This window comes from Microbacterium sp. NPDC090014, assembly GCF_044748285.1.
In the GTDB taxonomy this organism is placed as follows: Bacteria; Actinomycetota; Actinomycetes; order Actinomycetales; family Microbacteriaceae; genus Microbacterium.
This window is the reverse complement of record NZ_JBIVFS010000001.1, coordinates 57,551-169,301: the sequence shown is the minus strand read 5'-3', so window position 1 is coordinate 169,301 and position 111,751 is coordinate 57,551. Positions and strand designations below refer to the sequence as shown.

At 68.8% G+C, this 111,751-nt stretch carries 112 protein-coding genes, 1 pseudogene and 1 riboswitch (2 of these 114 cut by a window edge); of the genes and pseudogenes, 63 read left to right on the top strand and 50 right to left on the bottom strand.

All coding sequences use genetic code 11. The features are described 5' to 3' along the window. The 4 genes in view from ACIPV5_RS00800 to ACIPV5_RS00785 are tightly spaced (at most 34 nt apart) and all read left to right on the top strand, a layout consistent with a single transcriptional unit that may run on beyond the window. A protein-coding gene (locus ACIPV5_RS00800) for an MFS transporter (protein ID WP_400338974.1) crosses the window boundary here: on the top strand, positions 1-239 show its 3' portion. 940 nt of this gene lie to the left of the window's left edge; only the last 239 of its 1,179 coding nucleotides appear in the window; its start codon lies off the left edge, out of view; it ends in the stop codon at positions 237-239. 31 nt (positions 240-270) lie between these two features. Then, the gene (locus ACIPV5_RS00795) at positions 271-675 is read left to right on the top strand and encodes a VOC family protein (RefSeq protein ID WP_400338972.1); all 405 of its coding nucleotides are present in this window, start codon (positions 271-273) and stop codon (positions 673-675) included. Next, a complete protein-coding gene (locus ACIPV5_RS00790; protein WP_320489004.1) occupies positions 672-986 on the top strand; it encodes a helix-turn-helix domain-containing protein in 315 nt (104 codons plus the stop codon). The genes ACIPV5_RS00795 and ACIPV5_RS00790 overlap by 4 nt, the downstream gene beginning before the upstream one ends. Before the next feature lie 34 nt (positions 987-1,020). Next, the gene (locus ACIPV5_RS00785) at positions 1,021-1,647 is read left to right on the top strand and encodes a dihydrofolate reductase family protein (protein ID WP_400338969.1); all 627 of its coding nucleotides are present in this window, start codon (positions 1,021-1,023) and stop codon (positions 1,645-1,647) included. 158 nt (positions 1,648-1,805) lie between these two features. Here the strand turns inward: ACIPV5_RS00785 and ACIPV5_RS00780 are convergent, their stop codons facing one another. After that, a complete protein-coding gene (locus tag ACIPV5_RS00780; protein ID WP_400338967.1) occupies positions 1,806-2,621 on the bottom strand; it encodes a Cof-type HAD-IIB family hydrolase in 816 nt (271 codons plus the stop codon). Between the two features lie 4 nt (positions 2,622-2,625). After that, positions 2,626-3,471, bottom strand: coding sequence for an exodeoxyribonuclease III (locus ACIPV5_RS00775; RefSeq protein ID WP_230101040.1), 846 nt, complete (start codon positions 3,469-3,471; stop codon positions 2,626-2,628). A 37-nt stretch (positions 3,472-3,508) separates the two neighbouring features. Between ACIPV5_RS00775 and pyrE the strand changes: the two genes are divergently transcribed. Next, complete coding sequence (gene pyrE / locus ACIPV5_RS00770; RefSeq protein WP_072592022.1) at positions 3,509-4,069, top strand: orotate phosphoribosyltransferase; 561 nt, start codon at positions 3,509-3,511, stop codon at positions 4,067-4,069. After that, positions 4,066-4,968, top strand: a complete 903-nt coding sequence (locus ACIPV5_RS00765; RefSeq protein WP_400338963.1) for an ROK family protein — start codon at positions 4,066-4,068, stop codon at positions 4,966-4,968. The genes pyrE and ACIPV5_RS00765 overlap by 4 nt, the downstream gene beginning before the upstream one ends. A gap of 19 nt (positions 4,969-4,987) precedes the next feature. Here the strand turns inward: ACIPV5_RS00765 and ACIPV5_RS00760 are convergent, their stop codons facing one another. After that, positions 4,988-5,404: a hypothetical protein gene (locus ACIPV5_RS00760; RefSeq protein ID WP_400338961.1), complete on the bottom strand. Its 417-nt coding sequence runs from the start codon at positions 5,402-5,404 to the stop codon at positions 4,988-4,990. Between the two features lie 201 nt (positions 5,405-5,605). Between ACIPV5_RS00760 and ACIPV5_RS00755 the strand changes: the two genes are divergently transcribed. Further along, entirely contained in the window at positions 5,606-6,763 is a 1,158-nt protein-coding gene (locus ACIPV5_RS00755; RefSeq protein WP_400338959.1) for an anhydro-N-acetylmuramic acid kinase, read from the top strand. A gap of 17 nt (positions 6,764-6,780) precedes the next feature. Here ACIPV5_RS00755 and ACIPV5_RS00750 read toward each other — a convergent pair whose 3' ends face one another. Genes ACIPV5_RS00750 through ACIPV5_RS00730 form a run of 5 tightly spaced genes read right to left on the bottom strand, consistent with a single transcriptional unit; the run spans position 6,781 to position 9,330 of the window. Next, complete coding sequence (locus tag ACIPV5_RS00750) at positions 6,781-6,948, bottom strand: hypothetical protein (protein WP_171821950.1); 168 nt, start codon at positions 6,946-6,948, stop codon at positions 6,781-6,783. Then, positions 6,945-7,514 (bottom strand): YdeI family protein, encoded by a 570-nt coding sequence (locus ACIPV5_RS00745; RefSeq protein ID WP_295103882.1) that lies wholly within the window; start codon positions 7,512-7,514, stop codon positions 6,945-6,947. The genes ACIPV5_RS00750 and ACIPV5_RS00745 overlap by 4 nt, the downstream gene beginning before the upstream one ends. A gap of 1 nt (position 7,515) precedes the next feature. After that, the gene (locus ACIPV5_RS00740; RefSeq protein WP_053098019.1) at positions 7,516-8,325 is read right to left on the bottom strand and encodes an HAD-IIA family hydrolase; all 810 of its coding nucleotides are present in this window, start codon (positions 8,323-8,325) and stop codon (positions 7,516-7,518) included. A gap of 55 nt (positions 8,326-8,380) precedes the next feature. Further along, positions 8,381-9,013 (bottom strand): metal-dependent transcriptional regulator, encoded by a 633-nt coding sequence (locus tag ACIPV5_RS00735; RefSeq protein ID WP_056280404.1) that lies wholly within the window; start codon positions 9,011-9,013, stop codon positions 8,381-8,383. Positions 9,014-9,027: 14 nt separating this feature from the next. Beyond that, positions 9,028-9,330 (bottom strand): hypothetical protein, encoded by a 303-nt coding sequence (locus tag ACIPV5_RS00730; protein WP_400338955.1) that lies wholly within the window; start codon positions 9,328-9,330, stop codon positions 9,028-9,030. Positions 9,331-9,487: 157 nt separating this feature from the next. Here ACIPV5_RS00730 and ACIPV5_RS00725 point away from each other — a divergent pair, with 157 nt between their 5' ends. Continuing rightward, positions 9,488-12,049 (top strand): rhamnogalacturonan lyase, encoded by a 2,562-nt coding sequence (locus ACIPV5_RS00725; protein ID WP_400338952.1) that lies wholly within the window; start codon positions 9,488-9,490, stop codon positions 12,047-12,049. 99 nt (positions 12,050-12,148) lie between these two features. On the opposite strand, the gene ACIPV5_RS00720 is transcribed toward ACIPV5_RS00725, so the two are convergent. Continuing rightward, positions 12,149-13,438 (bottom strand): Nramp family divalent metal transporter, encoded by a 1,290-nt coding sequence (locus ACIPV5_RS00720; RefSeq protein ID WP_072592018.1) that lies wholly within the window; start codon positions 13,436-13,438, stop codon positions 12,149-12,151. A 69-nt stretch (positions 13,439-13,507) separates the two neighbouring features. Between ACIPV5_RS00720 and ACIPV5_RS00715 the strand changes: the two genes are divergently transcribed. Both ACIPV5_RS00715 and ACIPV5_RS00710 read left to right on the top strand, forming a co-directional pair. Further along, positions 13,508-14,167 (top strand): TrmH family RNA methyltransferase, encoded by a 660-nt coding sequence (locus ACIPV5_RS00715; RefSeq protein ID WP_187250626.1) that lies wholly within the window; start codon positions 13,508-13,510, stop codon positions 14,165-14,167. Between the two features lie 71 nt (positions 14,168-14,238). Beyond that, positions 14,239-14,706 (top strand): VOC family protein, encoded by a 468-nt coding sequence (locus ACIPV5_RS00710; protein ID WP_053098014.1) that lies wholly within the window; start codon positions 14,239-14,241, stop codon positions 14,704-14,706. A gap of 74 nt (positions 14,707-14,780) precedes the next feature. Here the strand turns inward: ACIPV5_RS00710 and ACIPV5_RS00705 are convergent, their stop codons facing one another. Continuing rightward, positions 14,781-16,100 (bottom strand): MATE family efflux transporter, encoded by a 1,320-nt coding sequence (locus ACIPV5_RS00705; protein ID WP_053098013.1) that lies wholly within the window; start codon positions 16,098-16,100, stop codon positions 14,781-14,783. A gap of 112 nt (positions 16,101-16,212) precedes the next feature. On the opposite strand from ACIPV5_RS00705, the gene ACIPV5_RS00700 reads away from it, so the two are divergent. The 4 genes from ACIPV5_RS00700 to ACIPV5_RS00685 all read left to right on the top strand — a co-directional run bounded on the left by ACIPV5_RS00700 (position 16,213) and on the right by ACIPV5_RS00685 (position 20,327). Then, positions 16,213-16,773, top strand: a complete 561-nt coding sequence (locus ACIPV5_RS00700; RefSeq protein WP_400338947.1) for a DUF1992 domain-containing protein — start codon at positions 16,213-16,215, stop codon at positions 16,771-16,773. Between the two features lie 42 nt (positions 16,774-16,815). Further along, on the top strand, positions 16,816-18,780 hold the full coding sequence (locus tag ACIPV5_RS00695) for a M13 family metallopeptidase (RefSeq protein ID WP_400338944.1): 1,965 nt from the start codon (positions 16,816-16,818) through the stop codon (positions 18,778-18,780). Positions 18,781-18,960: 180 nt separating this feature from the next. After that, positions 18,961-19,884, top strand: a complete 924-nt coding sequence (locus ACIPV5_RS00690; protein WP_072592014.1) for a serine hydrolase — start codon at positions 18,961-18,963, stop codon at positions 19,882-19,884. 47 nt (positions 19,885-19,931) lie between these two features. Beyond that, a complete protein-coding gene (locus ACIPV5_RS00685; RefSeq protein ID WP_400338943.1) occupies positions 19,932-20,327 on the top strand; it encodes a hypothetical protein in 396 nt (131 codons plus the stop codon). A gap of 51 nt (positions 20,328-20,378) precedes the next feature. On the opposite strand, the gene ACIPV5_RS00680 is transcribed toward ACIPV5_RS00685, so the two are convergent. Both ACIPV5_RS00680 and ACIPV5_RS00675 read right to left on the bottom strand, forming a co-directional pair. Then, positions 20,379-21,821 carry an MFS transporter gene (locus tag ACIPV5_RS00680; RefSeq protein ID WP_400338941.1) on the bottom strand — a complete coding sequence of 481 codons (1,443 nt, stop codon included), beginning with the start codon at positions 21,819-21,821 and terminating at the stop codon, positions 20,379-20,381. Between the two features lie 53 nt (positions 21,822-21,874). Next, complete coding sequence (locus ACIPV5_RS00675; RefSeq protein WP_187250630.1) at positions 21,875-23,338, bottom strand: peptide MFS transporter; 1,464 nt, start codon at positions 23,336-23,338, stop codon at positions 21,875-21,877. 91 nt (positions 23,339-23,429) lie between these two features. On the opposite strand from ACIPV5_RS00675, the gene ACIPV5_RS00670 reads away from it, so the two are divergent. Both ACIPV5_RS00670 and ACIPV5_RS00665 read left to right on the top strand, forming a co-directional pair. Next, positions 23,430-24,119: a GNAT family N-acetyltransferase gene (locus tag ACIPV5_RS00670; RefSeq protein WP_053098006.1), complete on the top strand. Its 690-nt coding sequence runs from the start codon at positions 23,430-23,432 to the stop codon at positions 24,117-24,119. Between the two features lie 105 nt (positions 24,120-24,224). Beyond that, positions 24,225-25,610, top strand: coding sequence for a glycine--tRNA ligase (locus tag ACIPV5_RS00665; protein WP_053098005.1), 1,386 nt, complete (start codon positions 24,225-24,227; stop codon positions 25,608-25,610). A 57-nt stretch (positions 25,611-25,667) separates the two neighbouring features. Here ACIPV5_RS00665 and ACIPV5_RS00660 read toward each other — a convergent pair whose 3' ends face one another. From ACIPV5_RS00660 to ACIPV5_RS00645, 4 genes are all read right to left on the bottom strand, one after another. Beyond that, complete coding sequence (locus ACIPV5_RS00660) at positions 25,668-26,093, bottom strand: DUF1801 domain-containing protein (protein WP_053098004.1); 426 nt, start codon at positions 26,091-26,093, stop codon at positions 25,668-25,670. Continuing rightward, positions 26,090-26,662, bottom strand: coding sequence for an HhH-GPD-type base excision DNA repair protein (locus tag ACIPV5_RS00655; RefSeq protein WP_400338938.1), 573 nt, complete (start codon positions 26,660-26,662; stop codon positions 26,090-26,092). Before ACIPV5_RS00655 ends, ACIPV5_RS00660 begins: the two co-directional genes overlap by 4 nt. Before the next feature lie 37 nt (positions 26,663-26,699). Beyond that, on the bottom strand, positions 26,700-27,143 hold the full coding sequence (locus ACIPV5_RS00650; protein WP_400338935.1) for a hypothetical protein: 444 nt from the start codon (positions 27,141-27,143) through the stop codon (positions 26,700-26,702). Between the two features lie 144 nt (positions 27,144-27,287). Continuing rightward, entirely contained in the window at positions 27,288-28,595 is a 1,308-nt protein-coding gene (locus ACIPV5_RS00645) for a glutamyl-tRNA reductase (protein WP_053098001.1), read from the bottom strand. 61 nt (positions 28,596-28,656) lie between these two features. Between ACIPV5_RS00645 and hemE the strand changes: the two genes are divergently transcribed. From hemE to ACIPV5_RS00580, 13 genes are all read left to right on the top strand, one after another. Beyond that, complete coding sequence (gene hemE / locus ACIPV5_RS00640; RefSeq protein ID WP_053098000.1) at positions 28,657-29,679, top strand: uroporphyrinogen decarboxylase; 1,023 nt, start codon at positions 28,657-28,659, stop codon at positions 29,677-29,679. 66 nt (positions 29,680-29,745) lie between these two features. Then, on the top strand, positions 29,746-30,084 hold the full coding sequence (locus tag ACIPV5_RS00635; protein ID WP_053097999.1) for a metalloregulator ArsR/SmtB family transcription factor: 339 nt from the start codon (positions 29,746-29,748) through the stop codon (positions 30,082-30,084). Between the two features lie 57 nt (positions 30,085-30,141). Beyond that, positions 30,142-31,704 carry a protoporphyrinogen/coproporphyrinogen oxidase gene (locus ACIPV5_RS00630; protein WP_400338931.1) on the top strand — a complete coding sequence of 521 codons (1,563 nt, stop codon included), beginning with the start codon at positions 30,142-30,144 and terminating at the stop codon, positions 31,702-31,704. Between the two features lie 153 nt (positions 31,705-31,857). After that, entirely contained in the window at positions 31,858-32,280 is a 423-nt protein-coding gene (locus tag ACIPV5_RS00625; protein WP_400338930.1) for a hypothetical protein, read from the top strand. 1 nt (position 32,281) lies between these two features. After that, positions 32,282-32,689, top strand: coding sequence for a phage holin family protein (locus ACIPV5_RS00620; protein ID WP_053097996.1), 408 nt, complete (start codon positions 32,282-32,284; stop codon positions 32,687-32,689). Further along, the gene (locus ACIPV5_RS00615; RefSeq protein WP_072592006.1) at positions 32,676-32,957 is read left to right on the top strand and encodes a hypothetical protein; all 282 of its coding nucleotides are present in this window, start codon (positions 32,676-32,678) and stop codon (positions 32,955-32,957) included. The genes ACIPV5_RS00620 and ACIPV5_RS00615 overlap by 14 nt, the downstream gene beginning before the upstream one ends. Positions 32,958-33,026: 69 nt before the next feature. After that, positions 33,027-33,704, top strand: coding sequence for a hydrogen peroxide-dependent heme synthase (gene hemQ / locus ACIPV5_RS00610; RefSeq protein ID WP_053097994.1), 678 nt, complete (start codon positions 33,027-33,029; stop codon positions 33,702-33,704). A gap of 7 nt (positions 33,705-33,711) precedes the next feature. Then, entirely contained in the window at positions 33,712-34,728 is a 1,017-nt protein-coding gene (gene hemC, locus ACIPV5_RS00605) for a hydroxymethylbilane synthase (protein ID WP_400338926.1), read from the top strand. Further along, positions 34,725-35,516, top strand: a complete 792-nt coding sequence (locus ACIPV5_RS00600; protein WP_053097992.1) for a uroporphyrinogen-III synthase — start codon at positions 34,725-34,727, stop codon at positions 35,514-35,516. Before hemC ends, ACIPV5_RS00600 begins: the two co-directional genes overlap by 4 nt. After that, positions 35,513-36,490 carry a porphobilinogen synthase gene (gene hemB / locus ACIPV5_RS00595; RefSeq protein ID WP_053097991.1) on the top strand — a complete coding sequence of 326 codons (978 nt, stop codon included), beginning with the start codon at positions 35,513-35,515 and terminating at the stop codon, positions 36,488-36,490. The genes ACIPV5_RS00600 and hemB overlap by 4 nt, the downstream gene beginning before the upstream one ends. 111 nt (positions 36,491-36,601) lie before the next feature. Further along, positions 36,602-37,930: a glutamate-1-semialdehyde 2,1-aminomutase gene (locus ACIPV5_RS00590; RefSeq protein WP_400338923.1), complete on the top strand. Its 1,329-nt coding sequence runs from the start codon at positions 36,602-36,604 to the stop codon at positions 37,928-37,930. 376 nt (positions 37,931-38,306) lie between these two features. Then, positions 38,307-38,756 carry a hypothetical protein gene (locus ACIPV5_RS00585; RefSeq protein WP_053097989.1) on the top strand — a complete coding sequence of 150 codons (450 nt, stop codon included), beginning with the start codon at positions 38,307-38,309 and terminating at the stop codon, positions 38,754-38,756. Beyond that, positions 38,753-39,136 carry a pentapeptide repeat-containing protein gene (locus ACIPV5_RS00580; protein ID WP_400341228.1) on the top strand — a complete coding sequence of 128 codons (384 nt, stop codon included), beginning with the start codon at positions 38,753-38,755 and terminating at the stop codon, positions 39,134-39,136. The genes ACIPV5_RS00585 and ACIPV5_RS00580 overlap by 4 nt, the downstream gene beginning before the upstream one ends. 964 nt (positions 39,137-40,100) lie before the next feature. Here the strand turns inward: ACIPV5_RS00580 and ACIPV5_RS00575 are convergent. Further along, positions 40,101-40,658: pseudogene (locus tag ACIPV5_RS00575) on the bottom strand (ATP-binding cassette domain-containing protein); the annotation flags it as partial. Between the two features lie 121 nt (positions 40,659-40,779). Between ACIPV5_RS00575 and ACIPV5_RS00570 the strand changes: the two are divergent. The 3 genes from ACIPV5_RS00570 to ACIPV5_RS00560 all read left to right on the top strand — a co-directional run bounded on the left by ACIPV5_RS00570 (position 40,780) and on the right by ACIPV5_RS00560 (position 46,012). Next, positions 40,780-41,841 carry an enoyl-CoA hydratase/isomerase family protein gene (locus tag ACIPV5_RS00570; protein ID WP_400338920.1) on the top strand — a complete coding sequence of 354 codons (1,062 nt, stop codon included), beginning with the start codon at positions 40,780-40,782 and terminating at the stop codon, positions 41,839-41,841. A 200-nt stretch (positions 41,842-42,041) separates the two neighbouring features. Further along, on the top strand, positions 42,042-43,769 hold the full coding sequence (locus ACIPV5_RS00565) for an ABC transporter ATP-binding protein (RefSeq protein ID WP_056280467.1): 1,728 nt from the start codon (positions 42,042-42,044) through the stop codon (positions 43,767-43,769). Next, positions 43,766-46,012 (top strand): ABC transporter ATP-binding protein, encoded by a 2,247-nt coding sequence (locus tag ACIPV5_RS00560; RefSeq protein WP_400338916.1) that lies wholly within the window; start codon positions 43,766-43,768, stop codon positions 46,010-46,012. The genes ACIPV5_RS00565 and ACIPV5_RS00560 overlap by 4 nt, the downstream gene beginning before the upstream one ends. A 115-nt stretch (positions 46,013-46,127) precedes the next feature. Here the strand turns inward: ACIPV5_RS00560 and ACIPV5_RS00555 are convergent, their stop codons facing one another. Next, positions 46,128-47,591 carry a D-alanyl-D-alanine carboxypeptidase gene (locus tag ACIPV5_RS00555; RefSeq protein ID WP_363522606.1) on the bottom strand — a complete coding sequence of 488 codons (1,464 nt, stop codon included), beginning with the start codon at positions 47,589-47,591 and terminating at the stop codon, positions 46,128-46,130. An 83-nt stretch (positions 47,592-47,674) separates the two neighbouring features. Beyond that, positions 47,675-47,784: riboswitch (TPP riboswitch) on the top strand. Between ACIPV5_RS00555 and ACIPV5_RS00550 the strand changes: the two genes are divergently transcribed. The 8 genes from ACIPV5_RS00550 to ACIPV5_RS00515 all read left to right on the top strand — a co-directional run bounded on the left by ACIPV5_RS00550 (position 47,778) and on the right by ACIPV5_RS00515 (position 56,457). Further along, positions 47,778-48,434 carry an ECF transporter S component gene (locus tag ACIPV5_RS00550; protein ID WP_053097984.1) on the top strand — a complete coding sequence of 219 codons (657 nt, stop codon included), beginning with the start codon at positions 47,778-47,780 and terminating at the stop codon, positions 48,432-48,434. It overlaps the preceding riboswitch by 7 nt. Continuing rightward, the gene (locus ACIPV5_RS00545; RefSeq protein WP_400338913.1) at positions 48,431-49,891 is read left to right on the top strand and encodes an ABC transporter ATP-binding protein; all 1,461 of its coding nucleotides are present in this window, start codon (positions 48,431-48,433) and stop codon (positions 49,889-49,891) included. The genes ACIPV5_RS00550 and ACIPV5_RS00545 overlap by 4 nt, the downstream gene beginning before the upstream one ends. Beyond that, entirely contained in the window at positions 49,888-50,685 is a 798-nt protein-coding gene (locus ACIPV5_RS00540; RefSeq protein ID WP_400338911.1) for an energy-coupling factor transporter transmembrane component T family protein, read from the top strand. Before ACIPV5_RS00545 ends, ACIPV5_RS00540 begins: the two co-directional genes overlap by 4 nt. Positions 50,686-50,920: 235 nt before the next feature. Further along, positions 50,921-51,961 carry a TerC family protein gene (locus tag ACIPV5_RS00535; RefSeq protein WP_400338908.1) on the top strand — a complete coding sequence of 347 codons (1,041 nt, stop codon included), beginning with the start codon at positions 50,921-50,923 and terminating at the stop codon, positions 51,959-51,961. A gap of 94 nt (positions 51,962-52,055) precedes the next feature. Further along, positions 52,056-53,339 (top strand): hemolysin family protein, encoded by a 1,284-nt coding sequence (locus ACIPV5_RS00530; protein WP_400338905.1) that lies wholly within the window; start codon positions 52,056-52,058, stop codon positions 53,337-53,339. A 655-nt stretch (positions 53,340-53,994) separates the two neighbouring features. After that, a complete protein-coding gene (locus tag ACIPV5_RS00525; RefSeq protein WP_320488957.1) occupies positions 53,995-54,651 on the top strand; it encodes a hypothetical protein in 657 nt (218 codons plus the stop codon). 167 nt (positions 54,652-54,818) lie between these two features. Continuing rightward, complete coding sequence (locus ACIPV5_RS00520; RefSeq protein ID WP_400338903.1) at positions 54,819-55,580, top strand: SDR family NAD(P)-dependent oxidoreductase; 762 nt, start codon at positions 54,819-54,821, stop codon at positions 55,578-55,580. A 46-nt stretch (positions 55,581-55,626) separates the two neighbouring features. Then, complete coding sequence (locus ACIPV5_RS00515) at positions 55,627-56,457, top strand: NAD(P)-dependent oxidoreductase (RefSeq protein ID WP_053097980.1); 831 nt, start codon at positions 55,627-55,629, stop codon at positions 56,455-56,457. A gap of 27 nt (positions 56,458-56,484) precedes the next feature. On the opposite strand, the gene ACIPV5_RS00510 is transcribed toward ACIPV5_RS00515, so the two are convergent. Genes ACIPV5_RS00510 through ACIPV5_RS00500 form a run of 3 tightly spaced genes read right to left on the bottom strand, consistent with a single transcriptional unit; the run spans position 56,485 to position 58,500 of the window. Continuing rightward, positions 56,485-57,234, bottom strand: a complete 750-nt coding sequence (locus tag ACIPV5_RS00510; RefSeq protein ID WP_053097979.1) for a sulfite exporter TauE/SafE family protein — start codon at positions 57,232-57,234, stop codon at positions 56,485-56,487. A gap of 16 nt (positions 57,235-57,250) precedes the next feature. Next, positions 57,251-57,889 carry a bifunctional 4-hydroxy-2-oxoglutarate aldolase/2-dehydro-3-deoxy-phosphogluconate aldolase gene (locus tag ACIPV5_RS00505; RefSeq protein WP_400338899.1) on the bottom strand — a complete coding sequence of 213 codons (639 nt, stop codon included), beginning with the start codon at positions 57,887-57,889 and terminating at the stop codon, positions 57,251-57,253. Positions 57,890-57,945: 56 nt separating this feature from the next. After that, positions 57,946-58,500: a ribosomal protein L7/L12 gene (locus tag ACIPV5_RS00500; protein ID WP_400338896.1), complete on the bottom strand. Its 555-nt coding sequence runs from the start codon at positions 58,498-58,500 to the stop codon at positions 57,946-57,948. A 70-nt stretch (positions 58,501-58,570) separates the two neighbouring features. Here ACIPV5_RS00500 and rlmN point away from each other — a divergent pair, with 70 nt between their 5' ends. Then, positions 58,571-59,860, top strand: coding sequence for a 23S rRNA (adenine(2503)-C(2))-methyltransferase RlmN (rlmN, locus tag ACIPV5_RS00495; RefSeq protein WP_171821948.1), 1,290 nt, complete (start codon positions 58,571-58,573; stop codon positions 59,858-59,860). Here the strand turns inward: rlmN and ACIPV5_RS00490 are convergent. Beyond that, positions 59,809-60,441 carry an NAD(P)H-dependent oxidoreductase gene (locus ACIPV5_RS00490; RefSeq protein WP_400338892.1) on the bottom strand — a complete coding sequence of 211 codons (633 nt, stop codon included), beginning with the start codon at positions 60,439-60,441 and terminating at the stop codon, positions 59,809-59,811. The two genes, rlmN and ACIPV5_RS00490, sit on opposite strands and share 52 nt — an antisense overlap. A 66-nt stretch (positions 60,442-60,507) precedes the next feature. Between ACIPV5_RS00490 and ACIPV5_RS00485 the strand changes: the two genes are divergently transcribed. From ACIPV5_RS00485 to ACIPV5_RS00470, 4 genes are all read left to right on the top strand, one after another. Beyond that, positions 60,508-61,074: a TetR/AcrR family transcriptional regulator gene (locus ACIPV5_RS00485; protein ID WP_400338889.1), complete on the top strand. Its 567-nt coding sequence runs from the start codon at positions 60,508-60,510 to the stop codon at positions 61,072-61,074. 77 nt (positions 61,075-61,151) lie between these two features. Then, positions 61,152-62,780 carry a DUF4407 domain-containing protein gene (locus tag ACIPV5_RS00480; protein WP_400338887.1) on the top strand — a complete coding sequence of 543 codons (1,629 nt, stop codon included), beginning with the start codon at positions 61,152-61,154 and terminating at the stop codon, positions 62,778-62,780. A gap of 131 nt (positions 62,781-62,911) precedes the next feature. Further along, a complete protein-coding gene (locus ACIPV5_RS00475; protein WP_295105388.1) occupies positions 62,912-63,424 on the top strand; it encodes a hypothetical protein in 513 nt (170 codons plus the stop codon). Positions 63,425-63,478: 54 nt separating this feature from the next. Then, complete coding sequence (locus ACIPV5_RS00470; RefSeq protein WP_053097972.1) at positions 63,479-64,492, top strand: aldo/keto reductase family protein; 1,014 nt, start codon at positions 63,479-63,481, stop codon at positions 64,490-64,492. A gap of 62 nt (positions 64,493-64,554) precedes the next feature. Here the strand turns inward: ACIPV5_RS00470 and ACIPV5_RS00465 are convergent, their stop codons facing one another. The 4 genes from ACIPV5_RS00465 to ACIPV5_RS00450 are packed head-to-tail and all read right to left on the bottom strand — an operon-like array spanning position 64,555 to position 69,020. Beyond that, entirely contained in the window at positions 64,555-65,460 is a 906-nt protein-coding gene (locus ACIPV5_RS00465; protein WP_201778457.1) for a carbohydrate ABC transporter permease, read from the bottom strand. After that, positions 65,457-66,407 (bottom strand): carbohydrate ABC transporter permease, encoded by a 951-nt coding sequence (locus ACIPV5_RS00460; RefSeq protein ID WP_053097971.1) that lies wholly within the window; start codon positions 66,405-66,407, stop codon positions 65,457-65,459. Before ACIPV5_RS00460 ends, ACIPV5_RS00465 begins: the two co-directional genes overlap by 4 nt. A gap of 3 nt (positions 66,408-66,410) precedes the next feature. Beyond that, complete coding sequence (locus ACIPV5_RS00455) at positions 66,411-67,724, bottom strand: sugar ABC transporter substrate-binding protein (protein ID WP_053097970.1); 1,314 nt, start codon at positions 67,722-67,724, stop codon at positions 66,411-66,413. Between the two features lie 60 nt (positions 67,725-67,784). Continuing rightward, positions 67,785-69,020, bottom strand: a complete 1,236-nt coding sequence (locus tag ACIPV5_RS00450) for an aminotransferase class V-fold PLP-dependent enzyme (RefSeq protein WP_053097969.1) — start codon at positions 69,018-69,020, stop codon at positions 67,785-67,787. 164 nt (positions 69,021-69,184) lie between these two features. Here ACIPV5_RS00450 and ACIPV5_RS00445 point away from each other — a divergent pair, with 164 nt between their 5' ends. Further along, on the top strand, positions 69,185-69,898 hold the full coding sequence (locus tag ACIPV5_RS00445; RefSeq protein ID WP_053099265.1) for a FadR/GntR family transcriptional regulator: 714 nt from the start codon (positions 69,185-69,187) through the stop codon (positions 69,896-69,898). 137 nt (positions 69,899-70,035) lie between these two features. On the opposite strand, the gene ACIPV5_RS00440 is transcribed toward ACIPV5_RS00445, so the two are convergent. From ACIPV5_RS00440 to ACIPV5_RS00415, 6 genes are all read right to left on the bottom strand, one after another. Next, positions 70,036-70,551 carry a glycine cleavage system protein R gene (locus tag ACIPV5_RS00440; RefSeq protein WP_400338877.1) on the bottom strand — a complete coding sequence of 172 codons (516 nt, stop codon included), beginning with the start codon at positions 70,549-70,551 and terminating at the stop codon, positions 70,036-70,038. Positions 70,552-70,685: 134 nt separating this feature from the next. Continuing rightward, entirely contained in the window at positions 70,686-71,744 is a 1,059-nt protein-coding gene (locus ACIPV5_RS00435) for a PLP-dependent cysteine synthase family protein (RefSeq protein WP_072591991.1), read from the bottom strand. 20 nt (positions 71,745-71,764) lie between these two features. Then, complete coding sequence (locus ACIPV5_RS00430; RefSeq protein WP_400338874.1) at positions 71,765-72,574, bottom strand: hypothetical protein; 810 nt, start codon at positions 72,572-72,574, stop codon at positions 71,765-71,767. A gap of 113 nt (positions 72,575-72,687) precedes the next feature. Further along, complete coding sequence (locus ACIPV5_RS00425; protein WP_053097965.1) at positions 72,688-73,491, bottom strand: GntR family transcriptional regulator; 804 nt, start codon at positions 73,489-73,491, stop codon at positions 72,688-72,690. A 1-nt stretch (position 73,492) separates the two neighbouring features. Then, complete coding sequence (gene rbsD / locus ACIPV5_RS00420; protein ID WP_053097964.1) at positions 73,493-73,897, bottom strand: D-ribose pyranase; 405 nt, start codon at positions 73,895-73,897, stop codon at positions 73,493-73,495. Between the two features lie 18 nt (positions 73,898-73,915). After that, positions 73,916-74,866, bottom strand: coding sequence for a ribokinase (locus tag ACIPV5_RS00415; RefSeq protein WP_295104082.1), 951 nt, complete (start codon positions 74,864-74,866; stop codon positions 73,916-73,918). 107 nt (positions 74,867-74,973) lie between these two features. On the opposite strand from ACIPV5_RS00415, the gene ACIPV5_RS00410 reads away from it, so the two are divergent. Next, a complete protein-coding gene (locus tag ACIPV5_RS00410) occupies positions 74,974-75,636 on the top strand; it encodes a transaldolase family protein (protein ID WP_400338869.1) in 663 nt (220 codons plus the stop codon). A gap of 171 nt (positions 75,637-75,807) precedes the next feature. Here ACIPV5_RS00410 and ACIPV5_RS00405 read toward each other — a convergent pair whose 3' ends face one another. Beyond that, a complete protein-coding gene (locus ACIPV5_RS00405) occupies positions 75,808-76,485 on the bottom strand; it encodes a FadR/GntR family transcriptional regulator (protein ID WP_053097960.1) in 678 nt (225 codons plus the stop codon). 46 nt (positions 76,486-76,531) lie between these two features. On the opposite strand from ACIPV5_RS00405, the gene ACIPV5_RS00400 reads away from it, so the two are divergent. Beyond that, positions 76,532-77,512 (top strand): amidohydrolase, encoded by a 981-nt coding sequence (locus ACIPV5_RS00400; protein WP_072591987.1) that lies wholly within the window; start codon positions 76,532-76,534, stop codon positions 77,510-77,512. A gap of 45 nt (positions 77,513-77,557) precedes the next feature. Here ACIPV5_RS00400 and ACIPV5_RS00395 read toward each other — a convergent pair whose 3' ends face one another. Both ACIPV5_RS00395 and ACIPV5_RS00390 read right to left on the bottom strand, forming a co-directional pair. Beyond that, on the bottom strand, positions 77,558-78,331 hold the full coding sequence (locus ACIPV5_RS00395) for an SDR family NAD(P)-dependent oxidoreductase (RefSeq protein ID WP_053097956.1): 774 nt from the start codon (positions 78,329-78,331) through the stop codon (positions 77,558-77,560). Beyond that, a complete protein-coding gene (locus tag ACIPV5_RS00390; protein WP_400338863.1) occupies positions 78,313-79,173 on the bottom strand; it encodes a fumarylacetoacetate hydrolase family protein in 861 nt (286 codons plus the stop codon). The genes ACIPV5_RS00395 and ACIPV5_RS00390 overlap by 19 nt, the downstream gene beginning before the upstream one ends. Before the next feature lie 135 nt (positions 79,174-79,308). Here ACIPV5_RS00390 and ACIPV5_RS00385 point away from each other — a divergent pair, with 135 nt between their 5' ends. After that, entirely contained in the window at positions 79,309-80,604 is a 1,296-nt protein-coding gene (locus ACIPV5_RS00385; protein ID WP_400338860.1) for an L-fuconate dehydratase, read from the top strand. Then, positions 80,591-81,556 carry an aldo/keto reductase gene (locus ACIPV5_RS00380; RefSeq protein WP_400338857.1) on the top strand — a complete coding sequence of 322 codons (966 nt, stop codon included), beginning with the start codon at positions 80,591-80,593 and terminating at the stop codon, positions 81,554-81,556. Before ACIPV5_RS00385 ends, ACIPV5_RS00380 begins: the two co-directional genes overlap by 14 nt. A gap of 226 nt (positions 81,557-81,782) precedes the next feature. On the opposite strand, the gene ACIPV5_RS00375 is transcribed toward ACIPV5_RS00380, so the two are convergent. Further along, a complete protein-coding gene (locus ACIPV5_RS00375; protein ID WP_285363406.1) occupies positions 81,783-82,784 on the bottom strand; it encodes a LacI family DNA-binding transcriptional regulator in 1,002 nt (333 codons plus the stop codon). A gap of 190 nt (positions 82,785-82,974) precedes the next feature. On the opposite strand from ACIPV5_RS00375, the gene ACIPV5_RS00370 reads away from it, so the two are divergent. The 4 genes from ACIPV5_RS00370 (at position 82,975) to ACIPV5_RS00355 (ending at position 87,617) form a co-directional block, all read left to right on the top strand. Next, positions 82,975-83,844 (top strand): sugar phosphate isomerase/epimerase, encoded by an 870-nt coding sequence (locus ACIPV5_RS00370; protein WP_053097946.1) that lies wholly within the window; start codon positions 82,975-82,977, stop codon positions 83,842-83,844. Between the two features lie 187 nt (positions 83,845-84,031). Further along, positions 84,032-85,534 (top strand): sugar ABC transporter ATP-binding protein, encoded by a 1,503-nt coding sequence (locus ACIPV5_RS00365; protein WP_400338853.1) that lies wholly within the window; start codon positions 84,032-84,034, stop codon positions 85,532-85,534. Further along, a complete protein-coding gene (locus ACIPV5_RS00360; RefSeq protein ID WP_171821947.1) occupies positions 85,534-86,568 on the top strand; it encodes an ABC transporter permease in 1,035 nt (344 codons plus the stop codon). The genes ACIPV5_RS00365 and ACIPV5_RS00360 overlap by 1 nt, the downstream gene beginning before the upstream one ends. A gap of 50 nt (positions 86,569-86,618) precedes the next feature. Continuing rightward, complete coding sequence (locus tag ACIPV5_RS00355; RefSeq protein WP_056280540.1) at positions 86,619-87,617, top strand: ABC transporter substrate-binding protein; 999 nt, start codon at positions 86,619-86,621, stop codon at positions 87,615-87,617. A gap of 81 nt (positions 87,618-87,698) precedes the next feature. Here ACIPV5_RS00355 and ACIPV5_RS00350 read toward each other — a convergent pair whose 3' ends face one another. The 8 genes from ACIPV5_RS00350 to ACIPV5_RS00315 form a co-directional block, all read right to left on the bottom strand. Next, a complete protein-coding gene (locus ACIPV5_RS00350; protein ID WP_056280542.1) occupies positions 87,699-87,995 on the bottom strand; it encodes a putative quinol monooxygenase in 297 nt (98 codons plus the stop codon). 73 nt (positions 87,996-88,068) lie between these two features. Further along, positions 88,069-89,037, bottom strand: a complete 969-nt coding sequence (locus tag ACIPV5_RS00345; RefSeq protein WP_400338850.1) for a phosphotriesterase — start codon at positions 89,035-89,037, stop codon at positions 88,069-88,071. After that, a complete protein-coding gene (locus tag ACIPV5_RS00340) occupies positions 89,037-89,990 on the bottom strand; it encodes a shikimate dehydrogenase family protein (RefSeq protein WP_394195414.1) in 954 nt (317 codons plus the stop codon). Before ACIPV5_RS00340 ends, ACIPV5_RS00345 begins: the two co-directional genes overlap by 1 nt. 11 nt (positions 89,991-90,001) lie before the next feature. After that, positions 90,002-90,958: a phosphoglycerate dehydrogenase gene (locus ACIPV5_RS00335; protein WP_394195413.1), complete on the bottom strand. Its 957-nt coding sequence runs from the start codon at positions 90,956-90,958 to the stop codon at positions 90,002-90,004. Then, positions 90,958-92,460 carry a xylulokinase gene (xylB, locus tag ACIPV5_RS00330; protein ID WP_400338846.1) on the bottom strand — a complete coding sequence of 501 codons (1,503 nt, stop codon included), beginning with the start codon at positions 92,458-92,460 and terminating at the stop codon, positions 90,958-90,960. Before xylB ends, ACIPV5_RS00335 begins: the two co-directional genes overlap by 1 nt. A 9-nt stretch (positions 92,461-92,469) precedes the next feature. Beyond that, a complete protein-coding gene (locus tag ACIPV5_RS00325; RefSeq protein WP_053097935.1) occupies positions 92,470-93,060 on the bottom strand; it encodes a glucose-6-phosphate isomerase family protein in 591 nt (196 codons plus the stop codon). A gap of 172 nt (positions 93,061-93,232) precedes the next feature. Continuing rightward, positions 93,233-94,219 (bottom strand): acetylxylan esterase, encoded by a 987-nt coding sequence (locus ACIPV5_RS00320; RefSeq protein ID WP_400338843.1) that lies wholly within the window; start codon positions 94,217-94,219, stop codon positions 93,233-93,235. Positions 94,220-94,259: 40 nt separating this feature from the next. Then, positions 94,260-94,796 (bottom strand): CGNR zinc finger domain-containing protein, encoded by a 537-nt coding sequence (locus ACIPV5_RS00315; protein ID WP_053097930.1) that lies wholly within the window; start codon positions 94,794-94,796, stop codon positions 94,260-94,262. A gap of 39 nt (positions 94,797-94,835) precedes the next feature. Here ACIPV5_RS00315 and ACIPV5_RS00310 point away from each other — a divergent pair, with 39 nt between their 5' ends. The 5 genes from ACIPV5_RS00310 (at position 94,836) to ACIPV5_RS00290 (ending at position 100,119) form a co-directional block, all read left to right on the top strand. Beyond that, positions 94,836-95,816 carry an EamA family transporter gene (locus ACIPV5_RS00310; RefSeq protein ID WP_400338840.1) on the top strand — a complete coding sequence of 327 codons (981 nt, stop codon included), beginning with the start codon at positions 94,836-94,838 and terminating at the stop codon, positions 95,814-95,816. A 73-nt stretch (positions 95,817-95,889) separates the two neighbouring features. Further along, complete coding sequence (locus ACIPV5_RS00305) at positions 95,890-96,558, top strand: GntR family transcriptional regulator (protein WP_056280558.1); 669 nt, start codon at positions 95,890-95,892, stop codon at positions 96,556-96,558. Then, positions 96,555-98,081 carry an MmgE/PrpD family protein gene (locus ACIPV5_RS00300; protein WP_400338837.1) on the top strand — a complete coding sequence of 509 codons (1,527 nt, stop codon included), beginning with the start codon at positions 96,555-96,557 and terminating at the stop codon, positions 98,079-98,081. Before ACIPV5_RS00305 ends, ACIPV5_RS00300 begins: the two co-directional genes overlap by 4 nt. Then, a complete protein-coding gene (gene prpB, locus ACIPV5_RS00295) occupies positions 98,081-98,989 on the top strand; it encodes a methylisocitrate lyase (protein ID WP_400338835.1) in 909 nt (302 codons plus the stop codon). Before ACIPV5_RS00300 ends, prpB begins: the two co-directional genes overlap by 1 nt. Beyond that, positions 98,986-100,119, top strand: a complete 1,134-nt coding sequence (locus ACIPV5_RS00290; protein ID WP_053097920.1) for a bifunctional 2-methylcitrate synthase/citrate synthase — start codon at positions 98,986-98,988, stop codon at positions 100,117-100,119. Before prpB ends, ACIPV5_RS00290 begins: the two co-directional genes overlap by 4 nt. Before the next feature lie 71 nt (positions 100,120-100,190). Here ACIPV5_RS00290 and ACIPV5_RS00285 read toward each other — a convergent pair whose 3' ends face one another. Then, a complete protein-coding gene (locus tag ACIPV5_RS00285; RefSeq protein WP_162253870.1) occupies positions 100,191-100,622 on the bottom strand; it encodes an META domain-containing protein in 432 nt (143 codons plus the stop codon). Between the two features lie 304 nt (positions 100,623-100,926). Between ACIPV5_RS00285 and ACIPV5_RS00280 the strand changes: the two genes are divergently transcribed. Further along, entirely contained in the window at positions 100,927-103,089 is a 2,163-nt protein-coding gene (locus ACIPV5_RS00280; protein ID WP_400338830.1) for an LPXTG cell wall anchor domain-containing protein, read from the top strand. Positions 103,090-103,278: 189 nt separating this feature from the next. Here the strand turns inward: ACIPV5_RS00280 and ACIPV5_RS00275 are convergent, their stop codons facing one another. The 5 genes from ACIPV5_RS00275 to ACIPV5_RS00255 form a co-directional block, all read right to left on the bottom strand. After that, on the bottom strand, positions 103,279-104,802 hold the full coding sequence (locus ACIPV5_RS00275) for an alpha-N-arabinofuranosidase (RefSeq protein WP_187250672.1): 1,524 nt from the start codon (positions 104,800-104,802) through the stop codon (positions 103,279-103,281). Between the two features lie 38 nt (positions 104,803-104,840). Beyond that, positions 104,841-105,746, bottom strand: coding sequence for a carbohydrate ABC transporter permease (locus tag ACIPV5_RS00270; protein ID WP_053097912.1), 906 nt, complete (start codon positions 105,744-105,746; stop codon positions 104,841-104,843). After that, positions 105,746-106,696, bottom strand: a complete 951-nt coding sequence (locus ACIPV5_RS00265) for a carbohydrate ABC transporter permease (protein WP_053097910.1) — start codon at positions 106,694-106,696, stop codon at positions 105,746-105,748. Before ACIPV5_RS00265 ends, ACIPV5_RS00270 begins: the two co-directional genes overlap by 1 nt. Continuing rightward, entirely contained in the window at positions 106,693-108,030 is a 1,338-nt protein-coding gene (locus tag ACIPV5_RS00260; protein WP_056280572.1) for an extracellular solute-binding protein, read from the bottom strand. Before ACIPV5_RS00260 ends, ACIPV5_RS00265 begins: the two co-directional genes overlap by 4 nt. Before the next feature lie 93 nt (positions 108,031-108,123). Then, on the bottom strand, positions 108,124-109,170 hold the full coding sequence (locus ACIPV5_RS00255; protein WP_056280575.1) for a LacI family DNA-binding transcriptional regulator: 1,047 nt from the start codon (positions 109,168-109,170) through the stop codon (positions 108,124-108,126). Between the two features lie 79 nt (positions 109,171-109,249). On the opposite strand from ACIPV5_RS00255, the gene ACIPV5_RS00250 reads away from it, so the two are divergent. The 3 genes from ACIPV5_RS00250 to ACIPV5_RS00240 all read left to right on the top strand — a co-directional run. After that, on the top strand, positions 109,250-110,509 hold the full coding sequence (locus tag ACIPV5_RS00250) for a D-arabinono-1,4-lactone oxidase (RefSeq protein WP_187250674.1): 1,260 nt from the start codon (positions 109,250-109,252) through the stop codon (positions 110,507-110,509). A gap of 83 nt (positions 110,510-110,592) precedes the next feature. After that, a complete protein-coding gene (locus tag ACIPV5_RS00245) occupies positions 110,593-111,612 on the top strand; it encodes a LacI family DNA-binding transcriptional regulator (RefSeq protein ID WP_053097905.1) in 1,020 nt (339 codons plus the stop codon). Next, positions 111,609-111,751: the 5' portion of a sugar ABC transporter ATP-binding protein gene (locus tag ACIPV5_RS00240; protein ID WP_372984112.1), read on the top strand. Its footprint extends 1,405 nt past the window's final position; only the first 143 of its 1,548 coding nucleotides appear in the window; the start codon lies at positions 111,609-111,611; its stop codon lies beyond the right edge, outside the window. Before ACIPV5_RS00245 ends, ACIPV5_RS00240 begins: the two co-directional genes overlap by 4 nt.

Here is a 111,751-nt window from a genome sequence, read left to right as displayed (position 1 = left end):
TCGCGACGCCGATCGCGTTCTCGCACCTGGCCGCATCGACCCCGCCGGAGCGGATGGGCCGCACGATGGGCAGCGCCGAACTCGGGCGCGAGCTGGGAGATGCGGGTGGTCCTCTCGTGGCGGGCGCCGTGGCGACGGCATCCGTCCCCGGCCTCGGTCTCGCGGCGGTGGCCGCGCTCACGGCTGGAGCCGGAGTGCTCGCGCTGGTGGGATTGCGGCGGGACCGCAGAAGCTCTTGACGCGTCACTTGTATTTTGCAAGTGTTGGCGCATGAGCCTCTTCATCACCTGCCCCGTCGAGAGCGTCGACCGGGCCACCGCGTTCTACACCGCTCTCGGCTGGACCCTCAACGCCGAGATGTCCGATCACAATGTGTCGTGCTTCATGATCGCGCCCGAGCAGTACGTGATGCTCGGCAGTCGCGAGATGTATGCGAGCGTCGGCGGCACGGAAGACATGATCGGCGGCCCTGACACCCCCTCGAAGGTCACTGTCTCGTTCGACCTCGACAGTCGTGAGGCGGTCGACGAGCTCGTCGACCGCGCGGCTGCCGCCGGCGGTCGGATCGGCGACACCGACGACTACCCCTTCATGTATCAGCGCCAGTTCGACGATCCGGACGGCTATCACTACTCGCCGTTCTGGATGAAGCCGGACGCCGATCCGGGCGCGTGAGCGACCTCGCCGCAGCCCTCGACGTCGTCGGTGCCCGCTGGGCCCTTCTCATCGTCGAGAAGCTGCTCGACGGGCCGCAGAGATACGGCGATCTGCAGCGTGAGCTCGGAGCTCCGACGAACATCCTCGCGACACGTCTGCGCGAGCTCGAAGCGGCCGGAGTGCTGCGGCGACTGCCCCTGCGGCACAACACGCGCGCCTATGCCCTCACCGAGCGAGGCGTCGCATTGCGGGAGGCGATCGAGGCTCTCGGCCGCTGGGGAGAGGAAGAGTCGACCCCGCCCACCGAGCAGAACGAGCGCATACTGTGAACATCGCCGCCCTCTCGTGCGAAGGAGCACTCTGATGACCGGACGCATTCTGATCGACCTCTTCATGACCCTCGACGGCGTCGCACAGGGGCCGGGCGGCATCGACGAGGATCCGTCCGGAGGCTTCGAGTTCAGCGGTTGGCAGGCAGGGTATCCGTCGTCGGGGATGGGGCCCCAGGTGCAGCGGGGGATGCAGGGACTCGATGCGCTGCTGCTCGGGCGCCGCACGTACGACATCTTCGCCGCGTATTGGCCGCATCACACCGACGGTCCGTCGGGGGAGATCGGCAGGCTCTTCGATCGGGTCCCGAAGTATGTGGCGACACGGGATGCCGACCTCGATCTGTCGTGGAAGGGCAGCGAGCGCGTCGGAGACGATCTCGCCGCGGAGATCGCCGCGATGCGCGAGCGGCACGACGAGGTGCACGTGATCGGCAGCATCGACCTCGCGCACTCGCTGCTGGCCGAGGGTCTGTTCGACGAGCTCAACCTGTGGGTCTATCCGATCCTCCTCGGCACGGGCAAGAAGGTCTTCGACGACGGCGCCGAGCCGGCGGTGCTGCGGCTGCTCGAGGCGCCGGTCGCCGACGACAGTGGAGTGCTGCTGCTGCGCTACGGACGGACGGATCGGGTGCCCGAGGTCGGCACCTTCGATGACTGAAACGGTATATCGCCCGCTTCTTCCCTCCTGCGTGGCGATCCGATAGCTTCAACTCAACGCGGCCACTCGTGCGTCGTCGGCGGGTGCGCAGCTGACGGCGTTGACGACGAGGACCCGGTGCCGCGGCGAAAGGCGCCGGGTTCTCACTGTCCGCTGGCTCAGCGGGCGCCGAGCACCCGCTCGATCACCCTCGCCACCCCGTCGTCGTCGTTCGAGGTGGTCGTCTCATCCGCGGCGTCCTGCACGACGTCCGTCGCGCCGGCCATCGCCACACCGTGGCCGGCCCAGCGCAGCATCTCGACGTCGTTGAGGGCGTCGCCGAAAGCGATCACATCGCGGCGGTCGATCTCGAGGTGCTCGCAGAGGCGCGCGAGCCCGGTGGCTTTGGTCACGCCCTCGGCCATGACCTCGACGAACGGGGCGCCTGAGAGCGTCGCCTCGAAACCGGTCAGCCCGAGGTCGCGCAGCGCCTCGAACAACGCCGTCGGGGCGATTTCTGGGTGCCGGATCACGAGCTTGAGGCTGGGTGCGGCCAGCACATGATCGAGCTCGACGCCGCCCATCGTGCGTGGATCGCGCTTGTGGTCGGCGAGATCGGCGATCTCGGCATAGCCGTGCTGCGCGACGAACGTCTCGCCGCCCTCACGCACGCTCGCGAACAGCAGTCCGGGGATGCTGGCGCGCAGCGCCTCGGCCAGGGTGCGGATCGTCTCTGCCGGAAGCTCTTCCGCGAACAGCATCCGTCCGTCGACGAGATGTGTCGCGTAGGCGCCGTTGCTGCACAGCGCCCAGCCGTCGAAGCCCGCGCCGTCCGCGAGCGCGCGTAGACCTATCGGCTGGCGAGCGGTCACCGGGACGACGTGGATGCCACGGGCGCGCGCCGCGTCGAGGGCCGCGCGGGTGCGCCGCGTGACCGATGCCGAGGAGTCGAGCAGTGTCCCGTCGAGATCGGTCGCGATCAGGCGGACGGTCACAGTCTCAGGAGAAGATCATCGGCAGGTCGTCGTCTTCCTCGGCCCCGCCGAGGTCGAACTCGACGACCACGGGGACGTGGTCACTGGGCTGCTCGCCCTTGCGCTCTTCGCGGTGGATCGACGCTCCGGTGACCGCCTCGGCGAGTGTCTTCGAGCCGAGGATGAAGTCGATGCGGATGCCCTCGTTGCGAGGGAACTTCAGACGCTGGTAGTCCCAGTAGGTGTAGCCCTCGGGGAGCAGTGGGCGGACGACATCGGTCAGGCCCGCGTCGGCGAGAGCGAAGAAGGCCTGACGCTCCTGAGGCGAGACGTGCGTCGAGACGCCCTCGACGATGTCGGGGTCGCCGTTGTCGGCGTCGAACGGGATGATGTTGAAGTCGCCGACCAGAGCGAGCGGCAGTTCGGGGTTCGCCGAGAGCTCTGCCGCCGTGGACTTCTTCAGCTCCTCGAGCCAGTGCAGCTTGTAGGCGTAGTGCGGGTCGTCGAGCGAGCGGCCGTTCGGCACGTACAGGCTCCACACGCGCACACCGTCGACGAGCACGCCGAGCGCACGTGCTTCGAGCGGTGCATCCGGTCCCTCGTGTCCCTTGGCGAAGCCCGGCATGCCGTCGAAAGACGTGCGGACGTCGGTGATCGGCAGGCGGCTGGCGATCGCGACGCCGTTCCATTGATTCAGGCCGTGGACCTCGACGTGGTAGCCGGCCTCTTCGAACGGCCCGTAGGGGAACTGCTCGGGTTTGCACTTGATCTCCTGCATCGCCAGCACGTCGATGTCCTCTCGGACGGCGAACTCGACGGTGCGGGTGACACGGGTGCGGATGGAGTTGACGTTCCAGGTGGCCAAGCGCATGCGTCAAGCCTAGGCCTTGCCTCCTACACTGGATGCCGTGACCGCACTCGACGCAGACCGCCAGACCCTTCTCGACCTGATCAAGGACGAGGCGGTGTTCCACGGAGACTTCACGCTCTCGAGCGGCAAGAAGGCGACGTACTACGTCGACATGCGCAAGCTCACCCTCGACCACCGCGCGGCACCGGCGATCGGTCGCATCATGCTCGACCTCATCGGCGACCTCGACGTCGTGGCGGTCGGCGGCCTGACCCTCGGCGCCGACCCCATCGCGAACGCGGTGCTGCACGCCTCGGTCGCCGCCGACAAGCCGCTCGACGCGTTCGTCGTGCGCAAGGAGCCGAAGGACCACGGCCGCGGTCGCCAGATCGAGGGTGCAGACGTCGCCGGCAAGCGCGTCGTCGTGCTCGAAGACACCTCGACCACCGGGCAGTCCGCGCTCAAGGCCGTCGAGGCGCTGCGCAAGGAAGGGGCCGAGATCGTCGCCGTCGCCGTGATCGTCGACCGCAAGACGGGCGCCCAGGCCGCGATCGAAGCCGAGGGCCTCGAATGGCGTGCCGCCTTCGACCTCGACGACCTCGGACTCGACCCCCAGTGACCCGCTACGCGCTGGCCGTCGACGTCGGCGGCACGAAGATGGAGGCCGCGCTCGTGGACGAGCACGGTGTGCTCGTCGGCGGCAGCCGCTCGCGACAGGCGACCGGGCGCCAGGCGACGCTCGAGTCGCTGAACGACGCGGTGATCTCGATCGTGACCCACGCTTTGGCCGCTGTGCCGGCGGATGCCGACCTCGTGGGAGCCGGTGCCGGAAGCGCCGGACCCATCGACCGTGCCGCCGGAGCGATCATGCCGGTGAACATGCCGCTCGCGCGGGGCTTCGGTCTCGCGGAGTCGGTGCGCTCGGCGGCATCCGCTGCACTCGGCCGGGAGGTTCCGACCATCCTCGGCCATGACGGTGGCGCGCTCGCCCTGGCGGAATCCTGGCTCGGTGCCACGCAGGATGCCGGTGCCTCGCTGTCGATCGTCGTCTCGACCGGCGTCGGCGGAGGGTTCGTCGTCAACGGCGCGTACATTCCCGGAGCCACCGGCAATGCCGGGCATCTCGGACAGGTGCGTCGCGAAGGCGGACTCACCCTCGAGGAGATCGCCTCGGGGCCCGCCAGCGCCGCCTGGGCTCAGCAACAGGGATGGACCGGAGCCACCGGCGAGGACCTGGCTCGGGATGCCGCCGCGGGCGACACCATCGCCCGTGCCGCGATCGAGCGGTCGGCGAAGGCGGTCGGAGAAGCGCTCGCGGATGCCGCGACCCTCGTCGACCTCGACATGGTCGCGATCGGCGGCGGGTTCTCTCGCGTGTCCGCCGACTACATCGACCTCGTGCAGCAGGCGCTCACGGCCAGTGCCGCGCACGAGTACTCGCGGCGTACCCGGGTCGTGCGCTCGGGACTCGGCGACGAGGGGCCGCTCATCGGCGCCGCGGCGCTCGTCCTACGCTGACCTGCCGGTCACCGGGGAATCAGCGCCCCGCGACGATCAGGTGACGCTGCGGCCCTTCGAGTCGGGCCACCGCGACCTTGAGTTCGGTGACGTCGGCGGCGACTCCGTCGATGCGTGCGGTGAGTTTCTCTTCGACTCCGTCGATGCGTGCCGTGAGCCTCTGTTCGACGCCGTCGATGCGTGCGGTGAGTTTCTCTTCGACTCCGTCGATGCGTGCCGTGAGTTTCTCTTCGACTCCGTCGATGCGTGCCGTGAGCCTCTGTTCCACTCCGTCGATACGCGTACCGAGCGACGTCTCGACGCCGACGAGATCGGTGCGGAGGGAGTCGGATCGGCGGATGCACCAGGCGAAGCCCGCGAACATGGTGCCGCCCAGAGCCAGCAGGAGGCCGACGGCGCTGATGACGATCGTGATGATCTCGGCGGACACGAACATGCTCCCATTCTGGGGGTGGAGGGTGGGGTCTCGCAGAATGCTACGCGGGCGACGACCGGGGCCGACGGCGGTGCGGGTCATCCTTCGGGCACGGGGGAGAACGCGGTCCAGAAGACGATCGTGCAGAAAAGATCGACGCTTTCCGTTCGCCTCCCTAACAAATCCGGCCTACGCTCGTAGCAGGCGACGGAAGGAACACGCATGCGCGTACTCGGACTGCTCTCGGGCACCTCACACGACGGCATCGACGTCACGGTCGTGGACTTCACAGAGAGCGACGGAGCGCTGCGCGGCACGGTGCTGCACGAAGACAGCGTGCCGTACGCCCCCGACCTGCGGGCCCGACTCGTCGCGGCGCTGCCTCCGGCGCCCACGACGTTCGCCGAGGTCTGCGAGCTCGACACCCTGATCGGCCAGGCCTTCGCCGAGGTCGCCGCCACGGCATCCGACGTCGTCGGGGGAGTGGATGCCGTGTGCACGCACGGCCAGACCGTCTTCCACTGGGTCGCCGACGGCCACGCGCTCGGCACCCTGCAGATCGGGCAGCCGGCGTGGATCGCCGAGCGGGTCGGCGCACCCGTGGTGTCGGACGTGCGCATCCGTGACATCACTGCGGGCGGCCACGGTGCACCTCTCGTGTCGTTCCTCGACGAGCTGCTGCTGCGCGGTCGGGCGGGAGTCTCGGCGGCGGTGAACCTCGGCGGCATCGCGAACGTGACCGTGGTCGGTCCCGACGGTCTGTCGGCCTACGACATCGGCCCGGCGAATGCACTGGTCGACGCGGTGGTCGTCGCCGAGGGGCTGAACGACCGAGGCTACGACGCGGATGCCGCGATCGCTCGCACCGGCACCGTCGACGATGTGCTGCTCGCCGAGCTGCTCGCCGACCCCTACTACTCCCTCCCAGCCCCGAAGAGCACGGGCAAGGAGCACTTCCACCTCGACTATGTGCGTGCGCACGTCGACCGCATGCGACCCGGCATCGCGCCGGCAGACCTGATCCGCACGCTCACCGAGCTCACGGTCCGCACCGTCGCACACGACATCCGCACCGCCGGCATCCGCTTCCTGGCCGTCTCGGGTGGCGGGTGCCACAACCCGCTCATCATGCAGGGTCTGCGTGAGGCGCTCCCCGACATCGAGGTGGTGCTCGCCGACGAGCTCGGCGCCCCGGTCGACAGCAAGGAGGCGATCCTGTTCGCGCTGATCGGATGGTGCACGTTGCATGGCGTCGCGGCCGTGACGCCCGGCGGCACCGGAGCGCGGGAAGCCCGAATCCTCGGCACCATCACACCCGGTGCGGGTCCGCTGCGGATGCCGGAGCCCGTGGATGGAGTGCGCAGCCTGACGCTGCGCTGATCGAGGGATCGGGGCGCTCAGCGCTTGCGGTCGTCGTCGTCCCAGGGGCCTTCCCACCAGCCGGCGCGCCCATCGCCCCCGCCGCCTCCACGACGTCGGGAGCGGAAGAACTGCACCACCCACACGGTCAGCGTGCTGAGGAGGATCAGGAAGATCACCAGGAACAGCAGGTCGGACTGGTTCATGGGCGTTTCCCCTCCGCGGCATCCGCCACGATCTTGGCGATCCGAGCGGACCGCGTCTCGGCACGCTTCGCCATCGCGATGTGCGTCAGGCCGAACTTCTTGACCGACTTCGGAAAGGCGTCCCAGTGGGCCCGCGCGGCGGGCAGGGCATCCAGCGCCTCCGTCAGTTCGGGCGGCTCGATCCCGGCTTCCGGGCCGTCGAGCAAGGTCCACGACCCGTCCGCCTTCGCGGACTCGAGTACGCGGATGCCGGCCGGTGCGAGCTGTCCGGCGGCCTCGAGGTCGATCAGTCTCGCCTTGTTCGTCGCTGCCCATCCGCTGCCGCGTCGTCGGGGTGAGAACCACTGGCCCACCGTCTGGTCGTCGAAGGTGCGCACCGGACCGTCGATCCATCCGAAGCACAGAGCCTGACGCACGGCATCGTCGTATCCGACACCTCCGGCCCGGTTGCCGCGAACGCTCAGCAGCCAGACTCCCGCGATGCGCTCATGATGCTCCTCGAGCCAGGCGCGCCAGGCGGCCGCATCCGCTGCGACGACCCGCTCTCCTTCGTCGAGCGCGCCCACGTCAGTCCTCGTCGAGCGTCGGAATCGACTCGGTGACGGTGGGCAGCAGGTCGGCGACCGAGTCGACGATCTCGTCGGGCCGGAACGGATACTTCTCGACCTCGGCCTCGTCGCTGATGCCGGTCATCACGAGCACGGTGTGCAGCCCCGCCTCGATGCCGGCGATGATGTCGGTGTCCATCCGGTCGCCGATCATGCCGGTCTTCTTCGAGTGCGCGCCGATCTTGTTGAGCGCCGAGCGGAACATCATCGGATTCGGCTTGCCGACGACATACGGCTCCTTGCCCGTCGCCTTGGTGATGAGCGCCGCGATCGCGCCGGTCGCCGGCATGACTCCGTCGGCCGAGGGGCCCGTCGCATCGGGGTTCGTCACGATGAAGCGCGCGCCCTTGATGATGAGTCGGATCGCCTTGGTGATCGCCTCGAACGAGTAGTTGCGAGTCTCGCCGACGACCACGAAGTCGGGATTCGTCTCGGTCATGATGAACCCGGCCTCGTGCAGGGCCGTGAGGATTCCCGCCTCGCCGATCACGAAAGCTGAACCGCCCGGCAGCTGCTGCGCGAGGAAGTCCGCGGTGGCCAGCGCCGAGGTCCAGATCCGTTCCTCGGGCACGACGAGTCCGCTGGCGCGGAGGCGGGCCGACAGGTCTCGTGCCGTGAAGATCGAGTTGTTCGTCAGCACGAGGTACGGGATGTCGTTCTGCTCCCACCCGGCGAGCAGCTCGGACGCGCCGGGAATGGCGTCGTTCTCATGCACGAGCACGCCGTCCATGTCGGTCAGCCAGCATTCGATGTTGTCGCGGTGTGCCATGTGCACAGCTTATGGGGCGGCGATTACGGGCAGGTGTCAGGTTGTGGCGAGGCTGTCAGGCGCTGAGCCAGACCACCTCTGCGGCGCCGTCAGGAAGCGTCGTCTCGACGCCGTCGAGCTCGATGCCCTGGTCCGTGGTCGTGATGCTCGCCGCGACGGCGACGCCAGCCGCCTCGAGGGCGCGCAGCAGCTCGGGGTCGCGGTCGTCGACGCGCAGCACGCGGCCGACGTGACCCACCGGCGCGTCGGCGAGAAGGATGAAGGGCTCGCGTTCGACGACGCCCGCGGCATCTGGGATCGCGTCGCCGTGCGGGTCGAATCGTGGCCGGCCGAGGCGTGCGTCGATGCCCTCGAGAAGGCGGTCGCTGATCGTGTGCTCGAGCACTTCGGCCTCGTCGTGCACCTCGTCCCAGCCGTAGCCGAACTCCTGCACCAGCCAGGTCTCGATCAGGCGGTGGCGTCGCACCATGGCCAGGGCGCGCTGCGTGCCGGCATCGGTCAGCCGAACCGCACCGTAGGGCACGTGCGAGACGAGGCCCGCGGCGGCGAGCTTCTTGACCATCTCGGTCACCGAAGACGGAGCGATGCCGAGCTTCGCCGCGAGCACCGACGGGGTGATCGGCGCGTCCTGCCACTCGGTGTGCGCGTAGACGGTCTTCAGGTAGTCGTCTGCTGCGGGGGATGCCACTCGTCCAGCCTAGATCAGGGGTTCGCGACGTCGACGAGGATGCCGAAGGCGACCTGGCCGGCGAAGAACACGATGAGGAAGCCGAGCAGAGCGGCGAAGAGCGAGAGGCGGCCGTCGAACCCCTCGATCTCGGCGATGCCGATCTTGCGGGCGCGGAAGGCCAGCACCAGCGTCGCGATGCCCAGCACCAGCTGCACCCACGGGCCGCCGAACGGAAGCACGGTCGGGAAGGCGACGAGGAGGCCCCCGATCACGCCGGTCGCGATGCCGGTCCACGTGAGGATGCGGACGGTGCGGCGCGCGGGTTCGGCAGACATCCTTCGAGCCTAATCGCCTGGCGAGGGCGCCGCGGACGCTGTGAATCGTGTCAATCGGGCCCGATTCCTTGACGCGAGAGGAGCGCGGCGGTAGCTTCGACCGGGCACGGGAAAACGCTATCCGAGCGGGCTGCAGGCCCAGAGATGGATTTCGATGATGAACATCCGACACCGATCATTCCGCGCCGTCGTGGCGGTGGCCGCCGCCGGCTGCCTCGTCGCGGGTGGTGCGCAGAGCGCGGCAGCGGCGTCACCCGCAGCCCCGGCCGCGGGTCGCCACGATCACGGCACCCAGGCACCGCAACTCGAGTCGCTCGACCGCGGACTCGTCGCCGTCTCGACCGCCGAGGGCGTCTTCCTCAGCTGGCGACTCCTTGCGACCGAGACGACGGGCGCGACCGAGACCGGCCTCGCCGGCCCCGACTTCGCCGTCTATCGCGACGGCGCGAAGGTCGCCACGGTCACCGACAGCACGAACTACGCGGATGCCAGCGGCTCCGCCACCTCGGAGTACTCCGTCGTCCCCATCGTGAGCGGCATCGAGCTGACGGCATCCGCGTCGGCATCCGTCACCGCCTGGGCCGACGGTCACCACGACCTGCCCCTGCAGAAGCCGGCCGACGGGGTGACGCCGAAGGGCGAGGCCTACACCTACTCGGCGAACGATGTCTCCGTCGGCGACGTCGACGGCGACGGGCAGTACGAGTACGTCGTGAAGTGGGACCCCTCGAACTCGAAGGACGTCTCGCAGCGCGGCTACACCGGGCCGGTCTATCTCGACACCTACGAGCTCGACGGAACGCTGCTGAATCGCCTGGACCTCGGCGTGAACATCCGCGCCGGAGCGCACTACACGCAGTTCCTCGTCTACGACTTCGACGGCGACGGCCGGTCCGAGACCATGCTGAAGACGGCGCCCGGCACGAAGTCGGTGCAGTATGCCGACGACGGCTCGGTCGCGAGCGAGTCATACATCACTCTCCCCAAGGACGATCGCAAGGCCGGGTACTCGAACGACGACGACTACCGCCTGAGTGCCGCGGACTACGAGCAGCGTCTGGTCGAGATGTTCCTCGGGTGGAGTGACCGCGAGGAGGTCGTGTCGGGCCAGTGGCCGGCCACTCTCGAAGAGGCGTGGGGCATGCCCGTGACGCACGACTACCCGCTCTCGCCGGAGGCCGCGCAGGAACTGGCGACCACCTTCATCGACGTGTACGCGCCGAGCCGCAGCGCGCGCAACCTGCTGCGGGAGTTCGAGGGCTTCATCGTCGACGGACCCGAGTACCTCACGGTCTTCGACAGCGCGACCGGCAAGGAGCTGCAGACCATCCCGTATCCGACCGAGCGAGGAGACGACGGACTGCTGTGGGGTGACTACGCGATGTCGCGCATCGAGCCGGCGAACCGCGTCGACCGCTTCCTCGCCGGCGTCGGATACCTCGACGGGCAGCATCCGTCGGCCGTCTTCGCTCGCGGGTACTACACGCGCACGACCGTCGCGGCCTTCGACTGGGACGGCAAGCGCCTCACGGAGCGGTGGGGCGTCGACAGCGGCCACGTGCCGATGACGAACCCGTTCAACGACTCCCCGCACGGCCGGGACGGCACCGACCCCGAGTTCGGCACGATCACGACGCAGGGCGATCACTCGCTGAGCTTCGCCGACGTGGATGCCGACGGTAAGCAGGAGCTCGTCTACGGATCGGCGACGATCGACGACGACGGCAGCCTGCTGTACAGCTCGTTCGACGTGCTCCCCGAGGGAAGCGCCGACCCCGGGGCGACCGTGCGCCTGGGCCATGGCGACGCCATGCACGTGACCGATATCGATCCCAGCCGCCCCGGCCTCGAGATCTGGACGGCCCACGAGGGTGCGACGAGCGCACCGTACGGGTCGGTGATGCGTGATGCCGCGACGGGAGAGTCCCTGTTCGGGGCGTACTCGGGTCGCGACACGGGTCGCGCCATGATCGGCGACGTGCGTCCCGACGTGCCGGGTATCGAGGTGTGGTCGAGCATGCCAGGCGGCACCGAGGGCAGCGGACTCCTGAGCGCGACCGGCGAGGTGCTGCAGCCGGAGACGCCAGGCACCAACATGTCGATCCGCTGGGCGGGCGACCTGACGACGCAGCTCGTGAACGGCAGCGGCGCCCAGACGCCGACCATCGACGACTGGACCCGCGGGACGCTGGTCACCGCGACCGGAACGCTCACGAACAACGGCACGAAAGGCAACCCGTCGCTCGTCGCCGATGTGCTGGGGGACTGGCGTGAGGAGCTGCTCGTGCGCACCGTCGACTCGAGCGCGCTGCGGTTCTTCACGACGACCGAGCCGACGGCGCACAAGCTCACGACGCTGATGCACGACGTGCAGTACCGGGCCGAGACCGCGCGTCAGCAGACCACCTACAACCAGCCCGCGTACACCTCGTACTACCTGGCGAGCGACATCGACTGGTCGCAGGTGCCGGTGTTGACCGCGCCGACGACTCCGAAGGCTCCGACCTTCACCGACAAGCCGGGCACCTCCCGCGACGAGGTGAAGGTGCCGAAGAACGTGACAGGCATCAGCTACTACGTGAACGGCGAGAGGGTCGAGGCGCGGGGCGGCAAGGTGAAGGTGACGGGAGAGGTGACCGTCGTCGCCGTCCCCGAGCCCGGATGGCGCATCGCCGACGGCGCGACCTCGCAGTGGACCGAGACTCTCCGCTCTCGCTGACGGCGCGGTGACAGGACGCCGCCCCGAGTCGACTCTTCCCGTGCCGGCTCGGGGCGGTTCTGCGCGCAAGAGTCGTGCTGCGCGCGCGAGGCCGGTCGCTCAGGCGCCCGTCAGCACCAACCAGAGCAGGGCGCCGTTGAGCGCGATGAGCAGAACGGATGCCACGATGCCCGCCGCCGTCGTCCAGGTGCGATTCGCCCAGACGCCGAGCGTGCGACGCTGCGCGGTGAGCGCGACGAGGGGGATCAGCGCGAACGGGATGCCGAATGAGAGGACGACCTGGCTGAGCACCAGCGCCAGCGTGGGATCGAAGCCGATGCCGAGGATCACCAGCGCGGGGATCAGGGTCACGAGTCGACGCGCGAGAAGCGGGATGCGTACGTGCAACAGGCCGTGCATGATCTCCGCTCCCGCGTAGGCGCCGACGGATGTCGAGGCGAGACCGGAGGCCAGCAGCCCGACCGCGAAGAAGGTCGCGACGACAGGCCCGAGTCCCGCGGCGAGCGCGGCATGGGCGCCTTCGAGCGAATCCGTCCCCTCGACACCTGCCAGGTTGGCGGCCGCGAGCAGCAGGATGCCGAGGTTGACGGTGCCCGCGATCACCATCGCGATCGAGACGTCCCAGCGGGTCGCCGTGAGCAGGCGACGGATGCGCGAGGTCTCGGTTCGCGCAGTCTCCGTCGGCCCGTGCGCCGCGGCGGCACCGAACCGATCGCGCGTGAGCGAGGAGTGCGCGTAGATCGCGTGCGGCATGATCGTCGCGCCGAGGATGGAGGCGGCGAGGAGCACCGATCCGGTGCCCTCGAAACGGGGCACCAGGCCACCGACGATGCTCGCGGCATCCGGCGGTGCGATGAAGAGCCCGGCGACGAAGCCGACCGCGATGATCACCATGAGCCCGATGATCACGAACTCGAAGGGCCGAGCGCCGCGGCGGCTCTGCACCGTCAGCAGGACCATCGACACGGCGCCGGTGATGATCCCTCCGAGCAGCAGCGGGATGTCGAACAGCAGGTAGAGGGCGACCGCGCCGCCGATGACCTCGGCCAGATCTGTCGCCATCGCGACGAGCTCGGCCTGCAGCCAGTAGGCCCGACGGGCCCACGGCCTCGTGAGGCGCGCACCCAGCACCTCGGGGAGACTCTGCCCCGTGACGACGCCGAGCTTCGCCGACAGGTACTGGATCAGCCAGGCCATCACGTTGCCCGCCACCACGACCCAGACCAGCAGGTACCCATACTGCGCGCCGGCGGTCATGTTGCTCGCGACGTTGCCCGGATCGAGATACGCGACACCGGCGACCAGCGCGGGTCCGAGGAGCCAGAGGCTGCGGGGCGCGGTGGCGCGGGTGGGCGTCGGCCCCTTCTCGACGACAGCATTTTTCGGCATGCCGAAATCGTAGCGGATATTTCGGCGTACCTAAATCTCTGTTGCGGATGCGCCGGATAGCCTGGCGGGATGGATGAGCAGGCGCCCGCGGATGCAGCGGAGACAGGCGGATCGTCGGCCCAGCCCGGATACGGGGTCGGACCCTGGCCAGGCGGCGAGGTCGAGTGGCCTGCGGGGGAGCAGTACGACCCCGAGCTGCTGGCCGTCGGAGACACGCGCAACGTGATCGATCGCTACCGCTACTGGCGGATGGACGCGATCGTCGCCGACCTCGACACCAAGCGGCATCCGTTCCACGTGGCCATCGAGAACTGGCAGCACGACATGAACATCGGCTCGATCGTGCGCAGCGCCAACGCGTTCCTCGCCGACACCGTGCACATCATCGGCCGGCGCCGGTGGAACAAGCGGGGCGCCATGGTCACCGACCGCTATCAGCACGTCGTGCACCATGAGGACGTCGAGGCCTTCACCGTCTGGGCGACCGCCGAAGGCCTGCCGATCGTCGCCGTCGACAACGTCGAGGGCGCAGTGCCCGTCGACCGCGCGGATCTGCCGCAGAGCTGCGTGCTGCTGTTCGGTCAGGAGGGACCGGGTCTCTCGGATGCCGCGCTCGCCGCGGCATCCGCCCACATCGAGATCACGCAGTACGGCTCGACCCGGTCGATCAACGCGAGCGCGGCCGCCGCGGTGATCATGTACGAATGGTGCCGGAGGCATGCGGGCTGACGGCGGCGTCGGACCCTCTCGACACGATGCCTGCTCGGGCGTAGCGTGAGTGCCGATCTGAGGAGGTCGACATGGCAGCGATCAGTTCCATCCGCCCGTTTCTCTGGTTCGACGGGCGGGCGCAGGAGGCGATGGAGTACTACGTCTCGGTGTTCCCGAACTCGTCGATCGACCAGGTGGTCCTGTACCCCGACGAATCGCTCGATCGACATTTCGAGGGGATGAGCGGCAAGGTCCTCAACGGCGACTTCACCCTGAACGGCTCGCCGTTCGGCTGCCTCGACGGAGGCCCCGAGTTCGCGTTCAACGAGTCGATCTCCTTCGTGATCGGCTGCGAGGATCAGGCCGAGATCGACCACTACTGGCAAGCCCTATCGGCCGTGCCGGACTCGGAGGCCTGCGGCTGGTGCAAGGACAGGTTCGGAGTGAGCTGGCAGGTCGTGCCGGCCGGTCTGGATCTGCTCCAGCAGAGGCCAGAGCAGATTCAGGCGCTCATGCACATGAAGAAGATCGTGATCGCCGAGCTCGAGAACGCCTGATCCCTCGCGGCGTCCTCAGTTCCCGAGATTCCGGGATACGTGTAGACGTCCGGAGTCGCAGCGATCGTGCAGTGCTAGACGCCGGCGGTGACCCAGCGACCCGAGCGCACGCGCCAGCCGAGAGTGCCCAGCCGAGCGAGCAGGTAGATGCCGAAGAAGGCGATGGCCAGCCAGATGAGGCCCGCTGACGCATCGACTCCGCTCGCGGCGATGATCCAGAGCGCCGGGAGGAACGGCACGAGATTGATGCCGCCGGCGATCGCGAGGTAGCGCGCGTCGTTCGCCCCCATCAGCACTCCGTCGAGCACGAACACCACCCCGGCGATCGGCTGCGCGAGCGCGAGGATCAGCAGTGCCGGCTGCACGAGCGCCGCGATCTCGGCGTCGCCGGTGAACACGATCCCGAGGACTCCGGAGAGTGCAGCGATGACAGCCCCGACCACGACGCCGAACCACGCGCCCCAGGCCACGGTGCGTTTCAGCACCCGATGCACCTGTCGCTCGTCGCCGGCACCGAGCTCTTTGCCGATCAGCGCCTGTGCGGCGATCGCCAGCGCGTCGAGCGCGAATGCCGCCGCCGAGAAGATCGTGAAGACGATCTGCCATCCGGCGAGCTCCTCGGTGCCGATGCCGGTGGCGACGGCGACCGTCGCGAGCAGAGCGACGCGCAGGCTCACGGTGCGCAGGAACAGCCAGCCGCCCGAGCGCGCTGTGCTGCCCATGCCGTCCCGTCGGGCTTTCAACGATGCGTCATGCCTCGCCGCGAGCCGCCGGATCACGAGGACGTATGCGCCGACCATGCCCCACTGGGCGACGACCGTGCCGGCCGCCGAGCCGGCGATGCCCCAGCCCAGCCCGTAGATGAACACCACGTTGAGCAGCGCGTTGGCCCCGAACCCGAGGCCGGCGATCCACAGGGGAGTCATGGTGTCCTGCATCCCGCGCAGCAGCCCGGTCGCGGCGAACACGATGAGCATGGCCGGGAGCCCCCACATCGAGACGACGAGATAGGCGTTGGCATCGGCGGCCACGGCGTCGCTCGCGCCGAACAGCGAGACCAGCCAGGGGGAGGATGCCGCGCCTGCGGCGGCGAGCACGGCCCCGATCGCGAGGGCGAGCCACATGCCGTTGATGCCGACCGAGACGGCCTCGCCCGGTCTGCCGGCGCCGAACAGTCGGGCCACCGCCGGGGTCGTCGAGTAGGCGAGGAAGACCATGAGTCCGACGATCGTCTGCAGCACCGCACCCGCGATGCCCAGGCCCGCGAGCGGCGTCGTGCCGAGATGTCCGACCAGCGCCGCGTCGACGATGAGGAACGCCGGTTCTGCGATCAGGGCGCCGAGCGCGGGGACGGCGAGGCGCAGGATCTCGCGGTTGAGAGTGCGCTCGGTCATCCTCCGAGCCTATGGGCTGGCGCGGACAGCAGGCGGTGCAGCACGCCCGCTCCGCCCTCCGGATCCGGTGCGGTCGTACCCTGGAAGGACCAGGATGCGACGGAGGTGCATCATGACGGATCCACGGGAGGCCGCGGCGCGGTACCGTGCGCGGCAGCGAAGCCGGGGGGACGGCGAGGACGACAGCGAGTCCGGTGCAGAGCCGGGCATCGGAGCAGCGACGGATCGAGCCGCGTTCATCGAGACGGCGATCCAGGTCGCGATCCGCCGGGGCGATTTCGACGATCTCCCCGGTGCGGGCAAGCCCCTCGAGGGACTCGGAACGCACCACGACCCCGACTGGTGGATCCGACGCAAGATCGAGCAGGAGAACCTGACGGGTCTCGGTCCGCCGGCGATCCTGTTGCGCACCGAGGATCGCGAGCTCGACGACCAGCTCGACCTGCTCGGTCGCGAGGCCGACGTGCGGTCGGTGCTCGAGGACTTCAACGGTCGGGTGCTCGAGGCCCGACGCCAGCTGCAGGGCGGTCCGCCTGTCGTCACGAGTCCACGCGACATCGACGCCGAGGTGGCGGCGTGGGCCGAGCGACGTGCGGCGCGCTTCGCGGCGCGTGCTGCGGAGACGCCGGAGCAGCCCCGGCGACGACGGTTCGGCCTCCGGCGCAGGGCGTGACCCGTCCCCCCGAATGTCGGAGCGACGCATAGGCTGGTCGGCATGACCGACGTGCTTCCCTCTGGCCTTGAGACCTCCGAGTTCAGCTCCGACATCCGCCCGCAGGACGACCTCTACCGCCATGTCAACGGCGCCTGGCTCTCCCGCACCGAGATCCCCGGCGACAAGGCGCGGTGGGGGTCCTTCCATCTGCTGGCCGAGCAGGCGGAGAAGGACGTCAGGGCGATCATCGAGGAGTCGCAGGATGCCGAGCCCGGCACTCTCGCCCGCAAGATCGGCGACCTGTTCGCCAGCTTCATGGACACCGAGCGCATCGCCGCCGCCGGGGTGACGCCCCTCGCCGAGACGCTCGCCGAGATCGACGCGATCGACGGCGTCCCCGCGTTCCTGCGTACGGTCGGCGCCTACGATCGCGACGGCCGGGCGCACCTGATCGGGTTCTACGTCGACGGCGACCCGGGCAACCCGGAGCGCTACCTCCCGGTGGTCGTGCAGTCGGGCCTGTCGCTGCCGGACGAGAGCTACTTCCGGCTCGACACCTTCGCCGAGACCCGAGCGGCGTACCGCGCGCACCTCGAGCGACTGCTCGCGCTCGCCGGAGTCGCGGATGCCGCGGGCACCGCCGACCGCTCGATCGCCCTCGAGACCGAGCTCGCCGGGCACCACTGGGACAACGTGCGCAGCCGCGATGCCGTCGCCACGTACAACCTGAAGACCTGGGCCGAGATCCAGGAGCTCGCCGGTGTCGACCTCGAGCCGTGGCGCGATGCCGTCGCTCCCGGCCACCCCGAGGCGTTCGCCGAGGTCGTGGTCTCGCAGCCGAGCTTCCTCGAAGGCCTCGGGTCGCTGCTGACCGCCGAGCGTCTCGACGAGTGGAAGGCCTGGCTGCGCGCCCAGGTAGTGCATGCCGCGGCTCCGTATCTGACCGACGACTTCGTGCAGGAGAACTTCTCGTTCTACGGCACCGAGCTCACCGGCGTCCCCTCGATCCGCGAGCGCTGGAAGCGCGGTGTCTCGGTGACCGAGAGCGCGCTGAGCGAGGCGATCGGCAAGGTCTACGTCGAGCGGCACTACCCGCCGACGGCGAAGGCCGCGATGGATGAGCTCGTCGGCAACCTCATCGAGGCCTACCGGCAGAGCATCACCGACCTCGAATGGATGACGGCCGAGACCCGCGAACGCGCACTCGCCAAGCTCGACTCCTTCACGCCGAAGATCGGGCACCCTGCCGTGTGGCGCGACTACTCGAGCCTCGAGATCGACCGCGCCGACCTGTTCGGCAACGTGCGCCGTGCGGCGATCTTCGAGCACGACCGCAACGTCGCGAAGGTCGGCAAGCCGATCGACCGTGACGAATGGCACATGCCGCCGCAGATGGTCAACGCCTACTACAACCCCTCGATGAACGAGATCGTGTTCCCGGCGGCGATCCTGCAGTACCCGTTCTTCGACGCGTCGCGCGACGCGGCCGCCAACTACGGCGGCATCGGCGCGGTCATCGGTCACGAGATCGGTCACGGATTCGACGACCAGGGCAGCCGTTACGACGGTGACGGCAAGCTCGAGGACTGGTGGACGGATGCCGATCGCTCCGCGTTCGAGCAGCGCACCAAGGCCCTCATCGCGCAGTACGACGAACTCGTGCCTGAGGGACTCGCCGCCGAGCACCACGTCAACGGCGCGCTGACGATCGGTGAGAACATCGGCGACCTGGGCGGTCTCGGCATCGCGCTCAAGGCGTATGAGATCGCACTCGACGGCGCCGAGGCGCCGGTCATCGACGGCTACACCGGCGTGCAGCGCCTCCTGCTGTCGTGGGCGCAGGTCTGGCAGCAGAAGAGCCGCGACGCCGAGACGCTGCGCCTGCTCACGATCGATCCGCACTCTCCGAACGAGTTCCGGTGCAACCAGATCGTCCGCAACATCGATGCGTTCTACGAGGCGTTCGACGTGACCGAGACCGACGCGCTGTGGCTGCCGCAGGACTCGCGCGTGACCATCTGGTGAGCGCTCCGGCCTCGGCGATCGCGCCGGGTCGGGGTGCCCTGCTGTCTGCCGGATGACGTTCTGATGACCGTATACCGGAGTATGTAGGGCATCCTCACCTGGCGGGGTTACGATATCCGTGCTGCGGCGGATGGACACCGCAGCATCCCGCCAATCCAACCCCCCTGTTAAGGATCACGCGTGGGTGCTTCCGAGCCTGCCGACGGCCCGCCACTGGCCTCGCTGCGCCGCTCTCAGCGGACCAGCCGACGCTTGCCGCGCCGTGCTGCCGCAGGGCGCAGGTCGTTCACCTCGACCTTGCGGGCGCTCGAACAGCTGGCGGATGCCGGGGCCCAGGTATCGGTGCATGTCGTCGATCTCGACAACCACACGCACGTCCTCGCGGGCGACGACCATGTGACCATGCCGGTCGCCGGACTCGGTGTCGTGCCCCTGCTGATCGAGGTGGCGGCCGCGTTCGAGGCGGGCACACTCGATCCGCTCGAGATCGTCGAGCGCACCGCCGTCGATCCGGTGTCGACGTCGGGGCTCTGGCGCCACCTGCACGCGCCCGCCCTCCCACTCGAAGACCTCGCCGTGCTCGCGGCCACGGCCGGCGACCCCATCGCGGTCAACGCTCTGCTGCAGCGGGTCGGCCACGACCGGGTGCGCGAGCGCATCGAGGCTCTCGGACTGCGCCGCACCGCGGTTCTCGATCGATTCCGTGACGAGCGCGGCCCCGATGATGCTCCGCACGTCGCCGTGGGCTCGGCACGCGAGTTCGCGGGTCTCTTCTCGGCACTCGTGAATTCCCAGGTGGTGGGGGCGTCGGTGAGCGCTCAGGTGTCCGAGTGGCTGAGCCTCAATCAGGATCTGAGCCTGGTGGCATCCGCCACCGGCCTCGACCCGTTCGCACACGACCACGACGCGCACGGCCTGCTGTTCATCAACAAGACCGGCCGCGACCGCGGCGTGCGTGCCGAAGCGGGAGTGCTCGCCGGGCCGCGCGCGGGTGTGGCCTACTCCCTGATCGTCTGCTTCGACGATCTGTCGATCACGCACCGACTCCGCGCGCACGACGCCTTCCGCGTCCTCGGGGTCGAGCTCATGGAGTACACCCACTGATCGCATTCCACGCCCGACGCGACGTCGGCCGCGGTTAGCATCGAGCAATGCCCCGTACAGACTGGACCCCGCATCGTCGTGATGACGGAGAACTGCTCGGTTGGATCCATCCGGAAGGCGAGGCCTGGGTCGCGATCGATGTGCTCGGGCGCGCGGTGTCCGGGCCGACGGAGTGGCTCGACGCCGAGGCGGCCCTGGAGGACCACGGGATCGCGTGGCTCGCCGACCCGTGGATGCTCGAGGGCGAGGCCGAGCGCCCCTTGCGCGTGCGCATCGTCGAGGTCACGCCCGATGGCAAGGGGAGATCGGGGCGCATCGTGGTGAAGGTCGACGACTTCGGCGACATCACTCGTCCCGCCACGCAGCAGTACGTGCTCTCCTGGCCCGCCCCTGATCGGCTGCGGACGCCATCGCCGACGGATCCCGATCCGCGGGCGCTCTGACCCGACCGTTCGTGGACTGCGGGCGCCGGCGTGCGCGGTGTGCGTGCGCGGTCAGCCCGGCAGCGAGGGGTGCTGCTCGGACGAGCGCTGGCGGGGGATGAACAGCGACAGGACGAGAGCGACGATTCCGGCGGCGATCGCGAGCCAGAAGCACACGTCGAACGCCGCCCTCGTCGGCACGGATACCCCGCCGACGTCGATGCTCATCGCGGCCAGCACGCCGCCCATCACGGCAGAGGCGCTCGACGTGCCGACCGAGCGGAAGAGGGCGTTGAGTCCGTTCGAGGCGCCGGTCTCGTTCGCGGGCACCGACCGCATGATGATCATCGGCATGGCGGCGAATGTGAAGCCGATGCCGACGCCGATCAGCAGGTTGCCCACCAGGATGTGCCACACCTCGCTCGACCACAGGAGCACGAAGACGTACGCGAGGACGATGGCTCCCGCGCCCACGGTGAACAGCGGACGAGGTCCGACGGTGCGCTCGAGCCATCCCGACAGGGGTGAGATCACCATCATCACGAGGCCGGCGGGCATGATGATCAGCGACGCCGAGACCATGTCGAGCCCGAAGCCCGCACCCGAGGCCGCGGGGCCCTCGAGCAGCTGCGGGAACGTCACGTTCGACGCGAACAGTGCGAAGCCCATCCCGATCGCGGCGATGTTGGTGAAGAGCACGGCGGGGCGCGCGGCGACCCGCAGATCGAGGAGCGGATCGTTCGTCCGCAGCTGGTACCAGCCCCAGACGAGCAGTACGCCCACGCCGCCGATGATGCAGGTGAGGGTCAGCGGTGCCGTCCAGCCCCACTCGGCACCGCGAGACACGAACAGCAGGATGCCGGTGAGTCCGATCGCGAGTCCGATGGCGCCGAGCACATCGAGGCGTCCGGGGAACCGCAGCACATCCTCGGGGATCACGAGCAGCACCAGCGCGAGACCCACGACGCCGAGAGCCGCGGCGAGCCAGAACAGCCAGTGCCAGTCCGCGTTCACGGCCAGCAGCGCGGCGACCGGCATCCCGATCGCGCCTCCGACGCCCATGGTCGCGCTCATCAGGGCGACGGCCGTGCCCAGGCGTTCGGGAGGCAGCACGTCGCGCATGATCGCGATGCCGAGCGGCACCACACCCGTCACCGCGCCTTGGAGCGCTCGACCGATGATGACTCCGATGATCGAGCCCGACAGCGCGGCGATCAGGGAGCCGATAATGAGCAGTCCGAGCAGCACGATCACCACTCGGCGCTTGCCGTACATGTCGCCGAGCCGGCCCGAGATCGGAGTGGCGACGGCGGCGACGAGCAGCGTGATCGTGACGACCCAGGTGGTGTCCTCGCGAGACGCGTTCAGCAGGCGCGGCAGCTCGGCCTGCAGGGGCACGACGAGCGTGAACATGAACGACGAGCAGAGGCCCGCGAAGGCCAGGACGGCGACGATGGCCCACTTGGGTGGTGTTCGGGAGAGTCTTCTGCGCGCGCGATCTTCGTTCTCTCCCATCGCTTCAGGCTATCGGCGTCTGCGACACCGGAGGCGCGAGACCGATGCGATCGTCAGCTCACGCCCTTCATCAGTCGCAGTACCGGCTTGACGGCGAACAGCAGACCGAGGCCGACCACGATCGCTATCGCGCCGAGGATCGAGAAGTACGGCACCTCGTTCTTCGGGTCGTAGAACTGCACGAGCCAGCCCGAGATCGCGGTGCCGAGTGCGATCGACAGGAAGAACAGCGCCACCATCTGGGTGTGGAACACCTTCGGCGCGAGCTTCGTCGTGACCGACAGCCCGACGGGAGAGATGAGCAGCTCGGCCACGGTGAACACGAAGAGGATGCCGACGATCGCGAGCAGGGGCGTGGAGTTGGCGCCGCCGCCTGCGAACGGCAGGAACAGCAGGAACGCCGCACCCATGATGATCGCTCCCAGTGCGAACTTCACCGGGGTGGAGGGCTGACGCGGGCCGAGGCGCGTCCAGATCGCCGCGAAGACGCCGGAGAGGATGATGATGAACACGGGGTTGATCGACTGGACCCACGAGACGGGCATCTCGAATCCGAAGATGTTGCGGTCGAGGCGCTCGTCGGAATAGACCGTGAGCACGGTGAACTGCTGCTGGTACAGCGACCAGAACGCGACGCTCGTGATGAAGAGCGGCAGGAATCCCCACACGCGGGAGCGCTCGGTGCCGTCGATCCGCCGACTGCTGAGGATGACGGCGAAGTACGCGACCGTCGCGATGATGGTTCCGATGATGACGATGTCCGCCAGGTTGTCGGCCTGGATCACGCCGATGAGCACCAGCACCGCGATGAGCGCGACGGCTGCGACCGCGACGATCGCGACCAGCGGATAGCGCGACCGGGGGAGCGGGTTCGGCACGCGGCGCGCCTCGTCCGGCAGCGCCTTGCGGCCGAAGGAGTACTGCACCAGCCCCAGCGTCATCCCGATCGCGGCGAGGCCGAAGCCATAGTGGAATCCGAGCGACGACTGCAGGATGCCGGTGAGGATCGGGCCCAGGAAGGCCCCGAGGTTGATGCCGAGGTAGAACAGCGAGAATCCGGCATCCCGGCGAGTGTCGTCGGCGCTGTAGAGGGTTCCGACGACCGACGTGGCGTTCGCCTTGAGGCCACCGGATCCGAGGGCGACGAGCACGAGCCCGACGCCGACTCCGATGAACCCGGGAAGCAGGGCCAGGGCGACGTGCCCGCCGACGATCACGATCGCACTGATGAACAGCACTCGCTCCGACCCCAGCATCCGGTCGGCGATCCACGCGCCGAGGATGGTCGAGAGGTAGACCGACCCGCCATAGGCGCCGACGATGCCGCCGGCGACGGCCTGCGAGAGTCCGAGGCCGCCCTCGGTGACCGAGAAGTACAGGTAGATCAGCAGGATTCCCTGCATGCCGTAGAAGCTGAAGCGCTCCCACATCTCGACTCCGAAGATGTGGACGAGCGCCCAGGGCTGCCCGAAGAACCTGGTGTCGGACTTCTCGGCGGTCGTATCGCTGGTTGACATCCCTCCACGGTACGCCCGCTCGCGGCATGGCTCCCAGACCGTTCGCGTCGCTCGATTCCGAAAACGGCGACCGGAGGGGCAGACTGGGGGCGTGCGAACCATCCGTGATCTGGACACCGTTGAACTCATCATCGACGCGCAGGGCCTGCTCGACTCCATCCGGGGCCCCGAGCGCGTGATCGACGCCGGCACGCTGCGCGCCCTGCAGCAATCCGGCAACTACGTCGTCGGCCTCTTCGACGCGGAGAGCGGCGAAGAGCGGATGGTGGGCGCGTCGATCGCGTTCTTCGGCGCACCTGGACGCCGGGCGATGCACTCGCACATCACGGCACTGCTGCCCGACTACCGCGGACGCGGGTGGGGGCGCGAGCTCAAGGAGCACCAGCGCCAGTGGGCGTTCTCGCGCGATGTCGGCCGCATCACCTGGACGTTCGATCCGCTCGTCGCCCGCAACGCGCACTTCTTCCTCACCGTTCTCGGCGCACGTGTCACCGGATACTCCGTCAACCGCTACGGCATCTTCGGCGGCGGGGATGCCGGGGACGAGAGCGACCGACTCGACGTCGAGTGGGCTCTCGCCGACATCGCGAAGCCACCGGCATCCGACGCGATCGTCGAGACGCTCGAGATCCCCTCGGACATCGAGACCATGCGCATCGAGGATCCGGAGGCGGCGCACGAGTGGCGCACGCGGCTGCGCGCGCAGATGGAGGGGCTGCTGGGCAGCGGCCTCGCTCTCTCGGGGTTCGATGTCGAGAAGGGCTACCTCTTCACGGCCTGAGCGCCGCACACCTGGCCTCGCCGGGGTCCTGACGCGAAGCGGTCGCGGATAAGATTGAGGTGCCCGTGATCACGGGCTTTCCCACCGCCGACCATTGGAGCCACCGTGGCCGAACAGTCCCGTCTAGACAAGGTCATCGCCCTTGCCCGCCACCGCGGGTTCGTCTTCCAGGCGGGTGAGATCTACGGCGGTTCGCGGTCCGCGTGGGATTACGGGCCCCTCGGCACCGAGCTCAAGGAGAACATCCGCCGCCAGTGGTGGCAGACGTTCGTGCGCGGCCGCGGCGATATGGTCGGCCTCGACTCGAGCATCATCCTGCCCAAGCGCGTGTGGGAGGCGTCCGGTCACGTCGCGACCTTCACCGATCCGCTGGTCGAGTGCCTCAGCTGCCACAAGCGCTTCCGTGCCGACAACCTGATCGAGGACTTCGAGGCGCGCAAGGGCCGCAAGGCGGAGAACGGCCTCGCCGATGTGCCGTGCCCGAACTGCGGCACGAAGGGACAGTACACCGAGCCCAAGTCGTTCTCGGGTCTCGTCAAGACCTACCTGGGAGTCGTCGACGACGAGTCCGGGCTGCACTTCCTGCGCCCCGAGACGGCTCAGGGCATCTTCGTGAACTTCTCGAACGTGCTCACCGCCAGCCGCAAGAAGCCGCCGTTCGGCATCGGCCAGGTCGGCAAGGCGTTCCGCAACGAGATCACGCCCGGAAACTTCATCTTCCGCACCCGTGAGTTCGAGCAGATGGAGATCGAGTTCTTCACGCCGCCCGCAGAGGCTCAGGAGTGGTTCGACCACTGGGTCGAGGCGTGCTGGAACTGGTTCATCGATCTGGGCATCGACCCCGAGAACATGCGCCAGTTCGACGTTCCCGAAGATGACCGCGCGCACTATTCGGCCGGCACCATCGACGTCGAGTATCGCTTCGGTTTCACGGGCAAGGAGTGGGGCGAGCTCATGGGCGTCGCGAACCGCACCGATTACGACCTGTCGAGCCACAGCGAAGCCTCGGGCCAGAGCCTGACCTACTTCGACCAGGCCACCGGCGACCGTTACACGCCCTACGTGATCGAGCCCTCGTTCGGCCTCACTCGCGCCATGATGGCGTTCCTCGTGGACGCGTATCGCGAAGAAGAGGTGCCGAACGCCAAGGGCGGCACCGATGTGCGCACCGTGCTCAAGCTCGACCCGCGTCTCGCCCCTGTCAAAGCCGCCGTATTGCCGCTGAGCCGCAACGAGCGCCTGTCGCCGCTGGCGCGCGAGGTCGCTGACACGCTGCGCAGCTCGTGGGCCGTCGACTTCGACGACGCGGGCGCGATCGGCCGTCGCTACCGCCGTCAGGACGAGATCGGCACACCGTTCTGCGTCACGATCGACTTCGACTCGCTCGACGACCGTGCGGTCACCGTGCGCGACCGCGACACGATGGCGCAGGAGCGCGTCTCGATCGACGATCTGCACGAGTACCTGGCCGAGCGTCTCAAGGGCGCCTGACGCGCGGACCACCGGAACGAGAGGCCCGCTGTCCGAGAGGACGGCGGGCCTCTCGCGTCAGCCGGTGACGGTCAGCTGCACCTGATCGGTGCCGCCCGCCTCTACCCAGGCGAGCGAGCGCTCGAGGATGCCGCGGAGCACGTCGAGGTCGATCTGTTCCAGGTCCTTGATGTAGAGGCATCCGACGCCGGTGCTGTGCGGGCCGAGGTTCTCGAGCGCGCCCGAGTGCGCATCGACGCCGTCGAACAGATAGATGGTGGTCGCAGCTTTACGCGGGGCGAAGCCGAGCAGGCCGCTGTCGCCCTCGGTGCCGGTCGGGTACCGGTAGTGGCAACTTCCGAATCCGATGATCGTGCCCCAGGTCTGAGGGTCGCGGCCCGTGATCTCCTGCATGATCGCGGTCAGCGTCTCGGCATCCCGGCGGCGGACCGCCGGAGTGGAGCGGGCGATGAGACCTGCGACGTCATCGCCCGTGGGCTTCATGCGTTCGCCTTCGCCGCAGCTTTCATGGCCTTCTTGTGCTCTCGTACTCTGGTGAGCGATTCGGGCGAGACGATGTCGGCGACGCTGCGGTACGAACCCTCGGTGCCGTAGTCGCCGGCGGCCTCCCGCCATCCCGGGCCGGTGAAGCCGTACTGCTTGCCGAGCAGAGCAAGGAAGATCTTCGCCTTCTGTTCGCCGAAGCCGGGAAGGGCCTTGAGTCGCTTCAGGACTTCGGCGCCCGACGGATCACTGTCGGTCCAGATCGCCGAGGCGTCTCCGTCCCACTGATCGACGATCTCCTGGCACAGGGTCTGCACGCGTGCCGCCATCGAACCCGGGAACCGGTGCACGGCGGGCGTCGTCTTGAACGCCTCGAGGAACTCGTCCGGGTCCATGGCCGCGATCGTGGTGGCGTCGGACGCGCCTGTGCGCTGCTCGATCTTCAGGGGACCGGCGAAGGCCGTCTCCATCGGAACCTGCTGATCGAGCAGCATCCCGACCAGCAGGGCCAGCGGACTGTCGGTGAGCAGCGCGTCTGCGGCGGTGTCTCCGGTGATGTGAAGGGCCATGCATCCAGTCTGGCACCGACTCGCTCCGATGCCGGAGTCAGATGCGCTGGAGCTTGGGAAGGGGGCCCTCGAGACGCGCGACCGAGATTCGGACATCAGCGATATCGGCCTTGAGCTCTGTCTTGACGTCGTAGATGTCCTGCTTCAGTTCCGACCGGAGCTCGGCGATGTCGGCCTTGAGTTCGGTGCGGAGTTCGGCGATGTCGCCCTTGAGTTCGGTGCGGAGTTCGGCCATGTCGCCTTTGAGTTCGGTGCGGAGTTCGGCGATGTCGGTCTTGAGTTCGGTGCGGAGCTCCGCGATGTCGCCTACGACCCTCGCGAACCGTTCATCGACCCTGTCGAATCGCTCGTCGATCCTGTCGAACCGGACTTCGAGCCCTTTGGCCTGCTTTGCAAGCATCCGAGAGACGCCGCCGAGCACGGTGGCGGTGACGCCGAAGAGGGCGACGATGATGCCGATCAGGTTCGGATCCACGAGCATTCCCCCAGTCTGCGCCGCGTGATCGACGCTGTCGTGGGTTCGACGATATGAAGCATCGAAGTGGCCGCCGGGGCGACCGCCGTGCTTCTCCCGAGCGCTGTGGAAAGACCACCGCAGAGGGCTCCCGTGCAGAAGGAGCGCGGCTCAGGCGGTCGCGGCGCCGTCGGTATCGGACGACAGCGCGGACTCGACCGGCTCGATGCCGTACAGCGTCGAGAGTGCAGTCGCGAAATCGTCCGCGCGGCCGGCAGCGGCCAGTTCGTGGGCGCGGGTGGTCGGCACGTGCAGCAGCACGCCGGTCAGGTGGCGAAGCGCCTGCTCGACCCTGCCGTCCTCATCGCCGCGTGCGCGAGCGCGGCCGATCTCGGCCTCGAGCAGCGCGAACATATGCGACCGCAGGGCGACGACCGACGGCGTGACGCTCTGTCGGCTGCCGACGACGTGGAACGTGTCAGCTGCTTCGCGCACCACGGTGCGTGCGGCATCCGTCGCCTGCAGCTCTTCGAGCGGTGCGTGCAGGCTGATGGTCTCGAGGTCGAGCAGCGCGACGCCTTCGAGCGCTGCGACAGCGGGGTCGACGTTGCGCGGCATGCCCAGGTCGACGACCATCTGGCTGTGCGACGCGACGGGGCATCCCTCGGGTGCGATGCCGGTCGGCGCCTGCAGGTGCTCAGGTGTCAGCACAGGAGCGGTCGCCGTCGTGCAGGTGATCAGCAGGCTCGAGCGCGAGGCGACGCGCGCGTAGTCCTCTGCGGCGACCGGGCGGATGCCGTGCTTCGCGGCGAACTTCTCGGCTCGGCCCGAGGGTGAGTACACCGAGATGTTGACGGCTCCCCGTTCGCGCAGTGTCGCGAGGGTGACGGCTGCGTAGGCACCGGTGCCGACGAGCAGCACGCGCTCCGTCGACCAGTCGGCGATGCGGCTGTCAGCGAGTTCGAGGGCGAGGCGCACGAGCGAGCGGCCGGCCCGGCCTAGGGCTGTGACGTTCTTGACCTTGCGCTGCGCCTGGCTCGCGCGCTGGAAAAGCCGCTCGAGCTCGGGCGAGGTGGTGCCCTCCTTGCGCGCGGACTTGAGGGCGCGACGCACCTGACCGGCGATCTCGCCTTCGCCGGAGACGACGGATTCGAGTCCCGATGCGACGGAGAAGAGGTGCTCCGCCACTCGACGACCGGAGTGCACCTCGTAGGCGCCGTCGAGTTCGGACGCGCGGATGCCGGTCGATGCTTCGACAGCCTCGAGCACCGCCTCGACACCGATCGCACCCGCTGCCGTGACGGGCTCGTCCATCTCGACGTAGGCCTCGAAGCGGTTGCAGGTAGCAAGAACGACCGCACCCTGCACGCAGGACGCCATGTCCACGACCGTGGAGGCGACGTCATCGGGGGTGCGGCTCAGGCGTTCGAGCAATTCGAAGGAGGCGGTCTTGTGACTCGCCGTGACAACCAGCAGCACATGACGATTCTACCTGAGGCTTCATGCAGGTCGGCCCGGCGGCGGATGGGAGGATGGTCGCATGGTCCTCTCCGACGCTCCGCTGCTGCGCGCCCTCACCGGCCCCCGCCCCGAACATGCTCCCGTGTGGTTCATGCGCCAGGCCGGCAGGTCGCTGCCCGAGTACCGCGAGCTGCGCGTCGGCACGCGCATGCTGGACGCCTGCCTGACCCCCGATCTCGCGGCCGAGATCACGCTGCAGCCCGTGCGTCGTCACGGCGTGGACGCCGCCGTGTTCTTCAGTGACATCGTCATCCCGCTGCGTCTCGCCGGGGTGGACGTCGAGATCGAGCCCGGACGCGGCCCCGTGTTCGCCGACCCCGTGCGGTCTGCCGCCGATGTCGATCGCATCACAGCGATCGACCCGCTGTCGCTCGACGGCACCGCGATCGCCGAGGCCGTCGGCATCGTCACGGCCGAGCTCGGCGACACCCCCCTGATCGGATTCGCGGGTGCTCCGTTCACTCTCGCCGCGTACCTCGTCGAAGGCGGCCCGTCGAAGGAGCACCTGCGGGCGCGGGCCATGATGCACGCCGATCCGGAGTCGTGGAACCGCCTCGCGGGCTGGCTCGCGCAGGTCTCACGCCGGTTCCTCGAGATCCAGCGGGATGCCGGAGCATCCGTCGTGCAGTTGTTCGACTCCTGGGCCGGGTCGCTGAGCACCGCCGACTATCGCGCGTACGTGGCACCGCATTCGCGTGTCGCCCTCGATGCCATCGGCGTGCCGAGCATCCACTTCGGCGTGGGCACCGGGCCCTTCCTCGCCGACATGCGCCTGGACGGCATCGCCGACGGCGTCGGTGTCGACTGGCGGATGCCGCTCGACGAGGCCGCCGCGATCCTCGGCCCCGACGTCTCGGTGCAGGGCAACATCGATCCGGCACTGCTGTCAGCCCCGTGGCCGGTGCTCGAGGCGCATGTGCGCGACGTCGTCGAGCGCGGGCGTGCCGCCAGGGGACACATCGTCAACCTCGGGCACGGCGTGCCGCCCGAGGCGGACCCCGATCAGCTCACCCGTATCGTCGAGCTGGTCCATTCGATCTGAGTCTCAGAGCGCTTCACGGCCGAGCTTCACGAGGATGCAATATAGCGTCAGTGCTAGATTGCACCCATGACAGATAGTGCGTCGGACGTCTTCGCGGCTCTGGCGCACCCGACGAGGCGCCAGATCCTGCAGGATCTGAAAGAGGGCGAGCTCGCAGCGGGTGAGATAGCCTCGCGGTTCTCGTCGAGCGGGCCGACGATCTCGCGGCACCTCGGCGTTCTCCGTCAGGCGGGTCTCGTGAGCGAGCGTCGTGATGCCAATCGCATCCTGTACTCCCTCGTCGGCGAGCGGCTGGCCCTCTCCGTAGGCGACTTCCTGTCTACCGTGTGCCCCGAGCAGATCGTGCTCCGTGAGGTCCGCAAGCGCGGCACCGGGCGGGAATCCGCGGTGCAGACCGAGGCGTGACGGGTTTGTCCGGCCGAATGCTGGAAGCCGTTTCCCGGCGGATGGAAGGATTGACGCATGACGTCGAAGCCAGCGAACAGTGAGACGCCCCGCGCCGAACCGGCCGACCTCGCCGCGAGGGCGGCGGAGAGGCACATCGTCGTCATCGGCGGGGGCATCGGCGGCCTGATCGCTGCCCGGGAGTGCGTCAAGGTCGGCATGCGCGTCACCCTGCTCGAGGCGACGGATGCCGTCGGCGGCGCCATCCGTCGCGCTGAGCTCGACGGCGTGGTGGTGGATGCCGGCGCGGAGAGCTACGCGACGAGGGGCGGCCGTGTGCGCGCTCTGATCGAGGAGCTCGGCCTCGCCGACCGCATCGTCGCGCCCGCGGCAGGGAGCGCCTGGCTCGCTGGCATCCCCGGCATCGGCGCGGCACCGCTGCCCGTCGGCGGGATTCTCGGAATCCCCGGCAATCCGTTCCAGGAGGACGTCCGCCGCATCATCGGGTGGTCGGGCGCATGGCGTGCGTACCTGGATCGCGTTCGCCCGCCGCTGACGATCGGCCACAGTCAGAGCCTCGGCAGACTGGTGTCGTCGCGCATGGGAGCCAGGGTGCGCGATCGTCTCGTCGCTCCGGTCACGACCGGTGTGTACTCAGCCTCGCCTGACGACGTCGACGTCGACATCGCGGCCCCCGGACTCAACGCCGCACTCACCCGCGTCGGATCGCTCTCGGGGGCGGTGCAGACGATGCGGCAGGAGAGCGCGGACAGAGCTGCGAAGGCGCGCGGAGCCGCGAGTCGCGAGGGTGCCGCGCTCGCGCCCGGCGCGGCCGTGGAAGGGCTCGACGGCGGTATGACGGTGCTGATCGAGGCGCTGGTCGCGGATATCGAGAAGCTCGGTGGCGTCGTGCACACCGGCGCGCGGGTGACGCAGCTGACGCGCACCGCCGAGGCGTGGATGGTGAAGGCTCACGCCGACGTCGCTCCCGTGGCAGACGCCGTTCTCGGCGACGCTCACGCGGAGGAGATCGAGTTCGCCGCAGATGGCGTGGTGGTCGCGACCTCCGAGGCCGCCGCGAGGCGACTTCTCGAGAAGAGCGTGCCCGCACTGGCGGAGACCGCGCCGGCGGATGCTCCGGAGATCGAGATCGTCACACTGCTGCTGGAGCCGTCGGCACTGGCGGGTGCTCCACGGGGCACCGGCGTGCTGACCGTCCCCGGCAGTCACACAGCGAAGGCGCTCACCCACTCCAGTGCGAAGTGGGACTGGGTGCGCGCCGCGGCCGGCCCCCGGCACGTCGTGCGGGTCTCGTTCGGAGCCCAGGGCGAACCCGCCGCCACCACCGCGCTCGACGACGACACCGCGGCTCGACTGGCGCTGAGCGAAGCATCGGCTCTCCTCGGCGTGCCGCTCGCGGAGGGCGACCTCGTGGCGTCTCACCGCGCGAGGTACGTGCAGTCGCAGCCTGCATCGATCATCGGCTCCGGTGCGCGCCGAGAGGCCGCGAGGTCGGCTGTGCAGGGCGTGCACGGGCTCGCCGCCGTCGGCGCGTGGCTGGCCGGCACGGGTCTCGCCCAGGTGATCCCCGACGCGCGCGAAGAGGCGGACCGGCTTCGTCGGGCGCTGCTCTGGGACTGACGCCGTCGCACGAACCCGAAAGTCGCTCCGCTGTCAACCCTCTGCGTGACAGATGCCGAAATCGGCATACGGGGCTACGCTGGACACCTGCAGGCGGCTCCGAGTCGTCGGTTCGCCCCAGGCGTTCACACCGGAACAACGTGAGGAGACCCCATGAAGGGGAAGATCGGACTCGTCGTAGGAATCGGCGTGGGATACGTGCTCGGAACCCGCGCGGGCCGCGAGAGGTACGAGCAGATCAAGACGCAGTGGCTGAAGGTCTGGAACCTCGACCCGGTGCAGGAGCAGGTCGACAAGGTCAAGGGCTACGTCGGCGACAAGGCGGCGGCAGTGCCCGGTGCGATCTGGACCGGCGTGCAGAAGGTCGTCAAGTCGGCCGGCGGTGGCGACAAGACCGCTGGGCAGCGACTCGACTCCGCCGTGGCTGCGGGGCGCAAGGCCGCTGACGACATCGTCGACGCCACCGAGGACGCCGTCGAAGAGGTCAAGGACGCCGCGAAGAAGGAAGACGCGAAGAAGCCCGCGGCCAAGAAGCCGGCAACGCCCGGCTCCACCGCCGCGAAGTCTGGCAGCTGACATGCCCCGCGGATACCGCGATCGCGCCGAGGACAGCCTGCTGTCCCTGATCGGCGATCTTCCCGAGCTCATCAGCAGCCTCGTCAAAGCCGAGATCAACGCGGCCAAGACCTGGATCTCGAAGACGGCGAAGGACGCAGGAATCGGCTCCGTCTGGTTCCTCGTCGCTCTCTTCTTCCTGTTCTGGGCCGTGCCGGTGATCCTGGTGTTCGCGATCGCCGGGCTGTCGTCGTGGTGGCCGGTCTGGCTGTCCGCCCTGGCGGTGCTCGGCATCCTGATCCTCGCCGTGCTGCTGTTCGCGCTGCTCGGCATCCTGAAGTTCCGCAAGGTGCTCGCTCGTAAGAACCCCGCGCAAGCGGTGGGCGAAGACATCAGACTCGTGAAGGAAGCCGGCAATGACGAACTCTGAGATCACGAGGCCTCTGCCCAAGACGGCGGTTCCGGCGGGCATCGTCGACCCGGTCCAGTCGGCTCGGGCGGAGCTGAAGGCCGCTCTCGCGGCGATCGAGGTCAAGGGCAACTTCCCCCGGCGCATCGACACGGCCTCCAAGCGCGCCGCGGCGAAGGCGAGGGTCTTCGCCGACCGCAACCCCGCGGCCGCGATCGCGGGAGCCGTGGGCGTCGCGGTGATCGTCGGCGGTGCCGTCTGGGCGATCGCCCGCGCGCTCTCACGCTGACCGCAGGCCGAAATCCTCGCATCCTGACTCGCGTTCGCGAGTGCTTCACAAAGGGGGCAGACTGGATCCATGTCCGATGCGCGCGAAGAGAACCCGTCCGGCTTCACCCTCTGGGCAGTCTGGCGACGAAACCCCGATGTGGCTGTCACCGAGTCCGACTCTACGGAGCTCGAGACGATCGTCTCGTACATCGAGGACTCCGGCGTCACGGTCCGCGGCTTCTACGACGTCTCGGGCCTGAAGGCGGACGCCGATCTGCTCGTGTGGCTGCACGGCGACACTGCCGAAGACCTGCAGAAGGCTCTCCGCCGCCTCCGCCGCACCGAGTTGCTGCGCACCCTGCTGCCGGTCTGGAACGTCATGGGCGTGCACCGCGATGCCGAGTTCAACCGGGCTCACGTCCCGGGATTCCTTCGCGGCGTGGAGCCGAAGGACTGGCTGTGCCTGTACCCGTTCGTCCGCACGCCGGAGTGGTATCTCGCGCCCGAAGAGGAGCGCCGGAAGATGCTCGCCGATCACGGACGCAAGGGAGCGGCATTCACCGGTGTCATCGCGAACACGGTCGCCGCATTCGCCCTGGGCGACTACGAGTGGATCCTGCCGCTCGAAGCCGACGAGGTCACCGAGCTGGTCGATCTCATGCGCGACCTGCGCTACACCGACGCGCGCCTGTACGTGAAGGAGGAGGTCCCGTTCTACACGGGTCGACGTCTCCGGTTCGACGAGATCGCGGACGTGCTGCAGTAGGTCGACGATGAACACTCAGAGTCAGACCTCCTCCCCGATCCGATTGGGCACCCGCCGCAGCGCGCTCGCCCAGGCGCAGTCGGGGCACGTCGCCGCCGCGCTCGAGAAGATCTCGGGGCGGCCCGTCGAGCTCGTGCCGATCACCAGCGAGGGCGACACGAATCGTGCGTCTCTGTCGGAGATCGGCGGTCAGGGCATCTTCGCCACGCGTCTGCGAGAGGCCCTGCTCGCCGGCGAGTGCGACTTCCTCGTGCATTCGCTCAAAGACCTTCCCACCGCGATCCCCGACGGTCTCGTCATCGCAGCGACCCCGGTGCGTGAGGACGCGCGCGACGTCGCGATCACTCGCGGCGGCACACCGCTGCACCAGCTCCGTTCCGGCAGCAAGGTGGGCACGGGATCCCCCCGGCGCATCGCGCAGGTGCACCGGAGGGCTCCGCACGCGGAGGTCGTGGACATCCGCGGCAACGTCGATTCTCGTCTGCAGCGGGTCGCCTCCGGCGAGTTGGATGCGGTGATCCTGGCTGCGGCCGGTCTGTCGCGCCTCGGCACGGACTCCCCGCTGCGCCGCGAAGAGCTGGGCCTCTCCGAATGGCCGACAGCGCCGGGGCAGGGATCGCTCGCTGTGGAGACGCGCACGGATGCCCCCGCAGAGCTGCTCGTCGCGCTCGCCGAGCTCGACGACTTCGACACGCGTCTGGCGGTGACCGTCGAGCGCGCCGTTCTCGAGGGGCTGGATGCCGGATGCCAGGCGCCGATGGCCGCACATGCGGTCGTCGAGGGCGACGAGATCCGCATCAGGACAGTCGTCTACGCCACCGACGGTGGGCGCCGTATCGGCCTCGACGTCACCGAAGCCGTGAACGGGGAGTATATTCGTCGGAACGGCAGCGGCAATGGAGCGGATGCTGCCGGTGGTGCAGACCCGATGCACGCAGCACGCGAGATCGGGTTGTCTGTCGCCCATCGGCTGCTCGAGCAAGGGGCGGCCGACCTCGTCTCCCGAGAGCATTCCTCATCATGACCAATTCGAAGCAGGACCGACCGCTGGACGGCTGGCGCATCCTCGTACCCCGCGGAGGGCCGTGGGGCGACGGTGTCGCCGCCAGTCTGCGCTCCCGTGGCGCGGTGCCCGTCGTGGCACCGCTGATCAATTTCGCCGCCACCACCGACCAGGCAGCCCTCGACGTCGCTCTCACCCGGCTCGCGGATGGAGAGTACGACTGGCTGACGGTGACGAGTGCGACGACCGTCGACGTGATGTTCGCGCACCGCGCGATCGTCCCGCGCCGCACGAAGATCGCGGCCGTCGGCGAGACGACCGCTGCCGCCCTGCAGGCGGTCGGCTACGAAGTCGCGATGGTGCCGGACGAAGACAATTCGGCCGCGGGGATGGCCGAGCAGCTCATCGCCCTCGAGACCGAGCCTCGTCGCATCCTGGCGCTGCGCAGCGAGATCGCGAAGCCCGTGCTCAGCGTCCTCCTGCAGGAGGCCGGTCACGATGTCGACAGCGTTGTGGCATATCGCACGGTCGGCGTCCCGGTCACGGAGCGCATCAAGCGTGATGTCGAGAACGGACGGATCAACGCGATCCTGATCACGAGCGGTTCGGTCGCCGAGCAGGTGCGCGAGCAGTTCCCGCTGATCCCGGACGACACGCTGCTGGCGGCCATCGGTCCGCGCACCGCGAAGGATGCCGATCGGGCAGGTCTGCCGATCACCGTCGTCGCCGACCGTCAGACTGTGGACGCGCTGATCGACGCGGTGTCGAGCTACACCCTCCCGCATGCGGCGGACGAGTTGGCACCGTGAGCTTTCCCGACGTACGACTGCGCCGCCTCCGCCAGTCTGCTGCAGTCCGTGGACTGGTGCGCGAGACCTCGATCGAGCCTCGTCAGCTGGTGCTTCCACTGTTCGTCCGCGAGGGACTCACCGAGGCCGCGCCCATCGGATCGATGCCGGGGGTCGCGCAGCATTCGCTCGACTCTCTGCGGGCCGCCGCGACCGAGGCTGCCGAGGCGGGTGTCGGCGGTGTGATGCTGTTCGGCGTGCCCGCCGTGCGCGACGCTCAGGGCTCGGGCGCCGACGACCCCCAGGGGATCCTCAATGTCGCGACCGAGGCGCTGGCCGCCGAGGTGGGCGATGCACTCGTGGTGCAGACGGATCTCTGCCTCGACGAGTTCACCGATCACGGTCACTGCGGCGTTCTCGCAGCTGACGGGTCGGTCGACAACGATGCGACCCTCGAGCGGTACGCCTCCATGGCGCTCTCGCAGGCCCGCGCCGGCTCGCAGCTGCTCGGTCTGTCGGGGATGATGGACGGCCAGGTCGCGGTCATCCGCGAGGCGCTCGACTCGGACGGCTACACCGACGTGCTGCTGCTCGCGTATGCCGCCAAGTACGCGAGCGCGTTCTACGGCCCGTTCCGTGAAGCCGTCGACTCGCAGCTCACGGGCGACCGTCGTACCTATCAGCTCGACCCGGGCAATCGTCGCGAGGGTGTGCGCGAGGCCGTCGTCGACGAGGAGGAAGGCGCCGACATCGTCATGGTGAAGCCGGCGATGGCGTTCCTCGATGTGCTGCGGGAGGTGCGCGACACCGTCCACATTCCTGTGTGGGCATATCAGGTCTCCGGTGAGTACGCGATGATCGAGGCGGCCGCTGCGAACGGCTGGATCGATCGTCGTGCATCGGTCCTCGAGTCGCTGCTCTCGATCCGCCGTGCGGGTGCTGACGTCGTCCTGACCTACTGGGCGACCGAGGCCGCCCGCTGGCTGCGCGGCTGAGTCGCGCACGCCTTCGCTGAGAGCCCCGTCGATCTGAGTCCCGCCCTCAGGTCGGCGCATTAGCCTGGATGGGATGCCGGGAGAGGTCCGCGCATCGTTGAGGAGTGTGCTGTGACCGACCGCAATGACGACCTGTTCTCCGCTGCCCGCACGGTGATCCCCGGAGGGGTGAACTCGCCGGTGCGCGCGTACGGCTCGGTCGGCGGCACGCCGCGCTTCCTCGCCTCGGCGAGCGGCGCGACGGTGACGGATGCCGCAGGCAACCGCTACGTTGACCTCGTGGCATCCTGGGGGCCGGCGCTGCTCGGCCACGCGCAGCCGGAGGTCGTCGCCGCCGTGCAGGAAGCGGCCACCCGAGGCCTTTCGTTCGGCGCTCCCACGGAGGGCGAAGTCGAGCTCGCTCAGTTGATCGCCGACCGCGTGCGGTTCGGGGAGGTTCGGCCGGTGGAGCGGGTGCGGCTCGTGTCGACCGGAACCGAAGCGACGATGACGGCGATCCGCCTCGCCCGCGGCGCCACCGGACGCGACCTGCTGGTGAAGTTCGCCGGGCACTATCACGGGCACTCCGACGGTCTGCTCGCCGCGGCGGGCTCCGGTGTCGCGACGCTCGCGCTTCCGGGTTCCGCGGGTGTGCCTGCGCCCATCGCGGCTCAGACGCTGGTGATCGACTACAACGATCCCGACGCTCTGGCAGCTGTGTTCGCCGAGCACGGCCCGCGCATCGCAGCGGTGATCGTCGAGGCCGCAGCGGCGAACATGGGTGTCGTTCCGCCGCTGCCGGGGTTCAACCGCCTGCTCGCCGAGACCGCTCACGCGCATGGCGCCCTGCTGATCCTCGACGAGGTGCTGACGGGCTTCCGCGTGCACCCGGCGGGCTTCTGGGGGCTCCAGGCGGCCGCCGGCGAGGACTATCTGCCCGACATCATCACCTTCGGCAAGGTCGTCGGCGGAGGGATGCCGCTGGCTGCGCTCGGAGGCCGTGCGGAGATCATGGACCTTCTCGCTCCTCTGGGACCCGTCTACCAGGCGGGCACGCTGTCGGGTAACCCGCTGTCTGTCGCCGCGGGTCTCGCGACGCTGCGCCTCGCCACGCCGGAGGTGTACGCGACCGTCGACGCGGCCGCAGCGCGAGTCTCCCGCGCCCTGGATGAGGCGCTCACGGAGGCCGGTGCGACCCACGCCGTCGCCCATGCCGGCAACCTCTTCAGCGCCTCCTTCCGCGGATCTGCACCTCGCGACTACACCGAGGCTCAGGCGCAGGAGTCGTTCCGGTACGCCCCGTTCTTCCATGCGATGCGCGAGCAGGGCGTGGCGCTCCCTCCGAGCGTGTTCGAGGCGTGGTTCCTCACCGCCGCTCACGGTGAGGAAGAGCTGCAGCGCATCGAGGCAGCTCTGCCCGTGGCTGCGCGCGCCGCAGCTGATGCCGCCGCGACTGCCTGAGCGGAGCTGACCCACCCCCAGCCGCCGTGACGGCTCCCTCGCGGAAGGCCTCCAGGACGCGCGGGTGGCCCCGCTCGAGGAATGCCGCACCCGTGAAGGCATACTCGATGCTGCCCTGAGCGATGCGACCGGCTGTTCGTCCTTCAGCCGGACAATCTGCCGCCGCTTCTCGACCCAGGAGTCGAGAAGCTCTGCACGCTGCTCGAGGCCGGGGTCGGTGGCGAATGTCCTGTTCCGAATCTAGTAGATTTGTTCGAAAGTCGAGCGGAACACCGGAATGGAAAAGGGGTGGAATCGTGGGAACCGACAACGGATCGTTGCCTTCCTGTGAACAAGACACAGACATCTGGAAGGGTGCCGCTGGCAGACTGGACGCATGGTGACGTTGCTGCTGGACCAGACGCAACTCGAGATCGTGCTCTCGCCGATCGAGCGTGCGGCGAGCTTCCACCGGGACAACGTGCGGCTCGTGCGCGACACCATCACCAAGGTCCAGCTCATCGATGATGCGTGGACCTGGTTGCGTGGCGTGCCGAACCCGGGGACGCACATCCCCGGAGTGCTCGCCGCAGGCACGTGGAAGGCCGCAGGCAGCGTCGACTTCGTCCTCATCCGCAAACGTCGTCCCAGCGTGGTCATCGATCTCTCCGGGGATGCGCAGTACCGGCGTCTGATCCTCACGACGAGGCACGGCCTCGCCCTGACCCAAGCGCTCCGACTCGATGTGTCGGATGAGCCGGCCGACGTCGAGGAGATCGTGGCGACCTCGCCCACGCCGGTCTCGAAGGGCAGCCGCCGCCCAGTGATCCGCCCGCGTCCCGCCTGACCGTCACGGAACGGGAAACGCCCTCCGCAGCCTTATGGCGCGGAGGGCGTTCGCAATGGGGGAGCGACCTCAGGAGCGGTCGTGCTCACCTTCGTGGTGCTCACCTTCGTGGTGCTCACCTTCGTGGTGCTCGTGGTGCTCGCCCTCGTGGTGCTCACCTTCGTGGTGCTCACCTTCGTGGTGCTCGTGGTGCTCACCTTCGTGGTGCTCGTGGTGCTCACCTTCGTGGTGCTCACCTTCGTGGTGCTCGCCCTCGTGGTGCTCGCCTTCAGCATCCGTCGTCGCCTGCGCGTCGGCTGATGCGTCGGCGTCTCCGAGCGGATAGTCCTTCGGCTCGTCCTCGTAGTACGCGCGCGCTGCTGCAGCGAGCATCGAGGTGACGGCCGCGGATCGGGGGTCATCGTCAGACGGTGCGGCGACGTCATCAGACGACTCCGACGCGTCTTCGGAGTCGTGCGCCTCGCCGAAGAACTCGACGCCGGAGTGCTCCTCCGCGCCGCTCTCGGCCGCCGAGGGGACATCGGGATCGGTGGGAGCATCGACAGGGGTCGTGCCGAAGAGGATGTCGTCGAAGGAGGGCTGAGGCTGCTCCTCGGCCGGGGTCTCGTGCTCGGTCGATTCCCCCGTCGAGTCGTCGTCGCCGGAGACCTCGTCACCGCCCGCATGCGCGGCGTCGGAGGCCACATCAGCCGCATCCTCGGCGTCGTTCGCATCCGAGGCGTCCGCTGCGTAGCCGAGCTCCGCCGCGGCGTACTCGATGTCGCGAGCCGCATCCGCTGCATCCGCGGCGGCGTCAGCCTCGACGTCGGCCGCATCGGCCTCCGCGCGTTCGGCGTCGGAATCGGACGCACCGGAATCGGACGAGTCGGCTTCGGCGGCGTCGGCTTCGGACGCAACGGCGTCGGACGAGTCGGACGCAGCAGGGACCGCCGCGAGCGGCGCTGTCGCCTCCGCGACCGGCGTCTCAGACTCGATGACCGGTGCAGCCGTGATGGCCTGCGGGGCGAGTCTCCCGCCGCGCACGAGCTCGATGAAGACGTCTTCGAGCGTCGGGCCGCGCTGCACCAGGGTCGCCAGAGCGATGCCGGCCGATGCGGCGATGGCGCCGACGGCGCCGGCATTGCTGCCGCGGACCGTGAGACCCGAGCGGAGCACCTCGACCTCGAGGCCGGCGGCCGAGAGCGCCGCCTTCAGGGCGGCGCGATCTTCGGCGTCGACGACCACGGATCCGGCGGACGGGTCGGCCAGCTTCTCGATGCCGCTCGAGAGGACCAGCTGACCCTTCGAGAGCACGAGCACGTGGTCTGCGACCTGCTCGATCTCGCTCAGCACATGTGAGGAGACGAGAACCGTGCGGCCCTCATCGGCGAGGCGGCGCAGGAGGAGTCGGATCCACCGGATGCCCTCGGGGTCGAGCCCGTTCGCCGGCTCGTCGAAGACGAGCGCGCCAGGGTCGCCCAGCAGCGCGTGCGCGACGCTCAGCCGCTGCCGCATCCCGAGCGAGAAGCTGCCGATGCGTCCTTCCGCTTCGTGCTCGAGCCCGACCAGAGAGAGGACCTCGTCGACACGCGAGAGCGGGATGCCGTTGGCCTTGGCCGCGATGGTCAGCTGGCGGGCTGCCGAACGCCGCGGGCGGTAGGCGGTCTCCTCGAGGACGGAGCCGATGGTGCGCAGCGGGTGACGCAGTTCAGGATGTGCGACTCCGCCGATCGTGGCGGTGCCGCTCGTGGCGCGCACCTGACCGAGGAGGATGCGCAGCGTGGTGGTCTTTCCGGCGCCGTTCGGGCCGAGGAAAGCGGTCACGACGCCGGGCTCGACCCGCGCGGAGAAGTCGGACACCGCCGTCACGTCGTTGAACCGCTTCGTGACGTGCGTGAACTCGAGCACCTGTCCGTCGGGCATCTGCGACCTCTCGTTGCAGTGGGCAGTTCTGTCTATCCTGCCGGAAAAGCCGCCGGATCGTGCATTTACCGTACAGACACGGCCGGATGCAAGGCTCAATCCACCGGGTAGCCTGGCAATCGTGACCGAATCCAGCGCCGCTTCCCGGGTCTTCGTCCGTACCGAGGGAGCCCTCGGCAGGCTGACCCTGAACCGACCGGAAGCGATCAACGCGCTCGACTTCGGCATGGTGCAGGAGATCACGCGCACGCTGGAGCGGTGGCGGTACGACACCGATGTGCAGATCGTGCTGATCGACGGCGAAGGCGACCGAGGCATGTGCGCCGGCGGCGATGTGCGGGGACTGCACGCGCAGATCGTGGAGGGCCGATCCGATGAGACGGCGGAGTTCTTCCGCGCAGAGTACGCGCTGAACGCGATGATCGCAGAGTACTCGAAGCCCGTGGTCACCGTCGCCGACGGCATCACGATGGGCGGAGGCGTCGGACTGTCGGGCCACGCGGCCATCCGCATCGTGACCGAGCGGTCGAAGCTCGCGATGCCGGAGACGCGGATCGGCTTCACTCCCGACGTGGGCGGCACGTGGCTGCTGTCACGCGCTCCTGGGCGGTTCGGCGAGTACTTCGGGCTCACGGGGGCGTCGATGAACGGAGCGGATGCCGTACTGCTCGGCTTCGCCGACCATTTCGTGCCCTCCGATCGCCTCGACGCGCTGCGCGAGGCGCTCGCGTATCGTGCCGATCCGACAGGTCCGGCCGAGATCGTGCTGCTGTTCGACGAGACTCCCGATCCGTCGACGCTTCCGGCCTCTCGGGGATGGATCGACCACGCGTTCTCCGCCGACACGGTCGCGGAGATCGTGTCGCGGCTGCGCGCGGACGAGGCCCCGGATGCCGCGGCGACCGCGGATCTGCTCGAGAGCCTGGCGCCCACCGGGCTGGCCGTCACGCTCGACGCCGTGCGGGAAGCACGTGCGCTGCCGAACCTGCGTGCCGCCCTGGAGGGTGAGTACCGCCGCGTGATGTGGTTCGTCCTGCGGCATCCCGACCTCGTGGAGGGGATCCGGGCGCAGCTGATCGACAAGGACCGCAATCCGAAGTGGAACCCGGCGACGATCTCCGAACTGCCTGCAGACCCCGGCGCCGACGCTCGACACTTCACGCCCGAAGACCCCCTCTTCTAGAGCATTTCGATATATCCGCGGTTGTTCGCCGCGGTGCATAAACCGCTGGCCGCGCCCGAAATGGTTCGCTGTGAGCGAAGGTCCGCCCACAGGGGGATACGAATGTCTGGAGTTCGTGCCACCCTTGCATGTGCGCGATCGTCGGCCTGCGTCCGCCCGTCGGGAGATCCGCCGATTCATCCTTCCTAGAAAGTCCGCCTGTGCTGGGAAAAATCCTCCTCCGTTATCTCGCCCGCTATAAGTGGCTGCTCGTCGCCGTGCTGGTGTTCCAATTCGCCAGCGCTCTGGCCACCCTCTACCTCCCACGCCTGAACGAAGACATCATCAACAAGGGCGTGGCCCAGTCCGACACCGCCTACATCTGGCGCACCGGGCTCTTCATGCTCGCCGTCTCGCTCGGCCAGATCATCGCGTCGGTCATCGCGACCTACTTCGCGGCTCGCGCGTCGATGGGTGCGGGGCGCGACATCCGTGCCGACGTCTTCGCCAAGGTCAGCGGATTCTCCGAGCGAGAGGTGTCGCAGTTCGGCGCCGGCTCGCTCATCACGCGCAACACGAACGACGTGCAGCAGGTGCAGATGCTCGCGATGATGGGCGCGACGATGCTCGTCACCGCGCCGCTGCTCGCGATCGGCGGCATCATCTTCGCCGTGCAGACGAACATCGGCCTGAGCTGGCTCATCGCCGTGTCCGTCCCGCTGCTGCTGATCGTCGCCGGTCTCGTCGTCAGCCGCATGGTTCCGCTGTTCCGCAGCTACCAGGGCAAGCTCGACACCGTGAACCGCGTGCTGCGCGAGCAGCTCACCGGCGTGCGCGTGGTCCGTGCCTTCGTCCGAGAGGGCATCGAAGAAGAGCGCTTCCGCGGTGCCAACACCGACATCATGGTCGTCGGCCGCAAGGTCGGCTCGCTGTTCGTCCTGCTGTTCCCGCTGTTCATGCTCATCCTCAACGTCACGATCGTGGCGGTCGTGTGGTTCGGCGGCATCGAGGTCAACAGCGGCACGGTGCAGGTCGGCACGATCTTCGCCTTCATGCAGTACATCGGCCAGATCATGGGCGGCGTCATCATGGCCAGCTTCATGGCGATCATGATCCCGCGCGCGGCAGTGTCGGCCGAGCGCATCGGCGAGGTCCTCGAGACGCAGTCGAGCATGGTGCGGCCGGCCGACGGCGTGACCGACTTCCCGACACCCGGTTCGGTCGCCTTCGACGGCGTCGAGTTCACCTACCCGGGCGCCGACTCTCCCGTTCTCAAGGGCATCAGCTTCGCGGCCGAGCCCGGCGAGACGGTGGCGATCGTCGGATCGACCGGTGCCGGCAAGACGACCCTCGTGTCGTTGATCCCACGACTCTTCGACGTCTCCGGCGGAGCCGTCTTCGTCGGCGGCGCCGATGTGCGCGATGCCGACGTCGAGTCGCTGTGGGCGACCATCGGCCTCGTTCCGCAGCGTCCGTTCCTCTTCACCGGAACGGTGGCCTCGAACCTCCGGTACGGCCGCGAGGACGCGACCGATGAAGAGCTCTGGCATGCGCTGGAGATCGCTCAGGGACGCGACTTCGTCGAGGAGATGCCCCAGGGGCTCGACTCGAGGATCACCCAGGGCGGCACCAACGTCTCGGGCGGTCAGCGTCAGCGCCTGGCGATCGCCCGCGCGATCGTCCGTCAGCCGCAGATCCTGGTCTTCGACGACTCGTTCTCCGCGCTCGACCTCACCACCGACGCCCGACTGAGGCAGGCGCTGTGGCGTGAACTGCCGCACGTGACCAAGATCGTGGTCGCGCAGCGCGTCTCATCCATCACCGATGCGGACCGCATCGTCGTCCTCGAAGGGGGCACCATGGTCGGCGTCGGCACGCACGAGGAGCTTCTCGAGACCAGCACGACCTACCGAGAGATCGTCGAATCGCAGCTGGGGGTGGACGCATGAGCGAGCAGGACGCTCCCCGGACCCGCCGCGGTCGCGCGGCCAAGGCTGCGGACACGACCACTGCGGTCGAGCCGGCGCTGACAGACGAAGAGAAGTACGAGGCCGAGCTCGCCGAGAAGGCGCGCCAGGACGGCGGCGGCTGGGACAGCGTCGCTCCCGGAAAGGCCGACAACTTCGGCAAGAGCTTCAGCCGGATGATCGGGCTGCTCAAGCCGTCGGCCGTCTGGTTCATCCTGGTGTCGATCGCCGGCGCCGTCGGCGTCGTGCTCACGGTCGCGGCGCCGAAGGTGCTCGGTGAGGCCACGAACCTCATCTACAAGGGCTTCATCTCCGTGCAGCTCGCGCAGGCGAACGGGGACTTCCCCGGGTTCCCCGCCGGCACTCCGCAGGTCGATGTCGTCGCGGCACTCCGCCAGGGAGGGCAGGACGACTTCGCCAATCAGGTCGAGGCCCTCGGCGCCTTCCGTGTCGGTGACGGTGTCGACTTCGACGCGCTGCGGTGGATCATCATCGCCGTGCTGGCGATCTATGTCACCGCCGCCTTCCTCAGCTGGATCCAGGGTTACGTCATCAACGTCATCATGGTCCGCACCATGTGGCGTCTGCGCGAGCAGGTCGAGGCGAAGATCAACCGTCTGCCCCTGTCGTACTTCGACAAGGTGCAGCGCGGTGATCTGATCTCGCGCGTGACGAACGACATCGACAACATCACCCAGACCATGCAGCAGTCGCTGTCCGGCGCGATCACGGCCGTACTCACGGTCGTGGGCGTGCTGGTCCTGATGTTCTCGATCTCCTGGCAGCTCGCTCTCGTCGCGCTCGTGGCGCTCCCGCTCATGGGTGTGATCTTCGGCGTCATCGGTCCTCGCTCGCAGAAGGCGTTCGGCACCCAGTGGCGCAAGGTCGGGCGTCTGAACGCTCGCGTCGAAGAGGCCTTCTCCGGTCACGCGCTGGTCAAGGTCTTCGGTCGCGAGCAGGACGCGCTGGAGAAGTTCCAGGGCGAGAACGAGGAGCTGTTCCAGGCCAGCTTCAAGGCGCAGTTCCTCTCCGGCATCATCATGCCGGCGATGACCTTCGTCGGCAGCCTCACCTACGTGGGCATCGCGGTGCTCGGCGGTCTCATGGTCGCCAACGGGCAGCTGCGTCTCGGAGACGTGCAGGCGTTCATCCAGTACTCGCAGCAGTTCACGCAGCCGCTGTCCGAGCTCGGTGGAATGGCGGCCGTAGTGCAGTCCGGTACGGCATCGGCCGAGCGGGTGTTCGAGCTCCTCGACACCGAAGAGCAGGAAGCGGACGACGCGGATGCTCCGAAGCTCGCCGACGGCAAGGGCGTCGTGGAGTTCGAGAACGTCGCGTTCTCGTACACTCCCGACCGTCCGCTGATCACCGACCTCTCGTTCCGGGTCGAGCCCGGTCAGACGGTCGCGATCGTCGGTCCGACGGGAGCGGGCAAGACCACTCTCGTCAACCTCATCATGCGGTTCTACGAACTGAACGGCGGGCGCATTCTGCTCGACGGTCAGGACATCTCCGAGGTCACGCGTGACCAGCTGCGCTCTCGCACCGGCATGGTCCTGCAGGACCCGTGGCTGTTCGCCGGGAGCATCCGCGAGAACATCCGGTACGGACGCTCGACCGCGACCGACGACGAGGTTCTCGAAGCGGCGAAGGCGACCTATGTGGATCGCTTCGTGCATGCCCTCCCTGAGGGCTACGACACCGTGCTCGACGAAGACGCGTCGAACGTCTCGGCGGGCGAGCGTCAGCTGATCACGATCGCGCGAGCGTTCGTGGCCCAGCCGTCGATCCTGATCCTCGATGAGGCCACGTCGGCGGTCGACACCCGCACCGAGCTGTTGCTGCAGCACGCGATGGCGGCGCTTCGACAGGGACGCACGTCGTTCGTGATCGCGCACCGCCTGTCGACCATCCGCGATGCCGACCTCATCCTCGTGATGGAGCACGGAGACATCGTCGAGAAGGGCACGCACGACGAGCTCATCGCCGCGCAGGGCGCCTACTGGCGGCTCTACCAGTCGCAGTTCGAACAGGCGGCGACCGACATCGACGCAGAGGACGCGCTCACCGGCTCGACTCCGGTCGTCATGAGCGGCGACGCCGAAGACGCGGCTGCGTCGGCACAGGTCGGCGTCTCGGTGGGGGCGCAGACTCCCGCCGCCGAGGCAGCGGCCGCACAGGCAGTGGTCGAACGGCCGGATGCCGGAGGCTCCTCACGCGCCTGAAGCGACAGAGCCCCTGAAGCGACAGAGCCCCTGAAGCGACAGAGCGCCTCGCCTCCCGAATCCCGGGCGGCGAGGCGTTCTGCGTCCGTCGAGCTTTCGCTGGAGGGACGACGCGTCAGCGCTGGTCGGCCGTGATGCCGAGGAGTTCGAGGGGGTGGGTCAGTCGCCACCACGGGCTCGGGGCATCGACATCGTCGGCGAGCGACAGCGACGTGGTCACCGTGTTCAACGGCCCGACGCTCGTCATCGTGCCGACCTCGTCGCCCGCTTCGCGGCTGTCGCCGAGTGAGAAGTCCGTCGAGGCCTCGGCGACGGCGCCGTTCCACAGAACCACATCGGCATCCGCATCCGTGACGACATCGGTGCTCGCGCCCCACGCCGTGGTGACGGTGCCGACGACCGTGCCCTCGGCGACGGCGGGAGTCTGCTGCTCCAGCGCCGTCTCGACCTGCGTGAACAGCGAACGGGTCTCCGTGAGGCGCTGCGCGTCGTCGGCCTGACCGAGAACCGACGCGTACAGATGCACAGTCGTGTCGTCGACGGTGACGACCTTCGCGGTCAACAGGTTCCAGCTGTCGCCGAGCGTGCCGGTCTTGACGCCGACGACGCCGGGGTCCGCCAGCATCCCGTTCGTGTTCACCACCGTGCCCGCGCCCGGAAGATCGACCGACGGAGTGCCGACGATGCCGGCGAAGACGGGGTTCTGCATCGCGATCTCGGCCAACGCGACGAGCGACTCGGGTGTGGCCCGGTTGCGGTCGTCGAAGCCCGACGGAGTGATGATCGTGATGTCGTCGAGACCACGGTCGCGCAGCCACACAGCTGCTGCGGCGGTGAATGACGAAGGGGAACCCCAGATCTCCGCGGAGAGCCGGTCGATGTAGTTGTTGGCCGATCCGAGCAGCGTTCCCTGGAGGAGCTGGAACTCGGTGAGAGTGCCCCCCACGGGCACGTCGAGCGCGGACTGGTCGGAGCGGCGGTAGTCCCAGTAGGCCAGGTTGTCGGCCCGCGTGAACGAGAACTCGGGGCCCTGCTCGCCCACGGCGAGGGGCATCCGCTCGAGCACCATCAAGCTCGAGACGACCTTGGTGACGCTTGCGATCGCGGCAGCGTCGAGCGACGACGACGTCGTACCGATGCCGCCGATCCCCACGGCAGCGCTTCCCTGGGCAGGGAAGGTGATCGCGGCAGCGGGCGCCGCGACGGGGGCGAGTTCGACGGCCTGAACCGTCGGCGCGACCTCGTGCAACGGCCACAGCATGGCCGATCCGGCGTAGGTGCCGAGCAAGCCGACGAGGACGCCGAGCGGCACCAGCACGCCGGGCCGGGCGATCGCCGGGCGCAGGTGCGCTCCGGTCAGCAGCGCACCGCCGCTCTCCACGGCCGGCGCGTCATCGAGCGCGTCGGTCGCCGGGTGCTGGGCCACGTCGACCGGGTCGACCCACGTCAGGGGAGTGCCGCCGCTGTCTTCCTCCGCCCACTGCGCGGGGGGAGTCGCCTCAGGAGTGAAGATCGCAGAGACGTCGTCATCCGCAGGAACGGCGGAGGCGGTGGCCTCGGCGGAATCGGGAGCGGTCACCTCCTCACGGTACCGAACTCGTGCGGGGATCCGTGTCGCTGCATCGGGAGAGGACGAGGGGTGTCGCCTCTGGGTAAGATCGTGGGTACAACCACGGGAGTCCGGCGAGCCGGGCTGAGAGGGAGCGAATCGCGCTTCGACCGTCGAACCTGATCTGGGTCATGCCAGCGCAGGGAGGAGTCACAGATGAGTACATCCACGTCCGGATCCACCACGGGATCGGCATCGGCCACGCAGTCGTCGACGGGCCTCGGTCGCCCGCAGCTCTGGCGCTGGCGGGTCGTCGACATCGTCGTGGCGAGTGTCATCGCCGTCGCATGCGCGATGATCTTCCTGCTCTGGAACGTCGGCTACGAGGTGCCGAGCAGCATCCTGACGCCGCTGCTCCCCGGTGTTCAGGGCCTGCTCGCCGGCCCCTGGCTGATCGCCGGAGTGCTCGGCGGCCTGATCATCCGCAAGCCCGGTGCCGCTCTGTACACCGAGCTGGTCGCCGCGATCATCTCAGCACTCGTCGGCAACGCGTGGGGCCCGCTCACGATCGTCTCGGGCCTCGTACAGGGTCTCGGCGCAGAGCTGGTGTTCCTGATCTTCCTGTACGGCGTCTGGCGGCTGCCTGTCGCGATGCTGGCTGGTGCCGGTGCGGGTCTCGCCTGCGGCATCAACGACCGCATCCTCTGGTACGCCGGCGCCGACACGCTCTTCACGAGCGTCTACATCGTCTCGACGACCATCTCGGGTGCGGTCATCGCCGGGCTCGGGGCGTGGTTGATCGCCCGAGGACTCGCCGCCACGGGCGCCCTCAGCCGGTTCGCCGCCGGCCGCGAGGTCACCGCACGGGTGTGAGCTCGCTCACGACGCCCGCCACCCTCGAAGCCCGTGGCTGGGGGTGGCGGTACGCGACGCGACGGCGCTGGGCGGTGCGCGACGTCGACCTGCGCATCGAGCCGGGGGAGCGGGTGCTGCTGCTCGGCGCCTCCGGCTCGGGCAAGTCGACGCTGCTCCAGGGGTTCGGCGGGGTGCTCGGCGGTGCGGATGAGGGCGAGACGCACGGTGCGCTGCTCGTCGACGGCGTGCCGCCCACCGACGCCCGGGGTCGGGTCGGGATGGTCCTGCAGGATCCCGATACGCAGACGATCCTCGCGAGGGTCGGCGACGACGTCGCCTTCGGCTGCGAGAACCTCGGCGTCCCCCGAGACGAGATCTGGCAGCGGGTGCGCGCGGCGCTGGACGCCGTAGAGCTCGACGTCGCCCTCGATCGATCCACGGCCGCGCTGTCGGGCGGTCAGAAGCAGCGCCTCGCCCTCGCCGGCGTGCTCGCGATGCGACCGGGTGCCATCCTGCTCGACGAACCGACGGCGAACCTCGACCCCGAAGGGGTGCGGGACGTACGGGATGCCGTGGCCGCCGCCCTCGATGCGACGGGTGCGACCCTCGTGGTCATCGAGCATCGCATCGACATCTGGCTGCCAATCGTGACCCGGGTGATCGTGCTCGGCGCCGAGCCCGACGGCACGGTCGTGCTCGCCGACGGCAGCCCGGACGCGGTCCTCGGCGCTCGGGGCGCGGAGCTCGCGGCATCCGGTGTCTGGGTTCCCGGGCACCCGCCCGCCGTCCCGCCCGCACCGGCGCAGCGGCCGGGAGCGACGCTGCTGGAGGCCCGTGGTCTCACTGTGTCTCGCAGGCGCGGGCTCGCCGTCGCCGGTCCGTTCGACGTCGATGTGCGCGCCGGAGAGGTGCTCGGGGTCACCGGCGCGAACGGCGCAGGCAAATCGACGCTCGGGCTCACGCTCGCGGGATTGATCCCGGCCGAAGAAGGTCGGGTCGCCGCTCTGCCGCCCCTCGCCGCCGGAGAGAAGCCGGATCCCATCCACTGGTCGTCGCGCGCGCTGCTCACGCGCATCGCATCGGTCATGCAGACGCCCGAGCACCAGCTGCTCGCCAAGACCGTGCGCGACGAGCTGTCGGTCGGGCCGCGGGCGCTGAAGCTGCCGGACGCCGAGATCGCCTCCCGAGTCGACGACCTGCTCGAAAGACTGCGGCTCACCTCGCTCGCCGCAGCCAATCCCTACACCCTGTCGGGCGGAGAGAAGCGGCGGCTCACGGTCGCCGCCGCCCTCGCCACGCGGCCCCGGATGCTGGTGCTCGACGAGCCCACCTTCGGGCAGGATGCGACGACCTGGGCCGAACTCGTCGGCCTGATCGCACGTCTGCGCGACGAGGGCACGGCGATCGTGGCGATCAGTCATGACGAGACCGTGCTCGAGGCTCTGCACGCTCGGCGCATCGAGGTGGGACGATGATCGATCCGCTGACCGCCCGCGTCGAACGATCCGGTCCGATCGCCCCGCGCTCGGCCCTCGCGAAACTCATCGCGGCGCTTCTCATCGCCCTGCCCCTCGTGCTGACGATCGACGTGGTGTCGGCATCCGTCGCCCTGCTGCTCGAGATCCCTCTGCTCATGCTCGCAGGCCTGCGTGCGAAGGAGTTCTGGACCCGCACCGCGGTGCTGTGGATCGCGGCGCCGCTCAGCGCGGTCACGATCGCTCTCTACGGCGCGACCAGCGGCACCGTGCATGTCGAGTGGCTCGTCATGCGCATCAGTGACGGGTCGCTCGCGCTCGCTGCGGCGACCGCCGTGCGCGTGCTCGCGATCGGACTCCCCGCGGTGGTGCTCTTCATCACGGTCGACCCCACCGACCTCGCCGACGACCTCGCGCAGCGGGTGAGGCTTCCGGCGCGATTCGTCGTCGGCGCGCTCGCGGGGATGCGGATGCTGGGACTGCTCGTCGACGACTGGCGGGCGCTGTCTCTCGCACGGCGTGCGCGCGGGGTGGCCGACGAGGGGCGGGTCCGTCGTGCGCTCGGCATGGCGTTCGCGCTGTTCGTGCTGGCGATCCGTCGTGGATCGTCGCTGGCGACGGCCATGGAGGCTCGCGGCTTCGGCGGCTCGGCACCGCGTTCGTGGGCGCGGGAGTCGAGGTGGGACCGACGCGACACGGCGCTGGTCGTCGTCGCGGCGGTGATCCCGGCGGTGGCGATCGCGGCGGCGGTGCTCACGGGTGCGTGGAACTTCATCCTCGGCCCGACCGCCTGACGAGACCACGACCGGACGCCCGCCCGAACCACCGGACCTGGCAGCATCCACTCAGCTTTCTCATAGCTGGAATGCCGATGTATTCGCTAGCATCGAGTGAACCCAAGGGGAGTACTCCACCACGGGCGGCTCGTCATTACGGATGTCCCTGCATCCCGGGTCCCCGGTCCTCGTTCTCGAGGATGGAGAAGACCTTGGCGTCGACCTCGTCACGCCTCGTCTTCTGGAGACCTCCTTGAACATCACCCCCCTCGTGTGGATCATCACGATCGCCGTCACGATCGCCTTCTTCGTGTACGAGTTCTTCGCCCACGTGCGAAAGCCCCATGAGCCCACCATCGGCGAGTCCGCTCGCTGGTCGGCGTTCTACATCGGTCTGGCCCTGCTGTTCGGCGTCGGCATCGGCACAGTGTCGGGCTGGACGTACGGCGGTGAGTACTTCGCCGGGTACCTGACCGAGAAGGCGCTGTCGATCGACAACCTCTTCGTGTTCCTCATCGTGATGACCGGCTTCGCCGTGCCGCGCATCTATCAGCAGAAGGTGCTGATGATCGGCATCGTCATCGCGCTCATCATGCGCGGTGGATTCATCGCGCTCGGCGCCACGCTGATCGAGAACTTCTCCTGGATCTTCTACCTCTTCGGTGCGCTGCTGCTGTTCCTGGCCTACCGCCAGGCGTTCGCACAGGGCGACCACAACCCGGCCAACGGCCGATTCATGCGCTTCGTGCGCCGTATCCTGCCGGTGAGCGACGAGTACAACGGCGACCGCCTGACCGTGCAGCGCGACGGCAAGCGATTCTTCACGCCGATGTTCCTCGTGATCATCGCGATCGGCTTCGTCGACCTGATCTTCGCGGTCGACTCGATCCCCGCCATCTATGGTCTGACCGAAGAGGCCTACATCGTCTTCACGGCCAACGCCTTCGCCCTCATGGGCCTGCGCCAGCTGTACTTCCTCATCGGCGGCCTGCTGCAGCGCCTCGTGTACCTCGCGCAGGGCCTCGCGGTGATCCTCGCGTTCATCGGGGTCAAGCTCGTGCTGCACGCGATGCACGTCAATGAGCTCCCGTTCATCAACGGCGGCGAGCCGATGCTGTGGGCGCCTGAGATCCCGATCTGGTTCTCGCTCGTCTTCATCGGCGCGACGATCGCCGTCGCCACCGTCGCGAGCCTCATGAAGACGCGACGCGACGACAAGCGCGACGCGCTCGACGCTCCTGATCCGTCCAGCTCTGCACCGCTCACCACCGACACCCAGAAGGAACACTCGTGAACCAGTCGCGCCGCTCCGACGCGTCCGCAGACCCCGACAGACCCGGCGCCCGAATGACCTCGGGCACCCCCGCACCTCGTGAGGTGACCCGCTGATGGGCGACCTCGCGGTGAACATCGCTCTGGTGTTCGTGTTCGTCCTCGTCGGCGGCGTGTTCGCCGCGACGGAGATGGCCCTCGTCACGTTGCGTGAGAGTCAGATCAATGCGATCGCTGCTCGTGGCAGACGAGGCGAGAAGGTCGCGAGCCTCGCTCGCAACCCGAACACCTTCCTCTCGGCGGTGCAGATCGGCGTGACGGTCGCCGGCTTCGCCTCGGCCGCCTACGGTGCGACCTCGATCGCCCCGTCGGTCGCGCCTCTGCTCGAGAACGTCGGGGTCGCCGCTCCGCTGGCTCTCACCCTCTCGACCGTGCTGCTGACGCTCGTGATCGCCTACCTGTCGCTCGTGCTCGGCGAGCTCGTGCCCAAGCGGCTCGCCATCCAGCGCAACGCCCAGTTCGCGTATGCCGTCGCGCCGGTGCTCGACGGCTTCGCCGTGGTCATGAGGCCGGTCATCTGGCTGCTGTCGGTGTCGACGAATGCGGTCGTGCGTCTGCTGGGCGGCGACCCGCACAAGGCGGCGGACGAGCTCAGCGAGGAGGAGCTGCGCGACATCGTCGCGACGCATCAGAGCCTCCCCGACGACGAGCGACGCATCCTCGACGACGTGCTGTCGCTGCGCGGACGTCAGGTGAGCGAGGTCATGCGGCCCCGTCCCGAGGTCGTCGCGCTCGACGGCGCCGCGACGCTCGCCGAGGCCATCGCGGACGTGCGCGAGCTGCCGTTCTCGCGGTACCCGGTGATCGACGCCTCGCTCGACGACATCGTGGGGTTCGTGCATGTGCGCGACCTCTTCGAGGCCGCCGCCGACGACCCGACGCGCGCGGTGCTCGGACTCATGCGTCCCGTCGAGTACGTGCCCTCGACCGCGGGCGTGCTGCCCACCCTGACCCGCATGCGGGCGGCCGGTCACCAGATCGCCGTCGTGGTCGACGAGTACGGCGGCACCGACGGCATCGTGACGCTCGAGGACCTCGTCGAAGAGGTCGTGGGCGAGATCTTCGACGAGTACGACACGGAGGACCGGATGCCGGACGCCGGCGGCGCACTCGACGGCCGCCTCAATCTGCAGGACTTCGCCGAGATCACCGGGATCGCGCTGCCCCGTGGCGCATCGGACACGGTCGCGGGCTTCGTCACCGAGATGCTCGGCCGCCTCGCGGTGGTCGGTGATTCGGTCGAGGTGCCCGGTGCGACGATCCGCGTGACGGCCGTCGATCGTCGCCGGATCTCGGAGATCCGAGTGGCCGTGCACGAGGACGCCTCGCCGACCGACTGAGTCGAGTCTCAGGTCTCGTTCCAGAGTCGGCGGTAGTACTTGAGCCGATGGCGGCTCGTGCAGGTCGGCCGGCACCGTGACGCCGCGCTCGACCGCGTTCGCGATCCTCCATGCGGGGCTCCAGGTCCAGGGGCACTGCTCGACGGGCAGCGAGTCGTGCATCGCGCGCAGCGCGGTTCCGACCGCGCGAACGGCGGTCTCGGGGTCGTCGATCCATCGGGGGTCCACAGCGCTGCGGCCCGGGAGTGCAGCCGTGACGAGCCACTCGTGCGTGGCGTCCTCACCCTGATCGATCACCTCGGGAACCGCGATCCAACGCCGTGCCCACCGCATCCGCTCCGCTTCGTCCCGCATGTTCGCCTCGGCGTCATGCGGGCCCCACTTGATGTAGCGCCCGTCGTCGGTGCGAAAGGTGAGCCCGCCGATGCCGTTCAGCCATACCGGCGTGAGCGCGGCGCCCGCGGCCAGTGACCGCACGATCGGCGGGATCTCCGTCGTCGTGGAGGGGATGCTCATGGGGCGCTCATCTCATGTTCGAACGTATATCGGTATGCGTGTATTTTTCCGGCTCCGGGCGGCGGGACGCGGTTAGTCTCAGTCGCGGTCGCCGTCGGCGGCCGCATCATCCATCCCACTCGACACATCAGAGGTCTTCGTGCGCGTTTCGTCCCGGTCACAGTGGTGGCGGCGGCAGGGCAGCGATGCCGATGCCTCCTCGTCCGCATCCGCGGCTTCCGAGGTCGCACCCGGTGCCGATTCCGATGCCGCTCACGCTACCGCGGTCGGGCTGCCGAAGGCTCCGGCGATCTCGTCGCAGGAATCCGGCGAACGGGATCTCGACCAGTTCGTCGAGTGGATCTGGAGCGGCGACGTTCCGGCATCCGCACAGGCACCTGACGCCGGCGTCGAGAGCACACGCATCACCATAGAGGAGCAGTACAACATGAGTTCACTTGACGACGCCCTGCAGCAGCTGCTGGCCATCGAGGGCGCCACCGGCGCCGCGATCGTCGACTACGGCAGCGGAATGGCACTCGCCCAGGGCGGCAACCCCTCATTCGACCTGGGGATCGCCGCCGCGGGCAACTCGAACGTCGTGCGCGCCAAGCTGGCGACGATGCGCGACCTCGGCATCACGGATGAGATCGACGACATCCTCATCACCCTGAGCTCGCAGTATCACCTGATCAACGTGCTCAACACGACCGGTGCGAGCGGGCTCTTCATCTACCTCGTGCTCAACAGTGCGTCGGCGAACCTCGCGCTCGCACGCCACAAGCTGAAGGGCATCGCCGCGCAGATCCAGGTCTGATCTCGCGAGTCACTCCGGAGGGGCGGCGCCGTCATGGGCCCGCCCCTTCGACGTGCGCGGCGTAGGCTCGGGGTCGACACCGTCGCGAGGCCTCTCGTGATGTGTCGCCTGAAACTCGGAATCAGCTAAGCTGACACTGAGTCGCACACGTTTCGAAGGAGAACCGCATGCAGATCCAGGGCTCGAGTGCTCTCATCACCGGCGGTGCGTCCGGTCTGGGCCTCGCCACCGCGCGAACGCTCGCCGCCGCCGGCGCCGTCGTCACCATCCTCGACCTGCCCTCGTCGGCAGGTGCCGAGATCGCCGCAGACCTCGGCGGGGTGTTCTCGGGCGGAGATGTCACGAGCGCTGAGGATGCCGCTGCCGCCGTGGCCGCAGCGCAGGCCGCCGCTCCGCTGCGGATCGTCGTCAACTGCGCGGGCATCGCCCCGCCGGCGAAGGTGCTCGACCGCGAGGGCAACCCGGCCGTGCTCGCCGACTTCGAGCGCATCGTCCGCATCAACCTCGTCGGCACCTTCAATGTCCTGTCGCAGGCCTCCGCCGTGATCGCGAAGAACGACGCGACCGACACCGGCGACCGTGGTGTCATCGTGAACACCGCGAGCGTGGCCGCTTTCGACGGGCAGATCGGCCAGCCGGCATACTCGGCCTCGAAGGGCGGCGTGCACGCCATGACGCTTCCGGTCGCTCGCGAGCTCGCTCGTTACGGCATCCGCGTCTGCGCGATCGCTCCCGGCATCATGGAGACCCCGATGCTGATGGGCCTGCCGCAGGCGGCGCAGGACTCGCTGGGCCAGCAGGTGCCGTTCCCCTCGCGTCTCGGACGCCCCGACGAGTACGCCTCTCTCGTGCAGCAGATCGTCGAGAACGGCTACCTCAACGGCGAGACGATCCGCCTCGACGGCGCGATCCGCATGGCACCGAAGTAAGCCCGAACCCCGCAGTCCCGAAGCCCCGACGCTCCAAGGAGAATCCATGTCACTGGCAGGCAAGACCATCCTGATGTCCGGCGGCAGCCGCGGCATCGGACTCGCGATCGCGCTGCGTGCCGCGGCTGACGGCGCGAACATCGCGATGCTGGCGAAGACCGACACCCCGCATCCGAAGCTCGAGGGAACGGTGCACACGGCCGCCGACCAGATCAGGGCGGCGGGCGGTCAGGCGCTGCCGATCGTCGGGGACGTGCGCGACGACGACGACATCACCGAGGCCGTGCTCAAGACGCAGGGCGAGTTCGGCGGCATCGACATCGTCATCAACAACGCCAGCGTCATCGACCTCTCGCGCTCGCTCGACCTCGGCGCGAAGAAGTACGACCTGATGCAGGACGTGAACGTCCGCGGCACGTTCATGCTCTCGCGCGCGGCGGTGCCGATCCTCAAGGACGCCGAGAACCCCCACATCCTGTCGCTGTCGCCGCCCCTGAACCCCACACCGAAGTGGCTCGGTGCGCATACCGGATACACGCTCGCGAAGTTCGGCATGACGATGGTCACGCTCGGCCTTGCCGCGGAGTTCGCCCGCGACGGCATCGCCGCCAACACCCTGTGGCCGCGCACCACCATCGCCACCGCCGCGGTGCAGAACCTGCTCGGCGGCGACAAGGTCATGGCGGCGAGCCGCACGCCCGACATCTACGCCGACGCCGCCTATGCGGTGCTGCTCAAGCCCGCGGCCGAATACACCGGTCAGACCCTGATCGTCGAGGACGTGCTCGAGGCCGACGGCGTGACCGACTTCTCGCATTACGCCGCCGTCCCCGGCACTCCCGACGACCGATTGTTCCCCGACATCTTCCTCGACTGAGGCGGTCTTGCCGCGGGGAGCAGACGGTCAGAACAGCAGGTAGACGGCACCGGCGATCGTCAGCACGATCACGATGCGGTCGAACAGCACCTGGTTCATGCGCTTCGCGAGGCGGATGCCGCCCAGAGCGCCGAGCACCACGAGCGGCGCGAGCACGGCATCCATGAGCAGCACGTGGCCCTCGAAGAGGCCGAGGCCCGCGAGGAACGGGATCTTCACGAGGTTGATGATCGCGAAGAACCAGGCCGAGGTGCCGAGGAACACCTGCACGGGCGTGCGGGTGGCGAGGAAGTACATCGACATCACGGGTCCGCCCGCATTGGCGACCATGGTCGTGAAGCCACCGAGAGTGCCGTAGACGCCCGAGAGCACGATGCCTCCCGGTGCGGGCGACGCGGCATCCGCCCGGTCCTGCCGCCATCGCCGCCACAGGGTGACTGCGATCATCGCCAGCAGGATCACGCCGATCGCCCGACGCACGATGCCGTCGCCCGCGAGCGCGAGGAACGCGAAGCCGGCCAGCAGCCCTGCGAGTACGGCGGGCGCGAGGCGCAGCAGCGTCGGCCAGTGCGCGTGGCGGCGATAGGTGATCAACGCGAACACGTCGCCGACGATGAGCAGCAGGAGCATCGCGGCGGTCGACGTGCGCGCGGGGAGCACGGTCGCGAACAGTGCGATGGCCAGGATGCTGCCGCCGGGGAGCGCGGTCTTCGAGATGCCGATCGTGACGGCGGCGAGGCCGAGCGCCGCCCAGGCGAGGGGTGCGAGTTCGATCACCGGGTCATCGGCCGACTCAGCTGCGGGTCGCAGCGAGCGCCGCGGCGAAGCGGGCCGAGCGCTGTTCGATGTCGGCCCAGTCGGATGCAGCGAGCGAGGCGCCGTTCGCGAGGTCGCCGCCCGCTCCGACCGCCACGGCTCCGGCGCGGAACCAGTCGGCGAGGTTGTCGGGGCTGACGCCTCCTGTCGGCATCAGCGGAGCATCCGGGAACGGTCCGCGCAGCGCGCCGAGGTACGAGGGCCCGCCGAGGGACGCGGGGAAGATCTTGACCACGTCGACGCCGAGCTCGAGCGCGCCCATGACCTCGGTCGGGGTCATGGCACCTGTCATGACGACGCGGCCGGTCTCGAGCATCGCTCGGGTCAGAGCGGGCAGGGTTCCGGGGCTGACGAGGAACTCCGCACCGGCATCGGCGGCGAGGGCGGCCTGCTCGGCAGTCGTCACTGTGCCCGCGCCGATGTAGGCCGCGTCGCCGTGGCGCGCGATGAGTTCGCGGATCACCGCGGGGGCGTCGGGGGTCGAGAAGGTGACCTCGATGCCGGTCACGCCACCGCGGATGATCGCCTCGGACGCCTCGAGTGCGAGCTCGGGCGAGGGTGCGCGCAAGACGGCGAGGACGCCGGCGGAACGGACGCGGGAGAGGCGGTCGGGCATGGCGAAGACTCCTTCGATGGGGGATCGGCTCCATTCTCCCCGACCGCAGCCTGTAACTACAAGTGGCGCGGGTGTGGCCAGGCCTCGACGACGTCCTTCGCCTGCTTGAGGCCGAGCCCGGTGTGCTCCCTGACCAGCTTGATCGCCTGGATCTTCTGCTCGGCGGCGATGAGCTTGTCGACCTCGGAGGCGACGGACGCCGGCAGCGCGCCCCGCACCGACGACGGCGTCGCCGTGATCGACGAGTGGGCGGCCGAGGCGTTCGAGACGGCCGCGAGGTGCGGTGCCGTGGTGCTGACGGACCAGTGGTCGATCCGGTCCTTGGCCTCCTGCAGGCGCACGCCCGTGTGCTGCCGGTAGAGCTTGATCGCGTGGATCTTCTGCCCGGCGGCGACGAGACGATCGATCTCGGCGATCGCCGCAGGCGTCAGCTGCGATGCCGAGGCGGTCGACGTCGAAGCGGATGCCACGGATCGGGCCATCGTCGGCGACGGGGTGAACACGTGCGGCTCCGGTGCCTTCGGGCGCATCGAGCGCAGGGCGGCGCCGATGATCACCACGCCCACGACGACAGCTGCGATGACCGCGCCGACAGCGATGATGATGTCCATGGGGTCAGTCTAGGGACGCCGGGGCCGGCGCCCCAGGCGCTTCCCACCCGGCACCGCGTACCCTGGAGGTATGACCGAGACTCCCCGCACGCGCGAGACGCGCCCCGCCACGGCACCCGCGTCGTCCCGTTCGGGGGCAGTCCGCTCGACCGGCACCCCGCAGGTGCGTCCTGCGACCGAGGGATGGACGCAGCAGAAGGATGCCGAGGGGCGGCCGCTGCTGCAGTTCGCGAGCCCGAAGCGCGGCAAGCCGCCGGTGCATCTCGCCGACCTCACGCCCGCCGAGCGCGTCGAGAAGGTCAAGGAGCTCGGCCTGCCCGGCTTCCGCGCGAAGCAGCTCTCGACCCACTACTTCCGGCACTACACGTCGGATGCTGCGGAGATGACGGATCTTCCGGCCGACACCCGGGAGCAGCTCGTCGCCGGCATGCTGCCGCCGCTGCTCACCGAGGTGCGCCGCCTGGAGACCGACCGCGGCGACACGATCAAGTTCCTCTGGCGTCTGCACGACGGCGCGCTGGTCGAGTCGGTTCTCATGCGCTATCCGGGCCGCATCACCCTGTGCGTCTCGTCGCAGGCCGGGTGCGGCATGAACTGCCCGTTCTGCGCCACCGGCCAGGCGGGTCTCACCCGCAACATGTCGACCGCCGAGATCATCGAGCAGATCGTCCGCGCCAACCGCCTGATCGCCGAGGGCGGTCTCGGCGGCAAGAAGGCCGACGACCACTCGATGGAGCGCGTGTCGAACATCGTCTTCATGGGCATGGGTGAGCCGCTCGCCAACTACAAGCGCGTGATGGATGCGGTGCGCTCGATGGTCGCGCCCCAGCCCGACGGCCTGGGCATGAGCGCGCGCGGCATCACGGTGTCGACGGTCGGACTCGTGCCGGCCATCAAGAAGCTCGCCGACGAGGGCATTCCCGTCACCTTCGCGCTGTCGCTGCACGCACCGGATGACCACCTGCGCGACGAGCTCATCCCGGTGAACTCCCGCTGGAAGGTCGACGAGGCGCTCGACGCCGCCTACGACTACTACGCCAAGACCGGCCGCCGTGTCTCGATCGAGTACGCGCTGATCAAGGACATGAACGACCACGCCTGGCGCGCCGACCTGCTCGCCGACAAGCTCAACGAGCGCGGCCGCGGCTGGGTGCACGTCAACCCGATCCCGCTGAACCCGACGCCCGGCTCGATCTGGACGTCGTCCGAGCCCTCGGTGCAGAACGAGTTCGTGCGCCGCCTCAACGACGCAGGCATCCCGACGACCCTCCGCGACACTCGCGGCAAGGAGATCGACGGTGCCTGCGGTCAGCTCGTCGCGACGACCGAAGACGAGGCTGCCTCCGCCGCCATGGCCTGAGGGCCGGTGCCGCGATCGCGAAGGCCGTCGCGGCGACCGAGAGTCTCGGCGCGCGACAGCCACGACTCGATGCGCGCGGGGCTCGCGTCCTTGGCGCCCAGCATCCGCGTGGTGCGCACCGAGCGGATGCCGCAGAACCTCATCGTCCCGCGGGCGACGTGCGTCTGTGCGGGGAGCCCCGTGAAGGGCGTGAGGAACCACGGGGTGTCCGCCAGCAGGAACAGGCGTCCGTTCGCGGCCGTCAACAGGCCTTCGGGCATCCCGAGCTTCGAGTACCGGTACTCCTGCTGCGGCAGCAGCGCCCGATCGAAGAACCCCTTCAGCAGCGCGGGCACCGACCCCCACCAGAGCGGGGTGAACACCACGACCGTCCGTGCTTCGGCCAGTGCGCGCTTCGCGTCGATCAGGTCGGGCTCGAGCTGCATGCGCCGGCGGTAGCCGAAGCGCAGCGACGGATCGAAGTCGAGATCGCGCAGAGCGAGGACACGGGCGTCGCCATGCGCGGCGGCATAGCGTCGGGCCAGTTCTGCGGTGAGAGATCCGGCATCGGGGTGGCCGTCGATGATCAGTGCGGATGACATGTGCGCTCCTATGTTGACAGTGTCAAGCAGTGGTGGACACTGTCAAGATAAGCAACAATGTTGCTTGTGTCAAGTTACCGATCCGGCTATCACCACGGTGACCTCGCCCACGCCCTCGAGGCGGCGGCGATGCAGCTGCTCGCCGAGAAGCCCGCGGGGGAGATCAGCCTGCGCGAGGTCGCCCGCGCCGCCGACGTGAGCCATAACGCCCCGTACCACCACTTCTCCGACCGGCGCGGTCTGCTCAAGGTCCTCGCCGAGCGCAGCATGGCCGACCTGGTGGCCGCGGTGCGCGGCGGGATCGAGGAGGCGCCGGACTCCGCATCCGCCGTGATCGAAGGCGGTGCCGCGTACATCCGCTACGCGGTCGAGCATCCGCACGGCTTCGACGTGATCTACGACCCGACGGTGTGCATCCCCGGTGAGCCGAGCGAGACCATGGCCCCCCTGATCGATGAACTCGAGCAGCTGCTGTCGGAGGCGTCCGTGGCGGCGGGCCTCGACGCGCAGAGCGTCACCGGAGTGTGGGGCCTCGTGCACGGACTCGGAACGCTGTGCGCCGCCGGACATTTCTCGCTCGACGACGCGCTCGCCGCGAGCGCCGATGCGCTCGTCCGCATGCTGCCGCGCTGACCCTGACGAGGCCCGCGGAGGCGGAAACACAGGGTTCGTGCACGTTTTCCACAGGCGACATTTCGTAGATTGTCGGAATGCCCTATTCCGCTCACCGCCCAGGACGGTTCGATTCGCAGGGTCGGATCATCCTCGACAGCGACCCGAACGCTGACACGGACGACCTCGACTTCCTGCGCGCGTACGAGCCCACGGGCGCCGATCTGCCGCAACCGCAGCAGGCACCCGAGGTGCCCGATGCGCCGGAGCAGGAGCAGGATGCCGCGGCATCCGCCCGTCCCGTGCGTGAGCCCAAGCCCCGGCGTCAGCCGCGCGAGCGCGCACCGCGCGTGCCGGGGTCGCGTCTGCGCAAGCTCGCCATCCTCGGCGGAGCCGAGGGCGAGATCCTCGACCGCGTCCCCGGCGAGACCCCGCGCTTCGTGCAGATGTTCTTCGTGCTGGCTGGAACCGCACTGGTCTCGGCGATCTCCATGCTGTTCGCACTGACCACGGGCGTGCAGGCCGCGATCTGGCTGGCCGTGCCGCTGGCGGTCGTCTGGGCGCTCATCATCTTCAACCTCGATCGCTTCCTCACCTCGACCATGACGTCGACCCGCAACGTCTGGAAGCTCATCGGCCTCGCGATCCCACGTGTGATCATGGCCGCGATCATCGGCTTCGTCGTCGCCGAGCCGCTCGTGCTGCAGATCTTCCACAACGACATCGCGCGCGAGGTCGCCTCGACGAACATCACCCAGGCGCAGGCCGACCAGGATGCACTCGAGACCGGCCCCGAGAAGAAGGCGCTCGACGCCGCATCCGACCGCGTCGCCGAGCTCGAGAACCAGGCGGCGACCGGAATCGTCGCCGGCACCGACTCGTCGTCGGCGACCGAATCGGCCGCGCAGGCCACGGTCGACGACCTCACGGCCAAGATGACCGAGCAGCAGGCCGTGATCGACCAGGCCCGCATCCTCTACCAGTGCGAGCTCACCGGCGAAGGTGCAGGCACGGTTCCCGGCTGCACCGGTGTGAACGGCGAGGGCGCGAGCTCGGATGCCGCCCAGGCCCAGCTCGCCGAGGCGCAGCAGACCTACGACGCGCTCGCCGCGCAGCTGCGCACCGCCAACGAAGAGCTGGCAGCCGCGGGCACCGCCGCCAAGGAGAACACCAGCACGTCGGAGTCGCAGAACCGTGAAGAGGCGCAGTCTCAGCTGCCCGCCGCGCGCGACAGCTATGACACCGCGCTCGCCGCGTACAACGCGCGCGCCGAATCGGTGGCGTCCGGCAACGCGGGCGCGATCGGTCTGCTCAGCCAGATCAGCGGTCTGAACAGGCTCAGCGAGAAGGAGCCGACGATCCTGTGGGCGCACATCCTCATCGCCGCACTGTTCTTCATGATCGAGCTGCTGCCCGTGCTCGTGAAGGTGCTCACCTCCTACGGCGACCCGTCGCTCTACGAGAAGGCCGTGGCGATCCGCAAGCAGGTGGCGCTCGACAAGGTGACCGCCGAGGGGTTCCGCGACCGCGCGGCGATCGTCACCGTGCAGTCGCAGGGGATCCAGGCGGATGCCGGATCAGGCGAACCGCAGACCCGCGCCGAGCGCAAGGAGGCCGCGCAGGCCGCCGAAGAGCGTGACGCGGCGCAGGAGCGCGAGCTCGCCGAGAAGCGCGCCCAGGCGCAGACCCTCGCCGAGCAGGAGCAGCTGGTCGAACCGCGCGTCTGACCGCCTGCAGCGTTGGTTCCGATTGCAGTCGGTGCCGTCTGGTCATGCCGGGTGGATGCCCGCTGGGTGGCACCGGTGTCGCGTGGCGGGAGTATCGGGCTGCTCTCAGCGAGCGCCTTTAGCGTGACGGCATGAGAAGACGGCGTCAGACGATCATCGTGTCCACGGTCGGAGTGGCCGTCGTGGTCATCTACGCCGGCCTGGCCGCACTGCAGATCCTCGTGTTCACACCGCTTGCCGCGGCGCCAGGACTCTCTCTCGCAGAGGTCAAGGCCGAGATGCACAGTGCAGGAGAGTCGCTGAACGAGGCCAGTACGATCTCCATCCTCGCGATCGGCCCGCTGATCGCCGTGGTCGTCGCCGCGATCGCGGTGAGAGCTCGCGCACACCCCGCGATTCCGGCCATCACGCTTCTCAGCGTTCTGATGTTGGGCGGGCCAGGGCTCTTCGTCGCGTCCTTCGGACCCGGCATGGGGATGGCGGACACCTTCATGGTGGCGGGCGGGATCTTCCTCCCGGGGGTGATGCCGTTCTTCGTCGTCAGCGTGATCGCGGGGGTAGCCCTGACGGTGGGGGTGATCCTGGCGGCGACACTCGCGAGAGGGCGTGCGCGTCCGGAGCCGGCCTCGCGTCCGTCGGTCTGAGACCGGTCACGGAGATCCGGGCCCGGCGCCTGCCACGGCCGGTAGCGTTATGGCATGGTCAACTATCGCTATCTCGGCAACAGCGGTCTCAAGGTCTCTGAGATCACCTACGGCAACTGGGTCACGCACGCTTCGCAGGTCGGCGACGACGCCGCCGTCAAGACGGTGCACGCGGCGCTCGACGCCGGCATCACCACATTCGACACCGCAGACACCTACGCGAACACCGCGGCAGAGGTCGTGCTCGGCAAGGCGCTCGAGGGTCAGCGCCGCGAGGGTCTCGAGATCTTCACGAAGGTCTACTTCCCGACCGGCCCCAAGGGTCCGAACGACACCGGGCTGAGCCGCAAGCACATCCTCGAATCGATCAACGGCTCGCTGACGCGACTCGGCACCGACTACGTCGACCTCTACCAGGCGCACCGTTTCGACTACGAGACTCCGCTCGAGGAGACGTTCCAGGCGTTCGCCGACGTCGTCCGCCAGGGCAAGGCCCTCTACATCGGCGTCTCGGAGTGGACGGCCGAGCAGCTGCGCGAGGGGCACGCCCTCGCGAAGCAGCTCGGCGTGCAGCTGATCTCGAACCAGCCGCAGTACTCGATGCTGCACCGTGTGATCGAGGGCAAGGTCGTGCCCGCATCAGAGGAGCTCGGCATCTCGCAGATCGTCTGGTCGCCGATGGCGCAGGGCGTGCTGTCGGGCAAGTACCTGCCGGGTCAGCCGGTTCCCGAGGGCTCCCGCGCGACGGATCCGCACAGCGGCTCCGACTTCATCAAGGGGTTCCTGCAGGACGACATCCTCACCGCCGTGCAGAAGCTCAAGCCGATCGCCGAGCAGGCCGGTCTGTCGATGCCGCAGCTCGCGATCGCCTGGGTGCTGCAGAACCCGAACGTCGCCGCAGCTCTCGTCGGAGCCTCGCGCCCCGAGCAGCTCGCCGAGACGGTCAAGGCCTCGGGCGTGACGCTCGACGCCGACACGCTCGCGGCGATCGACACCGCACTGGGCGACACGGTCAACCGCGATGCAGAGGCCACCTACTCGGTGTCGCCGAAGGCCCGCCTGGTCTGACGGATGCATGACGAAGGCCGCCGTCCCTGAGGGGCGGCGGCCTTCGTCATATCCGGACGCGCTTACTCCTTGACGGCGCCGGCGGTCAGGCCCTGCACGATCCAGCGGCTCGCGAGTGCGAACATCACCATGGTCGGCAGGATCGTCAGCACGGCTGCGGCGCTCATCGAGCCCCAGTCGATGTTGAACGTCGAGATGAACCCGTTCAGCGCCGACGGCACGGTGCGGTTCTCGTCGGTGTTCATCAGCACGACCGACAGGAACAGCTCGTTCCAGCAGTTGACGAAGTTGAAGATGAAGGCCGCGATGATGCCCGGGGTCATCACCGGCACGAGCACTCGGAACAGCGCGCCGAATCGCGAGCATCCGTCGATCATCGCCGCCTCTTCGAGCGCGTCCGGCACGTTCTCGAAGAAACCGCGCAGCATGACCGTGGAGAACGGGATGCAGACCGCGATGTACACGAGGATCAGGCCGGGCTTGGTGTCGACGAGGCCCAGGTCGGTCATCATCGAGTACAGCGGGCCCAGCGCGATGAACGCGGGGATCATCTGCGTGAGCAGGAACGCCACCAGCACCGTCCCCTTGCCGCGGAACTCGAAGCGCGCGATCACATAGGCGCTGAGCAGAGCGATGAGCGTCGCGACCGCACCCGCGATCGTCGCCACCAGAGCCGAGTTGCCGAGGAAGACCCCGAACGAGCTCTGCTCGAACAGGCTCACGTAGTTGTCGAGCGACGGCTCGCTGGGCCAGTACTCGATCGGGAAGGAGTTGATCGTTCCCGGCGACTTGAACGACGTCAGCGCGATCCAGTACAGCGGGAAGAGCGTGATGACGAGCCAGAGGGCGAGACCGACGACGCGCACGACGCCGCCGACCGAGACCTTGCGCTTCGGACGCGGTGCTTTCGCGATGTCGGGGACGGTGAGACGCCGGGTCTCGGTGACCGTGGTTCCGGTGATGGTCATCGCTGGACCCTCCGCATCGCCATGAGGTAGAACGCGCAGAACACGAACAGGAACGCGACGACGATGAGTCCGATGGCGCTCGCGATGCCGTAGTTGCCCTGCTGCGTGTAGTTGATCATCCACGTCGTGATGATGTGGGTCTGGTTCGCCGGCCCGCCGTTGGTCATCGCGTAGATGATGTCGGGGAAGTTGAAGATCCAGATGATGCGCAGCAGGATCGTCAGCAGCAGCGTCATCGAGATGTACGGGATGATGATCGAGAACAGCTGACGCACCTTGCCTGCGCCGTCGAGGCTCGCGGCCTCGAGCATCTCATCGGGCACGGACTGCAGAGCCGCGAGGATCATGATCGCGAAGAAGGTCACGCCGTACCAGATGTTGGCGACGATGACCGCGAACATCGCGAGCTTCGGATCCGCCAGCCAGGGCAGCGGGGCGTCGATCAGGCCGGCCTTCATGAGCAGGTCGTTCACGACGCCGAACTCGGCGTTGAACATCCAGCGGAACAGCATCCCGATCAGGAAGCCCGAGACGGCCCACGGGAAGAACACGAGCGCCTGGTAGAGGCCGCGGAAGCGGAAGCGCTTGCGCAGGGCGAGCGCGATCAGGAAGCCGATCACGAGCTGAGGCACGAGCGAGCCGACGACCCACAGGACGGAGTTCCAGGCGACGATCGGGAAGGCGGGGTCCTGGAAGACGGTGACGAAGTTGTCGAAACCCACCCACGGGGTGGAGGTGAGATCCCACAGGTTCCAGTCGTGGAAGGCCATGCGTGCGCCCTGCAGCATCGGCCAGTAGGTGAACCAGCACACGAACACGATCGCCGGGGCCATGAAGGCCAGCAGCGTCAGCGCGTGGCGGCCACGGAAGGGGCGGCGCCGGCGGGATGCCGGGGAGGCCCCGCCGGCGGTGCCGACGGAGCCCCCTTCGAGAGTGGTCCGGGTCACGGATCAGCCCTTTTCCGCAGCGTACTTCTCGGTCCAGAAGGTGTCCCACGACTCGAGCAGCTCGGTGGTCGACATGTTGCCGAGCAGCACGTTCTGCACGTCCTGGTCGGACTTCTGGATCCATTCGGTCCACCAGCTGACGCCGCGAGGCTGCTTGACGTTGACGTAGGTCTCGGGGTCCTCGGTCATCGTGACGTAGCTCGTCCACGGGCCCGAGGAGTAGAACTCGTCATCGGCTGCCTCGGAGATGATCGGCACGAGGCTGTTGGCCTGCGCGAACTCGGTGGCCGGCTCGGCCGACGAGAGGAACTCGACGAGCTTGACCGCGGCATCCTGGTGCTCGCTGTTCTCCGCGACGCCCCAGCCGGCGACGGCCAGCGGCTGCGCGGCCTTGCCCGACGGGCCGACGAGCAGCGGGGCGGTGTCCCACTGATCCTCGGTCAGAGAGGAGTCCTGCACGGTCGCGATGACCTCGGGGTCCTGCAGCAGGAACGCCGTGGTGCCGTTGGTGAAACCGGCGACCATCTCGGGGTAGCCCCACGACACGGCGGACGGCGGCGACGCCTCCTTGAAGAGGTCGAAGTAGTCGTCGACGGCTTCCTGCGCCTCGGGAGCGGCGAAGATCGTCGACCCGTCCTCCATCAGGAAGGCGTCATCGACGTCGAGGCCGTCGATCGTGTAGGCCTCGATAGCCGCGACCACATTGCTGTTCGCGTTCTGGCCACCGCGGAACGCGTAGCCGTAGATGTTGTTCGCGGGGTCCTGGATGGCGCTGGCCTGCTCGAGCAGATCCTTCCAGCTGTGCGGCGGGCCGTCGAAGCCCGCCTCCTCGACGAGGTCGGTGCGATAGAAGAGCGAGAGGCCGTAGAAGCCGTAGGGCACGAAGTAGCTCTTGCCGTCTGCGGCCACGGACGCGGACTGCGCGTTGTCGGTGAGGGCATCCCAGCCGTCCCACTTCTCGAGGTCGGCCGAGATGTCGTGCAGCCAGCCGTTGTTCGCGAACGGTCCGACGGTGATGTCGCGGACCTCGAGGACGTCGACGCCCTTGCCCGACTGCAGCATCTGCTGGATCTTCGCGTCGGCCTGCTCGGTGGGCGGCGAGACGAGCTTGACCTTGATGTCGGGGTTCTCCTTCTCGAAGTCGTCGAGGAGTCCGCGCAGCAGGTCGGTGCGGGCAGGATTGGTCAGGCTCTCGACCATCTGCAGGGTGACGGTGCCGTCGGCGGACTCGCCGCCGCCTGCGGAACAGCCGGTGAGCGCGAGTGCGGCGACGGTGCCGATTCCCGCGGCGGTCGTCAAGATTCTGTTCTTCTTCACGAGGTGCCTCTCAGTTGGTGATGGTGGTGGGTCGGGTGGTGGGTGGAGGGGTGGGTCGGGTCAGGAGACGATGATGGAGTCGGCGGTGCGGATGCCGGCACGGCGGAGGATCTGCGGGATGCAGCGCTCGACGAAGGCCTCGAAGTCGGACGCCTCTGTGTAGAGGTGCGCCGACAGGCGGAAGTAGCCGACGCCGCGGAAGCTGGTGAACGCGGTCTCGACGCCGGTCTCGTCGAGCAGGTCCATGCGCAGGGCATCGGCCTCTTCGCGGGTCGAGCCGAGTCCGAGCGGCAGACGCACGAGTCGCATCGACGGCACGGGCGAGGGCAACGGAGTGAGGGGGTCTTCGTCGCCGTAGGGGCGCAGGCCCTCGGCGATGATCTCGGCCCCGGCATCCGCCATCTGCGCCATCGCCTGGCGGGCGTTGTGCCACCCGAACTCGGACTCGATGAACTCGATCGACGCCGGGGTGGCGAGATAGGTCGTCGCGTCGATCGTGCCCTGGGTGTCGAAGCGCTCGGGGTATGGCTCGTTCGCCGCCCACGAGTCGATGAGCGGCCACAGGTCGTCGCGGTCGGGGGCGTTCGTGACGAGCAGGGCGGAACCGCGCGGGGCGCAGGGCCACTTGTGCAGGTTGCCGAACCACCAGTCGCCGCCGGCGACCGCGGCGGCATCGGCGACGAGACCGGGAGCATGAGCGCCGTCGACGAGGGTGCGGATGCCCCGTTCCGCCGCGAGCTCGGCGATGCGCCGGGTCGGCAGCATCCGCGCGGTCGGCGAGGTGATCTGGTCGACCACGATCAGGCGGGTGGCCGGAGTGAGTGCGTCGGCGAAGCGCTGCACGACCTCGTCGTCGGAGGCGAGCAGCGGCAGCTCGACGGCGCGGACGGATGCTCCGAAGCGGCGGGCCAGGCGCTGCGCGCCCATGGTGATCGCTCCGTAGCCCTGGTCGGTGACGAGGATCTCGTCGCCGCGCTCGAGGTGCAGGGCGTTGTAGACGACGGTCGCGGCGGCGGAGGCGTTCGGGACGAAGACGCTGTCTTCGGCATGGGCGCCGAGGAACGGAGCCGTGCGCTCGCGAGCGTCGCGCACCCGCTCGGCGATGCGGGGGAACCACTCGACCGGGCTGAGGTCGGCGCGACGTCGCAGGGCATCCTGCTGCTCGACGACGGCCGTGGGGACCGCGCCGAACGAGCCGTGGTTCAGGTGGATCACGTCGGGATCGAGCGGCCACGCATCACGGGCTCGGATGCCGGAGTTCAGCGTGAGCGGTGCGGGGAAGAGTGGTGCGGGCATCGGTCCTCGTCGGTGCAGTGGGGGAGTTGTTGCACAACTTTGCCACACGGCTTTCGAAATGGCTACGAAAAGGCGAGGATGAAACATAGTTGTCATACGAATTTGACGAAGGGTCTGCGTCCGACAGACTCAGCAGGGGATCGGGCGGTGTCAGGAGGATGACGATGAGCGCACTGGACACAGCGCTGCACGGGCTGCGCGCGCTGATCGCGGACGGCGAGCTGCGCCCCGGCGACCGTCTGCCGAGCGAGGGTGAGCTGTGCGAGACGCTCGGCGTCTCACGCGGATCGCTGCGCGAAGCCATCCGCATGCTGGCCGCCCTCGGTGTGCTCGAGACCCGGCACGGCTCGGGCAGCTACGTCAGCGAGCTGCGCGCCGCCGACCTGATCGGCAGCCTCTCTCTCACGGTCGGACTCCTGCCCATGGCCGGGGTGCTCGAACTGACGGAGCTTCGCCGGGTGCTCGAGCCCCACGCGGCTGCGCTCGCCGCGGCCCGCATCGACGCCGCCACGATCGAGACGCTCAGCGGCGTGCTCGATGAGATCGAGGCGAGCGACGACTTCGAGGACCACTCCCGCCTCGACCACGCCTTCCACATGACGATCTCGGAGGTCGCCGGCAACGACGCGCTCACGAGCCTGATCGACGTGCTGCGCTCACGCTCGCGGGCCTATCGGATCCCGGATGCCGGCGACGCCGCCGAACTCAAGCTCCACTCGGATGCCGGGCACCGGGCGATCCTCCGCGGACTCGCGGCGGCGGACCCGGTCGCGGCGTCGGCTGCGGCATCCGCCCACGTGGCTCAGACCGAGTACTGGGTGCGCCGGTACACCGATACGGATCTGCGCGCCGAAGGATCGTCCGTCGAGTCGCCCTGAGTGACGACGATCGCCCTCGCCCTCTCATTTCTCCCGTTCTGCACAGTTCGCCTCGGTCTGCACGGGCGTGCGGTCGCCTCGGGGGCCGTGCGGGGCGCTGGGTGCTGTGTGCGTATCGGGCGGAGGGGACGCCGCGGTCAGGCGAGGGTGATGTCGACCTGGATCTCCGTGGCGATGCGCTCGAGGTCGCGACGCAGGGCATCGATGTCGACCGACGACGGAACCCGCGCGATCACGGATGCCTCGAACAGACGGCCGCCGGCCATCGCGGCATCCCGGGTCTCGGTCGCGAGCTCCTCGATGCTGAGTTCGTGCGCGTTCAGCACGTTCGAGACCTCGCGGACGATGCCGGATCGGTCGTTGCCCAGCACCCGGATCTCGAGTCGCTGCTCGTCCTCCGCGTCGCCATCAGGCGTTCCGGTGAGGACGGCGAGCGTCAGGAGCCCCTGTCCCTGAAGTCCGCGGAGCGCCGTCTGCAGCTCGTCGGAACGGTCGGCGGCGACCGAGACCTCGATCACTCCGGCGAAGGCGCCCGCGAGCTCGGCCAGCGAGCTGTTCTCCCAGTTTCCGCCGTGGGCATCGACGACATCGGCGACGGCTGCGACGAGTCCGGGGCGATCGGCACCCGCGACAGTGAGGATGAGAGTAGTCATGCGGCCAGCGTAGCCGGAGCGCCTCGGCCCGCGACGTGCCGTGACTCCGGAGAATGTGGCGGCTCGAACCCGAGGAAGCGTGTTCTCCCGGGTGACCTGCCCGGATCTCCGGAGTCATGGAAGCGGAACGAGGGTCAGTCGACCCAGACCCCGGTCTCGAGGAAGTGATCGAGGCGGGTGCGATGCGGGTCGAGGTCCCAGCCCTGCTCGGCGACCCACTCATCGTTGAAGTACGTGCCGGCGTAGCGGATGCCGCTGTCGCAGATGAGCGTGACGATGCTGCCGGTCTCGCCCGCCGCGCGCATGCGCGCGATCAGCTGGAATGCGCCGTACAGGTTGGTGCCGGTCGAACCTCCGGCCCAGTGCAGGGTGCGCTCGCGCAGCATCCGGATCGCGGCGATCGACCCCGCGTCGGGAACGCGGATCATCTCGTCGATCACACTGGGCACGAACGAGGCCTCGACGCGCGGGCGGCCGATGCCCTCGATGCGACTGGGGCGTCCGGCCGGCGCGTCGACGGTGCCCGCCCATCCGTCGTAGAACGCCGAACCCTCGGGGTCGACGACCGCGATCTGCGTCTCGTGGCGGCGGTACTTCACGTACCGGCCGAAGGTGGCGCTCGTGCCGCCGGTGCCTGCGCCCACGACGATCCAACGGGGGATCGGGTGGCGTTCCTGCGACAGCTGGCTGAACACGCTCTCGGCGATGTTGTTGTTGCCGCGCCAGTCGGTCGCCCGCTCGGCGAACGTGAACTGGTCGAGGTAGTGGCCGTGGCATTCGGAGGCCAGTCGCTGAGCCTCAGGAGACATGTCCTCGGCGCGGTCGACGAAGTGACAGCGTCCGCCGTAGAACTCGATGAGGTCGATCTTCTCCTGGCTGGTCGAGCGCGGTACGACGGTGACGAAGGGCAGCCCCAGCATCCGCGCGAAGTACGCCTCGGAGACGGCCGTCGATCCGCTGGACGACTCGACGAGAGTGGAGTCCTCGGTGATGCGTCCGTTGACGAGTCCGTACAGGATCAGCGAGCGCGCGAGACGGTGCTTGAGCGACCCGGTCGGATGCACCGACTCGTCTTTCAGGTACAGGTCGATGCCCCACTCGGGTGGCAGTGGGAAGAGGTGCAGATGGGTGTCGGCGCTGCGGTTGGCGTCGGCTTCCAGCAGGGCGATCGCGGTGCTGGTCCAGTCGCTCATGCTTCGAGCGTAACGCTCCTCTAGCGGGGCGTGTAGCCGCCCTCGCCCGTCTCGCCGTCGTACGTGAAGACCTCGTCCTCGAGGGTGATCTGGATGTCGTCGCCGAGGGGCTGCTCGGCGAGCAGACGCTCCTCGAGCATCGTCATGCGCTCCTCGTACTCCTGCGCCTGCGCATCGTCGACACCCCAGATGGTGGCGACCTTCATGTCGGTGAGGAAGTAGAGGAAGGCGGAGACGGCCGTGCGGTTGAACTCGGTGTCGGGGATGCTCTGCCAGAGCGCGCCGCTGTCGCGCAGGCGCTTGTACTCGTCGATCTTCGCCTGGAGCGCGTCGGCGATGGCGGAGGCATCGGCGTCGCCCGAGCCGTCGGAGTCCGGGTCGCCCTGCGGTGCCTCGGAAGGCGCTGCGGGCTCTCCCGTGCTGCTCGTGGCCGGAGGCGCGGTCGCCGGTTCGGAGCGCGAGCTCAGCAGCAGGCTCACGGCCACCGCGATGCCCACGACGACGATCAGCACGAACGCCGCGACCGCTGCGATGACGATGCCGACGGTCCGTCCTGAACGCGGAGGAGGAGGCGCGGACGGGGAAGCATATGCGGCGCCGTAGGGAGGCGACGGCTGCCCCGGGTGCGGCGGCGGGTACGCGGCCATCTGCGGATGCTGCCCCGGCTGGGAGGCAGAGGCGTACGGCGGCAGCGGCGCGGGCGGCCCGGGGATCCCGCCCAGCGGCGGGGCCAGCGGGACGGAGGATCCGAGCTGTCCCGGCGCCGCGGCAGGCGGCGGAGGGATGACCGGATCGGAGTCGGATGCCGGTGGATGCGCGTCGTCGACCATCGTGTCTTCCCCCCGATCGCATCGCCCCGTGCGATGCGTGCTCTCGTTCCAGGCTAGTCCGCGACCTGTGCCCGGCCGACCCACCTGTGAGTGGATGCCGCGCGCGGATGCGGCTAGCGGACGGTGCCGGCGCGCGAGGTGCTGCCGTCGCCGTCGACGTGCAGCAGCGACGCCTGCGACTGCTCCTGCTGCAGCTGGAACTCGAAGCGCGAGCGGTCGCCGCGGTGATGGGCCACGAAGTACTCGATCGGCGTGCCGTCGGAGGAACGGCTCACGCTGCGCAGTCGCAGCAGGGCGGAGCCGGCGCTCACCCCCAGATGCTGCGCCTGCTCGTGGGTCGCGACGGTGGCCTCGGCCGAGCGGACGCCGCTGGTCGCCACGATGTCGTGATCGGCGAGCAGGCGGTACAGGGACCGCTCCGAGAGGTCGACGCCGAGCGTGACTCCGCCGACGGCATCCGGCATCCAGGTGGTCGAGAGCGACCAGGGTTCGCCGTCGACGTGACGCAGACGGTCGAGCACCACGACCGGTGCGCCAGGGTCGACCTCGAGTGCCGCCGCGATCTCGTCGTCGGCGAGAGTCTGCTCGTGGCGCAGGACGTCGCTGTGCACGTGCCCGCCGCGGCGCTCGACGTCGTCGTAGAGGCCGATCAGCGTGTGCACCAGACTCTCGCTCGTGCGGGGACGCGACACGAACGTGCCCTTGCCCTTGACGCGTTCGACGAGCCCCTCGTGCTCGAGCTGGGCCAACGCCTGGCGCACCACGGTGCGCGAGATGCCGTAACGCTCGCAGAGGCGGTGCTCGCCGGGCAGCGGGTCGCCGGGCTGCAGGCCGTCTCGCGAGATGCCGTCGACGATCAGCTGACGCAGCTGGTCGTACATGGGCGCGGCGGAGTGGCGGTCGATCGTGTCGTTCATATCAGTACGCCACTCCCGCGTGCAGGATCACGTTCGCGTAGGGGGTGAACTCTCCCGAGCGCACGAACGCGCGCGCCGAGTGGGTCAGCTTCTTGAAGTCGACGTGCGGGATGAGCTCGATCTCGAAGTCCTGATCGGCGAAGCGCTCGCGCAGCGCGGCCAGCACCTCAGGGCTCTTCTCGGCGACCTCGGCCGACACCGTCGCTCCCTCCACGACGAGCTCGGCGAGCACGGTGTCGAGCACGTCGAAGAAGGCCGGAGCGCCGGGACGATAGGCGAGGTCGATGCGCTCGGATCCGGGCGGGATGGGCAGGCCGGCATCGGTGACCACCAGCAGATCGGTGTGGCCGGTCTCGCTGATCACGCGCGAGAGTGCGGGGTTGATGGTCGTCGCTGTCTTGCGCATGATGTCTCCTCGGGGATGTCAGTGGGCTTCTCGGGCGGCCAGGAAGGCGTCGACCTCGGCCCGCAGCGGCAGGCTGGGCGACGCGCCCTGCTTCGTGACGGCGAGGGCTCCGGCGGCGGTCGCCAGGCGAACGGCATCCGTCAGCTCCCAGCCGTTGGCGAGGGCGGCGCCGAGATACCCGGCGTAGGCGTCGCCGGCCGCGGTGGTGTCGACGGCCTCGACAGGGAAGGGCGGGATGACGAATGCTCCCGCTGCGGTCACGACGCACGAGCCCTGACCCGCGAGCGTGATCACGGCGGCGCCGACGCCCCGGTCGAGGAACCAGCGTCCGGCGATCTCCGCCGACGCGGCATCCGTCACCTCGACGCCGCTGAGCACCGAGGCCTCGGTCTCGTTCGGGGTGACGATGTCGATGCTCGCCCACACGGCGTCATCCAGCGGAGCGGCGGGGGCGGGGTCGAGGATGACGGTCATGCCGTGCTCGCGTCCTCGTGACGTGATGTGCGCGGTGAGCGCCGAGGGCGTCTCGAGCTGGGTGAGCAGCACCGACGTGGTCGGCGCGAGGGCTTCGAGCGCCGCGTCGATCTGCTCGGTGCTGAGCGCGGCGTTGGCCAGAGGCACCATGACGATGTCGTTCTGCGCCGAGGCGTCGACGCGGATGTGCGCGATGCCCGTCGGCCCCGGCACCGTGCGCAGGTGCGTGAGGTCGACCCCGGCCTCGCTCAGCCCGTCGACGACGAGGTCGTGGAAGAGGTCGTCTCCCACGCATCCGACGAAGCTCGTGCGGGCCCCCGATCGTCCGGCGGCGACCGCCTGATTCGCGCCCTTGCCGCCGAGCATCAGGGTGAACTCGTCGCCGAGGATGGTCTCTCCCCGGGCGGGGAGCCTGGTCGAGAAGGTCGTCACGTCTGCGGTCACGCTGCCGACGATGACGACGCCGGTGCGATCGGGCGAGGTGGCGGCTGTCATGGCACTCCTGATCGTCGTCGATGCGGGGTGCTTTGACATCCTCCGCGGCTGTCATTACATTAGCCGAATCCGAACCTGTAACGACAGGTTGTGCACAAGGAGACCCGATGACCGCGCTGGCCCCCCGTCTCTATGTCGACAGCGCGGACGTCGACCGCGTCGCCTCCCTCCTCACCGCGGGCGTCGTGCACGGCGTGACGACCAACCCCACGATCCTCGAGCGCGGTGGCCGCACCGCCGCGGAGATCCCCGACCTCTACGCCCGCTGGTCGGACGAGGGCGCCCGCGAGATCTTCTTCCAGACGTGGGGCGGCGACACCGCATCCTTCCTCCGCAACGCCGAGGGCATCCGTGCGCTGGGCGATCGCGTGGCCGTGAAGGTGCCGGCGACCCGCGACGGCTTCGCCGCGGCATCCGCTCTGGTGCACGACGGCGCGACCGTGCTCGTCACCGCCGTCTACTCGGTCGCACAGGCGCTGGCATGCGCCTCGATCGGCGCGCAGTACATCGCCCCCTACCTCGGACGGATGCGGGATGCCGGCATTGACGGGGATGCGGTGATCGCCCGCATGCAGGAGGTGTGCGCGGGCAGCGACTCGAACGTGCTCGCGGCCAGCCTGCGATCACCTGACGACATCACCGGTCTGCGTCTCGCGGGGGTGCCGTACTTCACGGCGGCACCCGACGTGATCGAGCAGGTGCTGTTCCACGAGGTCAGCGACAGCTCCGCCGCCGAGTTCGACGCGGCGATGGGGCGGCTCGGGGCCTGAGTCGCACTTCGGCGGGTGGGCCAGCGTCGGCCAGACGCGCCAGATTCGGCCCGACGTCACGGATACGGCCGAGCGAAGCGCATCTGGCCGAACGTGCTGGTCAGGGCCCGGACGACGAAAGCGTGCAGGGAAGGCCGCAGGGACGCGTGGCCGAGAAAAGGCGACGCTGCGTCAGGCGGATGCCGCCTGGCGCAGCCACCGCTCGACGCCGGCGATGTGCGCCGTGGCGAGCGAGGTGGCGAGACCCGAATCGCGCCGGGCGATGGCGTCGGCGATCGCCCGGTGCTCCGAGAGGGTGCGCTCGACCGCTCCGCCCTCGGTGAGACCACGCCACACGCGGGCGCGCACGGTCTGACTGCTCAGGTGCTCGATGAGGCTGGCGAGATAGGCGTTGCCGGCCATGCCGACGATCTCACGGTGGAAGCGGATGTCGTGCTCGACGAGCTCTTCGATGCTGACCGTCGGATCGATGGAGGCGACCTCGCTCTCGAGGCCGGCGATCGCGTCGTCGCTGCCGAGGGTGGCCGCGAGGCCGGTCGCCTGCGACTCCAGCATCCGCCGCACTGCGAAGATCTCGAGCATCGAGTCGTCGTCGTGCATGTCGACCACGAACGAGATCGCCTCGAGCAGCAGGTGGGGCTCCAGGCTGGTGACATAGGTGCCGTCACCGCGGCGCACGTCGAGCACCCGGATCACCTCGAGCGCCTTCACGGCCTCGCGCATCGAGTTGCGTGACAGGCCGAGCCGTTCGGACAGCTCCTTCTCGGGAGGGAGGCGATCGCCGGGTGCGAGTTCGCCCGACACGATCATCGCCTTGATCTTCTCGATCGCGTCGTCAGTCACTGCCATGGCGTCATCCTAGCCATTCATCGGATGTCTGCGGCAGGATGGGGGCATGCGCGTACTCGATTCGCACCTGCACCTCTGGGACCCCGAGCTTCTGCACTACACGTGGCTCGAGGGTCCGCTCGCCTGGCTGTTCGGTGCGACCGAGATCGAGCACGCCCGCATCGCCCGCGCGACGACCGAGCGCGCGGTGTTCGTGCAGGCCGAGACCGTCGAAGACGACTTCCTCGAAGAAGTGCGGTGGGTGGCCGGGCTCGCGCCCCGCGTCGGGGTGGTCGGCATCGTCGCGGGGGCGCGTCTGGATCGCGGCACCGACACCACCGCGCACCTCGAAGGACTCGCCGCTGAGCCGCTCGTGGTCGGCGTGCGGCACAACCTGCAGGGCGAACCCGACGGACTGGCGGTCTCGGCCGACTTCGTCACCGGGGCGCGCGAGGTCGCGGCGCGCGGCTGGGCCTTCGACGCGTGCGTGCGCGCCGCGCAGCTGCCCGAAGTGGCCCGGCTCGCGGGGGCGGTGCCCGAGCTGCGGATGGTGCTCGATCACCTCGGCAAGCCCGAGGTCGGCACGGCGAAGGCCCCGGTGGCGCCGACCATGGAATGGGTGCGCGATCTCGACGACCTGGCACGGCATCCGAATGTGTGGTGCAAGCTCTCGGGGCTGCCCGGAGAGGCCGGAGGCGACTGGTCGGCCGAGCAGCTGCACCCGTTCCTCGACGCCGCGGCCGACGCGTTCGGCGTCGAGCGGCTGATGTGGGGCAGTGACTGGCCGGTCTCGGTCATCGGACCCCCGGAGGAGGGCGACCCGTACGCGAACGTCGACGGATCGCCCATGTACCAGCCGACGGCTCGGATCAGATGGGCGGATGCGGTGATCGCCTGGGCCGAGCGCCGCGGGCACGACGTCGACGCGATCATGTGGACGAACGCCGAGGAGTTCTACCGGATCGGCGAGCGGCCGACGCATGAGGACTCTCGGGAGGAGCGGCCGCGCCGCGGCATCCTGGGTTGGCTGCGAGGCGGTCGCTCGTAGCGCCCGCTGTCCGGGCCGGGACCAGGACAGTGGGCGACGCGGCGGTCAGCCCCCGACGGGACGGAGCCGCAGTTGAGCCATGCCGCCGTCGACCTCGATGAACGTGCCCGTGGTCGAGCCCGCGGCGGGGCTCACCAGGTAGGCGACCGCCGCGGCGACCTCGTCGGGTGAGACCAGGCGGCCATGCGGCTGGCGGGCCTCGAGGGCGGCGCGCTCGGCGGCCGGGTCGTCGGCCGAGTCGAGCAGCCGGCCGACCCACGGGGTGTCGGCGGTGCCGGGGTTGACGGCGTTGACGCGGATGCCCTCGCGCAGGTGATCGGCGGCCATGGCACGGGTCAGAGCCGAGACGGCGCCCTTCGACGCGCTGTAGAGCGCGCGCTGGGGAAGGCCGGTGGTCGAGGCGATGGATGCCGTGTTGCAGACGGCCGCGCTCGGCGACTTCTTGAGCCACGGCAGCGCCGCCGACGTGACGCGGGCGATGCCCGTGACGTTGATCGAGAGCACACGCGCCCACTCGTCGTCGTCGTTGGCGCTGATGTCGCCCTGGGCGCCGACCCCGGCGTTGTTCACGACGATGTCGATGCGCCCGAACCTCTCGGCGACGGCGGCCACGGCGGCATCGACCGATGCACGGTCCGACACGTCGGCCGTGAAAGCGGCGAAGGCGGCATCCGCTCCTGAGGTGTCGCGGTCGAGCACCGCGATCTGCGCGCCGTCGGCGTGCAGGCGGGCGGCGATGGCCGCTCCGATCCCGGATGCTCCGCCGGTCACGATCGCGACGAGTCCGTCGAGTGCGCTGCTCACTTCTGTGCCTCCCATGCCACGAACTCCTGGCGCTGATGCCCGAGTCCTTCGATCTCGATCTCGACCACGTCGCCCGCCGTCAGATACGGGAACTTGCCCCCGAAGGCCACGCCCTGGGGAGTGCCCGTGAGGATCAGGTCGCCCGGCTCGAGCGTGACGTACTGCGACAGGTGGTGCACGATCACGCGCACGTCGAAGATCATGTCGTCGGTGTTCGAATCCTGACGCGCTTCGCCGTTCACCCAGCTGCGCAGCCGCAGGTCGTCGACGTCGACCTCGTCGGGTGTCACCAGCCAGGGGCCGGTCGGGTTGAAACCGGGGGCGATCTTGCCCTTCGACCACTGCCCGCCCGAGACCTCCATCTGGAAGGCGCGCTCCGAGACGTCGTTCGCCACCACGTAGCCGGCGATGTGGGCGTCGGCGTCGTCGGGCGAATCGAGGTAGGCGGCGCGGGCGCCTATCACGATGCCGAGCTCGACCTCCCAGTCGGTCTTCTCGCTGCCGCGGGGGATCGTGACCGCATCGTTCGGGCCGACCACCGTGTTCGGCGTCTTCAGGAACATGATCGGGACGGTCGGCGGTTCGGAGCCGGACTCGCGGGCGTGCGCCGCGTAGTTCTGGCCGATGCAGATGACGGCGCTCGGGCGCGCGATCGGCGCGCCGATGCGCATCGCCGCGGCATCCCCGAGAACCGGCAGTTCGTCGGCGGCGCGGGCCGCGGCGACGCGAGTCCGGAAATCACCGGCGAGGAAAACACCGTTCACATCGGATGTCACAGAGCGCAGATCGAGGTAGCGGTCGCCTTCGACGAGGACGGGGATCTCGGCGCCGGGGGTGCCTAGCCGTGCGAACTTCATGTCTCTCCTGCTCAGTGAGGTGTCCGTGGGTGACGAGGCGCGTCAGTGCGGCCCGTCTCGTTGACAGTATAGACATCCGATGTTTACACTCCAAGAGATCTGCACGGATATCCGTCCCGTGCACGAGAGGAACCCGTGAGCCGCATCGTCGCCCTCGACACGACCGACATCCGCTTCCCGACATCGCTGAGTTTGGACGGATCGGATGCCATGAATCCCGACCCCGACTACTCGGCGGCATACGTGATCGTGCGCACGGATGCCGAGGACGGCATCGACGGCCACGCGTTCGTCTTCACGATCGGGCGCGGCAACGATGTGCAGGTCGCCGCGATCGACGCGCTCGCCGGGCACCTCGTCGGTCGCGAGATCGAGCCGTTGCTCGACGACATGGGCACGACGTTCCGCGACATCATCGGCGACTCGCAGCTGCGCTGGCTCGGCCCCGAGAAGGGCGTCATGCACATGGCCATCGGCGCGGTCATCAACGCGCTGTGGGACATCAAGGCCAAGCGGGCCGGGCTGCCGCTGTGGCAGCTCCTCGCGCGGATGACGCCCGAGGAGCTCGTGGGCCTCGTCGACTTCCGCTACCTCACAAATGCGCTGACGCCCGAGGACGCCCTCGAGATCCTGCGCGCCGCCGAGCCGGGACGCCTCGAGCGCGAACGAGAACTGCTCGCCACCGGATACCCCGGCTACACGACCAGCCCCGGATGGCTCGGATACTCCGACGAGAAGCTCGAGCGGCTCGCCCGCGAGGCGATGGCCGACGGCTTCACCCAGATCAAGCTCAAGGTCGGCGCCGACCTCGACGACGACATCCGCCGTTTCCGCAAGGCGCGCGAGGTGTGCGGACCGGACTTCCCCATCGCGATCGACGCCAACCAGCGGTGGGAGGTGTCGGAGGCGATCGAATGGGTCAACGCGCTCGCCGAGTTCCACCCCGCCTGGATCGAAGAGCCCACGAGCCCCGACGACGTGCTCGGTCACGCCGAGATCGCCAGGGGGGTGGCACCCATCCGCGTCGCCACCGGCGAGCACGCGCAGAACCGCGTCATCTTCAAGCAGCTGCTGCAGGCCGAGGCGATCTCGGTCATGCAGATCGACGCCGTGCGCGTCGCGGGTGTCAACGAGAACATCGCCAACCTGCTGCTGGCCGCGAAGTTCGGTGTGCCGGTCTGCCCGCATGCCGGTGGCGTCGGGCTGTGCGAGGCCGTGCAGCACCTCTCGATGTTCGACTTCGTCGCCGTCACCGGCACCCGCGAAGGACGGATGATCGAATTCGTCGACCACCTGCACGAGCACTTCGTGATCCCCACCGACATCCAGGGCGGGTCGTACATGGCACCCACGGTGCCCGGATCCGGCATGGAGATGAAGGCCGAGAGCGTCGCCGCGTACACGTGGACGGGGCAGCATGTCGGGGTCTGATGCTCTGGCGGTTCCGCCCCTCGGATACGGGGCCGCGAACGTCGGCAACCTCTTCCGCGCGCTGAGCGACGACGAGGCGTGGGCGGTGCTCGATGCGGCGTGGGACAGCGGCATCCGCTACTTCGACACCGCTCCGCATTACGGGCTCGGGCTCTCGGAGCGTCGTCTCGGGGCATTCCTGCAGACCAAACCGCGCGACGAGTACGTGCTGTCGACCAAGGTCGGGCGCCTGCTGCGACCGAACCCCGACCACGACGGCGGCCTCGACACCGCGAACGACTTCCATGTTCCCGACGATCTGCAGCGCGTGTGGGACTTCTCGGCTGAGGGGATACGCACCAGTCTCGATGAGTCCCGCGAACGTCTCGGGATCGAGCGCATCGACCTGCCCTACCTGCACGACCCCGAGCGGCATGACCTGGATCTCGCGCTCGCCGAGGCGCTGCCGGCGCTCGAGCAGCTGCGTCGCGACGGCGAGGTGACTGCCGTCGGCATCGGCTCGATGGTGTCGGATGCGCTCGCAGCCTCCGTGCGGTCGGCCGACCTCGACCTGGTCATGGTCGCGGGCAGATACACGCTGCTCGAACAGCCGGCGGCGGCCGAGGTGCTGCCGGCGTGCCGAGAGACCGGGACAGGCATCGTCGCGGCATCCGTCTTCAACTCCGGGCTGCTGGCATCGAACGAACCTCGCCGCGACGGGCGATACGAGTACGGGCAGCTTCCCGACGAGCTGTGGGAACGGCTGCTGCGCATCGCACGGGTGTGCGCCGAGCACGACGTGCCGTTGCCCGCCGCCGCGATCCAGTTCCCGCTGCAGTCAGACGTGGTGCGCTCGGTGGTGGTCGGAGGAAGCCGGCCAGGGCAGCTGACGCAGAATGCCGAGTATGCGGCGCTCGAGATTCCTGGCGCGCTGTGGAATGAGCTCGCTGCAGAGGGGCTGATACCAGGCTGAGCCGGACGGCGCGCGTTCACAATTCAGCATAGGTCTGCGCTGGTGGGCGGTCTCGGGCTTCGGTGGCGGCATCAGTGCGGGTTCGTGCTGAATTGTGAACCGAGCCTGCGCCATAACTCTGGATAGCCGGGGCGGGACGGCAGCGCCAGACGCCAGGGCTCGGACTGGGTGGGCGCTTCTCCGGAGTTATGGAGTCGCACCGGCGACGCGACGGCGGAGACGAGGCTCAGCGGCCGACGGTCGACTCGCGCACCACGAGCTCGGCGGCGAAGGGCGTCGGCGCGGGGAGGTCGGCGGTGGGGTCGGTGAGCTGACGGATCAGGGCGGCACCGGCCGCCCGGCCGATCTCGTACCCGGGCTGCCGCACGCTCGTCAGCGGCACGACGCTCTGGTGGGCCTGCGCGACGTCGTCGAAGCCGACCAGCGCGATCTCCTCGGGCACGCGGATGCCCCGGCGCAGCAGCTGGGTGAGCACGCCGATCGCCACCATGTCGTTGGCGGCGAAGATCGCGTCGGGGCGTTCGGTGGCAGGCATCTCGGCGATCCGCGCGCCGACGTCGAGGCCGTCCTCGGTCGTCAGGTGCGGCACGTCGATCACATCGGCCGTCGCCCCGGCCGCGGTGACGGCATCGCGCAGCCCGAGGAGGCGGTCGTTCGACTGGCTGACGCTCGGCGCCCCCAGGAAGAGGATGCGGCGGCGGCCGAGCGACAGCAGGTGCTCGCCCGCCAGCCGTCCGCCGCCGCGGTCGTCGAACAGCACCGAACCGACGGTCGGCGAATCGGGGATCGGGCCGACGACGACCGAGCGGATGCCGCGATCGGCGAGCTGTTCGAGCCGGGGCACCACGTCTTCGAGCGGGTAGATGACGATGCCCTGCACGCGGTGCGCCTCGAACATGTCGATGTTGCCGCGTTCGGTGTCGGCGTCGCGGTTGCTGTTGCTGAAGAACAGCGACCAGCCGCCCTCGCGGGCCACGTCTTCGACCCCGCGCGAGAGCTCGTGGAAGTACGGCAGCCAGGCGTCGAGAAGAATCAGCGCCAGCGCCTTGCTGGAGCCGGCTCGCAGTTGACGGGCGGATTCGTTGGGCACGTAGCCGAGCTGGGCGATCGCCTCCCTCACCTTCGCCGCGCTCGATTCGCCGAGCACATGCGGGTGGTTGAGGTAGTTCGAGACGGTCGAGGAGGACACCCCGGCGAGAGCGGCGACGTCTTTGACGCTGGCGGGCATGGAGCTCCTGTCGACTGCGCGACGACGCAGGACGGTCGGCGGCGAGTCCAGAGTAGCCCAGCGATTGCAACGTGCCAAGAATGTTCTTGACACCGCATCCCCGACCCGCGTACGGTGACCTGAGCGCAGAGTTGCAACGTGCCAATCCTGCCGAGGCGAAGGTGCCGCACACCCGTCTCCGAGAGGTCTCATGAACATCGGATGCCACGGGCTCGTCTGGACCGGAGACTTCGATGCCGACGGCATCCGTCTCTCCGTCGAGAAGACGAAGGCGGCCGGATTCGACCTGATCGAGTTCCCGCTGATGGACCCGTTCTCGTTCGACGTCGCCGCGGCGAAGGACGCGCTCGAAGAGCACGATCTCGCCGTCAGCGCCTCGCTCGGACTCTCGGGCGCGACCGACGTGACGAGCTCCGACCCGGCCGTCGTGGCCGCGGGAGAGGCGCTGCTGCTCAGGGCGGTCGACGTGCTCGCCGACCTCGGCGGCCAGCACTTCTGCGGCGTGATCTACAGTGCGATGCAGAAGTACATGGACCCGGTGACGGCCGAGGGGCTGGAGAGCAGTCGGCGCACGATCGCCCGCGTCGCCGACCATGCCGCAGAGCGCGGCATCTCGGTCTCGCTCGAGGTCGTGAACCGCTACGAGACGAACGTGCTGAACACCGCGCGGCAGGCGCTCGCCTACCTCGCCGAGGTCGATCGGCCGAACCTCGGCATCCACCTCGACACGTACCACATGAACATCGAGGAGTCGGATATGTTCGCGCCGGTCCTCGACGCGGCTCCGGCACTGCGCTACGTGCACATCGGGGAGAGCCACCGCGGCTATCTCGGCACCGGCACCGTCGACTTCGACACCTTCTTCAAGGCGCTGGGCCGCATCGGCTACGACGGTCCGATCGTGTTCGAGTCGTTCTCGTCAGCGGTCGTCGCCCCCGATCTGAGCCGCATGCTCGGCATCTGGCGCAACCTGTGGACCGACAACGTCGAGCTCGGAGCGCACGCCAATGCCTACATCCGCGACAAGCTCGTCGCGGTCGACTCGATCCGGCTGCACTGAGCCGGGCCGCCGCCTCGATTCGCCGACCTGTTGCCAACTTGTTATTACAGGTCTTCCCATCCGAAGAAGTCTTAGTTACATTTAGATACAACTTGCGCAGGGTGGGGCGTAAGACGCAGAATTGATCCGATGTTTCCGGACCCGACCGGAATATCGCATCACGACCTTCAAGGAAGCAGGTGAGCACATGAGTGACCCCATTCTCAGAGTCGACGGGATCAGCAAGGGATTCCCCGGTGTGCAGGCTCTCAAGGATGTGCACCTCGAGGTGCGAGCCGGCGAGGTGCTGGTGCTCGTGGGCGAGAACGGCGCCGGCAAGTCGACCCTGATGAAGATCCTCTCGGGGATCTACACCAAGGACGAGGGCACCATCACGTTCGAGGGCCAGGAGGTCGAACTCACCAGCCCGCTGCAGGCGCAGCAGCTCGGCATCACGATCATCCACCAGGAACTCAACCTGATGCCCGATCTCACCGTGGCGCAGAACATCTTCGTGGGTCGCGAGCCCACCACCGGCCCCTTCCTGTCGGAGCGCAAGCTCAACGCGCAGACGGCCGAACTGCTGCAGCGCCTCGGCATCAGGGTCAACCCCCGACAGCTCGTCGGCGAGCTGACCGTGGCCGAGCAGCAGATGGTCGAGATCGCCAAGGCGCTCTCGTTCAACGCCAAGGTGCTCATCATGGACGAGCCCACCTCGGCGCTCACCGACTCCGAGACCGAGACCCTGTTCCTGCTCATCGAGCAGCTGCGCGCCTCGGGGACCGGCATCGTCTACATCTCGCACCGCATGGACGAGCTGCGGCGTCTCGCCGACCGGGTCACGGTGCTCCGTGACGGCACATACATCGGATCACTGGAGAAGTCAGAGGTCAGCGTCCCGAAGATCATCGAGATGATGGTCGGCCGCGTGATCGACGAGGGAACCCGTCCGCAGGCCCGCGATCACATCAACGACCCGATCGTGCTCGACGTGCAGGGACTCTCGACCAAGAACCTCGTCAAGGACGTCTCGTTCCAGCTGCACAAGGGCGAGATCCTGGGCTTCGCCGGGCTCATGGGCGCCGGGCGCACCGAGACCGCGCGGGCCATCATCGGTGCCGACCACCGCGACGGCGGCACGATCGCGATCGGCGGCGACCCGGTGCGAATCGGACAGCCGGCGGATGCGGTCAAGCACGGCCTCGGCTACCTCTCCGAGGACCGCAAGCTGCTGGGCCTGATGCTCGAGCAGGACGTGACCTTCAACACCGTGCTCGCCTCGCTCGGGTCGTACGCCAACGGCATCGGCTGGATGGGCGACGCGAAGGCGAAGAACCGCACCAAGGAGTACGTGCAGCAGCTGCGGGTCAAGACGCCCTCGGTGAACCAGGTCGTGAAGCTGCTCTCGGGAGGGAACCAGCAGAAGGTCGTCATCGCCCGGTGGCTGATGCGCGACTGCGACATCCTCATCTTCGACGAGCCGACCCGAGGGATCGACGTCGGCGCGAAGGAGGAGATCTACCGCCTCATGCAGCAGCTCGCTGACCAGGGCAAATCCATCATCGTCATCTCATCGGAGCTCCCCGAGATCCTCCGCGTCGCGAACCGCATCGCGGTCTTCGCGAACGGTCGGATCACCGGGACGCTCCGCAACGAGGAAGCCAGCCAGGAGAAGATCATGCAACTCGCAGCCCACGGGGAGGAAGACTGATGAGCACCCCACAGCAGTCCGGATCGTCGACGACGACGATCATCCAGACGGCGGTCGATGAGAACACCGACAAGCGCGACTTCGGCGGGTTCCTCCGTCGCCAGCTGCAGCAGTCGCTCGCCTTCGGCACGCTGATCGTCCTGGTGATCTTCTTCTCGATCGCCAGCCCGAACTTCTTCACCTTCAGCAACATCGCCACGGTGCTGCTGTCGACGGCGGTCATCGGCATCCTCGCCCTCGGCACGACCTTCGTCATCATCACCGGCGGCATCGATCTCTCGATCGGCACCGGTATGGCGCTGTGCGCCGTGATGACGGGTGTCTTCGTGACCAACATGGGGCTCCCCGTCTGGGTCGGCGTGATCGGCGGTGTGCTCACGGGTGTCCTCATGGGACTCGTGAACGGCATCAACATCACCTTCCTCCGGCTGCCGCCGTTCATCGCGACCCTCGCGATGATGATGATCGCCGGCGGACTCGCCCTCGTCATCTCGAACGTCTCGCCGATCTACTTCTCGACCTCGGCCCCCGACTTCAAGAAGATCGCGCTCGGCGTGATCATCCCCGGCATCCCGAACGCCGTGCTGATCACCGCCGTGGCCGCGATCATCGCGTGGCTCGTGCTGTCGAAGACGCTCCTCGGCCGCTACACGTTCGCGATCGGCTCGAACGAGGAGGCCACCCGGCTGTCGGGTGTGAACACCCGCCGCTGGACGATCCTCATCTACATGTTCGCGGGCGCCTTCACCGGCATCGCGGGCATCGTGATCGCGGCCCGTCTCGACTCGGCGCAGCCGCAGATCGGCACCGGCTACGAGCTGCAGGCGATCGCCGCCGTCATCATCGGCGGAACGTCGCTGCTCGGCGGACGAGGCTCGATCCTCGGCACCGTGATCGGTGCGCTCATCATGAGCGTGCTCGTCAACGGCCTGCGCATCATGTCGATCCAGTCGGAGTGGCAGAACATCGTCGTCGGCATCGTCGTGCTGCTGGCCGTCTTCCTCGACTCGCTGCGCAACCGCCAGCGCACCTGACCCACAGATCTACACCCCCCCACCACCACACAGAGAACAATGGAGTTTCCATGAAATTCGGCAAGAAGACCGCATTCGCGGCACTCGTGGCCGCATCCGCCCTCGTCTTCGCGGGTTGCGCAGGCGGCGGTGACGTCATCGAAGAAGGCAGCGGCGACGGAGGCAGCGGCGACGGCGAGATGTACATCGCGCTCGTCTCGAAGGGCTTCCAGCACCAGTTCTGGCAGGCCGTCAAGACCGGTGCTCAGGAGAAGGCGGACGAGCTCGGCGTGAAGATCACGTTCGAGGGCCCGGCCGCCGAGACCGAGATCGCCCAGCAGCTCGAGATGCTCACCACCGCGATCGACAAGAACCCGGATGCCATCGCCTACGCCGCCCTCGACCCCGAGGCGTGCGTCGCCCCGCTCGAGCAGGCGAAGGCCAAGGACATCCCCGTCGTGTACTTCGACGCTCCGTGCGACGGCGACGTCGGACTCAGCCTGTCGGCGACCGACAGCAAGGTCGCCGGTGCGCTCGCCGCAGAGCACATGGCCGAGCTGATCGGCGGCGAGGGCGAAGTCGCCATCGTCGGCCACTCGAACATCAACTCGACCGGTGTCGAGCGTCGTGACGGATTCGTCGAGAAGATCGAGGCGGACTTCCCCGACATCAAGATCGTCGACATCCAGTACGGTGACGGCGACCACCTGAAGTCGGCTGACATCGCGAAGACGCTGATCGCCGCTCACCCCGACCTCAAGGGCATCTACGGCACCAACGAGGGCTCGGCCATCGGCGTCGTGAACGCCGTGAACGAGCTCGGCCTCGAGAAGGGCAAGATCACGATCGTCGGCTTCGACTCGGGAGCTGCCCAGATCAACGCGATCAAGGACGGCACGATGGCCGGCGCCATCACGCAGGACCCGATCGGCATCGGCGCGCAGGTCGTCCAGGCGGCATACGACGCGGCCAACGGCGAGGACGTCGAGGAGTTCTACGACACGGGTTCGTACTGGTACGACAGCACGAACCTCGAGGACGAGGACATCGCAGCGGTCCTCTACGAGTGACCCGCTGAGAAAGAAGCCCCTCACCTTCGGGTGGGGGGCTTCTTGCGTGCCGGGGGTGCGGGGGGTGCGTGGCGGTCTGCGTCAGATGCGTCGGAGGAAGGTCAGCACGGATGCCGGCTCGACGATCAGCTGCTGCAGCGCCTCATTGAACGGGACGCCGGCCGGGGCCGAGATGTGCGCCTGGAAGGCCGCCTCGTCGCGGTAGACCTCGTAGACGAAGAAGCGGTCGGGGTCGTCGACGAGCCGCGTCGCATCGAACACGACGTTGCCCTCTTCGGCGCGCACCACTGCGGCGAAGTCGCGCAGCAGCGCCGCGACCTCGTCGCCCTTGTCGGGGCGTGCGGTGAACACGGCATGCAGGATGGTCGGCTCGGTCATGCGGACTCCTCGGGTGTGGGCGGGGCGGGGCGGGACGGTGCGGTCAGGCAGCGGTGTGGTCAGGCTGACAGGGTCAGGTCGACAGGGTGAGCAGGCGCGCGGGGTTGGCGACCAGCATCCGCTCGACCACGTCGTCGCCCACCGCGGAGCGCAGCCGCGGCAGGTAGCGCTCGCCGAGATAGGCGAGACCCGGCATGCCGCCGTACGAGATGTATCGGGTGCGGCGAGCGACGTCGCCACCGAGCAGGATGCGGTCGGCCGCGCCGAGCTCGACGACCCGCTCGGTGAGGGCGAGCAGCTCGGCATCCGACCTCGTGCGGGGGCGGGCGAAGCCGTCGTATCCGAGGTACGCGCCGCGCTCGGCGAGCGAGGCGTGCAGCCCGGCATCCAGATCGCGATCGGCGTGCGCGAGCACGACCCGATCGGATGCCACGCCACCCGCCTCGAGCAGATCGAGCACCTCGTGGGCGGCGGTGCAGAACTCCAGGTGCACCATGATCGGCGCTCCGGTCGCCCGATGCGCCGCGGCGACGGCGAGCAGTGTCGTGTGCTCGAAGGCGGTGATGCTCCAGTAGCCGACGCCGGCTTTCAGCATCCCGGCGCGTACCGGCGGTCCCTCGGGCGCAGCCGCCCGCGGCACGTCGGGGGTCTCGAACACCAGCGCATCGTCGACGAGCATCCCGCGCATCACCTCGGCGATGAACAGCTCGGCCAGGCGCCCGGCATCCCACACCTGCATCGGATGGTCCTCGCCGTAGTGCGCCTCGCGGTGGCGCCCTGTCGTGGCGACGATGTGCAGTCCGGTGCCGGCGCTGATGCGTGCGACCCCCTCGGGATCGCGCCCGAGCCCGAACGGCGTCGCATCGACCATCGCCGCGAATCCGCTGGCCCGCAGCAGGGCGGCCTCCTGGCCGGAGAGCTCCTCATCGTCGAGCTCATCGCCGACCAGCAGCGGCGAGATCTGGAACAGGTGCTCGTGATAGTCCGTCGCCCCGAGACGCGTCGGGTCGATGTCGCCGAGCACGGTCCGCACGACGGGCATCAGCGCACCGATTCGGCGGCCTGGGCGAGCCGCTCGACGATCTCGGGCGTGAGGTCGATCTCGAACACGTCGGCGACGACCTGCGACCACCCGTGGATGAAGTAGCGCCAGCCGTCGACCACGTGCAGACCGCGCGCGCCCTCCTGCGCACGCGCCTGATGCAGGAACTCGAGCGAGCCGCGGTAGTTGAACTCCCACACCCACGCGTCCTCGGGGAACGCGACGTCGTCGGGCAGCGGCGAGCCCGGGCGGTCCTTGCCGAGGCCGGTGGCGTTCACGATCAGCGAGCCCGCGGGAGCGCCCGCGACGATGGCCGCGGCATCCTGCACCGTGTCGGTGCGCACGTACGTGATCAGCCCGTCGGGGGTGCCGTGCTGGCGGTGCACCTCGCGCAGGTGGTCGAGCTTGTCGTCGTCGCGAGCGGTCACGGTGATCTTCGCCGGAGCATCCGCCCTCTCCGCCAGCGCCCAGCTGAGCGCGGTGCCCGAGCCGCCGGCGCCGAGGATCACGACCTCCGCCCCGGTACGGGCGAAGTGGTCGGTCGGCAGGAAGTCGTCGAGTGCGAGATCGACGGTGAGGGGGTCTTTGGCGCGGCCGATCAGGCGGTCGCCCCGCTTCGAGATGCTCGAGATCTCGGAGCACGAGACGGCGAACGGGTCGAGCTCGTCGAACAGGTCGGATGCCGCGGCGAACACGTTCATCTTGTGGGTCGTGACCAGTGCGCCCCGGTGCTGCGGGTCGTCGCGGATCTGCTCGACCATGGCGACGTACTGCTCGGGCGTCGCATCCATCGGAAGGTCGTGTCCGATGAGGTTCTCGGTGGGGAGGCCCAGCACCTCGGCCCACTTCGGGAACACCTTCATGATCGACGACGAGCCGGTGCTCACGCCGACGAAGCCCATGTAGCCGCCGGTCGTGGTCGCGGGGGTCGCGGTGTTCTCGGTGATGGTCATCGCTGGGTCCTTCAGGGTCGGGGGGAGACGGGGTGGGCGGGAGCGGTGCCCGCGAGAACCGCGAGCACATCGTCGAGGGACATCGAGCCCATGTTGTCGACGGCCTGGGTCGTCTGCGCGCCGAGATGCGGGGTCACGGTGACACGGTCGGCGAGGTCGTCGGCGAGCAGCGGACTCGCGCTCGCCGCGGTGTCGCCGGTCAACGTGTCGGCGGCGTATCCGCCGAGGCGTCCGTCACGCAGGGCGGCGGCGAGTGCCGCCTCGTCGACGAGATCGGGGCGGGCGGTGTTCACCAGGATCGTGCCGGGGCGGAGGCCGTCGAGTCGCGCCGCATCGACGAGCGTCTGCCCGCCCGGGGCGTGCAGGGTGATGACGTCGGCGGTGCGGAACAGCTCGTCGAGGTCGACCGGTTCGGCGCCGCGCTCGGCGATCACGTCGGCCGGCAGGAACGGATCTGCCGCGAGCACGCGTGCGCCGAAACCGCTCAGACGTCGCGCGACGCCCTGGCCTATGCGACCGAACCCGACGATGCCGACCGTGGCGGCTCCGAGCTCGCGACCGCGCCGCACGGCCCAGTCGCCGGCCCGCACGCGGCGATCGCCGTCGGGGATGAACCGGAGCGCCGCAAGCATGAGGCCGACGGCGTGGTCGGCGACGGCATCGGCGTTCGCCCCCGGGGTGTTCGTCACCGGGATGCCGCGCCGCAGCGCCGCGTCGAGATCGACCGCCTCGGTGCCGACGCCGTAGCGGGCCACGACCCTGAGGTTCGGGGCGGCGGCCAGGTGGTCGTCGGTCACCGGACCCGTGCCCGCGATCCACCCCTCGGCGGCAGCGAGCAGGGGTGCGAGCTCGGTGAGCGCGTGGTGGGCGGGGCCCCGGACGATCTCGTGGCCGGCGGCCCTGGCTCGCCCGACGAGGTCGAGGTCTCCGTCCGAGAACGACCGGCTGGTCGCGAGGATGACTCCCATCAGGCGCCTCGGGTGGCGGGGGCCTGGGCGAACCACGGCTCGAGCGCGGCGTAGGCGCCGACGAAGCGCGAATGCCGCTGCGCGTGCACGGCGTGCCGGCCGGCATCCGGAGTGAACTCCGCCGTGACCTCGCTGAGCGCCCGCGCCGCCGAGAACTCGGCGAGGCCGAGGCCGACGGCACCGGTGACAGCGGCGCCGAGGCTGTTGGCCTCTTCGACGATCGTGCGCCGTCGGATCGGCACACCCCAGACGTCGGCGAGGATGCCGAGCCAGGCGTCGCTCTGCGCTCCGCCGCCCACCGCGTCGATGCGGTCGATCGACGCACCGGATTCGCGGAACGCCTGGATGCAAGTGAGCAAGTTGTACGCGACACCCTCGAGCACGGCTCGGGTGAGGTGCGCGCGGGTGTGGTGACGGGCGAGGCCGACGAAGGCTCCGCGGGCGTGCGGGTCCCACAGCGGGGATCGTTCGCCGAGCAGATAGGGGAGGAAGTAGAGGTCCTCGGTGTCGAGGTCGCCCCCGGCCTCCGCGGTGAGCCGGGCGGTGTCGGGGCGCGCGGGGTCGGGGGAGAGGGCTTCGGCGATCCACTGCACCGAGGCGCCGCCGGCCTGCATGGTCGCGGTCGGCACGAAGGATCCTGGCACGACGTTGTCGAACGTCATGGTGCGCATCTGCGGGTCGTGCAGCGGTGTGAGGCTCGCGAACGAGATCCACGACGAGGTGCCCAGGCACACGTACGCGCCGTCTTCGGGCGCGACGATGCCCGAACCGACGGCGGCCAAGGGGCCGTCTCCGCCGCCCATGACGACGCGGACGGATGCCGGAAGCCCGAGGTCGGTGGCCGAATCGGCGGTGAGGGACCCGGCGATCGTCGTCGATTCGAGGATCTCGGGGAAGAGAGCGGGGTCGAGTCCCGCGGCGGCGAGCACATCGGCCGACCACTCGCCGCGCACCTGGTCGTAGGCGTTGGTGCCCGAGGCGTCGGAGCGCTCGGTGGCGAGGCGTCCGGTGAGACGGTAGACGATGTAGTCCTTCGCGACGCAGAAGTGCCGCACCCGCGCCCAGACATCCGGCTCGTTGTCGCGCACCCACATGATCTTCTCGACCGAGTAGGTGGGGTTCAGTCGATGGCCGAGCACGCGGTAGGCGTCCTGTGCGCCGAGACGCTCTTCGAGCTCACGGGTCTGCGCGCCCGAGCGGGTGTCGGCCCAGATGATCGCGGGGCGCACCGGCTCGCCGTGTGCGTCGAGCAGCACCGTGCCCATCATCTGGCCGCTGACGACGAGTCCGCCGACGGTCGACGGGTCGACGCCCGCACGGTCGATCAGCTGTCGGGTCGCCGAGACGACGGCATCCCACCAGTCCGCCGGATCCTGCTCGGCGATGCCGCCCGCGGCGAAGTGCGCGGGGTACGGCACCGTGACCGAGGTGACGAGGCGTCCGTCGTCATGGTGCAGGGAGGCCTTGTCGCCGGTGGTCCCCAGATCGTGCGCGATCAGCATGGCCGGAGCCTATTCCGCGGAGGGGGACGCGGAATAGGGGCGCAGGTCCACGCCCTCGGTGGCGCGATAGGCCCGAGAGCCCATCCCGTGCTCGAGGACCCAGCCGTAGTCGTGGCCGGCGCCGCCCGGGTACACCGCGAGGAACGAGTAGGGCTCGTCGCCCGTGTTGACCGAGCGGTGCGCCCAGCCCGGCGGGATGTAGCCGATCGTGCCGGGCAGCATGTCGAGCCATTCGGTGCGCTCGCCGTCGAACATGAGCAGCCCGCCGCGGCCCTTCAGCGCGAGGTAGATCTCGCCCTGGTGGTTCGGATGCTGGTGGCCCTTGGTCATCCAGAGCTCTCCCGAGGTGTCGCCGGGCATGATCGTGGTGATCGACTGCGGCAGCTCGCGGTCGACCTCGGGCACGGGAGAGCTGACCACGGTGTAGACGACGGGGTTGTCGCCGGCGGCCGCGGCAGCCCAGGCGTCGGCGTCGAGGAAGAGTCCCTCGAGGTCGGACATGCGCCGCGTCAGAGTGGGTCCCTCCGGGGAGAGCGTGAGCTTCTCGGCGTCGAAGGCGATCGCCATCGGCGAGATCGGGGGAGTGTGGAACTGGGGCATCGGTGCTCCTCGTGCGGATGCTGCGGCGCTGCGCAACCTGTAATGACAAGTTGAGTGTACCTGTGATGACAGGTGGCGTCCAGTGCTCGGATGCGCAGGCCGGGGAGCGCGGGTGTGCGCTGCTCCTGGATCGCCCGAACCCGTCGGGCTCGCCATGCGAGTTTCTCCGGAGTCATGGAGCGGAGGCGGCGCGCAGTGCGCGCGCGAGGTGGGCGCGGCCGCCTCTGACGGCCTCGGCTGTCACCTCGTCGGCCCCTGGGTAGTCGGCATGGCCGGCGGGGAGGACGGCGAGTTCGAGCATCCGCGCCGCGTTCGCGACGCCGAACTGTCCGGGCGGCGGCACGTACGGGTCCCACAGTGCCGCCTCCACGCGCACCGGAACGCGGGCGAAGCCGAGGGCTGACGAGGCGTCGAACCAGCGCAGCGCCTCGCGCGCGTCGGGATGCGCGGCGACGTGATCGCGCACGGTCTCCCCGCTGCCGAGGCAGTGAACGGCGAGGCGCTCGTCGTACTGCCCGAAGCTCGGGACGATGAGGGTCGCCCCGATATACCGGTCGTCCCACGGCAGGGCGAACGCTCCGATGCCGCCGCCGAAGCTCTCGCCGACGTAGTAGAGCGGCACGCGTCCGACGAGCGCGGTCAGGGCATCCGCCGCGAGCCAGAGGTCGCGGGCGCAGAGTCCCAGCACGTAGTCGTCGGGGTTCTCGATCCCGGCCAGCACATGCTCGGCCTGGATCTCGGGGGCGCCGATGCCCGTGTTCAGCGTGGGCAGCCCGCGGGCTACGGGGAAGATCGCCGCCGCATCCTCGGGAATACGAGCGAGGTCGATCGCATCCCGCCCGCCGTATCCGTGGCTGTGCACGACGCCCACCCGCGCGGGCGGCGAGACGGGCTCGACGAGCCAGGCACGCAGTCGGATGCCGTCGACTCCGGCGTGCTCGATGATCGACACCCGCCGGCCGTGGATGCTCTCGGTGGACAGCACGGCGGGTGCGGCATCCACCGTCTTCGCCTGTGCGCGCCACGCCTGCCATCGCGCGGTGAAGCCGTCCGGCGCTGGAACCGGTGCGATCTCGCGGAGCGTGGCGAGCGTGTGTCCGTAAGCGGCGTCGAACTCGGCGTCGGGGAACCAGGTGTCGTAGGGAGGGGGGAAGGTCATGACGAGACGACGCTACCGAACGTCCTCCGGATGCCGCGGCTCAGGCGCTCGCGCGCCGCGCACGATACGCCGCCACCGCGTTGCGATTCGTGCAGGTCGTCGAGCAGTAGCGCTTCGACCGGTTGCGGGACAGGTCGAGAGCGAGCGCCTCGCACGTGTCGTCGGCGCAGATCGAGATGCGGGATCCCTCGTCGGTGCGGATGACGTCGATCAGCGCCATCGCGGTCTCGATCAGCACGCGCTCGGCGAGGGGGCGCTCGTCGGCGACGGCGTGCAGGTGCCAGTCCACGCCGTCATGGCGCACGAGTCGCGGCGCGAGAGACGCTTCGGCCAGCGCGGCGTTGACGTGCTCGGCCATCTCGTCTCGTGGCGCGATGAGCATGGAGCGCAGGCGCGGGCGGATCGCACGCAGCGAGGAGAGCTCGGCGTCGTCGCGGTCGAGGCGGCCGGAGTAGGGGAAGTCCGCGAGAAAGGCGTCGTAGTCGGCGAGCGTCTCGAGGGTCTCGGGCTCTTCCGCCGAGTTCACGAGCCGGATGGCTGCGCGGAGCGCCTCTTCCGTGTCATCGGTGAAGTTCATGTTGACACCTTACAACGTGCACGAGTAGCGTCACCTGTCATGAGCAAAGTTGCGAATGACATCTCGATGCGCGGCGTGCGTCTCGGTCTGCCTCTGGCGATCGGCGCGGCCTTCGCGTTCGGGATGTCCGGCGCCTGGGCTCGCGGGCTCATCGATGCAGGGTGGACACCCGGTGCCGCCGTGACCGCGCGTGTCTGGGTCGCCGCACTCGTGCTGCTCGTGCCGACGGTCCTGTCGCTGCGCGGGCGGTGGGGAGTGCTCCGCAAGAACGCCGGGATGGTCGCCGCCTACGGACTGCTCGCCGTCACCGCCACGCAGCTCTGCTACTTCCAGGCCGTCGCCGTGATGGACGTCGGTCTCGCACTGCTCATCGAATACACCGCGCCGATCGCCGTCATCCTCTGGCTGTGGCTCCGCCGGGGCGAGCGGCCGAGTCGGCGCAGCGTGATCGGCGCGGCCATCGCCTTCGTCGGACTCGTGCTGATGCTCGACATCATCACCGGCGCCGAGGTCGATGTCGCCGGCATCCTCTGGGCACTCGCCGCGATGGTGGGTGCGGCGACGTACTTCCTGCTCTCGGCCAAGGCCGACACCGGACTGCCTCCGATCGCGCTCGCCGGGGGTGGGCTGCTGCTCGGCGCGATCGCGCTGACGGTCGCCGGACTCGCCGGCATCCTGCCCATCGCCTGGACGACCGACGACATCACCTATCGCTTCGGCGCCGTGCCGTGGTTCGTGCCGGTGCTCGCGATCGGCCTGGTCGCGACGGCACTCGCCTATGTGCTCGGCATCGCGTCGACGCGGATGCTCGGCTCCCGCCTCGCATCCTTCGTCGCGCTCTCCGAGGTGGTCGCCGCGCTGCTCTTCGGCTGGCTGCTGCTCGGACAGCTGCCCGATCTGCTGCAGGCCCTCGGCGGGGCGCTGGTGCTGGTCGGCGTCGTCGTGGTGAAGCTCGGCGAGCCGCGTCCCGCCGAGTTCGTCGAGCCGGTGCCGGATGCCGTGGAGCGGCCGCAGCGGTAGCGCAATGTATACGCGAAGCACCAGATGACCGCGCCCCTGATCATCGAAACGTATTTGTGTATACACTGAGGGCATGAGCTCCGTCGCCGATCGCATCACCGCCGGCGATCGAGCCCACGCCGCGCTGCTCGAGGAGATCCAGTCCGGCGCCCTCCCCGCGGGGTTCGTGCTCGGCGAGGTCGAGCAGGCCGCCCGCCTCGGCATCAGCCGCACCCCGATGCGCGAAGCGCTGCGCCGCCTCGCCGCCGACGGCCTCGTCGTGCAGCAGTCGCCGCGAGTGACGGTGGTCGCCGACCTGGATGCGGACGACATCCGCGCGCTGTTCGAGATCCGCCGCGCGCTCGAAGAGACCTCCGCCCGACTCGCGGCCCAGCGGGGTGACGCCGCCCTCTTCGCCGCCCTCGCCGACGAGTTCGCGCACGTCGACCTCACCGCCGTCGAGGGCCGCGACGCGTACTACGCCCTGATCGCCCGCTTCGATGCCGCTCTCGACGGTGCGGTCGACAACGACTACATCGCCTCGGCCCTGCGCACCGTGCGCACCCACCTCGTGCGAGTCCGCCGCATGGCCCGCGACAAGCCGGCCCGCCTCGCAGCCTCAGCCGCCGAGCACCGAACGATCGCGCAGGCCCTCGCCGCCCGAGACGGTGACCTCGCCGCCCACGCCACGCACGTGCATCTGCACAATGCGCTGACCGGCATCCTCGACTCCCTGACCGCCAACCCAGAAGGTGTGAAATGACCGTCACCCACCACGTCCGCGTCCACCGCAGCGATGAGAACCTCGCCCGCGAAGACCAGCTCGCCTGGAAGATCGCCGAGGTCGCCGCCGACCCGGTCGAGGTCGAGCAGGACGTCACCGACATGATCATCAACCGCATCATCGACAACGCGTCGGTGGCCGCGGCATCGCTCACCCGCGGGCCCATCAACGCGGCTCGCACCCAGGCGTTCAGCCACCCCGTCTCGACCGGCGGCATCGGCGCCACGGTCTTCGGCGCGGCGCTCGACCACCGCACCAGCCCCGAGTGGGCGGCGTGGGCCAACGGCGTGGCCGTGCGCGAGCTCGACTATCACGACACGTTCCTCGCGGCCGAGTACTCGCACCCGGGCGACAACATCCCGCCGATCCTCGCCGTCGCCCAGCACGTGCAGGCCGACGGCCGCGCGCTGCTGCGCGGCATCGCCACCGGCTACGAGATCCAGATGGACCTCGTGCGCGCGATCTGCCTGCACAAGCACAAGATCGACCACGTCGCGCACCTCGGCCCGTCGGCCGCCGCCGGCATCGGCACTCTGCTCGGGCTCGACGTCGAGACGATCTACCAGGCCGTCGGTCAGGGCCTGCACACCACCACCGCCACGCGTCAGAGCCGCAAGGGCGAGATCTCGACCTGGAAGGCGCACGCCCCGGCCTTCGCCGGCAAGCTCGCCGTCGAGGCGGTCGACCGGGCGATGCGCGGTCAGACGAGTCCCGCGCCGATCTACGAGGGCGAAGACGGCGTGATCGCCTGGATGCTCGACGGCAAGGACGCCGCCTACGAGGTGCCGCTTCCTGCCGCGGGCGAGGCGAAGCGCGCGATCCTCGACTCGTACACGAAGGAGCACTCGGCCGAGTACCAGGCGCAGGCGTGGATCGACCTCGCCCGCAAGCTCGGCACCGAGAATCCGGCGCTGCGCGACCCCGCCAACATCGAGGCCATCGTGCTGCACACCAGCCACCACACGCACTATGTGATCGGCTCGGGTGCGAACGACCCGCAGAAGTACGACCCCACTGCATCCCGCGAGACGCTCGACCACTCGATCCCGTACATCTTCGCGGTCGCGCTGCAGGACGGCGGCTGGCACCACGTCGATTCGTACACCCCCGAGCGGGCCGGTCGCGCAGACACGGTCGCCCTGTGGCACAAGATCACCACGGCCGAGGATGCCGAGTGGACCCGCCGCTACCACTCCGAAGACCCCGACGTGAAGGCGTTCGGCGGTCGCGTCGAGTTCCGCCTCACCGACGGCACGACCGTGGTCGATGAGATCGCCGTCGCGGACGCGCACCCGCTGGGCGCTCGTCCGTTCGCCCGTGAGAACTACATCGCGAAGTTCCGCCTGCTGGCCGAGCCCGTGCTCGAGCCCGCGGAGATCGAGCGGTTCCTCGAGCTCGTGCAGCGTCTGCCCGAGCTCACGGCCGCGGAGGTCGGCGAGCTGTCGATCATCGCGAAGCCCGGCCTGCTCGAGGGCGCCGATGCCCCGAAGGGCCTGTTCTGATGCTGTATTCGCACGTCACCCCGGCCGAGAAGCGCCGTCTGTTCCGCGAACGGCTCGCGAGTGGCGAGCTGCTGCGCTTCCCCGGCGCGTTCAATCCGCTGAGCGCCCGACTGATCGAGCAGAAGGGCTTCGACGGGGTCTACATCTCGGGTGCGGTGCTCTCTGCCGACCTCGGGGTGCCCGACATCGGCCTCACCACGCTGACCGAGGTCGCCGGTCGGGCCAAGCAGATCGCGCGGATGACCGACATCCCCGCGATCGTCGACGCCGACACCGGCTTCGGCGAGCCGATGAACGTCGCCCGCACGATCCAGGAGCTCGAGGATGCAGGCCTCGCCGGCACGCACATCGAAGACCAGATCAACCCGAAGCGTTGCGGCCACCTCGACGGCAAGAGCGTCGTCGACGAGAGCACGGCGATCCGTCGCATCCGCGCCGCCGCCGACGCTCGACGCGACCCGAACTTCCTCATCATGGCGCGCACCGACATCCGCGCGGTCGAGGGACTGGAGTCCGCGATCGATCGTGCGAAGGCGCTGGTGGATGCCGGGGCGGATGCCGTCTTCCCCGAGGCGATGCGAACCCTCGGCGAGTTCGAGGCGATGGCGAATGCGCTCGACGTGCCGATCCTCGCCAACATGACCGAATTCGGCAAGAGCGATCTGTTCTCGGTCGACCAGTTGCGGGATGCCGGTGTGAACATGGTCATCTGGCCGGTGTCGCTGCTGCGCATCGCGATGGGCGCGGCGGGCGGTGCGCTCGATACGCTGAACGAGGAGGGGCACCTCACCTCGAAGCTCGGTGAGATGCAGCACCGTGCCGATCTCTACGACCTGATCGACTACGAGTCCTACAAGCAGTTCGACTCCGGCGTCGCAGGCTTCACCGTCACGAAGGAGCGAGCATGACCGAGCCGGACATCAAGAAGGGCCTTGCCGGGGTCGTCGTCGACACGACCGCGATCTCGAAGGTCAACCCCGAGACGAACAGCCTGCTCTACCGCGGATATCCCGTGCAGGAGCTGGCGGCGACCCAGCCTTTCGAGGCGGTGGCCTACCTGCTGTGGCACGGCGAGTTGCCGACGGCCGACGAGCTGGCCGCTTTCCGCGCGGAGGAGCGCCTCCATCGCGCTCTGACCGACAGCGTGAAGACGGCGATCGACCTGGTTCCGCTCGACGCGCATCCGATGGACGAGGTGCGCACGGCGGTCAGCCTGATCGGTGCCTCCGACACGAACGCGGGCGGATCGGTGCTCGATGCCGGCGGCAGCCCGGAGGAGAACCTCGAGCGCAGCATCCGTCTGTTCGCCGCTCTCCCCGCGATCGTCGCGTACGGTCAGCGCCGCCGCCGGGGGCAGGAGACGATCGCACCGCGCGACGACCTCGACTACTCGGCGAACTTCCTCTGGATGACGTTCGGCGAGGAGCCCGATCCGGTGGTCGTCGACGCGTTCAACCGCTCGATGATCCTGTATGCCGAGCACTCGTTCAACGCCTCGACGTTCACGGCCCGCGTGATCACCTCCACCCTCAGCGACCTCTACTCGGCGGTGGTCGGGGCGATCGGCGCGCTCAAGGGGCCGCTGCACGGCGGCGCCAATGAGGCTGTGCTGCACATCTTCGACGAGATCGGCGAGGCCTCGAACGTCGTGCCGTGGCTCGACAAGGCGCTGGCCGAGAAGCGCAAGATCATGGGCTTCGGGCACCGCGTCTACAAGAGCGGCGACTCGCGGGTGCCGACGATGAAGGCGGCGCTCGACACCCTGGTCGAGCACTACGACAAGGCCGAGGTGGCAGAGCTGTACGACGCTCTCGAGTCGGAGTTCGTGGCGCGCAAGGGCATCTACCCGAACCTCGACTACCCGTCGGGTCCTGCCTACAACCTCATCGGCTTCGACACCCTCACCTTCACGCCGCTGTTCGTCGCGGCGCGGGTCACAGGGTGGACGGCGCACATCATCGAACAGGCCGGTGCGAACGCTCTGATCCGCCCGCTGTCGTTCTACGACGGCGTCGACGAACGCCACATCGAGAACTGATCGGCGCACCGGCCCGGGTCGACGAACCCGGGTCGGTCGCCGGATCGCATGCCGCACTCCGCGGCGCGACGTCAGCTCGCGCGCGGGAGGGTGCCCAGCTCCGTGCCGGACGCGTCCTTGATCACGAGGACGTCGCCGTCGATCTCGACCGCACGCACGCCCCGCATCCAGCCGTCCACTCCGGGGCACGCCTTCAGCGTCGAGGCGAATCGGGCGAGATCGACACGGTCGCCGTTCACCGAGTAGGTCGTCGTGATGCCGTTGCAGCCGTCACTGCCGTGCACCTCGCCGTCGGCGGTGAACTCGAGGTGCGGCTGACCGGAGGCATCCTCTCCCCACAGCCCGACGAGCTTCTCGACGACGGCGCTGTCTTCGCCGTTCGGGTCGGCGCTCGACGTCGGCGCACTGCTGGGGCCGCCGGTCGCGCAGGCTGCGCCCATCACGGCGAAGGCTCCCAGGATCGCGAGGCCGACGAGGGTGCGTGCTCTGCGGTGGGTGCTCATGGTGGCCATGGTAACCGTGTCGTCTGCGAACGCAATCCGTTGTGCGGCGGGCGGTCGTCCTGCCGTATCGCAAACGAGAGGGCCAGGTCAAGAGGCGAAATTCTGGTAAACAATTTCCCCATTCTGTGGATTTACTGGGTACTCTGCATGAGATCCCTGTTCGTCCTGACGGACTGGATCGTGCTGATCGGGGGGCCAGCGTCTCATTTCACGCCCTACCCGGGAAGCGGCGGTTCCGTGCTCGACGAGCACTGCCGACTATGAAACTGACTGACGATCCGTGACCAGCAAGGACATACATCACATGAAGCACAGAGTGACAGGTCGACGCCCGCTGGCGTTGACCGCCGCCGCCACGATCGCCCTCTCGGGGCTCTTCCTCGGAGCGCCTGTGGCGTTCGCGGACGACTCCGCAGAAGCACCCGGACAGGACGCTCCTGCCCAGGTGCTGAACACGAAGGCGGACCTGGCCGAGGCCGACACCGACATGGTCGCGCTCGGTCAGACCGCAGGTGGCGAGAACGTCGTCGTCGTCACCGCCGACACCGGCAAGAGCGACGCCGAGATCACGCAGATCGCGAGCGACAACGGCGTCACCGACGCATCCGTCGTCAAGGTCGACACCGCACTCTCGTCCTTCGCCGAGGGCGACATCGTCGGCGGTCAGGGCTACCTCTCGGTGAGCCCCGATCTCGAGAGCTTCGTCGCCGACGAGCCCGGGAGCAACGCCTGGTCGTGCTCCATCGGCTTCGCGGCCTTCACGCCCACCGGCGACCCGGCGCTCCTGAGTGCCGGACACTGCGCGTTCGATGAAGACGGCGAGCCGCTCCGCGACACCACGCTGACCGTTCCCAGCAGCGAAGACGCAGCCGGTGGCACCCGGACCGCGCTGCCGGCCACGATCGACCTGCTCGGTACGTTCGGCTTCGCTCAGTTCGGCGGCGGCGACGGCGGCCTCGGTTCGAAGGGCGACACCACCGCAACGGACATCTCGACCATCGACATCAACGAGGCCGCAGGCTGGAACCCGGTACCGGCGGTCACCGACTGGACCGCTGCCGGCGACTCGCTGAGCTCGCTCGCCGACAGCGTCATCGAGATCAAGTCCGTCGCGGCACCGACGCTCGGCGAGGTCTCGAAGAGCGGTCGCACGACCGGCTTCACCACCGGCGTCGTCGCCAGCGACGACATCCTCGACGGATGGGCCAACATCGACGGTCACTGGGTGCAGGGCTTCTCGAGCAACACGCTCGCAGGCCCCGGAGACTCCGGTGGATCGGTCATCCAGGGCAACGCGGCCGTCGGCCTCATCAGCGGTGGCACGGAAGCGACCGAGACCCAGGAGCAGTTCACCTGGGCGGCATCGCTTGTGACCGCCCTGCCGAAGACGGGTGGCTACCAGGTCGCTCTCGACCTCGACGCACCGGTCGTCACCAGCCCGACCGATGGCGCCGAGGTGCAGCCCGGAACGGCCATCACCGGAACCGCTCCCGGCGCGGAGAAGGTCACGGTCAGCGGCTTCGGCGCAGACCAGACCGTCCGCGTCGTCGACGGCGCGTTCTCGGTGGTCGGCCCGGTCGAGCTCGGCGAGCAGACCATCTCGGTCCGTGCCCGCACCGGCTTCAGCTCCTCCGAGACCGTCACGCTCGACGTGAAGGTCGTGCCGGCCCCGCTGGTCGCGCCGGTCATCACCTCGCCCGCCGACGGATCGACCGTCAACGAGACGGTCACCGCGATCAGCGGCACCGGCCTGCCGACCACCGCCATCACGGTGACCGACGCCCAGACCGATGACGTGCTCGGCACGACCGAGGTCGCCGCAGACGGTTCCTGGACCGTCGACGGACTCACCCTCGAGTACGGCTCGCACAGCGTCGTCGTGACGCAGACCCGCACGATCGACGGCGAAGACGAGGTCTCGCCTGAGGCCACCTCGGCATTCTCGGTCATCCCCGTCTCGCCGGCCGTGACCTCGGTCGCGAACGGCGCGGAGTTCGCCCACAACGACGGTCCTTCCGGACTCGCCGGCTCGGGCATCGACGGAGCGACCGTGACGGTGAAGCTCACCGGCGCCGAACCGATCACGGCGAACACGGCGGCCCTCGCGGGCGCCTTCGCCGCGGCGAGCGGCACGTTCACGGCCACTGTCGAGGACGGCGCCTGGAGCGTCGACTTCGGTGCGGCTCTCGAGTCGGGCACCTACACGGTCTCGGCCACGCAGGCCATCGACGGCGTCTCGTCGGCTCCGACCGACCTGGCGTTCGCTGTTCTCGCCGCACCGGTCGCCGGCGGTGGCGGAGCCGCTCCCGCTCCCGGTGAGGGTGGCGCAGCCGCCCCGGGTGACGGCGGTCTCGCCGCGACCGGTTCCGACATGCTCGTCCCGCTGACGGCCGGAGCCATCGCGCTCGCCCTGCTCTCGGGCGGACTGCTGCTGGTCGTGCGTCGTCGCCAGCAGATCCAGAGCTGATCGCCTGATCACGATCTGACGGAGTGACCGGCCTCGGCCGTGAACCCCATCGCTGAGAAGCCCGGTATCGATCGATACCGGGCTTCTTCGCGTCTGCGGGGTGCTTCGTGGTGCAGGCGCGGGATGCCGGACACGCAGAAGGCCCGACATCGGAATCCGATGCCGGGCCCTCTCCTGTCGAGCCGAACCTCAGGCGAGCTCGATCACCGACCATGACAGCGGCGGCAGCGTCGCACGCACCGACCCGTCGACGACCTCGGCGGCGCCGAGCGGCACCATGTGCACGGCATCCTGCGTGGTCTCGAGGTTCGCGGTGCGACGGTCGCCGCCCTCGGGGATCGTCAGCGTCTCGGCGTTCACGACGCGGAGGCCGGTCAGGCCGCGCAGCTCGACGGTCAGGTCGCTCTCTTCGGTCAGCGAGCGGTTCGCGACGAAGACCACGACTCGTCCGGTCTCCTCGTCCCACGTGGCCGCGGCATCGACCGAGTCGACTCCGCCGTAGCGCTTCGTCTCGATCTGCGGAGCCGACACCGCGAGGCGCAGGATGCGGCCCTTGGCGAGACGGGCCATGCGCTCGAAGGGCCAGAAGCTCGTCTGACGCCAGGCCGGACCGTTCTCCTCCGAGCGGATCGGCGCGATCACGTTCACGAGCTGCGCCTGGTTCGCGATCTTCACGCGATCGCCATGACGCAGCAGGCTGTTGAGCAGCGTGCCCACGACGACGGCATCCGTCACGTTGTAGGTGTCCTCGATCAGGCGCGGGTGCTTCTTCCACCCGGCCTTCGCGATCTCGACCGACTCGACGTCGTTGAACTTCACCTGGTCCCACACGTTCCACTCGTCGAACGAGATGTCGACCTGCTTCGTGTGCTTGCCCGCCGCCTTCACCGCATCGATCGTCGCGATGACGCCGTCGATGAACGCATCCATGTCGACCGACTCCGCGAGGAACGACTCGGCGTCGCCGTCATGCTCCTGGTAATACGCGTGCATCGAGATGAAGTCGACCTCGTCGTACGCGTGAGTGAGCACCGTGTGCTCCCAGGTGCCGAACGTCGGCATCGACCGGCCGGACGAGCCGACGGCGACGAGCTCGATCGTCGGGTCGACGAGCTTCATGGCCTTGGCCGACTCCTGCGCCAGCCGCCCGTACTCCGTCGCGGTCTTGCCGCCGATCTGCCAGGGGCCGTCGAGCTCGTTGCCCAGGCACCACAGCTTGATGTCGAAGGGCTGCTCGGCACCGTTCTTGCGGCGAAGGTCCGACCAGTACGTGCCGCCCGGATGGTTGGCGTACTCCACGAGCGACCTGGCCTCCTCGACACCCCGGGTTCCGAGGTTGATGGCCTCCATGACCTCGACATCGGCATCCTTCGCCCAGTCCATGAACTCGTGCAGGCCGAAGGCGTTGGTCTCGATCGTGTGCCAGGCGCCGTCGATGCGCACCGGGCGGTCTTCGACCGGGCCCACCCCGTCTTCCCAGCGGTAGCCCGAGACGAAGTTGCCTCCCGGGTATCGGACCACGGTCGGACCCATCTCCTTGACCAGGGCGAGGACGTCCTGACGGAAGCCGCGCTCGTCGGCCTGCGGGTGCCCCGGTTCGTAGATGCCGGTGTACACGCAGCGCCCCATGTGCTCGACGAACGACCCGAAGAGCCTCCGGGGGACGTCGGCGATGGTGAAGTCGCGATCGATGGTGATGCGGGCCTGAGACATTGCTCTCCTTGTTTCTGGCTCTCGAGCCGGGTGGGGGACTACTGACCGCCGAAGCCGCTGGTCGCGACGCCCTTGACGATCTGCTTCTGGAAGATGATGAACACGATGATCAGCGGCAGCGCCGCGAGCACGGCCTGAGCCATGACCTGGGCGTACTGCACGCCGTAGGCGCTGATCACCGTCTGGAGGCCGACCGGCAGCGTCATCAGCGTGGTGTCGTTGATGACGAGGAACGGCCAGAGGAAGTTGTTCCAGGCGCCGATGAACACGAAGATCGCGACGGATGCCAGGATCGGGCGCGACAGCGGCAGCACGATCGACCAGAAGATGCGCAGTCGGCTGGCGCCGTCGACCCGGGCGGCGTCTTCGAGCTCGATCGGGATCGCGTCGAAGAAGCGCTTCAGGATGAACACCATGGCCGGCGCAACGACCTGCGGCAGGATCAGACCCCAGTAGGTGTCGATCATGTTGAACGCGAGCATCTCGTAGAACAGCGGGATGATGAGCACCTGCGGCGGCACGACGATCGAGGCGATGATGGCGACGAACAGCCACTTGCGACCGGTGAAGTCGAGCCGGGAGAAGGCGTAGGCGGCCAATGCCGAGATCGTGAGCGTGATCAGGGTCACGGCGATCGACGTCCACAGGCTGTTGAACGCCCAGGTGTAGACGTTGCCCTGCGACAGGATCGCGGTGAACGCCTCGATCGTCGGGCCCGAGGCGCCGATCCAGGACGGGTCGCCGCTGGCGGCATCCGTCTCGGTCTTGAACGCCGTCGCGATCGCCCAGAGGAAGGGCAGCAGCCAACCGACCGCCAGGACGATGAGGACGACGAGTGCGCTGATGCGCAGCACGCCGAACGGCTTCTCGCCCGGCAGGTGCGGGCGACGGGCCCGCGCGGGCTTGGTCGTCGTGATGGTCTCGGTGAGAGTGGCGGTGGACATCACAGCTGCGACTCCTTCCGGCGGCGCGTGATCAGAGCCTGCGCGACGCCGATGATGACGATGAGGGCGAAGAACACATAGGAGATCGCGGCCGAGTAGCCGAATCGGTAACTGACGAAGCCGGCTTCGTAGATGTACTGGACGATCGAGCGGGTCGTGTCACTCGCGACACCGCCGAGCATCTGGTACGCCTGATCGAAGAGCTTGAGCGACGCCAGGATCTGCAGGATCAGGATCAGCACGGTCGCCGGTCCCAGCTGCGGAAGAGTGATCGACCAGAACTGGCGCCACGGCCCGGCGCCATCGAGCGATGCGGCCTCGTACTGCTGCGGCGGGATGTTCTGCATCGCCGCGAGGTACAGCAGGAAGTTGAATCCGACCGTCCACCAGACGGTGGCGATCACGATCGACAGCATGTTGGTGTCGGGATTCTGAAGCCAGGCGAGCGGCTCGAGACCGAAGAACTCGAGGATGTTGTTCGCGGCACCGATCTGCGGGTTGAAGATCCACACCCAGATCTGCGAGATCACGGTCGAGGCGAGCAGATACGGCATGAAGAACGACAATCGCCACAGCCACTGACCCGGGATGCCGCGGTCGACGAGAGCCGCCATCAGCAGAGCGATCACAACGAGCGGCACAGTGGACAGCAGGGTGAACCACACCGTGTTGCCCATCGACTGCCACATCTTCGGATCCGTCAGCGCCTCGGCGTAGTTCGCGAATCCGATGAAGGAGCCGCCGGCGCCCGTGAGCGATTGGTCGGTGAAGCTGAGGATGATGCCGTGCACGATCGGCCAGGCGAGGAACAGCACGAACGCGAGCAGGAACGGAGCGAGGAACGCCCAGCTGATGAGCTGCTCGCGGTTGCGGGAGCCGGCGCGACGGATCGGGATGGCGGCCTTGGAGCCGGTGACGATGGTGCGCGTGGAGTCGGTTGCCGTGGTCATGATGCGAACGTCCCCTCGGGGTCTGCCGGGTTGGGCTGACGGAGCAGGGTGTTCACCCGTGCCTCGAACCGGTCGATCGCCGCCGCGGGGTCATCGCCCGACAGCAGGACGCCCTGCACCGCGGCGCCGAACTCGCCCTGGAAGTTGGAGCCCGATCCGGTGAACCACGCGGTGGGGTCGTACACGACGTGCTGCGCGGCCTCGGCGTAGTGGGCCTGGGGGACGAGATCGGCGTACTCGGGGGACTCGGTGACCGGCAGGAAGGCGGGGATGTGCCCGGCCTCGGCCCAGCCGAACGAGCCCTTGAGCATGTCGGCGACGAACTGGTACGTCAGGTCGCGCTTCTTCTCGTCGGCGTCGGTCTGATGCGGCAGCACGAACGAGTGCGAGTCGGCGTAGACCGCCGGGGTGCCGTAGAGCGTGGGGATCATGGTCGCATCGAACGGGATCTCCGCGTTCTGCATGGTGCGGAGCTCCCAGACGCCGGTGAACAGCATGCCGCTCTTGCCGGTCGCGAACTCGGCGACGGCGCTGCCGTAGTCGGCCTGGGCGAGGGCGATCTCGCCGTCGAGCAGGGTGCGCATGAGCGAGAGGGACTCGACCGCGGCATCCTTGTCGATCACGGCCTTGCCGCCGGCGGGCAGCTCCATCGCACCGCCGTGCTGCGAGTAGAAGGTGTAGAAGAGGCGCCACATCTGCGCGCCGTCGCCGAGATATCCGTACGACAGCGCGTGGCCGTCGGCTTTGCCGCCGATCGTGCGCAGCTGCTCGACGAACTCCTCGGGAGACGACGTCTCTGCGAGGCGACCGTCGCTGTCGAGCACTCCGGCGGCATCGCAGATGTCGGTGTTGAACATCGCGACGAACGGATGCGCGTCGAGCGCGACGCTGTACATGTTCTCGCCGACGAAGCCCTTCTCCCAGATGGGCTTCGGGAACGTCGATGCGTCGACGCCGAGGTCTGCCAGTCGGTCGAGATCCCACGGGTCGAGCAGACCGCCGGGGGCCCAGCCGACCGTTCGGGTGGCGTGCATGATCGCGACGTCGGGGGCGCGGCCACCGGCGCCCGCCATCGCGAGCTTCGTGTAGTACGGGGTGCCCCAGGCGAGCACGGTGGGGCGGATGCGGTACGCGTTCTGCGCCGCGTTCGCGGTGTCGAGCAGTTGCGACATGGTGACGCCGTCGCCACCCGAGAGCAGATGCCAGAACTGGAGGGTCGTGGTGTTCGAGCCCGGGACTGTTCCGGGGGCGCAGCCGGCGAGCAGCGCCGCGGCGGCCGTGACGGAGGCGGCAGTCAGGAACTGCCGTCTGGACATATCGAGCGGGGGCGTCATCGTCACTCCTTCGTGACAGCGGGCGGGGTCGGGGTACATCATTACATCGATGTAATCAGCGGCGCAAGAGTGAGCCGATGCTTCCGAGCCGCGTCAGGGGCGGTAGCCGCGCGGGGTGCCCCGAGTGCTGTCGCGCTCGAGCAGATGATGCGAGAGGGTGAGCGCGCGCGGGGGAGCGGAGCGGTCGTCCATGCGCGACTCGAGCAGCGTGAGGGCCGCGTCGGCGAACGCGCGACGATCGAAGGCGATCGTCGTGAGCGAGGGCGACGTGTACCGCGAGAACTCGACATCGTCGAAGCCCGTCACGATCACATCGTCCGGCACGCTCACGCCGTGATCGTGCAGCGCGTGCAGCGCTCCGAGCGCGAGCGAGTCGGTGAAGGCGATGATCGCGTCGAATGCCACACCCCGCCGGAACAGCGTGGCGACGCCATCCGCCCCACCCGTCATCGACCACGGCATCGGGTTGATCTCGAGAGCGGTGTCGCGCGGGATGCCGACCTCTCGCAGCGCGTCGTGCACGCCCTCGAGTCGCAGGCGACCTGTGGCGGTCGCGACCGCCGCGTCGTCATCGGCGCCGATCACCGCGATGCGGGTCGCCCCGCGAGACAGCACATGCCGGGTCACGTCAGCGGCGGCGCGGCGACTGTCGATGCGCACGTGATCGGCCCTGTTCTGCTCGACCTCGCCGAGCACGACGAGCGGGGGCAGCCGGTCGGCGTACTTCAGCACGCTGTCCTCGAGGCGGATGGGGTTCAGGATCAGCCCGTCGACCAGGTGCGCGCGAGCGCGCGAGACGAGCTCCCGCTCGCGTTCGGGATCGGTCGCGGTCTCCTCGATCTGCACCGCCAGGCCCCGATCGTGCGCAGCGTCGACGATGCGATGCATCAGCTCGGCCGAGAACGCGGTGGCGAGGTCGGGCAGGGCCACGGCGATGATGCCCGAGCGGCCCTTGCGGAGCCCGCGGGCGTTGAGGTTGGGCACGAAGTCGAGCTCCACCATCGCCGACTCGACCCTGAGCCTCGTCTCCTCGCGAACGGCGACCGTGCCGGTGACGACGTTCGAGACCGTCTTGGGTGAGACGCCGGCAAGTGCGGCGACGTCCTTCATCGTCGCGCGCGGCGGCGGCATCGCAGTCATCCGGTCAGCCTATCCATGCGCGTGCCGAGCGCGGTGCCTCTCCGATGGCGGGCGAGGCTGCCGTGGCTACTATGGCCCGATGACCATCGAACGCAACTGGGCCGGCAACCTCACCTATCGCGCATCCGCGATCGAGCACCCGAGCTCGATCGATGAGCTGCAGGGATTGCTCGCCCGGGGCGGGGCCGTGCGCATCCTCGGGTCGCGGCACTGCTTCAACGACATCGCCGACACCGACGGGGTGCTCATCGCGCTCGACCGGCTGCCCGTCGTGTTCGAGGTCGCCGACGCCCGTGACGCCGTGCGCGTGTCGGGCGGGCTGCGCTACGGGGACCTCGCCCCGCTGCTCGATGCCGAGGGGCTCGCGCTCGCGAACCTCGCCTCGCTGCCGCACATCTCGATCGCGGGAGCCGTCGCGACCGGAACGCACGGCTCGGGCGACGCGACGGGATCGCTGGCCTCCGCCGTGCGCGCGCTGACGATCATCACACCGGCAGGGGAGATCCGCTCGCTCGCTCGCGGAGACGACGACTTCGACGGCGCAGTCGTCAGCCTCGGCGCACTCGGAGCGGTCGTCGACGTGACGCTCGATGTCGAGCCCGCCTACGAGGTCGCCCAGCACGTGTTCGAGCATCCGTCGTGGGATGCGATCCTCGCCGACTTCGACGAGGTGACGAGCATCGGAACGAGCGTCAGCATCTTCTCGCGGTGGGAGCACACCGACGTCGCCGACCAGATCTGGGTCAAGCAGCGACAGCCCGAGGCGCGCGAGAACACCCGCGCCGATCTCTTCGACCGACTCGGAGCGGAGCCTGCGACAGCGAAGCGGCATCCGATCATCGGCGTCGACCCGGTGGCCTGCACCGAGCAGCTCGGAGTGCCGGGGCCGTGGTTCGAGCGTCTCGCGCACTTCAAGCTTGAGTTCACGCCGTCGGCGGGCGCCGAGATCCAGAGCGAGTACCTGGTGCCCCGCGCCGATGCGGTCGCCGCGATCCAGGCGGTCCGCACCCTCGCCGGCCAGATCGCGCCGCTGCTGCTCGTGAACGAGATCCGCACGGTCGCCCCCGACTACCTCTGGCTGAGCTCATCGCAGGGTACGGATGCCGTCGGCATCCACTTCACCTGGAAGCCCGACGAGGCGGCCGTTCGCGAGTTCCTGCCGACGCTCGAAGCGGCACTGCCCGAGACCGCCCGCCCGCACTGGGGAAAGGTGTTCACGCTCGATGCCGCCGAGGTGCGCTCTCGCTACTCGCGCTGGGATGACTTCGCCGACCTCGCGGCGCGGTTCGACCCCGAGCGCCGACTGGTGAACCCGTACCTGGAGCGCCTGGGCCTCTAGCGCCTGCCGCTGCCGCGGGATCCATTGCACCACCGGGGTTGTTCTCGGTAACATTCTCCGAGGCTCGGCCGACGGAGGTGTGCATGGCGAACGTCGGTTCAGACAAGCCCAACATCCGTCAGGTGGCGACCATCGCGGGCGTCTCGCACATGACGGTCTCGCGTGTTCTCAACGATCACCCGAACATCAAGCCCGACACGAAACGCCGCGTGCTCGAGGCGATCGAGGAGCTCGACTACCGCCCGAACCTCGTCGCGCGGGCTCTCGCCACGCAGCGCACCCGCCGGATCGGCGTGATCGTCGAGAGCGCGGTGGCGCACGGTCCGACCAGCATCCTGCGAGCCGTGGAGCTCTCCGCACGTGCCACCGGATACTCCGTCACGCCGATCGCTCTGCACGAGGGCGACCCGCTGTCTCCGCAGGAGGCGGTCGACAATCTCGTGACCCAGGGAGTCGATGCGCTCTGCGTCATCGCGCCCCGCTCGTCGTCCGTGGCGGCGCTGCGCCGCATCGCCATCACCGTGCCGATGCTGGTCGTCAAGGCAGACGCCGACCCGACGTTCCTCACCGTGTCGATCGACCAGCATGCGGGCACGACATCCGTGGTCGACCACCTCGTCGCACTCGGCCACCGCGACATCCTGCACCTCTCGGGTCCGCTCGACTGGCTCGACGCGAGGGCGCGGGAGCGGGCCTTCCATTCGCGGGCCAAGTCGTGGGGCATCCGCGAACGGCCCATCGTCGTCGGCGACTGGTCGGCCGACTTCGCCTACGACTTCGCGAAGGGGCTCACGCGGCTGCCCGACTACACGGCGATCTTCGCCGCGAACGACGACATGGCGATGGGGCTGATCCACGGCCTGCACGACCGGGGCTTCGAGGTGCCGCGGGATCTCAGCGTGGTCGGCTTCGACGACATCCCGCTGGCGCGGCACTTCATCCCGCCGCTCACGACGGTGCGCCAGGACTTCGGGGCGCTGGGCGTCGCGGTGGTCGAGATGCTGCGCGCGGCGATCGAAGGGCGGGACATCCCCACGCTCACCCGAATCCCGACCGAGCTCGTCGCCCGCGGCTCGTCGGCCGCACCTCGGGAGGTGCGATGACCTCCGACAGTGGTCCCGCGCCGGTCGTGCGGCTTGCGGGCATCACGGTCGAGTTCCCCGGCGTGCGCGCGCTCGACGACGTCGACTTCCGGCTGTTCCCCGGCGAGGTGCATGCCGTCATGGGCGAGAACGCCGCCGG

Bases quoted from the DNA above. Each gene is read 5' to 3' on its own strand.
- ACIPV5_RS00795 (WP_400338972.1), top strand. From the start codon at position 271: ATGAGCCTCTTCATCACCTGCCCCGTCGAGAGCGTCGACCGGGCCACC.
- ACIPV5_RS00785 (WP_400338969.1), top strand. From the start codon at position 1,021: ATGACCGGACGCATTCTGATCGACCTCTTCATGACCCTCGACGGCGTC.
- ACIPV5_RS00775 (WP_230101040.1), bottom strand. From the start codon at position 3,471: ATGCGCTTGGCCACCTGGAACGTCAACTCCATCCGCACCCGTGTCACC.
- ACIPV5_RS00760 (WP_400338961.1), bottom strand. From the start codon at position 5,404: ATGTTCGTGTCCGCCGAGATCATCACGATCGTCATCAGCGCCGTCGGC.
- ACIPV5_RS00755 (WP_400338959.1), top strand. From the start codon at position 5,606: ATGCGCGTACTCGGACTGCTCTCGGGCACCTCACACGACGGCATCGAC.
- ACIPV5_RS00750 (WP_171821950.1), bottom strand. From the start codon at position 6,948: ATGAACCAGTCCGACCTGCTGTTCCTGGTGATCTTCCTGATCCTCCTC.
- ACIPV5_RS00740 (WP_053098019.1), bottom strand. From the start codon at position 8,325: ATGGCACACCGCGACAACATCGAATGCTGGCTGACCGACATGGACGGC.
- ACIPV5_RS00730 (WP_400338955.1), bottom strand. From the start codon at position 9,330: ATGTCTGCCGAACCCGCGCGCCGCACCGTCCGCATCCTCACGTGGACC.
- ACIPV5_RS00725 (WP_400338952.1), top strand. From the start codon at position 9,488: ATGAACATCCGACACCGATCATTCCGCGCCGTCGTGGCGGTGGCCGCC.
- ACIPV5_RS00720 (WP_072592018.1), bottom strand. From the start codon at position 13,438: ATGCCGAAAAATGCTGTCGTCGAGAAGGGGCCGACGCCCACCCGCGCC.
- ACIPV5_RS00715 (WP_187250626.1), top strand. From the start codon at position 13,508: ATGGATGAGCAGGCGCCCGCGGATGCAGCGGAGACAGGCGGATCGTCG.
- ACIPV5_RS00710 (WP_053098014.1), top strand. From the start codon at position 14,239: ATGGCAGCGATCAGTTCCATCCGCCCGTTTCTCTGGTTCGACGGGCGG.
- ACIPV5_RS00705 (WP_053098013.1), bottom strand. From the start codon at position 16,100: ATGACCGAGCGCACTCTCAACCGCGAGATCCTGCGCCTCGCCGTCCCC.
- ACIPV5_RS00700 (WP_400338947.1), top strand. From the start codon at position 16,213: ATGACGGATCCACGGGAGGCCGCGGCGCGGTACCGTGCGCGGCAGCGA.
- ACIPV5_RS00695 (WP_400338944.1), top strand. From the start codon at position 16,816: ATGACCGACGTGCTTCCCTCTGGCCTTGAGACCTCCGAGTTCAGCTCC.
- ACIPV5_RS00685 (WP_400338943.1), top strand. From the start codon at position 19,932: ATGCCCCGTACAGACTGGACCCCGCATCGTCGTGATGACGGAGAACTG.
- ACIPV5_RS00680 (WP_400338941.1), bottom strand. From the start codon at position 21,821: ATGGGAGAGAACGAAGATCGCGCGCGCAGAAGACTCTCCCGAACACCA.
- ACIPV5_RS00675 (WP_187250630.1), bottom strand. From the start codon at position 23,338: ATGTCAACCAGCGATACGACCGCCGAGAAGTCCGACACCAGGTTCTTC.
- ACIPV5_RS00660 (WP_053098004.1), bottom strand. From the start codon at position 26,093: ATGAAGCCCACGGGCGATGACGTCGCAGGTCTCATCGCCCGCTCCACT.
- ACIPV5_RS00655 (WP_400338938.1), bottom strand. From the start codon at position 26,662: ATGGCCCTTCACATCACCGGAGACACCGCCGCAGACGCGCTGCTCACC.
- ACIPV5_RS00650 (WP_400338935.1), bottom strand. From the start codon at position 27,143: ATGCTCGTGGATCCGAACCTGATCGGCATCATCGTCGCCCTCTTCGGC.
- hemE (WP_053098000.1), top strand. From the start codon at position 28,657: ATGGTCCTCTCCGACGCTCCGCTGCTGCGCGCCCTCACCGGCCCCCGC.
- ACIPV5_RS00635 (WP_053097999.1), top strand. From the start codon at position 29,746: ATGACAGATAGTGCGTCGGACGTCTTCGCGGCTCTGGCGCACCCGACG.
- ACIPV5_RS00630 (WP_400338931.1), top strand. From the start codon at position 30,142: ATGACGTCGAAGCCAGCGAACAGTGAGACGCCCCGCGCCGAACCGGCC.
- ACIPV5_RS00625 (WP_400338930.1), top strand. From the start codon at position 31,858: ATGAAGGGGAAGATCGGACTCGTCGTAGGAATCGGCGTGGGATACGTG.
- ACIPV5_RS00620 (WP_053097996.1), top strand. From the start codon at position 32,282: ATGCCCCGCGGATACCGCGATCGCGCCGAGGACAGCCTGCTGTCCCTG.
- ACIPV5_RS00615 (WP_072592006.1), top strand. From the start codon at position 32,676: ATGACGAACTCTGAGATCACGAGGCCTCTGCCCAAGACGGCGGTTCCG.
- hemQ (WP_053097994.1), top strand. From the start codon at position 33,027: ATGTCCGATGCGCGCGAAGAGAACCCGTCCGGCTTCACCCTCTGGGCA.
- hemC (WP_400338926.1), top strand. From the start codon at position 33,712: ATGAACACTCAGAGTCAGACCTCCTCCCCGATCCGATTGGGCACCCGC.
- ACIPV5_RS00600 (WP_053097992.1), top strand. From the start codon at position 34,725: ATGACCAATTCGAAGCAGGACCGACCGCTGGACGGCTGGCGCATCCTC.
- ACIPV5_RS00585 (WP_053097989.1), top strand. From the start codon at position 38,307: ATGGTGACGTTGCTGCTGGACCAGACGCAACTCGAGATCGTGCTCTCG.
- ACIPV5_RS00560 (WP_400338916.1), top strand. From the start codon at position 43,766: ATGAGCGAGCAGGACGCTCCCCGGACCCGCCGCGGTCGCGCGGCCAAG.
- ACIPV5_RS00550 (WP_053097984.1), top strand. From the start codon at position 47,778: ATGAGTACATCCACGTCCGGATCCACCACGGGATCGGCATCGGCCACG.
- ACIPV5_RS00540 (WP_400338911.1), top strand. From the start codon at position 49,888: ATGATCGATCCGCTGACCGCCCGCGTCGAACGATCCGGTCCGATCGCC.
- ACIPV5_RS00530 (WP_400338905.1), top strand. From the start codon at position 52,056: ATGGGCGACCTCGCGGTGAACATCGCTCTGGTGTTCGTGTTCGTCCTC.
- ACIPV5_RS00520 (WP_400338903.1), top strand. From the start codon at position 54,819: ATGCAGATCCAGGGCTCGAGTGCTCTCATCACCGGCGGTGCGTCCGGT.
- ACIPV5_RS00515 (WP_053097980.1), top strand. From the start codon at position 55,627: ATGTCACTGGCAGGCAAGACCATCCTGATGTCCGGCGGCAGCCGCGGC.
- ACIPV5_RS00505 (WP_400338899.1), bottom strand. From the start codon at position 57,889: ATGCCCGACCGCCTCTCCCGCGTCCGTTCCGCCGGCGTCCTCGCCGTC.
- ACIPV5_RS00500 (WP_400338896.1), bottom strand. From the start codon at position 58,500: ATGGACATCATCATCGCTGTCGGCGCGGTCATCGCAGCTGTCGTCGTG.
- rlmN (WP_171821948.1), top strand. From the start codon at position 58,571: ATGACCGAGACTCCCCGCACGCGCGAGACGCGCCCCGCCACGGCACCC.
- ACIPV5_RS00490 (WP_400338892.1), bottom strand. From the start codon at position 60,441: ATGTCATCCGCACTGATCATCGACGGCCACCCCGATGCCGGATCTCTC.
- ACIPV5_RS00480 (WP_400338887.1), top strand. From the start codon at position 61,152: ATGCCCTATTCCGCTCACCGCCCAGGACGGTTCGATTCGCAGGGTCGG.
- ACIPV5_RS00475 (WP_295105388.1), top strand. From the start codon at position 62,912: ATGAGAAGACGGCGTCAGACGATCATCGTGTCCACGGTCGGAGTGGCC.
- ACIPV5_RS00470 (WP_053097972.1), top strand. From the start codon at position 63,479: ATGGTCAACTATCGCTATCTCGGCAACAGCGGTCTCAAGGTCTCTGAG.
- ACIPV5_RS00465 (WP_201778457.1), bottom strand. From the start codon at position 65,460: ATGACCATCACCGGAACCACGGTCACCGAGACCCGGCGTCTCACCGTC.
- ACIPV5_RS00450 (WP_053097969.1), bottom strand. From the start codon at position 69,020: ATGCCCGCACCACTCTTCCCCGCACCGCTCACGCTGAACTCCGGCATC.
- ACIPV5_RS00445 (WP_053099265.1), top strand. From the start codon at position 69,185: ATGAGCGCACTGGACACAGCGCTGCACGGGCTGCGCGCGCTGATCGCG.
- ACIPV5_RS00440 (WP_400338877.1), bottom strand. From the start codon at position 70,551: ATGACTACTCTCATCCTCACTGTCGCGGGTGCCGATCGCCCCGGACTC.
- ACIPV5_RS00435 (WP_072591991.1), bottom strand. From the start codon at position 71,744: ATGAGCGACTGGACCAGCACCGCGATCGCCCTGCTGGAAGCCGACGCC.
- ACIPV5_RS00430 (WP_400338874.1), bottom strand. From the start codon at position 72,574: ATGGTCGACGACGCGCATCCACCGGCATCCGACTCCGATCCGGTCATC.
- ACIPV5_RS00425 (WP_053097965.1), bottom strand. From the start codon at position 73,491: ATGAACGACACGATCGACCGCCACTCCGCCGCGCCCATGTACGACCAG.
- rbsD (WP_053097964.1), bottom strand. From the start codon at position 73,897: ATGCGCAAGACAGCGACGACCATCAACCCCGCACTCTCGCGCGTGATC.
- ACIPV5_RS00415 (WP_295104082.1), bottom strand. From the start codon at position 74,866: ATGACAGCCGCCACCTCGCCCGATCGCACCGGCGTCGTCATCGTCGGC.
- ACIPV5_RS00410 (WP_400338869.1), top strand. From the start codon at position 74,974: ATGACCGCGCTGGCCCCCCGTCTCTATGTCGACAGCGCGGACGTCGAC.
- ACIPV5_RS00405 (WP_053097960.1), bottom strand. From the start codon at position 76,485: ATGGCAGTGACTGACGACGCGATCGAGAAGATCAAGGCGATGATCGTG.
- ACIPV5_RS00400 (WP_072591987.1), top strand. From the start codon at position 76,532: ATGCGCGTACTCGATTCGCACCTGCACCTCTGGGACCCCGAGCTTCTG.
- ACIPV5_RS00395 (WP_053097956.1), bottom strand. From the start codon at position 78,331: ATGGGAGGCACAGAAGTGAGCAGCGCACTCGACGGACTCGTCGCGATC.
- ACIPV5_RS00390 (WP_400338863.1), bottom strand. From the start codon at position 79,173: ATGAAGTTCGCACGGCTAGGCACCCCCGGCGCCGAGATCCCCGTCCTC.
- ACIPV5_RS00380 (WP_400338857.1), top strand. From the start codon at position 80,591: ATGTCGGGGTCTGATGCTCTGGCGGTTCCGCCCCTCGGATACGGGGCC.
- ACIPV5_RS00375 (WP_285363406.1), bottom strand. From the start codon at position 82,784: ATGCCCGCCAGCGTCAAAGACGTCGCCGCTCTCGCCGGGGTGTCCTCC.
- ACIPV5_RS00370 (WP_053097946.1), top strand. From the start codon at position 82,975: ATGAACATCGGATGCCACGGGCTCGTCTGGACCGGAGACTTCGATGCC.
- ACIPV5_RS00365 (WP_400338853.1), top strand. From the start codon at position 84,032: ATGAGTGACCCCATTCTCAGAGTCGACGGGATCAGCAAGGGATTCCCC.
- ACIPV5_RS00360 (WP_171821947.1), top strand. From the start codon at position 85,534: ATGAGCACCCCACAGCAGTCCGGATCGTCGACGACGACGATCATCCAG.
- ACIPV5_RS00355 (WP_056280540.1), top strand. From the start codon at position 86,619: ATGAAATTCGGCAAGAAGACCGCATTCGCGGCACTCGTGGCCGCATCC.
- ACIPV5_RS00350 (WP_056280542.1), bottom strand. From the start codon at position 87,995: ATGACCGAGCCGACCATCCTGCATGCCGTGTTCACCGCACGCCCCGAC.
- ACIPV5_RS00345 (WP_400338850.1), bottom strand. From the start codon at position 89,037: ATGCCCGTCGTGCGGACCGTGCTCGGCGACATCGACCCGACGCGTCTC.
- ACIPV5_RS00340 (WP_394195414.1), bottom strand. From the start codon at position 89,990: ATGACCATCACCGAGAACACCGCGACCCCCGCGACCACGACCGGCGGC.
- ACIPV5_RS00335 (WP_394195413.1), bottom strand. From the start codon at position 90,958: ATGGGAGTCATCCTCGCGACCAGCCGGTCGTTCTCGGACGGAGACCTC.
- xylB (WP_400338846.1), bottom strand. From the start codon at position 92,460: ATGCTGATCGCGCACGATCTGGGGACCACCGGCGACAAGGCCTCCCTG.
- ACIPV5_RS00325 (WP_053097935.1), bottom strand. From the start codon at position 93,060: ATGCCCCAGTTCCACACTCCCCCGATCTCGCCGATGGCGATCGCCTTC.
- ACIPV5_RS00320 (WP_400338843.1), bottom strand. From the start codon at position 94,219: ATGACCTTCCCCCCTCCCTACGACACCTGGTTCCCCGACGCCGAGTTC.
- ACIPV5_RS00315 (WP_053097930.1), bottom strand. From the start codon at position 94,796: ATGAACTTCACCGATGACACGGAAGAGGCGCTCCGCGCAGCCATCCGG.
- ACIPV5_RS00310 (WP_400338840.1), top strand. From the start codon at position 94,836: ATGAGCAAAGTTGCGAATGACATCTCGATGCGCGGCGTGCGTCTCGGT.
- ACIPV5_RS00305 (WP_056280558.1), top strand. From the start codon at position 95,890: ATGAGCTCCGTCGCCGATCGCATCACCGCCGGCGATCGAGCCCACGCC.
- ACIPV5_RS00300 (WP_400338837.1), top strand. From the start codon at position 96,555: ATGACCGTCACCCACCACGTCCGCGTCCACCGCAGCGATGAGAACCTC.
- prpB (WP_400338835.1), top strand. From the start codon at position 98,081: ATGCTGTATTCGCACGTCACCCCGGCCGAGAAGCGCCGTCTGTTCCGC.
- ACIPV5_RS00290 (WP_053097920.1), top strand. From the start codon at position 98,986: ATGACCGAGCCGGACATCAAGAAGGGCCTTGCCGGGGTCGTCGTCGAC.
- ACIPV5_RS00285 (WP_162253870.1), bottom strand. From the start codon at position 100,622: ATGAGCACCCACCGCAGAGCACGCACCCTCGTCGGCCTCGCGATCCTG.
- ACIPV5_RS00280 (WP_400338830.1), top strand. From the start codon at position 100,927: ATGAAGCACAGAGTGACAGGTCGACGCCCGCTGGCGTTGACCGCCGCC.
- ACIPV5_RS00275 (WP_187250672.1), bottom strand. From the start codon at position 104,802: ATGTCTCAGGCCCGCATCACCATCGATCGCGACTTCACCATCGCCGAC.
- ACIPV5_RS00270 (WP_053097912.1), bottom strand. From the start codon at position 105,746: ATGTCCACCGCCACTCTCACCGAGACCATCACGACGACCAAGCCCGCG.
- ACIPV5_RS00265 (WP_053097910.1), bottom strand. From the start codon at position 106,696: ATGACCACGGCAACCGACTCCACGCGCACCATCGTCACCGGCTCCAAG.
- ACIPV5_RS00260 (WP_056280572.1), bottom strand. From the start codon at position 108,030: ATGACGCCCCCGCTCGATATGTCCAGACGGCAGTTCCTGACTGCCGCC.
- ACIPV5_RS00255 (WP_056280575.1), bottom strand. From the start codon at position 109,170: ATGACTGCGATGCCGCCGCCGCGCGCGACGATGAAGGACGTCGCCGCA.
- ACIPV5_RS00250 (WP_187250674.1), top strand. From the start codon at position 109,250: ATGACCATCGAACGCAACTGGGCCGGCAACCTCACCTATCGCGCATCC.
- ACIPV5_RS00245 (WP_053097905.1), top strand. From the start codon at position 110,593: ATGGCGAACGTCGGTTCAGACAAGCCCAACATCCGTCAGGTGGCGACC.